At 57.8% G+C, this 115,343-nt stretch carries 93 protein-coding genes and 2 pseudogenes (1 of these 95 running past the window's edge); 40 read left to right on the top strand and 55 right to left on the bottom strand.

Translation table 11 applies throughout. The features are described from left to right. The 14 genes and pseudogenes from JNB88_RS25610 to JNB88_RS25545 all read right to left on the bottom strand — a co-directional run. Positions 1–2,949: the 5' portion of an efflux RND transporter permease subunit gene (locus tag JNB88_RS25610; protein ID WP_220357900.1), read on the bottom strand. The gene continues 195 nt to the left of window position 1, outside the view; 2,949 of the gene's 3,144 nt are visible here — the first part of the coding sequence; its start codon is at positions 2,947–2,949; its stop codon lies beyond the left edge, outside the window. A gap of 7 nt (positions 2,950–2,956) precedes the next feature. Next, complete coding sequence (locus tag JNB88_RS25605; protein WP_220357899.1) at positions 2,957–4,252, bottom strand: efflux RND transporter periplasmic adaptor subunit; 1,296 nt, start codon at positions 4,250–4,252, stop codon at positions 2,957–2,959. A 12-nt stretch (positions 4,253–4,264) separates the two neighbouring features. Next, complete coding sequence (gene hemA / locus JNB88_RS25600; RefSeq protein WP_220357898.1) at positions 4,265–5,617, bottom strand: 5-aminolevulinate synthase; 1,353 nt, start codon at positions 5,615–5,617, stop codon at positions 4,265–4,267. Positions 5,618–5,929: 312 nt separating this feature from the next. Beyond that, positions 5,930–8,215 (bottom strand): cellulose synthase, encoded by a 2,286-nt coding sequence (locus JNB88_RS25595; protein ID WP_220357946.1) that lies wholly within the window; start codon positions 8,213–8,215, stop codon positions 5,930–5,932. Beyond that, the gene (locus tag JNB88_RS25590) at positions 8,212–9,261 is read right to left on the bottom strand and encodes a family 8 glycosyl hydrolase (protein ID WP_220357897.1); all 1,050 of its coding nucleotides are present in this window, start codon (positions 9,259–9,261) and stop codon (positions 8,212–8,214) included. Before JNB88_RS25590 ends, JNB88_RS25595 begins: the two co-directional genes overlap by 4 nt. Continuing rightward, the gene (locus JNB88_RS25585; RefSeq protein ID WP_220357896.1) at positions 9,258–11,798 is read right to left on the bottom strand and encodes a cellulose biosynthesis cyclic di-GMP-binding regulatory protein BcsB; all 2,541 of its coding nucleotides are present in this window, start codon (positions 11,796–11,798) and stop codon (positions 9,258–9,260) included. The genes JNB88_RS25590 and JNB88_RS25585 overlap by 4 nt, the downstream gene beginning before the upstream one ends. Continuing rightward, positions 11,798–13,987 carry a UDP-forming cellulose synthase catalytic subunit gene (gene bcsA / locus JNB88_RS25580; protein WP_037130044.1) on the bottom strand — a complete coding sequence of 730 codons (2,190 nt, stop codon included), beginning with the start codon at positions 13,985–13,987 and terminating at the stop codon, positions 11,798–11,800. Before bcsA ends, JNB88_RS25585 begins: the two co-directional genes overlap by 1 nt. A 55-nt stretch (positions 13,988–14,042) precedes the next feature. Further along, positions 14,043–15,046, bottom strand: a pseudogene (bcsN, locus tag JNB88_RS25575) (cellulose biosynthesis protein BcsN). Positions 15,047–15,383: 337 nt separating this feature from the next. Beyond that, on the bottom strand, positions 15,384–15,740 hold the full coding sequence (gene mnhG / locus JNB88_RS25570; protein WP_220357895.1) for a monovalent cation/H(+) antiporter subunit G: 357 nt from the start codon (positions 15,738–15,740) through the stop codon (positions 15,384–15,386). Continuing rightward, entirely contained in the window at positions 15,737–16,018 is a 282-nt protein-coding gene (locus JNB88_RS25565) for a K+/H+ antiporter subunit F (protein ID WP_037130045.1), read from the bottom strand. Before JNB88_RS25565 ends, mnhG (JNB88_RS25570) begins: the two co-directional genes overlap by 4 nt. Continuing rightward, on the bottom strand, positions 16,015–16,488 hold the full coding sequence (locus JNB88_RS25560) for a Na+/H+ antiporter subunit E (protein ID WP_220357894.1): 474 nt from the start codon (positions 16,486–16,488) through the stop codon (positions 16,015–16,017). Before JNB88_RS25560 ends, JNB88_RS25565 begins: the two co-directional genes overlap by 4 nt. After that, positions 16,488–18,122 carry a monovalent cation/H+ antiporter subunit D gene (locus JNB88_RS25555; RefSeq protein WP_220357893.1) on the bottom strand — a complete coding sequence of 545 codons (1,635 nt, stop codon included), beginning with the start codon at positions 18,120–18,122 and terminating at the stop codon, positions 16,488–16,490. Before JNB88_RS25555 ends, JNB88_RS25560 begins: the two co-directional genes overlap by 1 nt. Then, positions 18,119–18,457, bottom strand: a complete 339-nt coding sequence (locus tag JNB88_RS25550; protein WP_037130052.1) for a Na+/H+ antiporter subunit C — start codon at positions 18,455–18,457, stop codon at positions 18,119–18,121. Before JNB88_RS25550 ends, JNB88_RS25555 begins: the two co-directional genes overlap by 4 nt. Next, positions 18,457–21,378 carry a monovalent cation/H+ antiporter subunit A gene (locus tag JNB88_RS25545; protein ID WP_220357945.1) on the bottom strand — a complete coding sequence of 974 codons (2,922 nt, stop codon included), beginning with the start codon at positions 21,376–21,378 and terminating at the stop codon, positions 18,457–18,459. Before JNB88_RS25545 ends, JNB88_RS25550 begins: the two co-directional genes overlap by 1 nt. Positions 21,379–21,508: 130 nt before the next feature. Here JNB88_RS25545 and JNB88_RS25540 point away from each other — a divergent pair, with 130 nt between their 5' ends. The 3 genes and pseudogenes from JNB88_RS25540 (at position 21,509) to JNB88_RS25535 (ending at position 24,774) form a co-directional block, all read left to right on the top strand. Beyond that, on the top strand, positions 21,509–21,781 hold the full coding sequence (locus JNB88_RS25540; RefSeq protein WP_220357892.1) for a helix-turn-helix transcriptional regulator: 273 nt from the start codon (positions 21,509–21,511) through the stop codon (positions 21,779–21,781). A gap of 119 nt (positions 21,782–21,900) precedes the next feature. Then, positions 21,901–22,374 (top strand): annotated as a pseudogene (locus JNB88_RS33835) (alpha/beta hydrolase); the annotation flags it as partial. 252 nt (positions 22,375–22,626) lie between these two features. Next, positions 22,627–24,774, top strand: a complete 2,148-nt coding sequence (locus JNB88_RS25535; protein WP_220357891.1) for a TonB-dependent siderophore receptor — start codon at positions 22,627–22,629, stop codon at positions 24,772–24,774. Between the two features lie 172 nt (positions 24,775–24,946). Here JNB88_RS25535 and JNB88_RS25530 read toward each other — a convergent pair whose 3' ends face one another. The 7 genes from JNB88_RS25530 to JNB88_RS25500 form a co-directional block, all read right to left on the bottom strand. After that, on the bottom strand, positions 24,947–26,227 hold the full coding sequence (locus JNB88_RS25530) for a BatD family protein (RefSeq protein WP_220357890.1): 1,281 nt from the start codon (positions 26,225–26,227) through the stop codon (positions 24,947–24,949). Then, positions 26,224–27,774: a VWA domain-containing protein gene (locus tag JNB88_RS25525; RefSeq protein ID WP_220357889.1), complete on the bottom strand. Its 1,551-nt coding sequence runs from the start codon at positions 27,772–27,774 to the stop codon at positions 26,224–26,226. The genes JNB88_RS25530 and JNB88_RS25525 overlap by 4 nt, the downstream gene beginning before the upstream one ends. Beyond that, entirely contained in the window at positions 27,771–28,760 is a 990-nt protein-coding gene (locus tag JNB88_RS25520) for a vWA domain-containing protein (protein WP_220357888.1), read from the bottom strand. Before JNB88_RS25520 ends, JNB88_RS25525 begins: the two co-directional genes overlap by 4 nt. After that, the gene (locus tag JNB88_RS25515) at positions 28,747–29,259 is read right to left on the bottom strand and encodes a DUF4381 domain-containing protein (RefSeq protein ID WP_220357887.1); all 513 of its coding nucleotides are present in this window, start codon (positions 29,257–29,259) and stop codon (positions 28,747–28,749) included. Before JNB88_RS25515 ends, JNB88_RS25520 begins: the two co-directional genes overlap by 14 nt. Continuing rightward, the gene (locus JNB88_RS25510) at positions 29,259–30,212 is read right to left on the bottom strand and encodes a DUF58 domain-containing protein (protein ID WP_220357886.1); all 954 of its coding nucleotides are present in this window, start codon (positions 30,210–30,212) and stop codon (positions 29,259–29,261) included. Before JNB88_RS25510 ends, JNB88_RS25515 begins: the two co-directional genes overlap by 1 nt. Next, the gene (locus JNB88_RS25505; protein ID WP_220357885.1) at positions 30,209–31,186 is read right to left on the bottom strand and encodes an AAA family ATPase; all 978 of its coding nucleotides are present in this window, start codon (positions 31,184–31,186) and stop codon (positions 30,209–30,211) included. The genes JNB88_RS25510 and JNB88_RS25505 overlap by 4 nt, the downstream gene beginning before the upstream one ends. Before the next feature lie 238 nt (positions 31,187–31,424). Beyond that, positions 31,425–32,216, bottom strand: a complete 792-nt coding sequence (locus JNB88_RS25500) for a bestrophin-like domain (RefSeq protein ID WP_220357884.1) — start codon at positions 32,214–32,216, stop codon at positions 31,425–31,427. A 314-nt stretch (positions 32,217–32,530) separates the two neighbouring features. Between JNB88_RS25500 and JNB88_RS25495 the strand changes: the two genes are divergently transcribed. Next, positions 32,531–32,860, top strand: a complete 330-nt coding sequence (locus tag JNB88_RS25495) for a hypothetical protein (protein WP_223217332.1) — start codon at positions 32,531–32,533, stop codon at positions 32,858–32,860. Positions 32,861–32,942: 82 nt separating this feature from the next. Here JNB88_RS25495 and JNB88_RS25490 read toward each other — a convergent pair whose 3' ends face one another. Next, complete coding sequence (locus tag JNB88_RS25490; protein WP_220357883.1) at positions 32,943–33,734, bottom strand: potassium channel family protein; 792 nt, start codon at positions 33,732–33,734, stop codon at positions 32,943–32,945. A gap of 472 nt (positions 33,735–34,206) precedes the next feature. Between JNB88_RS25490 and JNB88_RS25485 the strand changes: the two genes are divergently transcribed. Beyond that, positions 34,207–35,022 (top strand): alpha/beta fold hydrolase, encoded by an 816-nt coding sequence (locus tag JNB88_RS25485; RefSeq protein ID WP_220357882.1) that lies wholly within the window; start codon positions 34,207–34,209, stop codon positions 35,020–35,022. A 285-nt stretch (positions 35,023–35,307) separates the two neighbouring features. Next, entirely contained in the window at positions 35,308–35,952 is a 645-nt protein-coding gene (locus JNB88_RS25480) for a CDP-diacylglycerol diphosphatase (RefSeq protein WP_223217338.1), read from the top strand. 32 nt (positions 35,953–35,984) lie between these two features. On the opposite strand, the gene JNB88_RS25475 is transcribed toward JNB88_RS25480, so the two are convergent. Further along, entirely contained in the window at positions 35,985–37,577 is a 1,593-nt protein-coding gene (locus tag JNB88_RS25475; RefSeq protein ID WP_220357880.1) for a GMC family oxidoreductase, read from the bottom strand. Positions 37,578–37,935: 358 nt separating this feature from the next. Between JNB88_RS25475 and JNB88_RS25470 the strand changes: the two genes are divergently transcribed. The 7 genes from JNB88_RS25470 (at position 37,936) to JNB88_RS25440 (ending at position 46,230) form a co-directional block, all read left to right on the top strand. Then, complete coding sequence (locus tag JNB88_RS25470) at positions 37,936–38,808, top strand: MurR/RpiR family transcriptional regulator (protein ID WP_220357879.1); 873 nt, start codon at positions 37,936–37,938, stop codon at positions 38,806–38,808. A gap of 286 nt (positions 38,809–39,094) precedes the next feature. After that, a complete protein-coding gene (locus JNB88_RS25465; RefSeq protein WP_220357878.1) occupies positions 39,095–41,257 on the top strand; it encodes a TonB-dependent receptor family protein in 2,163 nt (720 codons plus the stop codon). 128 nt (positions 41,258–41,385) lie between these two features. Beyond that, entirely contained in the window at positions 41,386–42,333 is a 948-nt protein-coding gene (locus tag JNB88_RS25460; protein WP_220357877.1) for an ABC transporter substrate-binding protein, read from the top strand. Positions 42,334–42,339: 6 nt separating this feature from the next. Then, the gene (locus JNB88_RS25455) at positions 42,340–43,353 is read left to right on the top strand and encodes a FecCD family ABC transporter permease (protein WP_220357876.1); all 1,014 of its coding nucleotides are present in this window, start codon (positions 42,340–42,342) and stop codon (positions 43,351–43,353) included. Continuing rightward, the gene (locus tag JNB88_RS25450; protein ID WP_220357875.1) at positions 43,350–44,357 is read left to right on the top strand and encodes a FecCD family ABC transporter permease; all 1,008 of its coding nucleotides are present in this window, start codon (positions 43,350–43,352) and stop codon (positions 44,355–44,357) included. The genes JNB88_RS25455 and JNB88_RS25450 overlap by 4 nt, the downstream gene beginning before the upstream one ends. Beyond that, positions 44,350–45,165 carry an ABC transporter ATP-binding protein gene (locus JNB88_RS25445; RefSeq protein ID WP_220357874.1) on the top strand — a complete coding sequence of 272 codons (816 nt, stop codon included), beginning with the start codon at positions 44,350–44,352 and terminating at the stop codon, positions 45,163–45,165. The genes JNB88_RS25450 and JNB88_RS25445 overlap by 8 nt, the downstream gene beginning before the upstream one ends. 168 nt (positions 45,166–45,333) lie before the next feature. Next, positions 45,334–46,230 (top strand): helix-turn-helix domain-containing protein, encoded by an 897-nt coding sequence (locus JNB88_RS25440; RefSeq protein ID WP_220357873.1) that lies wholly within the window; start codon positions 45,334–45,336, stop codon positions 46,228–46,230. Positions 46,231–46,275: 45 nt separating this feature from the next. On the opposite strand, the gene JNB88_RS25435 is transcribed toward JNB88_RS25440, so the two are convergent. Further along, the gene (locus JNB88_RS25435) at positions 46,276–48,411 is read right to left on the bottom strand and encodes a TonB-dependent siderophore receptor (RefSeq protein ID WP_220357943.1); all 2,136 of its coding nucleotides are present in this window, start codon (positions 48,409–48,411) and stop codon (positions 46,276–46,278) included. Between the two features lie 269 nt (positions 48,412–48,680). On the opposite strand from JNB88_RS25435, the gene JNB88_RS25430 reads away from it, so the two are divergent. The 5 genes from JNB88_RS25430 to JNB88_RS25410 are packed head-to-tail and all read left to right on the top strand — an operon-like array spanning position 48,681 to position 53,623. Continuing rightward, positions 48,681–49,661 (top strand): iron-siderophore ABC transporter substrate-binding protein, encoded by a 981-nt coding sequence (locus tag JNB88_RS25430; RefSeq protein WP_420832219.1) that lies wholly within the window; start codon positions 48,681–48,683, stop codon positions 49,659–49,661. Continuing rightward, positions 49,658–50,689 carry a FecCD family ABC transporter permease gene (locus tag JNB88_RS25425; protein WP_220357871.1) on the top strand — a complete coding sequence of 344 codons (1,032 nt, stop codon included), beginning with the start codon at positions 49,658–49,660 and terminating at the stop codon, positions 50,687–50,689. Before JNB88_RS25430 ends, JNB88_RS25425 begins: the two co-directional genes overlap by 4 nt. Positions 50,690–50,691: 2 nt before the next feature. After that, positions 50,692–51,726, top strand: coding sequence for a FecCD family ABC transporter permease (locus JNB88_RS25420; RefSeq protein WP_220357870.1), 1,035 nt, complete (start codon positions 50,692–50,694; stop codon positions 51,724–51,726). Then, the gene (locus JNB88_RS25415; protein WP_220357869.1) at positions 51,723–52,550 is read left to right on the top strand and encodes an ABC transporter ATP-binding protein; all 828 of its coding nucleotides are present in this window, start codon (positions 51,723–51,725) and stop codon (positions 52,548–52,550) included. The genes JNB88_RS25420 and JNB88_RS25415 overlap by 4 nt, the downstream gene beginning before the upstream one ends. An 8-nt stretch (positions 52,551–52,558) precedes the next feature. Continuing rightward, the gene (locus JNB88_RS25410; protein WP_220357868.1) at positions 52,559–53,623 is read left to right on the top strand and encodes a DUF2218 domain-containing protein; all 1,065 of its coding nucleotides are present in this window, start codon (positions 52,559–52,561) and stop codon (positions 53,621–53,623) included. Positions 53,624–53,663: 40 nt separating this feature from the next. On the opposite strand, the gene JNB88_RS25405 is transcribed toward JNB88_RS25410, so the two are convergent. Then, complete coding sequence (locus tag JNB88_RS25405) at positions 53,664–54,209, bottom strand: ribonuclease H family protein (RefSeq protein WP_220357942.1); 546 nt, start codon at positions 54,207–54,209, stop codon at positions 53,664–53,666. Between the two features lie 162 nt (positions 54,210–54,371). Between JNB88_RS25405 and JNB88_RS25400 the strand changes: the two genes are divergently transcribed. After that, the gene (locus tag JNB88_RS25400; protein ID WP_037130101.1) at positions 54,372–54,719 is read left to right on the top strand and encodes a hypothetical protein; all 348 of its coding nucleotides are present in this window, start codon (positions 54,372–54,374) and stop codon (positions 54,717–54,719) included. Between the two features lie 121 nt (positions 54,720–54,840). On the opposite strand, the gene JNB88_RS25395 is transcribed toward JNB88_RS25400, so the two are convergent. The 7 genes from JNB88_RS25395 to JNB88_RS25365 form a co-directional block, all read right to left on the bottom strand. Next, complete coding sequence (locus JNB88_RS25395; RefSeq protein ID WP_220357941.1) at positions 54,841–55,854, bottom strand: LacI family DNA-binding transcriptional regulator; 1,014 nt, start codon at positions 55,852–55,854, stop codon at positions 54,841–54,843. 112 nt (positions 55,855–55,966) lie between these two features. Then, positions 55,967–57,247 carry a D-tagatose-bisphosphate aldolase, class II, non-catalytic subunit gene (locus tag JNB88_RS25390; protein WP_220357867.1) on the bottom strand — a complete coding sequence of 427 codons (1,281 nt, stop codon included), beginning with the start codon at positions 57,245–57,247 and terminating at the stop codon, positions 55,967–55,969. Between the two features lies 1 nt (position 57,248). Next, complete coding sequence (locus JNB88_RS25385; protein WP_220357866.1) at positions 57,249–58,193, bottom strand: tagatose kinase; 945 nt, start codon at positions 58,191–58,193, stop codon at positions 57,249–57,251. Positions 58,194–58,215: 22 nt separating this feature from the next. Further along, the gene (locus tag JNB88_RS25380; protein ID WP_220357865.1) at positions 58,216–59,178 is read right to left on the bottom strand and encodes an ABC transporter permease; all 963 of its coding nucleotides are present in this window, start codon (positions 59,176–59,178) and stop codon (positions 58,216–58,218) included. Then, positions 59,175–60,692 (bottom strand): sugar ABC transporter ATP-binding protein, encoded by a 1,518-nt coding sequence (locus tag JNB88_RS25375; RefSeq protein WP_220357864.1) that lies wholly within the window; start codon positions 60,690–60,692, stop codon positions 59,175–59,177. The genes JNB88_RS25380 and JNB88_RS25375 overlap by 4 nt, the downstream gene beginning before the upstream one ends. A gap of 104 nt (positions 60,693–60,796) precedes the next feature. Then, on the bottom strand, positions 60,797–61,687 hold the full coding sequence (locus tag JNB88_RS25370) for a substrate-binding domain-containing protein (RefSeq protein WP_220357863.1): 891 nt from the start codon (positions 61,685–61,687) through the stop codon (positions 60,797–60,799). A gap of 337 nt (positions 61,688–62,024) precedes the next feature. After that, the gene (locus JNB88_RS25365; protein WP_037130318.1) at positions 62,025–63,056 is read right to left on the bottom strand and encodes a substrate-binding domain-containing protein; all 1,032 of its coding nucleotides are present in this window, start codon (positions 63,054–63,056) and stop codon (positions 62,025–62,027) included. Positions 63,057–63,231: 175 nt separating this feature from the next. On the opposite strand from JNB88_RS25365, the gene JNB88_RS25360 reads away from it, so the two are divergent. The 5 genes from JNB88_RS25360 (at position 63,232) to JNB88_RS25340 (ending at position 69,828) form a co-directional block, all read left to right on the top strand. After that, positions 63,232–65,607, top strand: a complete 2,376-nt coding sequence (locus tag JNB88_RS25360; protein ID WP_220357862.1) for an alpha-L-rhamnosidase — start codon at positions 63,232–63,234, stop codon at positions 65,605–65,607. Positions 65,608–65,665: 58 nt separating this feature from the next. After that, positions 65,666–66,955, top strand: a complete 1,290-nt coding sequence (locus JNB88_RS25355; RefSeq protein WP_220357861.1) for an ABC transporter substrate-binding protein — start codon at positions 65,666–65,668, stop codon at positions 66,953–66,955. A 71-nt stretch (positions 66,956–67,026) separates the two neighbouring features. Continuing rightward, positions 67,027–67,914, top strand: coding sequence for a carbohydrate ABC transporter permease (locus JNB88_RS25350; RefSeq protein WP_220357940.1), 888 nt, complete (start codon positions 67,027–67,029; stop codon positions 67,912–67,914). Continuing rightward, positions 67,911–68,738 carry an ABC transporter permease subunit gene (locus JNB88_RS25345; RefSeq protein ID WP_037130124.1) on the top strand — a complete coding sequence of 276 codons (828 nt, stop codon included), beginning with the start codon at positions 67,911–67,913 and terminating at the stop codon, positions 68,736–68,738. Before JNB88_RS25350 ends, JNB88_RS25345 begins: the two co-directional genes overlap by 4 nt. A gap of 4 nt (positions 68,739–68,742) precedes the next feature. After that, positions 68,743–69,828, top strand: a complete 1,086-nt coding sequence (locus tag JNB88_RS25340; protein WP_037130126.1) for an ABC transporter ATP-binding protein — start codon at positions 68,743–68,745, stop codon at positions 69,826–69,828. Between the two features lie 309 nt (positions 69,829–70,137). Here JNB88_RS25340 and JNB88_RS25335 read toward each other — a convergent pair whose 3' ends face one another. The 5 genes from JNB88_RS25335 to JNB88_RS25315 all read right to left on the bottom strand — a co-directional run bounded on the left by JNB88_RS25335 (position 70,138) and on the right by JNB88_RS25315 (position 77,763). Continuing rightward, positions 70,138–71,274 carry a helix-turn-helix domain-containing protein gene (locus JNB88_RS25335; RefSeq protein ID WP_220357939.1) on the bottom strand — a complete coding sequence of 379 codons (1,137 nt, stop codon included), beginning with the start codon at positions 71,272–71,274 and terminating at the stop codon, positions 70,138–70,140. 566 nt (positions 71,275–71,840) lie between these two features. Further along, positions 71,841–72,884: an AI-2E family transporter gene (locus JNB88_RS25330; RefSeq protein WP_220357860.1), complete on the bottom strand. Its 1,044-nt coding sequence runs from the start codon at positions 72,882–72,884 to the stop codon at positions 71,841–71,843. 121 nt (positions 72,885–73,005) lie between these two features. Next, positions 73,006–73,503, bottom strand: a complete 498-nt coding sequence (locus JNB88_RS25325) for a DUF1269 domain-containing protein (RefSeq protein WP_037130133.1) — start codon at positions 73,501–73,503, stop codon at positions 73,006–73,008. Between the two features lie 67 nt (positions 73,504–73,570). After that, positions 73,571–76,660: an efflux RND transporter permease subunit gene (locus JNB88_RS25320; RefSeq protein WP_220357859.1), complete on the bottom strand. Its 3,090-nt coding sequence runs from the start codon at positions 76,658–76,660 to the stop codon at positions 73,571–73,573. Then, a complete protein-coding gene (locus tag JNB88_RS25315) occupies positions 76,657–77,763 on the bottom strand; it encodes an efflux RND transporter periplasmic adaptor subunit (RefSeq protein WP_220357858.1) in 1,107 nt (368 codons plus the stop codon). The genes JNB88_RS25320 and JNB88_RS25315 overlap by 4 nt, the downstream gene beginning before the upstream one ends. Before the next feature lie 626 nt (positions 77,764–78,389). On the opposite strand from JNB88_RS25315, the gene JNB88_RS25310 reads away from it, so the two are divergent. Further along, the gene (locus JNB88_RS25310) at positions 78,390–79,544 is read left to right on the top strand and encodes an alpha/beta hydrolase (protein WP_220357857.1); all 1,155 of its coding nucleotides are present in this window, start codon (positions 78,390–78,392) and stop codon (positions 79,542–79,544) included. A gap of 60 nt (positions 79,545–79,604) precedes the next feature. On the opposite strand, the gene JNB88_RS33830 is transcribed toward JNB88_RS25310, so the two are convergent. The 8 genes from JNB88_RS33830 to JNB88_RS25275 are packed head-to-tail and all read right to left on the bottom strand — an operon-like array spanning position 79,605 to position 85,174. Beyond that, positions 79,605–81,218, bottom strand: a complete 1,614-nt coding sequence (locus JNB88_RS33830; RefSeq protein WP_223217330.1) for a complex I subunit 5 family protein — start codon at positions 81,216–81,218, stop codon at positions 79,605–79,607. Between the two features lie 31 nt (positions 81,219–81,249). Next, the gene (locus JNB88_RS33825) at positions 81,250–82,731 is read right to left on the bottom strand and encodes a complex I subunit 5 family protein (protein WP_223217329.1); all 1,482 of its coding nucleotides are present in this window, start codon (positions 82,729–82,731) and stop codon (positions 81,250–81,252) included. After that, the gene (locus JNB88_RS25300) at positions 82,725–83,093 is read right to left on the bottom strand and encodes a sodium:proton antiporter (protein ID WP_220357856.1); all 369 of its coding nucleotides are present in this window, start codon (positions 83,091–83,093) and stop codon (positions 82,725–82,727) included. The genes JNB88_RS33825 and JNB88_RS25300 overlap by 7 nt, the downstream gene beginning before the upstream one ends. 17 nt (positions 83,094–83,110) lie before the next feature. After that, positions 83,111–83,803: a Na(+)/H(+) antiporter subunit B gene (locus tag JNB88_RS25295; RefSeq protein WP_220357855.1), complete on the bottom strand. Its 693-nt coding sequence runs from the start codon at positions 83,801–83,803 to the stop codon at positions 83,111–83,113. After that, a complete protein-coding gene (gene mnhG / locus JNB88_RS25290; protein WP_037130149.1) occupies positions 83,800–84,141 on the bottom strand; it encodes a monovalent cation/H(+) antiporter subunit G in 342 nt (113 codons plus the stop codon). Before mnhG (JNB88_RS25290) ends, JNB88_RS25295 begins: the two co-directional genes overlap by 4 nt. Then, the gene (locus JNB88_RS25285; protein ID WP_220357854.1) at positions 84,134–84,385 is read right to left on the bottom strand and encodes a hydrogenase subunit MbhD domain-containing protein; all 252 of its coding nucleotides are present in this window, start codon (positions 84,383–84,385) and stop codon (positions 84,134–84,136) included. The genes mnhG (JNB88_RS25290) and JNB88_RS25285 overlap by 8 nt, the downstream gene beginning before the upstream one ends. Before the next feature lie 5 nt (positions 84,386–84,390). Further along, positions 84,391–84,651: an MrpF/PhaF family protein gene (locus tag JNB88_RS25280; RefSeq protein WP_220357853.1), complete on the bottom strand. Its 261-nt coding sequence runs from the start codon at positions 84,649–84,651 to the stop codon at positions 84,391–84,393. Then, positions 84,644–85,174: a Na+/H+ antiporter subunit E gene (locus tag JNB88_RS25275; protein ID WP_220357852.1), complete on the bottom strand. Its 531-nt coding sequence runs from the start codon at positions 85,172–85,174 to the stop codon at positions 84,644–84,646. The genes JNB88_RS25280 and JNB88_RS25275 overlap by 8 nt, the downstream gene beginning before the upstream one ends. Before the next feature lie 458 nt (positions 85,175–85,632). Between JNB88_RS25275 and JNB88_RS25270 the strand changes: the two genes are divergently transcribed. After that, positions 85,633–87,357: a hypothetical protein gene (locus JNB88_RS25270; RefSeq protein ID WP_220357851.1), complete on the top strand. Its 1,725-nt coding sequence runs from the start codon at positions 85,633–85,635 to the stop codon at positions 87,355–87,357. Positions 87,358–87,402: 45 nt separating this feature from the next. Here the strand turns inward: JNB88_RS25270 and JNB88_RS25265 are convergent, their stop codons facing one another. From JNB88_RS25265 to JNB88_RS25235, 7 genes are all read right to left on the bottom strand, one after another. Beyond that, entirely contained in the window at positions 87,403–89,238 is a 1,836-nt protein-coding gene (locus tag JNB88_RS25265; protein WP_220357850.1) for an SLC13 family permease, read from the bottom strand. Between the two features lie 197 nt (positions 89,239–89,435). Next, on the bottom strand, positions 89,436–90,647 hold the full coding sequence (locus tag JNB88_RS25260; RefSeq protein ID WP_220357849.1) for a M20/M25/M40 family metallo-hydrolase: 1,212 nt from the start codon (positions 90,645–90,647) through the stop codon (positions 89,436–89,438). 42 nt (positions 90,648–90,689) lie between these two features. After that, entirely contained in the window at positions 90,690–92,237 is a 1,548-nt protein-coding gene (locus JNB88_RS25255) for an AbgT family transporter (RefSeq protein WP_220357848.1), read from the bottom strand. A gap of 352 nt (positions 92,238–92,589) precedes the next feature. Then, positions 92,590–92,835: a YMGG-like glycine zipper-containing protein gene (locus tag JNB88_RS25250; RefSeq protein ID WP_220357938.1), complete on the bottom strand. Its 246-nt coding sequence runs from the start codon at positions 92,833–92,835 to the stop codon at positions 92,590–92,592. A 355-nt stretch (positions 92,836–93,190) separates the two neighbouring features. Continuing rightward, positions 93,191–94,240 (bottom strand): agmatinase, encoded by a 1,050-nt coding sequence (gene speB / locus JNB88_RS25245; protein ID WP_220357847.1) that lies wholly within the window; start codon positions 94,238–94,240, stop codon positions 93,191–93,193. Positions 94,241–94,325: 85 nt separating this feature from the next. Next, positions 94,326–94,718, bottom strand: a complete 393-nt coding sequence (locus JNB88_RS25240; RefSeq protein WP_220357846.1) for a YybH family protein — start codon at positions 94,716–94,718, stop codon at positions 94,326–94,328. Between the two features lie 18 nt (positions 94,719–94,736). Continuing rightward, on the bottom strand, positions 94,737–95,360 hold the full coding sequence (locus JNB88_RS25235) for a TetR/AcrR family transcriptional regulator (RefSeq protein WP_220357845.1): 624 nt from the start codon (positions 95,358–95,360) through the stop codon (positions 94,737–94,739). A gap of 117 nt (positions 95,361–95,477) precedes the next feature. On the opposite strand from JNB88_RS25235, the gene JNB88_RS25230 reads away from it, so the two are divergent. From JNB88_RS25230 to JNB88_RS25185, 10 genes are all read left to right on the top strand, one after another. Further along, positions 95,478–96,572: an ABC transporter substrate-binding protein gene (locus JNB88_RS25230; protein ID WP_220357844.1), complete on the top strand. Its 1,095-nt coding sequence runs from the start codon at positions 95,478–95,480 to the stop codon at positions 96,570–96,572. Positions 96,573–96,647: 75 nt separating this feature from the next. Next, positions 96,648–97,511 carry an ABC transporter permease gene (locus JNB88_RS25225; RefSeq protein WP_220357843.1) on the top strand — a complete coding sequence of 288 codons (864 nt, stop codon included), beginning with the start codon at positions 96,648–96,650 and terminating at the stop codon, positions 97,509–97,511. Continuing rightward, positions 97,511–98,302, top strand: coding sequence for an ABC transporter permease (locus tag JNB88_RS25220; RefSeq protein ID WP_220357842.1), 792 nt, complete (start codon positions 97,511–97,513; stop codon positions 98,300–98,302). The genes JNB88_RS25225 and JNB88_RS25220 overlap by 1 nt, the downstream gene beginning before the upstream one ends. Continuing rightward, positions 98,299–99,393, top strand: a complete 1,095-nt coding sequence (locus JNB88_RS34695) for an ABC transporter ATP-binding protein (protein ID WP_220357841.1) — start codon at positions 98,299–98,301, stop codon at positions 99,391–99,393. Before JNB88_RS25220 ends, JNB88_RS34695 begins: the two co-directional genes overlap by 4 nt. 9 nt (positions 99,394–99,402) lie before the next feature. Continuing rightward, on the top strand, positions 99,403–100,137 hold the full coding sequence (locus JNB88_RS25210) for an MBL fold metallo-hydrolase (RefSeq protein WP_220357840.1): 735 nt from the start codon (positions 99,403–99,405) through the stop codon (positions 100,135–100,137). An 11-nt stretch (positions 100,138–100,148) separates the two neighbouring features. Next, the gene (locus tag JNB88_RS25205; protein WP_220357839.1) at positions 100,149–101,582 is read left to right on the top strand and encodes an aldehyde dehydrogenase family protein; all 1,434 of its coding nucleotides are present in this window, start codon (positions 100,149–100,151) and stop codon (positions 101,580–101,582) included. A 987-nt stretch (positions 101,583–102,569) separates the two neighbouring features. Further along, positions 102,570–103,436, top strand: coding sequence for a LysR substrate-binding domain-containing protein (locus tag JNB88_RS25200; RefSeq protein ID WP_220357838.1), 867 nt, complete (start codon positions 102,570–102,572; stop codon positions 103,434–103,436). A gap of 540 nt (positions 103,437–103,976) precedes the next feature. Continuing rightward, positions 103,977–104,396 carry a hypothetical protein gene (locus tag JNB88_RS25195; RefSeq protein WP_156142653.1) on the top strand — a complete coding sequence of 140 codons (420 nt, stop codon included), beginning with the start codon at positions 103,977–103,979 and terminating at the stop codon, positions 104,394–104,396. A gap of 227 nt (positions 104,397–104,623) precedes the next feature. Then, the gene (locus JNB88_RS25190; RefSeq protein WP_037137556.1) at positions 104,624–104,986 is read left to right on the top strand and encodes an ArsR/SmtB family transcription factor; all 363 of its coding nucleotides are present in this window, start codon (positions 104,624–104,626) and stop codon (positions 104,984–104,986) included. After that, positions 104,967–105,458 (top strand): SRPBCC family protein, encoded by a 492-nt coding sequence (locus tag JNB88_RS25185; RefSeq protein ID WP_220357837.1) that lies wholly within the window; start codon positions 104,967–104,969, stop codon positions 105,456–105,458. The genes JNB88_RS25190 and JNB88_RS25185 overlap by 20 nt, the downstream gene beginning before the upstream one ends. Before the next feature lie 289 nt (positions 105,459–105,747). Here the strand turns inward: JNB88_RS25185 and JNB88_RS25180 are convergent, their stop codons facing one another. Next, complete coding sequence (locus JNB88_RS25180) at positions 105,748–106,053, bottom strand: hypothetical protein (protein WP_220357836.1); 306 nt, start codon at positions 106,051–106,053, stop codon at positions 105,748–105,750. 423 nt (positions 106,054–106,476) lie between these two features. After that, positions 106,477–108,885, bottom strand: coding sequence for a glucan 1,4-alpha-glucosidase (locus tag JNB88_RS25175; protein WP_220357835.1), 2,409 nt, complete (start codon positions 108,883–108,885; stop codon positions 106,477–106,479). 167 nt (positions 108,886–109,052) lie between these two features. Between JNB88_RS25175 and JNB88_RS25170 the strand changes: the two genes are divergently transcribed. Next, positions 109,053–109,793 carry an ROK family protein gene (locus JNB88_RS25170; protein WP_220357834.1) on the top strand — a complete coding sequence of 247 codons (741 nt, stop codon included), beginning with the start codon at positions 109,053–109,055 and terminating at the stop codon, positions 109,791–109,793. A gap of 148 nt (positions 109,794–109,941) precedes the next feature. On the opposite strand, the gene JNB88_RS25165 is transcribed toward JNB88_RS25170, so the two are convergent. After that, entirely contained in the window at positions 109,942–111,345 is a 1,404-nt protein-coding gene (locus JNB88_RS25165) for an enoyl ACP reductase FabMG family protein (RefSeq protein ID WP_223217327.1), read from the bottom strand. 718 nt (positions 111,346–112,063) lie between these two features. Between JNB88_RS25165 and JNB88_RS25160 the strand changes: the two genes are divergently transcribed. The 3 genes from JNB88_RS25160 to JNB88_RS25150 all read left to right on the top strand — a co-directional run. Further along, on the top strand, positions 112,064–113,230 hold the full coding sequence (locus JNB88_RS25160) for an ABC transporter substrate-binding protein (RefSeq protein WP_338111040.1): 1,167 nt from the start codon (positions 112,064–112,066) through the stop codon (positions 113,228–113,230). 424 nt (positions 113,231–113,654) lie between these two features. After that, positions 113,655–113,939, top strand: a complete 285-nt coding sequence (locus JNB88_RS25155) for a DUF982 domain-containing protein (RefSeq protein WP_338111038.1) — start codon at positions 113,655–113,657, stop codon at positions 113,937–113,939. 130 nt (positions 113,940–114,069) lie between these two features. Further along, a partial coding sequence (locus JNB88_RS25150; RefSeq protein ID WP_220357832.1) for a hypothetical protein occupies positions 114,070–115,343 on the top strand: 1,274 nt, incomplete at its 3' end.

Genomic DNA, 115,343 nt, shown 5'->3' with positions numbered 1-115,343 from the left:
GACGACGGGTATCATGCCCGCAGCCATGGCAACCGTTGTCATGAGAATCGGGCGGAGGCGCTGTTCAGCCGCTGCGACCACGGCATCTCGGGGCGCGACGTCTGCTTTGACCATCCTACCTGCCAGGTCGACTATGAGTATGGCGTTCTTTGCGACTATGCCCATAAGCATAAGGGCTCCGATCAGGACCGGCATCGTCACTCCGTTCCCAGTTGCTGCCAATGCCACCAGGCCTCCTGTCAATGATAGTGGCAAGGACAAAAGAACTGTCAGCGGTTGCAGCGGGTTGCCAAAAAGAACAAACAGAATGATGAGCACGAAAGTCGACCCAAGAAGGGCTGCGTCGACGAAGCTGCCGAAGAAGTCTTCCATTGACCGCGTTTCGCCCGCAGCCTGGAGGCGCACGTTTCTCGGGAGGGGATGTTGCGCGATCCACGATTTCACCTCTGTGAGTGCCATGCCCGGCGAGGCGTTCTCGACCAAATCCGCGTTAAGTTCAATGCGGCGTAGTCCGTCCTGGCGCAGGATTTGTGCCGGTCCGTAACCTTCGACAAGGCGGGCAACAGCGGTTAAGGGTACGATCTCTCCGTGCGCGCTCCGCAGGGGCAGGGTTTCAATAAAGGACAAATCATCGGCGGACCTGGCAGCTTGGACGCGAGCAGGAACGTTCTTCCCCTCGATCGTGATGAAACCGAGCGCCTGATCCCTGTCGCCCATGGTTGCCACGCGAATTGCATTCGACAGTGAACCGAGTTCGATGCCTAAGGCCCCGGCAAGTTCAAGATCCGGGACGATCTGGAGCTCCGCTCTATGGGCAGTGCCAAAGGAAGTGACCGCGCCGATAGAGGGCATGGACGCCATGGACGACGCGAGCAATCTGCCAGTCTCCTCCAATGCCACACCATCATCAGATACCAGCGAAAGCGAAAATTGGTGGTTACCTGTCAAGCCAACTCGAGTGGCGCGAATATCGGCGACAGACGTCAATTTTCGGCTGATGTCGAACGCGATTGCCTGGCGCGTACGCTGGCGCTTTGCGGGGTCTGTCAGCTCAACGTGGACAACCATCGTTTCCTGGCTTGCAAGGCGCGAGGAAGGATTGGACGCGAGGGCGTAAACATGTGTCACATCATTGTCGGACGCCAGCATTCTCGCGATCTCGGTGGATTTGTCGCGCATTGCGCTAGTGCCGGTACCGCCCGACATCTCGATTGCAAATGTCAGCCGGGTCCCATCCTCTTCGGGAATGAAGCCACGTGGCAAGGCAGGGAGAATAAAGAGAATGGCGGCCGCAAGCGATGCAATGCCAAGGCCGATCGTTACTTGCGACATGTCCAGGGTCATGGCGATGCGGGGAGGTGAGCCGGTTGGAGATCGTCCAAGCGAAATGGGATAACGTCCGGTCGCAAACTTCAGTAGTCTGGAATAGCTGCCGCAGGCTGGCAAAGCTCGAACGCTTGAGGCCGGCACACTTGGCCGGAGAAACCTTGCAGCGAGAAGCGGCGTCATGAGACGGGCAACGAGCAGTGACGCCAGTGTTGCGGCCGCGACGGTCATCCCAAACTCGCGAAAATACTGACCGGGCATTCCCCCGATCAGGGCAAGGGGCGCGAAGACTGCCACGATGGTCAATGAGATCGCGATGACAGACCCGCCGATCTCTTCCGTGGCGTCGATAACTGCTTGATGGGCCGTCTTTCCCATTTCGAGATGTCGGGCCGTGTTCTCGATCTCGACGATGGTGTCATCGACGAGAAGGCCGATCGCAAGCGTCAGGCCAAGCAGCGAGACAAGATTCAACGAAAAGCCGAGCGCCTCCATGACGAAGAAGGTCGGGATTACAGCGAGCGGTAAGCTGATCCCCGCGATAGCGACTGCACGCCGGTCCCTCAAGAACAGAAACAGCACCACAATGGTGCAGAGGGCGCCTTCAATCAGTCCCTGGGCGGTGCTTGAGACATTGTTTCTGGTGTAACTAGCATTCTCGTCCAGCAGCGTGAACTGCAGCCGCTTGTCTTCGTTGGAAAGAGTATCGATCTCGGCTCGCAGGCGGGCGAAAGTCTCTACCTCATCAACTCCTTTCTCCGCGAAGAATGACAGGGCGAGGATGGGTTCGCCATCGAGCTGGGCGAAACCGCGATTGTCTGCCCAGCCATCCTCGACGCGGGCAATGTCCGAAAGCCTTACACCCGCATTGTTGGTGCCCGGCAGCGTAACGTCGGAGAGCTCGGCGATGCTGGTCGGCGCCGACATGGTCCTGATCGGCTGCTCGACTTCGGACGCAGATGCGATACCCGCTGGGCTGTTGTTGGTGATTGTGCGCAGTGCAACACCGACGGCGTCGGCCGACAGGCCGCGCGCGAGCATTTCGTCACGGTCAAGCCAAACGCGGACTTCACGATCGTTGCCTCCTCGCAGAACGACTTTCCCAATACCACGAATTCGCTCGAGCCGGCGCAGGAGGTCGTCGTCAAGAATGCGATTGAGCGCGTGGAAGGTAAGCACACTCGATCGGACGGCGAAGGTGGCAACGGCAATCTCACGCAAGTTCGATATAGAGATGACTGGCTCATCAAGGGCAGGTGGAAGGTCGCCGCGCATCGAAAGCATCGCGCGGCTGGTTCGCTCCAGAGCCAGTTGTGGGTCAGTTCTAGCGTCGAACTCAAGGTTCAGCGTGACGAGACCGTCTTGGATGGTCGTATCGAGGCGACGGAGATCCTCAAGCCTCAGCAATACGTCCTCGCATTTCTGCGCCACATCGCGTTCCAGGAAGCTGGCCGAGGCTGACTGCTGTCGTAGCGCGACCTTCACGATGGGAGGTTCCATCTGAGGAAAGCGGCTGACAGGCAGCGCTCGTAATGACAGTAGGCCAAGCACCAAAAGGAGAGCGAAAATTGCAATACTGTAGGCGGGGCGTTCAATCGACCAGCGCGAAAGGTTGAACCGCATGGCAACCTCACCTGCTGGAGGCGAGAATGGAGGTTGCCGGAACAGCCCTGACGCGCATGCCCGCCTCCACGATTCCGCCGGCGCGCAACACGACACGTTCACCTTGGGCCACGCCTGACAAGATCTGGATCTTTTCGGCAGTGCGGGCTCCCGCGACGACAACCCTGCTTTCCACAATGCCCGCGGTAACCACGTCCACGCGCGCTCCATCAGGCATCTGGTGGACCGCAGAGAGAGGCAAGACAACCGACGTGCCCTCAACAGTAGAGATACCAGCCTGCGCGAAAGCCCCGATTTTCAGATCCTCGGACGGCGGCATAGAGATGCGAAGCCGCGCCATTCTGGTCGCTGGGTCAACACTCGGCGAGATGTGCCGTACCGTACCAGTAATCGGTCCACCCGCTCCCTGGATCGTCACCGTTGCTGGCGAGTGAGGTTGAATTCTTCCGATTATCCGCATCGGCACCAGGACTTCGAGTTCGATCACGCCTTCCTTCACAAGTCGGAACAGCGGAGCGTCAGGGGAGGCTATGTCGCCAAGCTTTGCGATCCGCTCGGTCACGATCCCAGCGCCAGGAGCCCTGACGCGTGTTCGCTCGAGCCGGGCCATCAATTCCCGGCGCTTTACATAAGCAATTGCACGCTCGGCAACGGCGACCCGCTTCGTTTGTTGGGACGTCCGCAGTTTGGCGGTAGCCACCTTTACGTCTGCTTCGCGCTGTTCGAGAGCGTCGCGCGATGTTATCCCGCTGCGAGATAGAGGCCGTGCCCTCTCAAGCGCCTTCCGAGCGAGGTCCAGATTGGCTTCCTCAAGGGCGATTGCGCTTTCGCTTTGCAGCAGGAGCGCGTTAGCCCGTTCGATCTCGACATCGTTCATTGAAACGGCGATCTCGTCGAGGTCGGACGAGAGGATTGCCAGTACCTGGCCTTCACGCACCCGATCCCCTTCGTCTACCAGGACAGCCCGAACTCTCGCCTGCTGGCTTTCTGTTCCGACGGTGACTTCCTCGCGCGCGACGAGCGTGCCTGAGACAAATGTGCGTGTTTCAAGGGTATGGATTTCTGCAGCGACCGTCGTGACGGTAACGGTCGGTTCGGAGGGCGTTCCAATTGCCGGGGCGGTCTCTGCGGAAGGTGGCGGCGAGTCCGCTCCGAATAGCGACCGTCCGACAAGGATAGGACTGAGGAGGGCTGCCAGGGCAATGGCGACCAGTGCAGTCGCCGACACCATTTTTCGAGGCAACGTCATGAGGCCGGCGGTCGAGAGTAGCGACGTGATGTTCGGTAGCCGTCTCATGCCCATGATGAAGCCCCTCTATACCAGGGTTGCCGCGGCCTGGCCGTTGCTGACGGTGCCGCTGCTCATCGCAAGTAGTGCGCGACAGCCCGTACAAATGGCTGGAGGCCTCGGTTGCCAAGCTTCTACGGGAAGTTTTACCTGATACTTCCTGCGTATGCCTGGAGTGCGGGCAAGACCCGTTTGCTCCCAAACCTCGTCCAGCGCCTCGACGAGTTGCGCGATATCGTCACGGCTGTGCAGAGGCGAGGGAGTGACCCGCAGCCTTTCTGTACCGCGGGGTACCGTTGGATAGTTGATTGGCTGGATGTAGATGTCGAAATCATCGAGAAGGCGATTTGAGACCGTCCGGCATTTGACTGGGTCGCCGACCATGACAGGGACGATGTGGCTGGGATTGGCAAGGTGCGGGATGCCGCGATCGTCAAGACGTTCGCGCAGCAATTTAACGCGATCCTGCTGGGTTTTTCTCTCCCATTGGCTTTCCTTGAGATGCCGAACCGAGGTGAGCGCAGCGGCCGCTAACATCGGCGGAAGCGCCGTCGTGAAGATGAAGCCGGATGCAAAGGATCGAACGAAGTCAACAACCGGCGCGCTGGAAGCAATGTAACCACCGACAACTCCGAACGCTTTGCCCAGAGTACCCTGAATGATCGTCAGGCGGTCCATGACGCCGTCACGCTCGGCGATACCGGCACCGCGTCGGCCGTAAAGGCCGACGGCGTGGACCTCGTCCAGGTAGGTGATGGCGTTGTACCGTTCGGCGACGTCGCAGAGCTCTGCGATCGGCGCAATATCGCCGTCCATCGAGTATACCGACTCAAAGGCAACGAGTTTTGCGCGGCCGGGTTCGATGTCTTTGAGACACCGCTCCAGATCATCCGGATTATTATGGGCGAATATCCTGTAATCAGCACGGGAATGGCGAATGCCTTCGATCATCGAGGCATGGTTGCCTGCATCCGATAGCACGACGCAATTTGGTAGCTTTGCTGCCAGAGTGGATAGCGTGGCCCAGTTGGAGACATAGCCGGACGTGAACAGTAGCGCGGCTTCCTTGCGGTGAAGGTCAGCCAGTTCCCGCTCCAGCAGGACGTGATTGTGGTTGGTGCCGGCGATGTTGCGCGTGCCGCCGGCACCGGCACCCGAACGGTCGATCGAGCGATGCATGGCCTGACGGACCTTCTCGTTCTGCCCCATGCCGAGATAGTCGTTGGAACACCAGACGATGACGTCCCGCATGCGCTCGCCGTCGTGATACCGGGCTCGCGGAAAGGCGCCGGCCATTCTTTCTATGTCGGCGAAGATGCGGTAGCGCCCCTCCTGACGTAGCCCGTCCAGGGCGTTGGTGAAAAACGCGTGATAGTCCATTGCCCCCTCCTCGATAGCCGAGTTCTGTCGCTCCCCTTCGTACCCACTCATCGTAGGGGGGGCACAGCCTCCCAGACAGTGACTTAGGTTGGACGAAGTTTGCGACGTAGGCCGCCGGGGGGAGGGACCAAAGTCGCAAAGTTGTGCGGCTTTGGTATAAGCCGGACCTTGGGTTGAAACCGCCAAGACTGGTGGGAATGAAGCCTTTGGGAGAGCGTGCGGCGACGACCAGCCCTGCTAATCACAAGAGCTTCGTTCTTCGAGGCTCCAACCGGCTCGCTGCGCTGGCGTTTTGTTTTGAACGCAGTCGCGTCAGTCGACACTGTCCGGATGCGTTGCCGCCTTCAGGTCGGCAAGACCACGATTGGCATCCTTGCTGCCGGTCGCTGCCGCGGCGTTGAAAATCCGCTCCGCGTCGCCGTACATGTTCATGTTAAGATATGCGTAGCCGCGAAGTACCATCAAATCGATCGGCTCCTGTCGCAGCTGCGCCCGCTGGTCGAGGAATATCAAGGCCTCTCGGTAGCGCTTGGCATCAAATGCGGCCAACGCCCTATCAGCTAGGATTGCCACCTGCAATTCAGCTGCGCGCTGTTGCGTCTGCGGCGCCTTTGTCGCAGCGACGGCGGCGTTGTTAGATAGTCCTGCGCGCAGATAGGCGAGGCTTTGCCCATAGGACGCATCCTCGCGGGTTTTGCGGTTCGGGCTGTTCAATGCAGCCTCGAACGCCTTGGCGGCTTCCATCGGTCGATTGAGGTCCATCAGGCACCAGCCACGCGATAGGGCAGTTTCCGGATCAAGCAGTTGGGCATTGATCGTGGTCGTGCACCCACGATCCTGGCGCGCGCTGCGACGCACGGTGACGTTCTGCATTGAGCGCTGGCGCACAACATCGGTGCTGGTCGGTGGAGTTGTGTCTTCCGCGCGCTCTGCCGGCGCCCTGATGATCTCTGGCGAGGTACCTGAGCTTTCTTGCGGTACTTGGCCAGGAGCAGGGAGCGGAGATTGGGCAGGCTGGCGCTTGCTGGTCTCGCCAAGCAGCGCGATGCGTTCGGACTTTCCCGCCCACAAACGCTGTATCTCAGTGACACCTGCCCGATCACGCAGTTGCAACCGCGTGACAGCCAGTCCGTAGGCTGATGGCTCATCATCTGGTTTCCAACGCAGCGCCGTCTCGAACCAGCGTGCGGCCGTTTGCGGTTGGTTCAGCGTGCGGGCGAACCACCCGAACTGCTGGGCGGTTGGAACGTATTTTTGCGCGATGGTTTCCGCCGCAATGCGCGAAAGCACCTGCTCGCTCAGGTCGGCCGGCGGTTGCATCGCCATGAGGTTTGCTGTGGCAGCAAGATAGGTTGCGGTCGCATCCTTGGAGGCGCCACGCCACTTGTACATGACGTCCTCTGCCTCTTGCGGCTTCTTCTCGGCGATCAAAGCCAGCGCCAGGCCTTGGGAGCCGTTTGCGGTATCTTCCTTCTCACGGGCTCTGCGAAACCACTTTTCAGCGTCGGCGAAATTTTCCCGGCGGAGTTGATACCAGCCGAGCAGAAGATTGTCGGAAGCCAGCCCGTCCGTTTCAGCAAGGCGCTGCACGATGGCGAGGTAGTCGGATGCAACAGCCAGATCGGGATCGTCATTGCCTGCTGCGACAAAGCGGCGGGCAAGGTCGCTACGAATGCTGTCGAATTCGCGACCGCCGTTGCCGTCAGGACGTTCGAGTGCGAGCAGATTCTGCATTGTTGCGTAAGGCAGCAAAGCAGACGCTTTCTGAACAGTTGCCAAGCGCTCCTGCGGATTGGTGCAGTTGTTGAGAATGTAGACATAGGCCGCCTCTGCACGAGGCGCGCGGTTCGTCCTGGCGAAGGCCTCGGCAACTCGCCAGAGCACGTCGATGTCGCTGCATGTCAGCAGGCTCGGCGTATTGGCGCCAATCTGGACGACGGTCGCGTATTGCTTGAGATCGGACGCGTTGACCAGGCGTGCTCGCGCTTCCGCAACGTCGAGGCGATCAAGCAGATCCGGTGGCGGTTGCCAGCCGGATTCAGATGCCTGCCGATCGGCTATTGCCTTGCGCAGTTCCGCGTAGCGACCTTCCGAATAGAGTTGCCACATCTGTTCCAGTTGCTTGTCGCCGCCTTGGGGAATGGCCAAGGGATCTGCCGGCGGTACCCAATTGGGATAAAGCGCCTGGAGGCGCGCGATTTCTGCCTGAAGGCGTGCCTTGTCTCCCCGGCTTGCGAAGTATCGCAGGGCACTTTCGTCCACTTTAGGCTGGACGGGCTTGGCCGGTGGTGGCGCGTCTGAAGGCGGCTGAGCTTGAGCCACAGTCACAGATCCGTCATCAGAACCAGCAGGTGTCGTTTCTTGGAGGGGCGGCGAAATTTCTGCGGCTCGCAACCTGTCCGCTATCGCTTGCACGTCGATCTGCGGTTTCGAGGCGGTCTCCGGTGCCGTGACGCGACCCATCAGCATAAACTGCGGCCGGGGCTGATCGGACGAAGCGAAGCCCAACATCTCCTGCAAAGCCGCACGATCCTTCAGGGCGGTCACAAGACCGGCCACCACCACCGCGACGACAATTGCAAGGGCTGAGGATCTCACAGACACTCTGGATGTTTCTCCCCGATAAATGCCAATCCCAGAAGGTGGAGGGTAGATGGATAGTAAAGCGATGGCACGAATTGCTGCGACGACTCAGGAAGCTTTGTTCCTTCAGTCACACAGGCCACGACATCGTTAATAATTCGATAACCGGCATCCGTCAGGGGCGTCTTCGGGTTGCCCGAAGTCAGGTCGATCGTCGCTGGGACGCCGGCGCCATCTGTCATGCCCTGCCGCAATCTTGACAGTAGAGCCTTGTCCGAAACACCCGCGCGAGCGAGATAAAGCGGAATACGCACACTATTGTAGCCGAATTCCGCATCGAAACCCTTGGCGGGTGAGTGCATTCGGTTCAGGCTGACCCAGTCAGCAGGGAGCTTGCGCGGCCCGAACTGCATGGATTGTAACAATGACAGACCGTCGTCGGAGAGCTTTTGCCAGGCATTTGAGGGGGCCAGCAGAGCCATCACCGGGATTGCTTCGTAGACCCAATAGGACGGATTGATGATCGGTCCATCCTTGCGGTCAGGAGCGTCAAAGCCTTTAACACCTGGCAATAGCAGCGTTCGGCCGCCCGAACTGACCACGACGTGCGAGAGAAGCGCCTGGGCCATCTTCGCCGCCGCTTCGATGTAATCGCTCCTGTTCCATGCCGACCCCGCAAGCGCCAGAGCATAGGCGATCAGCAGATCGCCGTCCGATGCGTTGTTGGCATCGGTGACGTGCGGTGTACCAGCTGGATCCCATTTCCAGACAGCCAAACCATCGTCGCGCAACAGCAGCTCGGTGCGGGTGAAATACCATATCTGCTCGAAATCGGCGGGGCTGTTGGCAAGGTAGGCCAGCAACAGGCCATAGCCCTGGCCTTCACTGTGGCTGATGTTTCCGTTTGCGTCGTCGATGATTCGACCGCTGGCATCGAGAAACTTGGCCTTGTACGCATCCCAGGCCTTTGTACTTATCCCGGGACCTTGCGCACGTGCAGGCTGACAAACCATGGCAAGAGCAAGGCTTGCGACACAAATGAAATTCAACAGCTTCTTCATTCGCGCCTGCCCAGCCTGGCCAGCATGCTTGCCGTGGTGACCCCGATCAAGAGCGAAAGCACAACGAGAAGAAAGGCGTAGGACAAAATGTTGGTCGACAGCCAGTTTGCAGCGATCAGGCGATAGTTCGAAATGGACCAGGGCTGAGAGCTTACGAAGTCGAAGCGTCCGACCGGGACACTTTCGACCTTTCCTGTTTCGTTTGAGTAGGTGGTGATATGCCCCGCGAGCTGTGGCCAGTTAACTTGTGCTGTGAGGGCCTCAGCGCCTTCTCGCAGATCTTTGGCGGAGGGCGCGGTCACGACCGTCCACGACGACCCTCCCGCGGCGCTCTTGCCCTGTGCGACCAGGAAGCTGTCCGTATTCGATGGCGTGAATGTCTCCTCGGATCCCGGTATGAATTGCAATGAACTGAGTGAAATGTCGAAATTGCGCCGAAGCCATTCCTGAAACGACGTGATCTGGCCACGCCATACCCCGCCACTGACTTTCGAGCGCCAATCGTCGAATGTCACAGCTGGCTCGCTCTGGTCTGCTTCTGCTGGCGACAACGGTCGCCACGAAGCCTGGCTGGTCGTCGCGATATTAAGCTGCGTCAGTACCGCCGGCGGTATCTGAGAGATCGAGCCTATGAAAATCGCATCCCGCTCGCCGATTGCGCCCGGCGCTGCAGCCGGCTCGACCTCGATCGGGCGGCCCGCGACGACGGCCATCTGCGCGAGCAGAGTGGCTGTTGCTGACAAGGTGTCACTATCAATTCGGTCAATAAACAGAGGCGTTGGCTGCGTCGCCCGATTATACGGGTACCCCGTCCCCGAAAGGCCCGCCAGGTTTGGCCGCTGCCCGATCCGGGCAAAGTCGGGGATGTGAAGTTCGCTGGTGTCAAAGAGCGCGAAGCGCGGGGCCGCACCTGCCGTCGTTCCGGGCACGCAGACCTCGTCTTCCTTTGTCATCAATATGGCTTCGAGCGCGATTGTGTTTAAGCCCGGCTTGAAATGCCGCATCGTCACGCGAATTGGCAAATGTCGGAAGATGCCGCCGCCTGTTGACGAGATCGGTACGGTCGAGGCGATGTTGCCGTTGACATAGATGTCGATATGACTGCCAGGAAGCACACCCTGCGTGAAGGCCGCATCGAGCAGCACGGTCGCTTCGCCATAGGCATTGGCGTAAAAATCCGAGGGTACGCCGATATTGAAGCTGGTTCGAAAGCGGCGTCCAGAAAACTCAGTTGTCTTCACGCCGAGTTGCGAAAATGTCAGTCTGCTATCGGAAAACACCAGCGGAGCATCCGGCGCAACCCAGCGCTGGGTTGCAAGCGTGTCTCGAAGAGCCGTAGCCGGGCGATCCACAGTCGAAACAATGGTGTCTATCGCTGCAGAGATTGCGGGCCAGGACGGCCCGCTCACCAGGAGAAGTGGCCTTCCCGACTTCGGATCCGTAACGAAAGACGCAAGTGGTGCCGTCTGAGCGGCGGGCGGCAGAGCAATCAGTGGCTGCAGCTCGGCCGCCGTCCCTACAACCACAGTCATTTGGCCAGCGCCATCCTGCGGCATTGTGCCGGAGGTAAATGAAAGCGCCGTGTTGGGCATGCCGCTCAGTACCGCGAGCCCCTGCGCTAGGCGAAGCAGAGGTTTCGTCGTGCCCGGCTGTTCGAGAGCCGGGACGACAAGATTGAACCGCGTCCTGCCGGCTTCATCCACCCCGATTGCCCGGATTGCGTCCGTATTGGAAAAGTCGGCAACGCCTGGTCCACTGAAGCTCAGATAGGTCTTTGCGGGATCGATGTCGGTCCAGAGTTCGTAGGTTGATTGAACCGTGCAGTCGGTGCGGTGTCGCTGGGTTGCCTCGAATGTCAAAAGATTTGCGCCAGGCTGCAGCAATCCGGTCGGCACGTCGAAGGACACACTGGTCGGCGCATCGGACGAGCCGATCTGTTGCTCGCCAACAATCCTGTTGTTGAGAAGAACCGTCAACCGGGATGCTTCAGGTGCAATTACGACCGCATTTTGATAGGCAAAATTGAATTTCGCCGGTGCAGCAGCCTGTTCCGGCGTAATGTAGATCGTCCATGACCTGCGATCATATTCCCCTTCCAGACCGAACTTGGCCGACGGAATGACAAATCGCTGGACTGTTCCGTCGCCCCGGTCGGATGAGGCCTGTGCTGGGCGTTGGATCTGCGCAGGCGCTGGTGCAGCCACTGGTGCTGCCGGTGGCACGGGCTGTGGGGGAGCTGCATCGGTCGCGGGTGACACCGGCTCTTGCTGTGGTTTGGCGGCATCTGCTGTCGGCGGCGTGGTGGGCCTACCGGAAAAAGGCGGCACCGGCGGCGTTGGTGCGGCCGGCATCGAAGCAGGTGGAGGTGGTTCGGTTTGCGTGGGCGCTGGCGCCGGCGTGGAAGGCAATGTCAGTCTGGGCACGACAGGCGCACTGCCTTGATCGCGCTCGCCCGACATGTCGAATGGCGTTGTTTGCGCATAGGCAACCGCGGAGGCGGCGAGAAGAAACGCTGAGATCGAGATCGCCTTCTTCATCAGTTGCCTGCCCTTGCAGCTTCCTGCTGCCGCTCTCGCTCCGGCCTCATGCTGCGGAAGAAGTACACTAGGCCTCGGCTTGTCTGATAGAGCGACAGTCCAAGGAACCAGATCGTGCCGCGAATGAGACCCGGATTGTGCCGCCGCGCCTGCTGGAACTGAGTCCACTGGTCAGAGTTCGCGAAGATCAGGTCGGCAATGAGACGGTGATCGAGCGCGTTCTTGGGGCTGTACTGACATCCCACGGTCAGGATTTCGCCAGCAGGCTGCATGTTGCGGACGATCAGCGGCAGCGTCTCGATGTTGGCGCCACTGTGAGGCTGAAAGCGGATCTCGCCCTCGGCGCCGATCACCATGGGATCCAGCTGCTTATTGAAAACGTGCAGCCTGGCCCCGTGCACGGAAACATCCTCGATCGAGGCTGTATACCATTTGCCATTGACGCCGAATTCGCAGCGTCGATTGACGCGCACACGGCGGGATGCAGCCCGCTCGCCCCGTTCGGAAACAACCCCAAGGGCACAGCCGGCCATGATCAGGTTGACGATGTTCCAGCCGCCGACGACCAGGGTCACGTCGGCCTTATAAGGTTCGGCATAGATACGATAGATCGTCACTGCGAGCGCGACCAGTTGCACCGCGAAGATGACGAAGAACGGCCGGCTGATCTCGGAGAGGCGGCTGACTGCGATCGACTCGTCCTTTGCCGTTACCTTGAAGGTTGGCTTTCGAGGGTTGAGCATGACCGAGACGACAGCCGGCAAGAGGTGAACTGTCTGAACATACTCGTAAAGCTCAGATATCCACGGCCAGCGAAACGAGCCGTACAGGTAGTTCTGCATCATCAGGTTTACGAGCATGTAGGCCAACGTGTAGGCCAGGAATTCGCCGCCCGAAGCGGTGAAGATCTCGAGATCGAAGAAGAGATAGAAAAGAGGCGCAAACAGGAAGATCGTGCGAGGAAAGGGGAAGAGCCAGAAGAGCGTGGACGACATGTAGCAAAACCGTTGCGGCAAGGTCAGGCCACGCTTCAGCAGTGGGAAGCGGAAGCGTAGGATCTGCATCATTCCTTGTGCCCATCGGCTACGCTGGCCGATGAAGCTTGCAAAGGTCGCCGGCTGCAGCCCGGCGATGAGTGGCTTGTCCACATAGATGCTGTTCCAGCCGCTACCATGTAGCGCAAGGGCGGTCTCGCAGTCCTCTGTGATGCTGATGCCGCTGAACCCACCTTGGGATTCCAGCGCCTTGCGGCTGAGAACGGCAGCCGATCCGCAGAAGAATGCTGCGTTCCATTTGTCGAGGCCGCGCTGGATGATGCCGTAGAACATCTCGTTCTCGCTCGGCATTCTCTCGAACGTGCGGAGGTTTCGTTCCAGCGGGTCCGGATTGATGAAAAAATGCGGGGTCTGGACAAGAAACAGTTTCGGATCGTCATCGAAGTAACCGACGGTTTCCAGCAGAAAGTCGCGTGCCGGAGCGTGATCTGCGTCGAACACGGCGATCAGCTCGCCGCGTGAGTGCTTCATCCCGTTGTTGAGATTGCCGGCCTTTGCATGCTCGTTGCGATCACGTGTGAGGTAGTGGACGTCGAGATCTTCGCAAAGCTTCTTGAGTTCGTTGTGGCGTGCGACCGCCGCCTGAGCTTCCAGAAGCTTGTTGGAATTGCGCTTCTGCAGCGTTCCTCCGTCGTCCAGCAACCAGACATGCAGCCTTTCGGCCGGATAGTCCATCGCCTTGGCTGCCGCCAGCGTATTGGCAAGAAGGTGCGAGTCCTCATTGTAGGACGGAACGAATACGTCGACATGCGGGAAGCGCTCTTCCTTGTTCGCGCGCGAGGGGCGAGGCGGCAAGGGGGTGGCGACAATGAACAAGCTAAGCGCCAGCATCGCGACGCTGTACATTTCAGCAAGATAAAGCAGCAGGCCGGGGATAAAGTTTTCCGGCTGGTTGATTGGCGGCAGCGTGTTCGTTGTGCGCCAGTAGACATAGCGAAGGACAATGGATGTGCCAAATGCCAGTGCAACCAGTCTCCAGGTGCCCTCGGCCTTAAGGCCCTTGATGATCGCCATGACGGCGACGACGGCAATGCTTGCGATCAGTTGGGTCTGCAGATTCACGGGCAATGTGATCAGGGCGATCACGCACAGCGAAACCAGGGCCCAGATAACGATGCTTCGGGCTTTTTGCATCAACTTCCCTTTGGCAACACGGGCACGACGCTTGGGGACGCCCGCCGCTTCACGTCTAACTTTGGCACGCGGCCGTCATGGCCGAATTTCCTATCACTCCGGCAACGGTACCGTCGGGCCGCTCGCCGTTGTGGCAGCCGGTTGCGCCTCTCCATTCGGGGGCACTGCTGAAACGCTCGGTTGCGGCAGATCGTTCGATCCGTCAGGCAATGGAACGCGCGGTCCGGTCGGTGGTGGCAACTCCACTGGTGCCTCCTCAGCTTTCGGCTGGACGCTGCGTACGCGAGCGGGTCGAGATTGGATCTCCGGGCGGGCGGGTTCATAGCCAAACGCCACGGGCATGCTTCGGTAGCCACTCTCGTCCGGATAGATTGGATTTCCCGGAACGCCGAGTGTCGCGTCAACGCGCTGCGGACCTCCGAATGGATTCCATATCTCTCCGTCGAGCGTTCCGACGATCGTGTAGCCATACATGATGCCCAGCAACTGCCTTTCAGTGGCCCTGGCATCGCAGAGACGCAGACGAACCTGGATCATTCCAAAATTGCGGGCTTGCGTTTGCGCTGATCGGCTCGAACGGATCTGCTGCCATCCGTATATGCAGGTATCGCCCCGACCACTCTGGCCCGACGCATAGGAGAAAGGTCCATAGCTGTTTTGCAGATACGTCGCGGTTCGTGTCATTTGCACGCCAGGAACCGCGTCAAATGCCTCCCGCATTATCCCTCTTTCGCTAATCATCTGATAGGACGCATTTCCAGTCCCACGGTTAGCCCCGGATGCGCCGAGGAATTGCACCTTCAGGAAATTCTGCCCGGATACGGAAGACGATGTATAGAGGGAAATCATCTGCTCGGCACCGTTCCCCCGTCTGCGTTCGACGACGCTGACGATCGAAGGACCGCCTGGCGGCGGCAAGGCAAGCGCTCGTTCTGCGGGCACGGTCTCGGCGATATTCGGATGCCTGACATTTCCTGTCGATTGGCACCCGGCCACCAATGCAGCCAGTGCTGCAAGGCATGACGCCTTCAATAGACTGAATGTTCCGGGTCGCTGCAATCGTCTTTCCTCACTCCATGCGCAGATCGCGCGCCGGACTTCCGAATCAACGACCCCTAAGGCCGCTACCCATGGTAAACGATGACTATGGTTAACCCAAAGTTAATACGGCAATTTTATGCGGCAAGGTGAAGCGGTTAAGGGAATTTCCGCACGTCCAGTCTGGCAACCCCGCCAGAGGAACGCAAGCTCCGACTTCGGTCTCAAATCGGTGGAACGCTTCAAGGGTTGTTCTGGCAAACCCGGTTGTGATCGATTGGCCAGGGGAAGCGGCCGCGGAGAAGGGACGCATGCGCACCGTTCCGCATCGCATTCATCGGGGGCTGCCGCAAATGGTCTAGGTTCCGGTCTGCTTGGCCGGAACCTTTGGATTTTTCTCGGTTCGGTCGCGATGCAGCGCGGCGCGGGCAAGAAGCATGAAGGTGACCGGTGTTGTAATGGTCACAAAAACCCCGATCAGGATTTCGTGGATCACCAGTCGCTCGGATGCCACTGAAAAGAAGATCATTGAGCCCAGCATGATGCCACCAATGCCCCAACTCGTGCCGAGCGTCGGGGCGTGGATACGCTCATAGAAGGTCGGAAGTTTCAGAAAGCCAACTGCGCCGATCAAGGTGAGCGTGGCGCCCAGCAGCAGGAAAGTCGCAACAGCTATCGCGGCTGGGAGCGGGAGGTCGGCTGCCTCGTGAATCATTCTATTACCTCCCCACGCATCAGGAACTTGGCAAGCGCAACGGTCGCAACAAAGCCCAGCATGCCGATGACAAGCGCTGCCTCAAAGTAGATGACCCGGCCGGTGCCGACCCCGAAGGTGACGAGGAGCAGCATCGCGTTGATATAGAAGGTGTCGAGCGCGATGATGCGGTCCTGCGCGCGTGGCCCGACAAACATCCTGATAGAGGCGATCGCCATTGCCGCAACCAGCATGAGCTGTGCAATCGAAACGGCCGTAAGGACAATGATGGCGCTCATGCGAATATCTCCAGGAGCAGCTTCTCGTACCGGTTCTTCACGGTCTCGCGCCACACGGCTTCGTTCTGAATATCAAGGACGTGCAGCAGGACTGTGTTGTCGTTTGAATCGTACTCAAGCCACGCTGATCCAGGCGTACTCGTCAGGATGATCGCGAGAAGCGCCAGAGCGACCTGGTTGCGGATCTCCAATTGGATGGTCAGGAAGCCGGGATCGTGCCGCTGGCCTCCGCGGAGAATAATCCAGGAGACTGCGAGATTGGATTTCACGATGTCGAAAAGGACGCGGAAGAACAGTTTCGGAAGGAGATACCACTTTGCCAGGTTTGTCCTGCCTGGACGCAACGTCGCCATGGCCCAAGATGCAAAGACGGCGACGAGGATCCCAAGCACGAGTTGGCCGAGGCTGAAACCGTTGAGGAGAAGCCACATCAATATCAGGCAGACGGTGAGAACGGGGTAGGGGAACATCACTTGCCTCCCGTTTCGCTGGAGGTGCCGGAATCCCTGTAACCCGGGAGGCTCGCTGCGCCTTTCACGGCGTCGATGTAAAGGCTTGGCTTGTTCAGGGCGCGGATGGTCGCGTCCATGTATTGCATCGCCGGGCCAGCTTGTACCGTCAGAGCAAGCGTCAGGGTGAGCAGGAACATGACAGGGACAATCTCGATCACGAGGACACGCGGCACAGTTCCCTCGATCGAGCTCCAGAATGTGCGGATCCCGGCACGGGTCATGGAAACGAGGGCAGCTATTCCAGACGTGATCACCAGAGCGATCAGTGTCCAGATCGCAGCGGTTGGAGGCACACCGATCGCGCCTGTTCCCATCATCGCCGAGAGCATCGCGAATTTCGCGATAAACCCAGAGAGCGGCGGTAGGCCGGAAAGAAGGATGGCACATGCGGCAAAGCAGATCCCAAGGATTGCCATTGTACCGGGCATCGTGACGCCGTCGCTTTCCTCCAGTTCGTCCTCTTCTGCATCACCATAGGCTTCCATGGTGACGGCAAGCACGTTGGCACCAGCATCCTGTCCACGTTCGACGAGCTCGATCAACATGAAGAAGGCACTGATCGATAGGGTCGAGCTGACCAGATAAAGCAATGCGCCAGAGGAGATCGCGCCGTCGTTGATACCAAGTACCATCAGTAGAGTTCCTGACGATACCAGTACCGAGAAACCGGCCAGGCGCCCGAGCGCCTGCGAGGCAAAGACGCCGATCGTTCCGAAGATAAGCGTGGCCATGCCGCCATAGAGCAACACGACGGATCCAAAGGATGCCGAAGGTCCTTCGCCGAACAGCAGCATGGTTAGCCTGAGGATTACATAGATGCCGAGCTTGCTCATGATTGCAAAAATGCCAGCGACTGGCGCGGATGCGGCGCTATAGGCCGTGGGTAGCCAGAAGCACAGCGGCCACATGCCGGCCTTGATCAAGAACACGATGCCAAGAATACCGGCGCCCGCTTCCATCAGCATGCGGCGATCCGGCTCGATCTCGGGGATACGGGCCGCAAGATCCGCCATGTTAAGCGTTCCCGCCGTCCCGTAGATCAGGCTGACGCCGATCAGAAAGAGAAGGGCGGCAACGAGATTGACCGCGATATAGTGCATGCCGGCCTTCACGCGCAAAGCGCCTGAGCCGTGCAACAGGAGTCCATAGGACGCTGCAAGCATCACTTCGAAGAAGACGAAGAGATTAAAGAGGTCGCCAGTCAGAAAAGCACCATTGACGCCCATCAACAGCAACTGAAACATGCTGTGAAAATGCGCGCCAACTGCGTGCCAGCGGGCAAGTGAAAACACGAGTGCCGGGACCGCCAGCAAAGCCGTCAACAAAAGCATCAGGGCTGAAAGCGCGTCGAGAACCAGGACGATGCCGAAAGGAGCAGCCCAGTTGCCGACGAGGTAGACCCCTTCGAAATCGCTCTGACCGCTTTCAACGCGGAACAATGCCAGCGCAATGAGCGACAGAACGATCGTCGACCCCAGGCTTATCATCGCCTTAGTCGCGCGCCGGCGCTCGTCGACCAGGAGCAGGATCGCGCTAGCAACAAGAGGAACCAGGATCGGCGCGATGATGAGATGATGCATCCAGCCGGTCATCGCGGTTCGTTCCTCCCGTCGACGTGGTCATTTCCAGTCAGGCCGCGTGAGGCCAGCAAAACGACCAAGAAAAGTGCTGTAGTCGCAAAACCGATGACGATTGCCGTCAAAACGAGTGCCTGCGGCACGGGATCGGCAAGAGCGGACGCAGGAAGGTCGTCGCCAAGGATCGGCGGAACATTCGCCTTTACGCCGCCGACGCCGAAAATGAACAGGTTGACTGCATAAGAAAGGAGCGAAAGCCCGACGATTACCTGAAAGGTTCGAGGACGCAGGATCAACCAGATCCCGCAACTGGTCATCACGCCGATTGCTATGGATAGGACAAGCTCCATTAAGCCTCCTCCGCCTTGGCATTTTCAAGCGCGCGTAGGCGATTGATACGAACCGACTGGTGGGCGAGCGCAATCAGGATGAGTACCGTCGAGCCGACGACAAGGCTGAACACCCCGAGGTCGAACAAAAGTGCTGAGGCAGCCGGCACCTTGCCAATCAGCGGCACTTCTAAGTAGCGCGAGTGCGAGGTCAGGAATGGATAGCCGAATATCCATGCACCAGCGCCCGTCAGTACGGCGGTGAGAAGGCCCATACCCATCCATCGCAATGGCAATATACGAATGCGATCCTCGGCCCAGCGAGTACCTCCGGCTAGATACTGGAGCAAGAATGCGATTGACAGGGTGAGGCCAGCCGAGAAGCCCCCGCCGGGAAGGTCGTGTCCGCGCATGAAAATGTAGACTGCAAAGGTAATGATGACAGGGAAGAGCCACTGCATGATGACCGAAGGTACAAGAACATAGTCGCGGACCGTGTCGCCGGCGGACCGTTCCGGTCGCTCCTCATCGAAACTGTTCTGTATTTGCTGCTGCTCGGGCAAGTCCATGCTGTCGGCAGCTGGCCGGAAACGGCGTAGCAATCCATAGACAGTCAAGGCTACGACACCGAGAACGGCAATCTCACCAAGTGTGTCGAAGCCTCTGAAGTCAACGAGGATAACATTGACCACATTGCGACCACCGCCCTGGGTATAGGCGTTCTCCAGGAAGTAGTTCGCAATCGCATCCGGAACCGGCATGGTCATAACGGCATATGCAATAAAGGACATTGCAATTCCACAGACGACGGCCAGCGAAAAATCGCGGAAGCGCCTGAAACGTGCGCGCAGGCTCATCGATTCGCCCATGCCTTCTGTGCGCTTGGGAAGCCATCTCAGCCCCAGGAGAATGAGGACTGTCGTGACAATCTCGACAAGCAACTGGGTGATCGCGAGATCGGGCGCTGATAGCCACACGAACGTTGTGCATACGATGAGGCCGACCCCACCGAGCATGATTAATGCGGCCAGGCGATGATACTTGGCTAGATAGGCCGTCCCGATCGCCAGGCAGATGCCGATCGCCCAAAGAATGGCGAAGACCGGATCCAGGCCAGCATTAGCCCACGGCCGGCTTTCGAAGCCCCTCAGATAAAGCGGGAGAACTCCGGCTGCAAACCCCATGATCACGACCCAGCGAAGCTGAGGCTGGAGCTTGCGTGTCCCAAGCCGTTGCTCGGCAATGCGAGCCCAATGCCATGAGAGCTCGACAAGGATGCGCTCGAAGATGCGTTGTCCCTTCAGTCGCCGCAAAACGGGAGGTCCGTCTTCACAGCGTGCAAAGTAGTCCTTCAGCGTGAAGTAGATTGCAGTTCCGCCGAGAAGCGCGATCGCGCTCATCAACAGTGGAAGATTGAACCCATGCCATATGGCCAGACTGTATTCGGGAGTATCGCTTCCGAGTACAGAGACGACGGCGCTCCTGAGGAACGGTCCGATTGAGAGTGCTGGAATGATGCCGACGACTAGGCACAGAACGACGAGGAGTTCGACCGGGAATCGCATCCAGCGAGGTGGTTCATGGGGATGTTTCTTTGGTAGGTCGGCCGGAGGCGAGCCAAAGAACACGCTATGGATGAAGCGAAGGGAGTAGGCCACGCTGAAGGCGCCGGCCAGCGTCGCGATATATGGAAGAATACGATCGAGGATAGAATCCGCATGGGTTTCGACTGCCTCGGCAAAAAACATCTCCTTGGACAGGAAGCCATTGAGCAGTGGAACGCCTGCCATTGCAGCACTCGCAACAATGGCGAGCGTCGCGGTAAAGGGCATGAAGCGGAAGAGCCCACCCAATCTTCGCATGTCACGCGTGCCGGTCTCATGATCGATGATCCCGGCTGCCATGAAGAGCGATGCCTTGAAGGTCGCGTGATTGAGCATGTGGAAGATCGCTGCCACCGTGGCAAGCGGGCTGCCGAGACTGAGAAGGGTAGTAATCAGTCCGAGGTGGCTGATCGTGGAGTAGGCCAGCAATCCCTTTAGGTCCTGCTGGAACATGGCGAAATACGCGCCGAGCAACAGCGTGATGATACCGGCAGCCCCGACGAGCCAGAACCATTCCCAGGTTCCTGCCAGTGCTGGCCAGAACCGCACCAGTAGGAAAACCCCGGCTTTCACCATCGTTGCTGAATGCAGGAAGGCCGAGACAGGTGTGGGTGCCGCCATCGCATTTGGAAGCCAGAAATGGAAGGGGAATTGCGCGCTTTTGGTCAGAGCTCCGAGCAAGATGAAGACAAGCGCCGGCACATAGAGAGCGTGGCCGCGAATGATGTCGCCCGAAGAAAGTATCTTGTCGAGATCGTAGCTGCCAACGATGTTGCCAAGGATTAGCAGGCCGATAAGCAGGCAGAAGCCGCCGATCCCGGTGATCGTGAGAGCCATGCGGGCGCCGTCGCGGGCTGCGGCCGTGTTGTGCCAGTAACTGATCAGCAGGAATGAAAAGATGCTGGTCAGCTCCCAAAACACTGACAGCAGAATGACGTTGCCTGAAACGACGATGCCGAGCATCGCGCCCATGAATGCCAGGAGGAACGAGAAGAACCTTGGCACCGGGTCTTCCTCGGACATGTAATAGCGGGCGTAAAGGACGACGAGGAGGCCGATCGCAGTGACAAGCATGGCGAAAATCCACGCGAATCCGTCCATGCGCAGTGTGAAATCGAGGCCGAGCTGCGGCAGCCACGATAGGCTGTATCGAACCACGCCTCCATCTTGGACTGATGGGTAAAGGCTGGCGGTCAACAGCAGCGATGCAAGCGTTGTGACACCCGCAAGTCCAGCCGGCAGGCGACGTGAGGGGGTGTTAAGCAGGAATACTGATAGCAGACTTCCCAGAAACGGCAGGATCAGAAGGATAACGAGTGAAAATGGTCCGCCTGTTATCCCAACACCTTGATCCTTTTTTCTTTTGCCCTGGCGACCGCTTGATTCGACGATGAGGCCGCGGCGTCTAGCAATGGAATCGCAATTGCCATATATGTAAGATAACAACCAATATGGGCAGCTTTGCGCGATGGGTCAAGAAATCAATGCCAAGATTTTGACACCGGCACTATGTCGCGCTGCACGAGGGCTGCTCGATTGGACCCAAATTGATCTCGCCGATCGATCGGGCGTGTCGCGAAGCACGGTGCGGGATTACGAAGGTAACCGACATGATATCCATCGGGCGACCGAGGCACAAATGCGGCTCGCATTCGAAAATGGCGGGGTCGCCTTCGTGTGCCTCGATGACGATGTCGTTGCGGTTTGCGCCAAGTCGGAGAGGCGGCCCAGTTCTGGGTGAACCTGCATCGAGCTTCGATTGCGTGCTACCGTGCAGTACGGCCTGTTGGGGCCGCACAGCCTGTTGAGATCGACGGGAAGGCCGTGCAAGACATTGCACTGCGAACGGTGGCGACTGGTCTGTTGCCGCAGCTTGCAGGGATGATGGCCTTGGATGTCGGTCGTCGAACCCTCTTCGGATATTCGTTCGGGGGCTCTTTACGCTATTTTCTCTTTTTCAGCGGCCATGGCTGTTTGCAAATTGGATCGCACCAAGTCCTTCCATTTACTGGGAGGACGCGACAATCCTTCGAACCGAGGCTCAACGTCGTCCCGTGCCCGCCAACGGTGCTCTACTTCATTTGTCGGCCGGCGAATACGAAGGCGACGCCCTAGCACCGTTTGAGCGCCGGTACGAGGACGCAGCAGCGCGCCTCGATAAGAGGAAAATCTTCCGAACTGTCCAACTAGCTGAAGAAATGGCATAACGTCTCAATGGCTCGGCAGACGGATTGCGAGCTGAATTCGAGACTTTTCCTGGCGAGACCCACATGTCAGTGCTTGCCGCTGCAACGGGCCAGCGCAGTTGGCATAGCTTTCTCCGCGCCGCGCTAAGCAGGTTCGACCTGCAAACCTGCTGCGATTGATTCCCCGGCAGCATACCTGTTGTTGATACCTCCCGCAGATGGAAACCCTGAATTCTGTTGGATCTGGGGCGGCGAGTTCCGGGCATCAGGCTTTTGAGTGCGGATAACTCACGATCTTGTGATATTTAAGTTGACTCTTTTTGTCCTGTTTCAATAGATACCGCCAGCAGCTGCGGGGGGAGGTCGCTTGCTGGCACATTGATTTCAAAGAAGGATTGTCATGATGGTTGTTCGAAAAGCGGTGTTGAGGACGCGGACGAGACGGCTAGTTGCAAGCAGCGCCTTGGTGACGGTTTTCGTCGGCATGGCGAGCATCGGTTGGGCCCAGGAGAGCGCAACGAACGAAACAACCAAGCTGCAGACCATCGTCGTCGAAGGCAAGTCGAGCCGTGTCGTCGGTCCTGATCCATCAATCGTTGCCAAGGATACTGCGACTGGCACCAAGACCGATACGCCAATTATCGATGTTCCGGCTTCGGTCTCGGTCATTACTCAAAAAGAGCTAGAGCAGCGTCATGTGGAAAGCCTCCAGCAGGCTGTAGCCTACACCTCAAGCGTCCTGGCTGACGAATTTGGTAACGATGACCGTTATGACTACATTCGAATCCGTGGCTTTGACCAGACGGCGCTTGGCACCTATCGCGACGGCCTGACGGCCCGCATCCCAGCGTGGTTCACGGCAAGTCGCCTAGAACCGTACGGGCTCCAGCGTGTCGAAGTCCTGAAAGGTTCCACTTCGACGCTCTTCGGCCTGAATGCGCCCGGCGGTCTTGTCAATGCCATTACCAAGCGGCCGCAGGACGAAAAACATGGTGAGGTATACACGTCCTACGGGAACGGGACCAAGGAAATTGGTGCCGATTTCGGTGGCCCCATTGACCCCGAGGGTGTCTGGAGCTACCGCCTCACGACACTTGCCAAGGACGGCGATCTCGGGTGGGACTATTCCAACGACGATCGGTTCTATATCGCGCCTGCGTTGACAATCTCTCCCGATGACGGAACCTCGCTCACAATCCTGACGGACTACTACAAGCGGGACGGGACCGGCGCGCGTGGGTTTCCAACAGGTGCGGATATCGATATCGACACCTTCCTTGGCGAACCTGACTTCAATCGCTTCAACACCAAGCAGGGCGACGTCGGCTACCAGTTCGAGCATGAAATAAACGACAACCTGACCTTCCGCTCCAACGGTCGTTATACGCACCTGGATCTCGACTACGCCGAGGTTTACGGTGCTTCGCTCGACCCCACCGCAGATCGCACGGCGTTTTCTGTCGATGGTCGGTCTAACCGATATGTCATCGACAATCAGTTGGAATATGACACGAGCTGGGGTGGAACCGAAAGCAAGACGCTTGTTGGCGTAGACTATGCAAACGACAATACACGCGAGAATATCCTCTTTGGGACCGCGGGGCCGATCGACATCTACAATCCAAGCTACTGCGGGCTCTCCTGCATCGATCTCGGTCCCTATGTAAATTGGAAGGTCAAGCAGCAGGCGTTGGGCATTTATGCCCAGGAACAGCTGACCTTTGATGATCGCTGGATCGTTACCGCCGGTGGACGCTGGGACCGTGTCCGTACTCGGGCGGACTATTTCGATGGCGTCACAGCGCCAGACGACGATACGGCATCGGCCTTCACCAAGCGTCTTGGTCTGACTTACAAGATCAATCCCAATCTTGCGGCCTATGCCAACTACTCAGAGAGCTTCCAGCCGCTGGTTACTCCAAGCGCAAACGGCTATGCCCTCCAGGGAGGACTAAAACCGCAGCGGGGCAAACAGTACGAAGTCGGTCTCAAGTATCAACCCGACAGCTTTGATGGGCTGTTTACGGTTGCGGCCTTTGACATTACCCAGACCAACGTTCCAAGTAACATCACGCCGCTCATTCAGCAGCAGATAGGAAAGGTCGGTGTACGCGGCATCGAATTCGAAGGCAAAGCAGCAATCGCCGACAATCTGAATTTGACGCTCGCCTATTCTTACTGGGATGCGGAAATTCGCGAGGACGGGATTGGTGGTAATGTTGGCAACCGGCCGTCGCGTGTTCCTCGCCATCTTGCGTCCGCGTGGCTCGACTATACCTTCCTCGGCGAGGGCCAGCGTGGTGACCTGACGCTCGGTGGCGGGGTTCGCTACGTCGGACAAACATACGGCGACGACACAAACACTGTCTCCATTGGGGGGTATACGACTGTTGATGCGGCAGTGAGCTACAAGGTAACCAAGGAGGTCACGCTTGCAGTGAACGCGACAAACCTGTTCGATCGCAAATACATCGCGACCTCGTATTTTGGAACGGAGTACTACGGCGACCGACGCAAGGTGATTGGTACGTTGAAATACACCTGGTGAGCCGCTCGAACGCGGGCACGACCTGTCATCAAAAAAGCACAGGTCTCAACGACCTCAGGTATATAATTGCACGGAGCCGGGCGCGCGTCCGGCCCTCTTGCCGGCGAGGCGTTTGTCGTTAACCCGTCGGCAAAGGGATTGCCCGGAGCCTTTGAAAAGCGGTCACTGCAGCCTACGGGTTCAAGGGCGGCAGACCCGTTTTTCGTTCGAAATAATCAACCTTCCTGAAGTCGATGGAAGCTGCCAATTTCTTTCGGTCAAAGGTGCCGCCTGCGGGCTTGAACAGCTTTTGAGAAAGAGTGTCGATCTCCGACCTCACCCCCTCGGGGGCATCGCGCAACCAATCCATAAGGGTGCGATATCCGAGTGTGCGGCTCCAGTCGAGAACGGCGGAATATACCTCCATTTCGCTGCCGTCTTTGATGGTCTGACGGAGTTGTCTGAGACGGTAGCCGTAAGACGCATGACGTCTTTCTTTCGCCGAATCGATCCGGGTCTTCAGCGCGGGGAAAATCTTGGCGCCGATCCACAGGAACGCAGCGAACGCCAGAACCATCGCGATAGCGATTGCAATCTTTTGCCTATTGATATGCGGAGGTTGCTGCGGTGTCCCGTCTAGGACGGGCTTTATGGCTGTTCCAGAGGAGCTTGCCGCGGTCACAGTGATCGCTATGGATGGTAATGACGCTGTCTTGGTTTGGCGGTTCGCAACATCGAACCAGGTGTAGGAAATTGGCGGGATGACGAACGAACCTTCCTTGTCGGCGGTGTATTCGTATGTCTCGGTTCGTCGGCTTGCCGTGTCGCGCCCAAGCTCTATGCCATCTTCGATAGCCGGCGACTTTTCGTATTGACGAAGACCGGAGGCGGTTCCAACTTCCAGCGGTGGGATCATCATTGCCTGCGTGTTCTGGGCGGTGATCGTTATCGTCCTGATCAGTGCGTCGCCAACTTTCAGGGACTTGGCGTCACGATCAAAGGTCTGCTCGAGTGTGAGGTTGGTTGCCGCAAAGGTTACCTGCTGCTGTTTGTCGTTGGCAGATCCTTCAACGGTGAATGAGACCGATGGAACTATCACCGATGCCTTCCCCTGCTGACCTGCGGAAGAGTAACCGAACTCTACGCTGAACTCTGGCAGCGTGAAGTTTCCTGAGACCTGCGGCACGACTGCGTATGTCTTGCGAATGCCCGTATATTGAACACCATCGATCGTCTCGGTGAGGTTCTGCGAGCGCTCCGCAGGTAGGGTCACCAAAGCGTTCTGAAGATCGAAGAGGGGAAACTGGGGAGGGGATGTGAAAAAGTCCGGGACGTATATGTCGACGTCAACTAGGAGCTGCTGCCCTGGCACAATTCCATCACTATTCTCGAGGGTTGCGCGGGCAAAGGGATCGGCGCCAAATGTAATCGAGGGGACAAGCAGCGAGACGACGAAAAGGAGCGATCTGATCATGGTTCTGCGCCTTTGGCTTCGATCGCAAATTTCCGCGCCATGAGGTCTGCAGGGCTGACCTGGATGTTCTTCATCCACATCTCGGATGTCTGCTCTGCGACCGTCACTTCTCCCGCCTTACCCTTCTTGCCTTGGTCGTCAAACTGAACGCTGTCCGGCTTCTGGTTGGGATCTTGCTGCTGTTCATGTTCCTTGTCTTTCTCCAGTTTTAAGAGCTCTTCAGCGATGGCGCGGTTTGCCACGGCATCTGGCCAGTCCTTGCGGGTCTCCAGTGCCTTGCCGTAGGCAGTGACCGCTTCCTCGACCTTTCCGAGATGCATGAGCGCATTTCCCTGATTGTACCAGCTCTCCGCATTGTCGACGGACGCGAATGCGTCGATAGCATCTTGAAAACGACCGGCTCGATAAAACGACACGCCCTTCCACATCGGGTCGTGAAAATGTTCCGCGGCTTGGAGAAAGTCGCCTTGCTGGTACGAACGGCGCCCTTGCTGGTCCGGCGTCAGCCACATGCTGGCGAAATCGACCGCAAACGCGGAACTCGGATACACCTGGATAGCGAGGAGAAGGGCGGATAGTTTAACGACCCAGCCACGTCTGAATGATAGCGCGGAAAGCAGCATCGTCGGCAGAATGAGCCACCAGCCGAGATCGTGCCAGCGATCGCCTTGCGTTGCCGTCTGTTGCGCAAAGTTCGTCCGAACGCGCTGCGCCAGCCACCTGATATCAGTGTCGTCGTCGGTGACCGTTGCGACATCCGCGTTGGTATCATCACCGAACTTCGTCAGCGCGTCGGCATCCAGCTTTGCTGTGAGACGCGCGCCACCTGCCGTCGTCAAGAAGCCGCCATCGGCCTGCTTGACCACGCCACCTTCAGCTGTCCCGACCCCGAGCACGACAATCGCGCTGCCGACCTCTTTCCCGGCCTCGGAAGCCGCCGGTTCGACGCCGTCCGTCAGCAATGCGATTGTTCCAGCGCTCCCGTCCTGCTTCAGGAGGGCGTCAGCAAGCCTAATGGCTGCTGCGGTATCTTTTCCCGGTTTGGGCATGATGCCGGTTGCCAAGGCGTCGGTATATGTCTCAATGAGCTCGATATCGTCTGTGAGCGGCACGACAAGATGAGCGCTCCCGGAATACGCAACGACCGCAGTCCGCGCACCGTTACGGGTTGCGAGGATATCGTGGATCTTCAGCTTAACCCGTTCGATCCGGCTTGGTGAAATGTCAATGGCATCCATGGTCGGGGAGAGGTCGACGACAATGACGAGTGATGCTGTGTCCGAGACAAATGGTGGGGCTTCACGTCTCCACGTGGGTCCGGCGACACCGACAATCGCCAGCGACAGGAGCGTTGCCAGAACCCAGGCCGGGCCATAGCGGTGCCGACGGTCGGGCTGCACGATAAGGCTGTCGAGCAGATGCGGCGCGATCATCCCTTTCCAGCGGTTGCGAAAATCACTCGACCGCGATGCCATCCAGATGATCGCAGGCGGCCCAAGAAGTGCCGCTAGCCAGAACGGACGGAGAAAATGAAAGTCCGCGATCATGCCGGCGACCTCCTACGCAGGAGGCCCGATACGCCGGTGCCCCCATACCACGCCGCAATGAGGATGACTGCGCAAGCCAAGGGCCAATGGAACAGTTCCAGGCGAGGTCGCCAGGAAAGTTCCTTTTGATCCTGAGGCGTGATCCGATCAAGCTCGTTGTAAATGTCCTCTAACTGTTTTTGGTCGCCACCAAAGAAGTACCGCCCGCCGGTGCTCTCGGCGATTTTCTGGAGTGATGCGGTATCGAGCTTGTCTTCGCCGGTCGCGGCCGGATCGCCGATGCCGACGGCGTGGATGACGATACTCTTTGTCTTGGCGACCTCTGCGGCCTTAAGAGGCGGCATCTTGCTTGCGGTGTCGTTGCCATCCGTCAGGAGGATCATCACTTTCTCGGGCACCGTGGCCTTCTCGAACATGCGGATCCCAAGACCAAGGGAATCGCCCAGTGCCGTTCGCGGTCCGGCCATGCCCGGAAGCAGGCCCTCGACCAACGTTCGAACCAGACCATGATCCATGGTAAAGGGCGCGAGCGGGTAGGGGGCATCACCGAAGGCTATGAGACCAATCCGGTCGCCTGGCCGTTTTGTCACAAAGTCCGCCACTACCGTTCGGACCGCATCTACCCGTGCCTTGGACGTGCCGTCAGGAGCAGCGAAGTCGCGGGTATCCATGGACTGCGACAGATCGAGCGCCAGGAGAATGTCGCGCTGTGGCTCGGTCTTCTCGATTGGTGGTTCAACATATTGCGGGCGCGCCAAGGCAACGACGATGAAGGTCCATGCCAGCACGTCGACAAAGGTCTGCGGCCACGATCGCTTGGGCACCACTGACCCTTCAGTCGGCTCGACGCCAGCAGCACGTGCAACCTGGTTGAAGAACGGAAGGCGGATGGAAGCTGATGTCTCGCGATACGCAGGCAAAAGCCACCATACCAGTAAGGGAAGTGGCAGAACGAGCAACGCCCAGGGCAGGTCAAGCTGATACATGATGCCTCTCGATCCAGCGTCGCGTGTCGCTGATGAGCTCATTCGCGGTGTCAGCGTTGAGCGCGGCGGTGCTCCGATATTCTCCATCGTTGAGGTAGTCGTCGAGCGCCCTGCCGAATTGGCTGCTCTGGTGGCTGCGGATAAAATTCACCCATTCCGCTCCCGACATCGCGGCAGTCATCTCACGTGGCCAGGCTGCCAGAGCAGTTCGTTTCAAGAGTTCGCCGAGACGGGCAACTGTAGCCTCACGCGTTTGTGCATTCCGGAAATCGACAGCTATCTCCTCCAGAAGGCGTAGCGCCTCGCGGCGATAGGCGTTCTTGCGCCAACGTCTGTATAGAAGGAGCGCCCCCAACAGAATTGCGCCGACCAAGATGACGGCCAAGACCGCCCATCCCCAGGTCTGTGGCATCCAGGAGATCGGTTGCGGGATGTCGATTTCCTTCAGAGAACGGAGAGCCGTTTCGGTAATCGGATCAAGTTTTGCATCCGGTTCCATTATCGTCTCCGCTGCCGCCATGCCGACTGCTCAAGGAGGCTCCGAAGTTGGGGGGCAACTTCCTCGGCCGCGGAAACCGGAAGCATCGGCAGTCCGAGTTCGCGTTGCCACGCCCGGAGTTCATCACCGCGGTCCTGCGCGAACTTGTCAATGGACCTGCGAACGGTTGCCTGTCCGAGCGACAGCTCGGCTTGCAATGATCCGCCGCTGACAACGATGTCGCCGGAGGCGGGTAGTTCCAGAAGGAATGGGTCGTAGATGAGCAGGCACACGATATCGTTGCGGGACGAGAGTTGTAGCAACAATTGTCGTGTGGTGTCGCTATGACCGTCGAAGTCGCTTACGACGACCACGAGAAAGTCGTGATGCGCAATCTGGACTACTCGCCTCAGGACCTCATCGAGGCCAACGGCAGAGGGGGGAGCTATATAAGCCGCATCAAGTTTGCCATTCATTGCTGCGATCTGGTCGGCAAAGGCGATCACGGCGTTCCGGCTTCGATGCGGCTTCACCTCGTTGACGTTGCTGTCGTCAAAGACAAAGCCGCCGACCCGATCGCCTGACCCCAGGATTCGCCAGGCTGAGAGCATCGCCGCTTGCGCGGCCGCGACCGACTTCATGGCAAGACGGCTGCCAAAGAACATATTGATGCGCTGATCCACAACAATGAGGGCTGGGCGTTCCTTTTCCTCGCCATACACCCTGACAACGGGTTTGCTTGTCCGGGCCGTGACACGCCAGTCGATCGATCGGACATCGTCACCTGGCAGGTACTCCCTCAGTTCCTCAAAAACGAGGCCTCGGCCCCGCATCGCTGATTGCATACGTCCGGCAAGTTGCTGATGGCTCCGGGCCTTTTGAATAAACGTCAGGTCCCGAGCCCGGCTTTCGAGTGCAACGAGCTGCTGTGTCGTTACGTGGACCCCGATGGTCCGATCCTCTTTGGCGTTCATGAGACAGCCACCAATTCGGTTAGCCGATCGATGACCTGATCAGCAGTCGTGTTGGAGGCATGGGCCTCATAGGAAAGGATGAGCCGATGGCGAAAGACGTCATTGACGATCGACTTCACGTCGTCAGGTGTCACGTAGTCACGCCCCTTTAACCAGGCATAGGCGCGTGACACCCTGTCCAAACCAATCGCACCGCGGGGACTGATGCCGACCTGCAATTGTTTGGCGAGGTCCTTGTCGTAGCGATCTGGATGGCGCGTGCCGATGACCAGCGAAACGATGTATTTCTCAACCGGTTCTGAGACCGTCACGGCACCAATCTCCTTGCGCGCATCAAAGACAAATTGCGGATCGAGCTTCTCGATCTTTCCGTGTTGGTCTTTGCTTTGCGCTGAGTTTTCTTCCTCCCTGTTAAGGCGCATGATTGCCGCTTCCGACTTTTCGTCGGGATAACCGACCTCCACGTGCATCAGGAAGCGATCGAGTTGCGCCTCGGGCAAGGGATAGGTACCCTCCTGTTCGATCGGGTTTTGCGTTGCCATGACCATGAACAGGTCCGGCAATGGGTAGCTTTGCCCTCCGACGGTCACCTGGCGCTCTTCCATCGCCTCCAGCAGCGCCGACTGAACCTTTGCGGGCGCTCGGTTGATTTCGTCGGCGAGGATGAGGTTGGCGAAGATCGGACCCTGCTGAAACTTGAACTCGCCCTTACCGCCCTCGGAGAAATAGATTTCCGACCCAGTGATGTCGGCGGGTAGAAGATCTGGCGTGAATTGAACGCGCGACAGCTCCGAATCGAGATTCTTTGCGAGGCTTTTTATCGCCCTTGTCTTGGCCAACCCGGGGAGGCCCTCAACGAGCAGATGGCCATTTGCCAAAAGTCCCAGCAGCAGCCGCTCCACCATGGTTTCCTGGCCGATGATTGACTTCCCGACACGTTTGCCGAGCTCAAGAACATCATCACGTGCCGCCACAATCCGCTCCCCTTATCTCTGGCGGCACTGAGGGCCGCACACCCAGGCAGATCCTGGCCTTCGTAGGGGACTGGGATCTGCAGACACCGTATATGCGCCAAGTTTTACGCCGTGACGTTTCACGAGTGAGTTTGCTCGATGCACCGATCCATCAGGTATGCCTTGGCATCCGCCCGAGCTTGACAGCATCCGAGCGCTCGGGAAGTACGTTACGGTAAATTTACGGCCGATCGAACCTCTAGGGCTGACTGCTTTGGAAGCCTTGGATCGTCCAGTCATAAACAGTCGCGTCCGTGCGGAAGCTCCCGAGCCTCGGGGAAGCCAAGTCGAGGATGTCAACGACGATTGCTGTCCAGACCACTGTGAGCAGGAAGATCAGGAACCGAACGGCCCTTCCTTTCAGGCCGAACTGGTATCCAAGGGCTGCCATGCCGAGGAGCATGACGCCGATGAGCAGCCAGAAGATCTGCCAGGGTAATCGCATTCCGAGCGCAAAACGCTCCGCAGTGCTGGCATCGAACGTTTCGTTGACGGATGTCATCAGGGCAGCGGAGATCGCGTCCGGGCGCTCGCGAACGATGGTCGTGACAAGCCTCCAGATTTCCCCTTGCAGGGCTGAAGTCTCATTGTTGGCCTTGGCGATCGCGTCCGGGTCCCGATCCTCCCGCACAAAATCCGCCCGCAAGCGGGCATACTCCTCGAGTAATTTCGCAGCCTCGGTTCCAGTTGGGCCGCCGATTGCGTTCGACCTCAACCAGGCAGTGCCGATCGCGTTTGCTTCAGCGAGCGTCCCCTCTCGCCTTTCGGTGAATCTGGCAGACGCGTAGGAAAGGGTTAGTGCAAGGACGAAGGCAAGCAAGGCAAGCATGCCGGCGACCACGACACCAACGTTCTCGCCCTGACCGGTGTTTTTCTCTCGGGCTCGAAGGCCCAGGCGAAAACCGGCTTCATGAGCAATGAGCTGTACGGTCAGGAGACCAAGTCCGAAGGCGAGGACGCTCCATTCGGCGATAGATGTGATGAGATCCATGTACGCTCCAAAAGTTGACGCGTGCGAGACGGGGCCGACTGGCCCACGATCTGTTCTTCGCCTGAACCTGCTCAAATCCTCCCTTTTCCGGAAGTACGTTACAGTAAAAAATGCGCGGCAATTCGCGGCCGCGACTGACGATGTGATTGGTTTCGAGGGACTATTTGGAACGCGTTGGCGACCCCGATGAGGGTGCGCGATGGGGCGTGAAAAGACAGGACTTAACGTCAACCTGGCGGAGTTGGACCGACCTGGTACCTACCTAAAATCACGATTTTTACTGTAACGTACTTCCGCTCGACCCCATTTGTCGCATGATCGCCGATCAACGGATCGATGGCGCGGGTGGTCTGATGAGTAAGACAAATGACACCGCAACGAACAGCACGGCGGCGCAGCGGGGGTTGTGGCGTTTGCTTATAAAGCTGCCTGCCGTACGGGGCCGCTTGCAACTCATCGCGGCCCGCTCCAGCAAGCTCAATGACATCTTTGAGGCCTACGAGGAGGCGAACTCCGCATTGGAACGCTACTACAAGAACCGAGACGGAAGCGATTGTGTTCTCATAGAGGAATATGAGGCGCTGTGTTCTGAGATAGAAGCAGATATCCTGAGGTTTGTGCTGGAAGACCGTGATCCAGCATAACCTTCGTGCTGGTGGTTGCTGTTCCCGTGCGTCATAGCCTCTGTTGGTCCTGAACGGTTGACTTGACGGCGCCACTGCGTCGCTACGATCCTTCGTCCGGAATGTTTAGAATTTCCCCGCACGCCTTGCAGTGCACGGCATCGGCATCGTGTCGCTGAAGGCCACACCGATGGCACGGATAGGTGACCTTGTGCGGACGCACTACAGCCTGAGCAAGCCGGACGAACAATGAAATGCCGACGATCATCGTGACAACAGAGGTCAGCTTTCCAAGCGTGCCGGGTAGTGTGATGTCCCCGAAGCCGGTCGTTGTTACGGTGGCAACGGTAAAGTAAAGCGCATCGACAAATCCTTCGCTGCCCTCTCTGTCGTAGAAGAACGAGGTGTAGACAAATCCAGTGACCAGGAAGAGGAACACAATAAAGTTGATGATCGCCCGGACCACATCAAGCAAATGATCATAGCCCGCCCTACGCAGAGCTTCCTTTATGAACGGGCTCCTGCCAACCGCCCATAGCCGGAGTACCCGAAGAAAGGCGAAATTGAACAGAGTATCGGGAAACAGGAGGGTCGCCAGCACGATGATGTCGATCCAGCTCATGGGTCGCAACATCCAAGATTTGATCGAAGGCGCCGCGATCGCGCGAGCTGCCATCTCTCCGGCAATCCAGACTGCGATGGCATAGTCGATGATCAAATAGGATGGCCCGGAGCGAAGGTAGGGACCGAGAACAAAGAATGCCAGAATGGCGATGTCCACGACCGTAAACACCGCCTGCAGGGCCATCGCGCCACGCCCTTCCGCCCTTTCGAGGCGCCGGAGCTGGTAGCGAAGCCCCCTGTTCCTGTCATCAGTGGTTTCAAGGATGCCCATAAAGGCGAAATAATCTTTGCTGCCGGTTCATCAAGGACTTACAGCAGATTGCGTTTCGGCGAGCAGCTTTCGCGCCGTGTTACGGCGACGGCGTGCCAAGCAGCTTAAAACCGCAATTCAGTGGGTTTTGCCGGGTTTCGATATCGCGCTCACTCTGGCGGCGCATCCTTGCGTGACAATTGCGAGTGGTTTTCGAAACGGTCCGCTCGAAAAGCAATGGAAGATGGTGGATTTGCCACCACGGCTGCAGTGACATCGAAGCTCCTGTCACTTCATTTGCAATCAAAAGATGGCGTGTCCGAAACAATAGGCTCGCAGGTGGAGTGCATCGTGTTTTCGGCACCGCGGCCAACACCGAGGCAGGTTTCATTATCTGGAATGAATATGAGCCTGAACAAACGAGGGAAGGGCTCGTCGCACCACCTTTTTTTAACCCGAATAGCAACCGGCAGGAATTCACGAAGGAGCCGCAATGCGGGATTGTCTCAAGCGCGATATCAAGACCTCGCACGGTGTGATTGCCATAACAGAAAGCTGCGGCGCTCGGGACGACGTGCTGTTTATACATGGAAACTCGACCGAAAGCCGTGTTTTTGAGAAGCAGTTTGACGACGAAGCGTCAAAAAGCTTCCACTTCATAGCTCTTGACCTTCCAGGGCACGGTGCATCGCAAGACGCCACCGAACCCACCAGAACCTATTCTCGGTCGGGTCTGGCGGACGCCTGTATGGAAGTCCTCGATGCTCTTGGCATCCGTAAGCCGATTATTGTGGGTTGGTCTCTCGGCGGACATGTCGCAATCGAAATGATCGCGCGTACCCAGGAAAGTTCGGGGTTGATGGCAGTTGGCGCACCCCCTGTCGGCGATGACATAAAAGCGGGCTTTCGAGGGAGCTTGCTTGGCAGTTTCGCCAGTCAGTCGACCCTCGAGCGAGCCGAGGCGGTAGCCTTTGCTACGGCAATTTTTGGCAATGGGGTGGAACCGTTCATGGTAGAGGCGATCGAGCGAACAGACCGTCGGTTTCGCAGCACGCTGTTCAGCGCCGGGGCCCGGGGGAGCAGCTCAAGTCAGCGCGAGGTTCTAAGCTCGACTGATATTCCCACAGCCATGGTGAATGGAGCGGACGATCTCGTGGTCAACCTCGACTATGTCGATTCCGTGCCTTATGGACACTTGTGGACTGAGCAATGCTACCGCATCCAGCATTCAACACATTGTCCATTCTGGCAGCAGCCTGGCGAGTTCAATGATCTTCTCCGTCGCTTCCTCGCAGACGTGGCCAAATGAAGTTGTCTCGCCCGCAAGCGAACGGGCCAACTAAGGACTAGGCATCAACCGGATCCCCCGTCCGAACTTCTCTTTTGGCGGATTAGATAACAGGTGTAATATATTGAATTTGCTTTTTTTAAAATAAAGGTGACTGCCGGTTCGACCGATCCCAGGGCCACATGAAAAAATGGAGTGATTTTGAATAAGCGGTGCTGGATTGCTGCATCGGTACTCGGTGTCCTTTGTGTTTCTGCCGTCCTGGGTTGCGAGCATGTGAAGGCAAGGTCGCATGCGCTCGAGTCGATGGAGGCTCAGTGTTTAGCCTATCAGCTCAACGGGGTGGCTCCCTGTGTCAGGGTCGAGCGAGGTGAGGGATACGTCATCTTGAGGGACAGAAAGGGAGCTCAACACTTCCTTCTGCTTCCAGTGGAGCGCATAAGTGGCATTGAAGGCGAGCAGCTGCTTGATCCGGGTACGCCGAACTTTTTTTGGTATGCCTGGCAAAATAGAGGGCTCTTGGCAGTGCAAAAAGGCCGGGCCATTGCTGATACGAACACGATGCTGGCGATCAACTCCAAGCTCGGTCGTAGCCAAGGGCAGATGCACATCCACATTTCCTGCACAAAGGCGGATGTGGTGCATGACCTCAGCCGACTGGACGGTACGATTACGGATACGTGGCAACCACTTCAGGGTGGTTTGGAAGGGCATTCATACCTAGCGCGGCGCGTCAGCGTCGACCAATTCGAGAAAATCGGTCCGTTTCGCCTTCTTGCGTTTGGATTTCCGAGAGCGTTCGCTCATATGGGCCGCTTTTCGCTCGCAGTGACGATGTCCCGACGTGGTGACATTTTGTTGCTGGCGACAGAACGCGACATGCTGGATCTCAATCTGGCGTCGGCTGAGGAACTGCAGGATCAGGACTGCGCCGGGTACAATGAACCTTAGCCCGCGCTGTTGCCGGGCTAAGGAATTAGGGCCTACACGAACCTAGCCGTATCAACGATTGTGCTTGAGAGTTTCTTTCGCAGAACGCGAGACGCCTGTTCTCCAACGACCACGCACGGGGCCATCGTGTTTCCGGTGGGAATTCGTGGGAATACTGAGCCGTCGGCTATCATCAGGCCTTCGACGCCGTAAACTTTGAGTTCGCCGTCAACAACAGACATGTGGTCGCGCCCCATCTTGGCAGTGCATGTCTGATGCCAGAATGGGACCGCGTTGATGCGAATGAACTGGTCCAGATCCTGTGAATAGGCCGAGCCTGGGAAGGCTTCCCGCTTGTTCAACTTCGCGAAGGCTGGCTGCGCCCCGATCTCCTGGCTAAGTCTGACAGCGGCTCTTGCCGTCTTGAGGTCTTCCTCGTGCGACAGGGCATTGAGTTGGACGACAACAGTGTCCGTGTAGTCTGCACTGCGCAGTCTGACCCTTCCTCGGCTTAGCGGCTTTGCAAGACCAGCAACAAGGGACCAGGCATTGGCGGGAATTTTATGCTCCCCCGCCAGTTCCGGGCTATGGATGGGGAATTCGCCTTGGCACATCAGCACGTCGGGCGAACGGCTTATGGGGTTTAAGGTCGTATAAATCGTGGCTTCGCTTCCATTGCCGTTCGGTGGTGTGGCCTCGTTCAGTTCGAAGATGCTCGGGAAGCAAAGATGGTCCTGCAGGTTTTCCCCGACACCTGGCAGGTGCTGCACAACTTCAATGCCGAGCCGCTTTAGGTCTTCGCTGTTACCTATTCCGGATTGCATCAGAATACGCGGTGTGTTGATTGATCCCGTCGACAGGACGATCTGCTCCGTGGCAGCAAAGCGAGTGCGTATGCCTTCATGAAGAACGTCGACGGCTACGGCGCGGCGGCCCTCAAATACAATTCTCTGAACCAATGCGCCGGTGATGACCGTGAGGTTTTGACGGGCGAGAACGGGGCGCACGTAGGAATCGAAGATCGTCATGCGATCATCTCCGTCGGCGCGAACGTCCGAAATGGCGCAACCGCTTTTCGCCTCCATCATGAGGCCGTTGGGGTTCGCAAACGAGGGAATACCGACGGCTTTTGCCGCATCCACCAACGCGGGCGCTGCTGGATGGGGATGCTTCGGTTGAAAGACAGACACCGGTCCCAGCGTCCCTCGCGGGGTATCTGTGTTTCCACGGTAATCCTCGATCTCTCTGTAGACGTCTTGAATGGCATCATACCGCCAGTTGCGGTCACCGGTCTCTTCGGCGTAAAAGTCCCAATCTTCCCGGTGCCCGCGCGCCCAGATCATCGCGTTGATGCTGGAGCTTCCACCTACCACTTTCCCCATGGACATGATGAGTGAGCGGCCGTTCAGACCTGCCTCGGGCTCTGAGTGAAAAGCCCAGTCGTTGGGGCCACCGATGTTTTGCGGCCAGCGGGCGGCCCTTTCGATCGCGCTATCGTAAGCGATTCCGCCAAATTCGAGCAGCAGGACCTTAAGGTGCGGGTCCTCCGACAAGCGACGGGCAACGACCGAGCCGGCGGTCCCGGAACCACAAATGATCACGTCAAAACTTTTTTGCTCGCGAGGAGGCTGGGAATGATGAGGCATCGCGTTTCTCCAAATATCCGGCATCGCGAGCCATCGTTCATTCGATCTCGCCATGCAGGGAGGATTTTCGCGCGCTGCATATTTCGCGTGTTATTACTGCGGGGTGATTTCATTACATCTGCAAGATGTGTTCCCTCCGCTTCAAACAGAAACCGTCCGGCTCGCAATTTTACGACCCGACAGCGTCTCGCGTTGGTGGCGACGCGTTTTGGCCAATGGTGGTGGACCCGAGGGGCGTCCGTATGCCCTGGCGGATGTTTCGACCCGACTTCGGCGGCTTGAGCAATTTCCGACGTCAGCGTATTCGTGTGGACAGTCGCCCTAACAAGTACAGTCTTTTCGGAGCAAATCGGATCGCATGACCAGCACCCGCCTCTCGCCACTGAAGGAGCATTTTGAGCTTCATCGCGCCCGGTTGAGCCGATCGGAGCTTGTTGTGGCTGAGTACCTCATCGGGATGCCGGTGGATGAGCTGATTTTTCGCAGCGCTGAGGAAATCGCGGCGGAGGCTGGCACAAGCGACGCAACCGTAATTCGAACGGCAAAGCGCCTCGGCTTTAGTGGGCTGCCTGAGCTAAAGCGAATTTGTGGCCGGTCGCTTGCGTCCTCCGAGCCGGCAAGCAAGCGTCTGGAGCACAGGTTTCGTGCAACAGGAACAGACATTACGAAGATCGCCCGGCAAATGTTCGCCGAAGCGCATGAGGCGCTGAAAACGACCGAAGGTCTAGTGGAGCCAGAGGCATTCGATCAAGCGACATCACTGATAGACAAGGCCGACACCGTCTGGTGTCTTGGGCTGGGAACCGCCGAGGCGGTTGCCAAGCACTGTGCTGTCGGTCTTAGCAGGGTGGGCGTTCGGACACGTTGCTCGGGTGCATCGGGCTTTAGTTTGGCAAATGAACTCGTCGATCTCCGAAGCCAGGATGCAATCGTTCTGTTCCATGCCCTTCGCGAGACTGCCGAACTGAAACTGATCGCCGATCAACTGAACAGTATTGGGGCGCCAGTAGTCCTCATCAGCGGGGTGCGGCTGCATGCCCTTTACAAGGAGAAGGTTTCCGTCGTCCTGAAATGTGTCGGCGTTCCGACCAAGCTAGCGAGTTGGAACCTGAGCGCCATCGTGATTTCCGATCTGCTCGCCTATGGGGTTGCTGTGCGCAATCAAGCCAGGGCGATGGGAACCAAGGATCGTCTTACAGCACTGCGCGAAAAAGTCAGCAGTTTCGACTGATGTGAAAAAACATGATAATATTGGTAATGTTTATTTGAAATGCAGGCTACATTCTTGTAGTGGTGACGACATATGCAATACCGCAACGTCGAAAACCAACATTCGCGCCATGACTTGAGACTTTCGCCAAAAAGGGCCGTTGTCGCCGAAGGGCGCCGCCACCAGCCACACGCTGATTGCCTTCCCAGGCAATCCCACTTGCATGAACGACTGATCGACGCGCCGAGGCTCCTCGGCTCGCCCGCATCGTCATGTCTATTTTTTATGAATATTCAAAGGGTCCCAAATGAAAGACCGGGTGCAGGCCTTCAAGGCAGCTCTTCTTTGCGGCGCAGTGTTCGCGCCGATCCATGGCTTTGCGCAGGATGCCAACTCGTCTGATGCAACCGCGCTGGCACCGATCTCGATCACCGGTAACTGGCTCGAGCAGCCGAACGAGGAAAAGGTCCTCAAACATCCAGGCGCCCGTACGATCCTCGATCGTCAGGAGTTCGAGGAGAGGGGTGCGTTGGATGTGCGCGATGCATTGAACCAGATCCCTGGCGTCCAGGTGCAGGAAAGCAGCGGCACCGGCGGCAGCGACGTCTCGCTCAATCTCGGCGTTCGCGGCCTTACCTCGCGGCTATCGCCGCGCTCCACTGTGCTCATGGATGGAATTCCGCTGTCCTATGCACCCTACGGCCAGCCGCAGCTCTCACTCTTTCCGCTAACGCTTGGAAATGTGGAGACAATTGACGTCGTTCGCGGCGCAGGCTCGGTTCGCTATGGCCCGCAAAATGTCGGCGGCATCATTAATTTCGTCACTCGCCCAATCCCTGATGATTTTACGGCGCGCTTTGCATCTGATGCGGAAGTCTCCGGCAACAACGGCCACGTCAAGGCGACCCCGAATTTGCTGATCGGTGGCACCAATGCCGACGGATTGGGCGGTGCGATCCTCTATTCCGGGATACACGGTGAGGGCTATCGAGACGAAAATGACCGTACGGACATCGACGATATCATCCTGAAGGGCAAATACGAGCTGTCGGATACCGATGTGATCAGTGCGCAGTTCCACCACTATGATGGGGAGGGCAAGATGCCTGGTGGACTGACCACGGCGGAGTTCGCTGCGGATCCGTTCCAGTCGACCCGCAAGTTCGACGACTTCAGCGGTCGGCGCAACGACGTTTCACTGCGTTACCAGCACGACGATGGGGAGAACAACTTTGAAATTCTCGGCTACTACGTCGACTCGTTTCGTGGAAGCCATGTCGAACAGCAGGGAAGCGGTACCAGCGCTGGCCGCTACCGGCTCACCTCCGCACCGCGCAGTTACGAATATTTCGGGATAGAACCGCGCTATTCGCGCCTGTTCGAAACCGGTGACATCAATCACGAAGTGACGATCGGCTATCGCTATCTCTGGGAGGAGAGTTCCGAAGTCGCCGCACGCACTGCATACTACAGCCGCACGACGGGGGTGAATCCCAATAGCCTGCCGATGAATGTCTACCAGACCAGTGATGGTGGCACGACGGCACACGCCTTTTACATCGATGACAAAATCGAAATCGGCAATTGGACAATCACGCCGGGCGTCCGATACGAACTCATCAACACCCATAACAACATCGCCAACCTAGCTGGCGGCCTCGTTACAAGCACAAGTTCTCCATCTGTGGAAGCGCGCGAAGTCCTTCCGACCGTTTCCGCACTCTACCAGATCGACAACGCCTGGACGGTTTTCGGCAATGTCGGTGTCTCCTTCGGCCCGCAACAGTATAGCCAACTCGCCTCGACGACCGATGGACTTCATCCGGAAAAAGCGACTACCTACGAAATCGGCACGCACTACGAGGGAGACAACTGGAGCGCCGAGCTGACAGCCTTCTACATTGATTTCGACAAGGAACTCTATCTCGGTCGCACGATCGTCGGAGAAGGAATCTGGACAGATCTTGGTGCGACAAAGCACCAGGGTATAGAGGCGGCCGCCCAATACGATCTCGGAGACCTTAGCGCCTCCCTCGAGGGTCTGTCCGTCTACGCGACCTATACCTATACCGAAGCCACCTACGAGGCAGGGGCTTTCAAGGGAAGGGACCTGCCTTTTTACTCTCGGAACTTCGCCACCTTCGGCGCCAACTATCGCTACAATGACTGGATCCTCAGCGCTGGCGTCCTTGCCCAATCGAAGCAGCGGTCACCCGGCACAGTCGCGGAGGGTGCAACCTATGTGACGGATGAGGACCCGACCGGGCGTCTGGGCGACATCCCGGGATATGGCGTCACCAATCTGCGCGTTGCCTACCAGCCGGAGAACAACACGAACGCGCCAAAGCTGGCTTTCGGGGTGAAGAATCTATTCGACAAGGAGTACTTCACGCGGTCGACGGATAACAACGGCGGAAAATTCGTTGGCCAACCAAGGACGTTTTTTGTGAGTGCATCGGTGTCGTTTTAACAATGCCAGGTCGGAATCGCTCTGGTTGGGCAGTGTGTTGCTTAACATGACAAAAAATCTCTGCTTATTGTGTCGCCGTGGTGCGCAAACATGCGGGCAGCTCTCTTAACAATCAATGGGACAATCTAATGCTGACAAAGCCAATCTCTCGACGGGATCTTCACAAGCGGATCGGGCTTGCACTTGCCTTTTCGCTGACGGCACCTGCAGCGTTTCGCCCTACAGCCGCGACCGCCGGTGGACAGATCCGAACGATCACCCATGCCCTCGGCACCACGCAGGTTCCCGGTACCCCCTCCCGGGTGGTTGCACTGGAGTTCTCTTTTGTCCAGGCGTTGGACGCATTGGGTATGGCCCCGGTCGGTATTACCGACGACGATCAGCCGAAGCGTATCGAACAGCTACTCGGAAAGAAGATTGACTATAGCTCGGTCGGCACCCGCCTTGAGCCCAATCTGGAACTGGTTTCAGCGCTGGCGCCCGATCTCATTATTGCCGATGAAGTCCGCCATTCGGCTATCTATCAACAACTAAGCGCAATTGCCCCGACTATCGTGCTGAATAGCTGGGAAGGCAGCTATGAGGTCATCAAGACGTCTGTGGTGACCATTGCCGATGCGCTCGGCGAGAAAGAGAAGGGGAAGCAGGTGATTGCCGCGCATGAGGCCGTCATCGCCGGTCTGGTTGCAAAGATCCCCACTGGTGAAACGCGTCGCTTCTTGCTTGCCGTCGCCAATCCGGATTCCATGAGCCTGCATACCTCCGCCTCCTTCACAGGCTCCGTCTTCAAGGCTATGGGTCTGACGCCCGCGATTGACTCGACAGATCCGGTCGAAAGCGGGGCCGGGATTGAGCGCCTCGTCGCTGTCAATCCGGATGTGCTGCTGGTGGCAACCGATGCCGGGGGCACTGTGTTCGATCAATGGAAGAGCAACACCGCCTTCACCAATATTTCGGCGGCGAGGGCGGGGACGGTTTTTGAGGTCAATCGCAACCAGTTCTCTCGCTTCCGCGGGCTGGCAACGGCGGAGATGATCGCCCGCGAAATCTTGGCCAAAGTCTATCAGGCCGGGTAAATGTCGATGGCAGCAAAGAGCCGCGCAATCATCCGAGACGGAACGGCCAGTCCTGGGCTTGTCGCGCTGTATCTTTTGCTTGCGCTCGTTGTCGTCACCTTGGCAGGGATCTCCTTTGGCGTATCCGAACTGCCGGTCGTTCGCGCGCTTCACCTGCTTCTCGCGCCCGATGGCTCGCCCGACAGCGCGCTCATTTGGGATGTGCGTCTGCCGCGGGCCGTTCTCGCCTTGCTGGTCGGCGCGAACCTTGCCGTCGCCGGTGTGTTGATCCAGACACTCACACGTAATTCTTTGGCGTCGCCTCAGACCTTCGGTATCAATGCCGGCGCGTCTCTTTTCATCGTGATCTCGTTGATTGCCCTGCCTGGCTTGAGCCCTGGCGGCACTGTCTGGCCGGCCTTCTTAGGAGCCGCCGCCGTCGGTTTAGCCATGTGGACGCTGTCGGTTTCTGGTGTCATGAACGATGTGAAGCTGGCGCTTGCAGGGATCTCCATCCAGCTCGTCCTTTCCGCGCTGGTCCAGGCAATCCTGATCGCCAACAACGCAGGGCAGGATATCGTTTACTGGCTAGCAGGCTCCATTAATGGCGCGCAATGGAACAAGGTATTGATTATTCTGCCTTTCACCCTTCTGGGAGGAGGAGTAACCGTGGTTGCAGGCCGGCATTTTGGTGTTCTGGCACTCGATGAGGCGACGAGTGTTTCGCTGGGCCAAAACGCCCGGCGCGTGGGCGGCCTTGCCGCAGTACTGATCGTTTTGTTTGCCGGTTCGGCGGTCGCTGTCAGCGGACCGATTGGCTTTATCGGTCTACTGGTTCCACATATCGTCCGCCGCCTGGTTGGCAGCGACCAATTGACTGTCATAGCGCTTAGCGCAATCACTGGCCCCTTGCTTCTGAATGCTGCCGATCTCGCCGGCCGTGTTGCAGCTTTTCCGGCCGAAACGCCCGTCGGTATCGTCACGGCGTTGATCGGCGCGCCAGCCTTCCTTGTCATCCTCTTGCGGCAGAGGGTGAGATGATGACGACCGCGCTGCCATCAGCAAACCTGCGTGCGGCGAGCGTCTGTCTTGCCATTGCTGGTCTCATCGTCATCATCGCCATGCTTGGGATGACGATCGGCGCCGTGACCTTGTCGGTCGGACAGGTCCTGGATGGCATTGCCGGCGGCAAGAGCGCCTTCATTGTCATGCAGTACCGTGCTCCGCGCGTCATCATCTCAATACTGGCCGGCGCTTCGCTCGGCATCGCCGGCTGCTTCCTGCAGGGCGCGCTCCGCAATCCCTTGGCCTCTCCGGACGTCGTCGGGATCACAAAATGGGCAGGGCTTGGCGCTTTCCTTGCCGGTCTTTTCACACCACATGCATGGGCCATCTGGGCCATCCCGGTTGGTGTTGTCATCGGTGCCGTCATCGGTGCGCTGGCGTTGCTTGCCATTGGCCGTGCATTCGGCGGTGGCATTGCGCCATTGGCGCTGGTCGGCGTGGCACTGGGCATGCTGGCACAGGCGGCAATGCAATATGTCATGGTGCTATTCCCCACGCGTGCCGACCAGTCGATGGTATGGCTTGCCGGGAGCGTCTACGGCTCCACAATGACGGATGTACTCGCGCTATCGCTCTGGATCACGGTATGCCTGCCGCTCGTGGTGATAGCCGCGACCCGGCTCGACGCTGGCGGTTTTGGCGACGATACGCTGACAAGCATCGGCATCTCGCCCGACCGCCTGCGTGGCGGCCTCATCGTTGTCTGCGTGCTGCTTACCGCTGGCAGCGTCGCTGCCGTTGGCAGCATGGGCTTCCTCGGCCTGCTGGCGCCGCATGCTGCACGCCTGCTTGTCGGCTCGCGCCCGCGCCACCTGGTACCGGCAAGCGCGCTCATCGGGGCCCTCGTGCTTTCCGCAGCCGACTTGATCGGGCGGTTGGTTGCGCTGCCGAACGAAATTCCGGCGGGCATCGTAGCTGCCGTCATTGGCGGTCCATATCTCATCTTCCTGTTGATCAAGGAGGCGAGCCGTCATGAATGATGTCGCTCAGCCGCGCCTCTCGGCGAAGAGCCTGACGCTCGGCTATACCACGACCAAAGTACTCGAGAATGTTGATGTCACCATCCCAGTTGGGAAGATCACGGCCCTGATAGGCGCCAACGGCTCAGGCAAGTCGACGCTTTTGCGTGCACTCGGCCGCATTGTTAGACCCCTCGATGGCGTGGTGACGTTGGACGGCAAGGCAATCGCAACCGTGCCCGGAAGGGTGATTGCCCAGACGCTGGCGCTGCTGCCGCAGAGCCCAGCGTCCCCAGACGGTCTTACCGTGCGCCAGCTTTGCCGGTTCGGGCGCCATCCCCATAAGGGCCTCCTGTCCCGCACAACTCGGCAGGACGAGGAGATCGTCGAGGCATCGCTTGTTGCGACTGGGCTTGCTGGTCTTGCCGATCGCCCGCTTGACCGTCTCTCCGGTGGGCAACGTCAGCGTGCATGGATCGCCATGGCACTGGCACAGGAGACACCGATCCTGTTACTCGATGAGCCGACGACCTATCTCGACATCGCCCATCAACTGGAAGTTCTGCAACTGCTGAAGGAGCTGAACGAAACGGCTGGCCGCACCATCGTCATGGTTGTCCATGATCTCAATCACGCCGCTCAGTATGCCGATCAGATCATAGCCGTGGCCGGAGGCGGCATTCACGCAGCGGGTAGGCCCGCTGACCTTCTGAAGCCGGAACTGATCCGCGCTGTTTTCGGCATTGATGCGATGGTAATCCCACATCCTGCCGATGGAACGCCCCTTTGCTTGCCACTGATGCGCTCGTCTGTTCCCATGCTGGCGTAGCTTTCGGCTGTGTTGCTAGCCCGCAGCCAGTTGCCCTGATTAAAATATGATTGTTGTGATCATATTATTTGTGTTTAAAGGGCGACGGTAGTTCATGACATGGAAGCGGAGCATTACGCCGGTTCCTGGCGAGAGCGGTTGTCTAGGTGAAAAGGGTGGATTTCTAGGTTGGGCTTCTGGCATTCCATGGACTGGCACACCGAGGGCATACGGGTCGTAGCTCCCGTCAAGTGGCGTCAGTTTGACGGCCTCGTAAGCGTTCTCTGGGAGGCGGAAAGCCAGGCTGGCGCCAAAGGCTATTACTTGTCCAATGACCCTCGGATCATGATTTTCTTCAACGACGTCTCTCCTCATGTGCGTCTGTCGAACAGTGACGGTGAGTTCCGGCAGCACTACCGTCCCATGGCGAGAGCCGTCTATGTACCACCTGGTATGCCGATGTGGACGACCAGCGGCGCAACACACCGGTTTTCTCATCTCAATGTTCACCTGCATAAAGATAAGCTGCTGAAGTACCTCGCTCCGTCCGTTGGGGCTTCGGTTGCAATGACCGCGTTACGACGGCCAGCCGAGGTTCAGGATGTCGGGGCTATCGAAACACTCGCCCGCTTGGTGGTCGATGAGGTCGCCTCACCGTCAAGGCATGAGGTTTATGGCGAAAACCTGGTCGGCAGCATCGTCGCCGGCTTGCTTGATATTTCGCGTGAGAATGTGGAAGCGCCGCCCAGCGGCAGGCTCACACAGGCTCAGATGAACAAGCTTGTCGCCCGCATGGACAGACCGGCCGATTGCCGCCTGACCGTTGCCGAAATGGCTGATATCGTTGGGCTTTCGGAAAGCTGGTTCACGAATGTCTTCAAGCAGACAACCGGCAAAACACCACTGCAGTGGCAGTTGGGGAAACGCATCGACCATGCCAAACGCTTGCTTGCGGAGAGCGATCTGGCAGTGGCCGACATTGCGGCCCAGCTTGATTTTTCAGACCAGGCGCACCTGACCAAGGTTTTCCGTCAGATTGCGGGCGACACGCCCGCTGCCTGGCGTCGGAGTCAATTGCATCGTTGACCGTGAGGAGTTCGCCCGCTCCCAGATCGGAAACGGGCCGCGTGATCACCAAGTCTGGCGTAGAGACGCGTAGATCGCACGCCCTGGATTGTAAAAGTCTGCCCCGAAACCGCCATAGGCGACATGCTTTTCGTCAAAGATATTGCTGACATTGACCTGGAAGGTGGTGTTTTCCTGGATATTGTAGGTGAACGAAGCGTCGAACACGACGTTCGCCTTTGATTTGGAGGTATTCGCGTCGCTGAAATAGTAGGAGCCGGTATAGCGAGAGCCGACCCCGAACGTCATGTCTCCGCGGGTTCCATTTCCATCCAGCGTATACGTCGCCCATGCCGACGCGAAATGTGCCGGTACGAGCGCAAGACGATTGCCTTCGTTGCCTCCCGTTCCGTTCTCGACGATATTAGAATCTATATAAGAATATGCACCGATCACGCTGATATTATTTGTTATTTCAGCCTTGGCTTCGAGATCTATCCCCCGATGCCGGACTTTGCCAATCGAAGACTGGAGGAACGTTGCAGGATCAGTCACCGTGATATTTTCCTTGGTCAGGTCGTACACGGCCGCTGTGAATATCGCCGGGAAGTCGGTTGGCTGGTATTTAATCCCGACCTCGTACTGTTTTCCGGTTTCCGGGTCGGTCCCGACTTGTGGCGGAGCAACGGATTCAGCATAGCTTGCGTAGGCTGCAAGCTCATCGGTAATCTTGTAGGTCAGGCCAAGGCGCTTCGTGAATTCGCTGAAATCGCCGGTCGACGTGGAGCCTGAAAGCTTGTCGGTTTCGTCAAGGTCAAGCCAGTCATTTCGCAGGCCCACAGTTGCAATCACCCTGTCGAACAAGGTGAGTTCCTCCTGAAGGTAGATCCCCCTGGTCTTCTGGTCATCTCGGGTGTTTGCGAAGATTGGCACGGACGCTGGCGCACCGGTATAAACTGGATTGGTCCAGTCGATGCCTGGAGCCGCTCCCCAAAAATTGGCGCTATCGGTGTTGTAGGTGTTGTATTCAACGCCCAACAGCGTGCGGCTCGCAAGGTTCTCTATGCTCGCGTCATACTGTACATGCGCATCAACAATGAATTGCTTGTCGGAGCCGTCGTTCGCAAAAAAGGCGCGGTCGGCGATCGTTGAGCCGTCAGTGGGGGTGCTTGAAATGTACGCATAGCCGAAATTCGACCGAGATCTGCTATAGCGCGCATTTGAACTGAAAGTCAGACCGTCACCAAAGTCGTGATCAAGAAAGACACTGACGGTATTTCGGTTGATGTCGCGGTAGTTGAAATCGGGCTCTCCGAAGAAACGGTCTCTGGAGAAGTCCGTGCCGACAGGATGACCGCCGCTACCTGGCACGCCATCACGGTCCAGGTGGTCAAAAACGACCGACAGGCTCGTGTCGTCGCCCGGACGCCAGGTCAGTCCGCCCATGATGAAGTTCTCGTCGTCCCTTGAATAGTCGTATTCTTCGTCAGATCGCTTGAACTTGCCTGTAATGCGATAGGACAGCGTGTCGTCCGCGGTGATATTGTCGCCGAAGTCTAGCCCCGTTTCTCCATGATCAAAGGAGCCGCCGGTAGCGTAGACCTCACCGAAACGTTCACTTCTGGGTCGCTTCGTCACATAGTTTACGGCACCGCCGGGGTCAGAAACGCCAAAGCCGGCGGAGTTTGCCCCCTTCAGGACCTCGACGCGCTCAAAGGCAAATGGCTCCTCACGCAGCCCGCCAAATGGTCTGCCAATGACCAGGCCGTCGCGGTACATCAGGGCATCGAAACCGCGGATCTTGAAGTAATCGAACCGATCGTCAGAGCCGTAGAAGTCCGTGGTGACACCAGAAGTGTATTGTAGGACCTGTTCGACGCTCTCTGCCGCCCGTTCCTGGATCTCCTTCGACGTGATGACGGAGACCGAGGCAGGTGTATCCAGGATGGGCGTTGCCATCCTTCCACCGCCGGTCGTGTCTTTCGCAACGATCGATTTGGAATCGTTTGCCACGTCGAGACCAATTCCCACGCCCTGGAGAACAATTGGTTCTAGAGGAGTGGTGGTTCCTGCATTAGCAGCCTCCTGGCCGAGCAATACGGTCGGCGAGAGTGCAACGAGAGCCGTGCAGCCCAGAAGGAGGGCGTTGCGGAAGCGAAGAGATATCTTTTGAGTGCGGCTGCCAATGCTAACGATGTTCATTTTTAGTTCCAGTAGAAAACCCATCCGACCGTAACTGGCGGCAGCGATCGATCGCTTCGGCCAGGTCCCACGACGGCTATTAACTTGAGGAATAATGTCCAGTATTGTAGAAAAAACCGGCTTTGTAGAAACCAACGGGAATCTCGCATCAGTGTCGTACAAGCGCAGACTCGCCTGTTGACGTCGCTGTTTGAACCTGAGACTGGAAGTCCACTTAAAACAACAGTGGAGCTGGAGCTTTGCAGCAAATCGGTCTTCTTGTCGCGCGACTGGCGGCACTCTACCTCTTGCTGATTTCGGCTGGAGGTGTGTTGGCTGGGGAGGAGACGACCTATCCAATCACCATAAAGCATGCTTTCGGAACGACCGTCATTTCCAAGAAGCCGCAACGAGTGGCAACAGTCGCCTGGGCGAACCACGAAGTGCCGTTGGCACTGGGAATCGTGCCGGTTGGTTTCGCCGCGGCGAACTTTGGCGATGACGATGGCGATGGGCTTTTGCCGTGGGTCTCCGAGAGACTTGCCGAACTCCATGCAGACAAGCCAAGGCTTTTCGACGAAGGCGATGGCATTGACTTCGAGGCCGTCGCTGCCACTGAACCCGATGTCATCCTGGCGGCCTATTCCGGTCTCAGCCAGTCGGACTACGACACACTGAGCCAGATTGCTCCGGTTGTTGCCTATCCGCAGGCACCCTGGTCCACCGACTGGCGCGAGATGATCCGCTACAACAGTGCAGGGCTCGGGATGTCGAGTGAGGGAGAAGCACTGATCAGGAAAATCGAGGCCAACATTGCCCAAACCGTCGCTGGCTTTCCGCAACTCCGTGGCAAGTCTGCCATGTTCATAACCCACCTGAATGCATCGGATCTCAGTACCGTCAATTTTTACACGACAAACGATTCTCGCGTGAAGTTCTTCGCCGATCTCGGGCTGAAATCTCCAAGAAGTGTCACGGAGGCCTCCATCCCCGGCAAGTTTGCAGGTTCGGTCAGCGCCGAGCAGATCGACTCGTTCGATGACGTCGACCTCGTCGTGACATACGGTGATCAGCAATTGCTCGCTGCGCTGAGGAAGAACCCGTTGACGGCCAGAATGCCCGCTGTTGAGAGAGGTGCCCTCGTTGCGCTCGGGCGAAACCCACTTGGTACGGCGGCAAACCCGACGCCACTCTCAATTTCCTGGGTCCTGAAGGATTACGTCGCCCTGCTGGCTGAAGCGGCCGGCGCGTTGCCCAGAAAGCCGCAATGACAGCTCCCGGTACACAAACGCCAGCATCGGCCGGTGCAAACCCGGCTCGAGGCCCCTGGCTACTCGGGTTAGGCACACTGCTCCTGGTGCTTTGCGCGACCTCGGTAATGGTCGGCACTCGTTCGGTAGGCTGGTTCGACATCAGCGAGGCACTCGCTGGGAAGGTGGATACCATAGGGCGGGCGGCGGTCACTGTGCGTATTCCGCGGACACTGCTTGCGGTGGTTGCCGGTGCAGCGCTTGGGTTGTCTGGAGCAGTCATGCAGGGGGTGACGCGCAATCCTCTCGCCGATCCCGGTATTCTGGGAGTGAATATGGGTGCATCACTGGCCGTGGTCATCGGTGTCGCCTGGTTCAACATCACTTCAGCCGAAGCCTATATCTGGACCGCAATTCTTGGTGCCGGCTGCGCGGCAGTATTCGTCTATTGCATCGGTTCGTTGGGGCGAGGCAAAGCAACGCCTTTGAAGCTGGCGCTTGCCGGCGCGGCAACCTCCGTTGCCTTCTCCTCCCTGGTCATTGCAGTTGTTTTGCCGCGAAACGACATCGCCGGAGGCATACGGTCGTGGCAGATAGGCGGAGTAGGAGGAGCAACGTTCGAGCGCATCATGCCAGTGTTGCCCTTCCTTGTGATAGGCTTTGCGGTAAGTCTCCTGTCAGCTCGCAAGTTGAACTCACTCGCGCTTGGCGATGAACTGGCGGCTGGACTTGGAGAGCGCGTGGCACTGGCGCGCGCCGTTGCATCGCTTGGCGCCATATTACTTTGTGGAGCGACGACCGCAATATGTGGCCCGATTGGCTTTGTGGGTCTCGTCGTACCACATCTTTGCCGCCAGCTCGTCGGTGTCGACCATCGCTGGCTCCTGCCCTTTGCCACTGTCGCCGGCGCATGCCTCTTGGTGGCTGCAGACATTGTCGGCCGCATCGTTGCAAGGCCCGCCGAACTGGATGTCGGAATCGTAACGGCGCTCGTTGGCGCGCCGTTTTTCATCGCAATCGTCCGACGTCAGCGGGTGCGGGAGCTTTGACGATGAGTTCTGCGTCTCTCGACCGTATCGTAATCAATCGTCTTCGCCGCTCGCGCAAACAGAGAGTTTTGATAGCTGCCCTGATTGCGATTGTCGTCGCGATTTTTGCGCTTGCTCTATCGTACGGCCAGTCTTTGACGCCACCTGGCGAAGTCATCCGCGTTCTGCTTGGCGAAAATGTGCCGGGCGCAGCGTTCACTGTTGGCCAACTCAGGCTGCCGCGCGCCGTAATCTCCGTGCTCGCGGGTCTCAGTTTCGGCCTTGGCGGTGTAGCCTTTCAGGTCATGCTGCGCAATCCACTCGCAAGCCCGGACATCATCGGCATCAGTTCCGGTGCCAGCGCTGCGGCGGTCTTTGCTATTGTCGTGCTGTCGCTGAAGGGGCCGGTTGTCTCGATACTTGCAATCGTCGCGGGCCTCGGCGTTGCGCTTGTCGTTTATAGGCTGTCGTACCGAAACGGTGTCTCCGGGACCCGCCTCATTCTCGTCGGCATAGGCGTATCGGCCATGCTTGAAAGCTTCATTGCCTATACCCTCTCTCAAGCACCCGCCTGGAGCCTTCAAGAGGCAGTTCGGTGGCTGACCGGTAGCGTGAACGGTGCGCAGCTTGCGCAGGCTGCTCCTCTGCTAATGGCGCTCTTGGTCTTTGGTGGGGTTTTGCTCAGCCGCGCGCGTGATCTAGAGGCATTGCGCCTGGGGGATGCTACCGCCGCGGCTCTCGGTGTCAGCGTATCCCGCACCCGTGTCATCATCATCGTTGCGGCTGTCGGCATGATCGCTTCGGCAACCGCGGTCACGGGTCCGATTGCCTTCGTGGCCTTCCTCTCCGGACCGATTGCGGCTCGCATCGTCGGGAGCAATGGACCGGTCCTGATTGCTGCTGCACTGATCGGGGCCGTGCTGGTCCTTGCGGGCGACTATGCAGGGCAGTTTCTTCTGCCGGGTCGTTATCCCGTCGGTATCGTGACCGGCGTACTGGGAGCTCCCTACCTCATTGTTCTCATCGTGCGCGCCAACAGGATCGGAGGCTCGTCGTGACCGTCCATACCCTTACAGCAACGGCGCTGCGTGCCGGCTACGGTGAGACCGATATTCTCCACGGGCTCGACCTTGCCGTTCCACCGGGCAAAATAACAGCCATCGTCGGAGCGAATGCTTGCGGAAAGTCGACGTTACTGCGTGCCATGTCCCGGCTGTTGGCGCCCCGACAGGGACACGTCGTCCTCGATGGCCGGTCGGTTCATAATACGCCCTCCAGAGAGCTCGCCCGGACGTTGGGGCTATTGCCGCAGTCACCTGTTGCTCCTGAAGGGATCACTGTTGCCGATCTGGTCAGCCGAGGTCGGCATCCGCACCAACGCCTCTTCTCACGCTGGACGCGCAAGGATGATGAAGCCGTTGACCGCGCGCTTTCAGCGACGAAAACCACGGAACTTGCCGAACGGTCGGTCGACGAGCTTTCGGGGGGGCAGAGGCAACGCGTCTGGATCGCCATGGCGCTGGCTCAGGAGACGGATATTCTCCTGCTCGACGAACCAACAACTTTCCTGGACATCAGTCACCAGGTTGAGGTCCTGGACCTCCTTAGTGATCTCAACCATTCGCGAGCCACGACGGTCGTCATGGTGCTGCATGATCTAAATCTCGCGGCACGTTATGCGGACTTTCTTGTCGCTATGCGGGAAGGGCGCATCCACGTCTGCGGTGCGCCGGAAGACGTCCTGACAGAAGACAATGTGCTGGATGTTTTCGGGCTGGAGAGCCGCATTATAACCGACCCGACTTCTGGGCGACCAATCATGCTGCCAATTGGTCGCCACCGCATCGCGACTGCGAATGCTGAGGACGGCATGTTTCGATAGGAGTACCGATGACAACTGCTTTGGAATTCAAGCTTACCGGCATCGCGGTTGCTACCGACGCCTTAGCCATGCTCGGTGAGATCTGCGAGCACTTTGTGGAGCACGCTGAGGTTCAGCGAAGTGGGAATGGCGCCGTCCTGACGAGCGAAGGGGGAACCGCGACCATTTTCGCACAGGATCATAAACTGATGATCGAGCTTGCGTGCCCAACCGAGCGGGCATTGCAGATAAGCCGCACGATAGTCGCTGAACACCTCTTCTACTTTGCAGGCGAGGATCCTCTTGAGCTAACTTGGTCGGAACCCGCTTCGCTCGCCCTACTGCCGAACATTCATGAGGCGACGGTTCTGCGCTGCGAGGACGTGACACCTAACATGCGCCGGGTGGTATTTCATTGCGCCGAGTTGGCGCCGTTCATCGGCGGCGACATGCACGTCCGGTTGCTCGTACCACCCAAGGGCCGAGCGCCGATCTGGCCAGGGGTACGTCCCGATGGCCGGGTGGCCTGGCCGGAGGGAGACGACGAGCTGCTGGTTCGGGTCTATACGATTCGCGCTTTCGACGTCGACAGAGGGGAAGTCTCGATCGATTTCCTGCAGCATCCAGCCCCAGGTGTCAAAACACCAGGGGCGGACTTTGCTAGGGACGCTCAGCCCGGACAAAGGGTCGCCTTATTGGGACCGGGCGGTGGCAGTCTGCCGATCGCGCAGTCGATCCTCCTGGTCGGCGACGAGACGGCGCTTCCCGCCATTGCCCGCATTGCCGCGGAGGTTCCTGCCGGGACGAATTTGCAGGCGATCATAGAAGTCCTAGATGGAGCGGAGGAACAGTTTCTGTTTTCGGAAGGCTCGATCAGTGTTCGCTGGTTGCATCGTCGCTCATATCCCGTGGGCGCGAGCGCTGTCCTGGCAGACGAAGCGAAGAAGGCGATTGCCGGCTTGAATGAGGATACGTTCATCTGGTTCGCTGGCGAAAAGGCAGAAGTGCGATCCGTGCGCGCATTTCTGAAAGACCGCCGGCACGATAAGAAAAACATGTACGTAGCCTGGTATTGGGAGCGGACGCCAGACTAGTGCCGCGGGGCCACGGTACACTCCGTTAGGGTGGTGGCCGTCAATAGTTTCGCAGCTTCTTTGTGTCGCCGTTGGCGCGCAGGGAGAGGCGGCCTAGATCTGCGAGCGCGTCCGCCCGTTCATTGCCATAAATTCCTGAATGCCCCTTGCACCAGGCAATCGTGATCAGCCGGCTTTCTAGAAGCTCACGATCAACGTTTCGCCAAAGTTCAGCATCGGCAATTTTTCGATTTCTAGCCTTGGGATTTGCGCGCACCTTTCGCCATCCGTTGTTCCGCCAGATAGGCCTCCAGATATTGCAGCCGTTCACTGCGTAGACTGAGTCCAGCCATATTGTTGCCGGTCCGCCAACGCTCTCGCGATTGATCCAGCCAATGGCGTTGAACAGACTTAGCAACTCCATCGTGTTGTTTGTGCTGTTTGACGAACCGTCGAAGTCGAATGCATGCTCAACACCGTCAAGATAGGCGACAAAGCCCCAGCCCCCGTGCCCGGAGACAGGGTCGTAGCAACCATCCGCAAAGACATGAAGGCCTTGGAGCTGGTGGCCTGCCGGTTCTTTAAAACGCTCTAACGCTTCATCCATTTGTCCGTCGCCCCAACAGAGAAATAAAGCTAACCCATTGTCTGCCGGCCAGTCCATTGCACGGCGATTGAATGAGGCTGGCTCAGTATCGTTCATGAGCCGTTAATCGTGAGCATGCAATTCGTTTGCCCGGGGGTATGCCCTCAATCAGACGGAGCAATAATGAAGAAACTAGTTTTGTCCGTGGTCACGGTGGCGATTGCAGCCACAAGCGGTTTGACCGTCATCGATACGGCATCTGCTCAGGAATGGCGCAGACCTTACTACGACAATCCGCCGCCACCACCACCACGCCGCCACCATCACCACGACAATGGCGCAGCAATCGCAGGCGGTCTCGCCGCCGGTGTGATCGGCGGCTTGATCGGTGGCGCAATCGTCAACAACAGCGGTCCGCGCTATATCGATCCACCACCGCCGCCACCTCCGCGTTGCTGGTTTGAAGATCGTCGCGTGCCCAATGCCTATGACGGCGGCTGGCATATGGAGAGCGTTCGGGTCTGCAGGTAGAGCGCTCCACGACGATTGCGCGACGTCCATCAGCTACTGGCGTCTGCCTCAGCCAAGCCGACGCGCATCGTGAGCGGCTCTGTTGCACAGCAGATTTCCGGGAGCTGTATGAGCCGGTTGACTAGGCCGAATTGCGCAAGATCAATTCGGCGTTCAACAACAAACGTTGGCCCTGCGAGGTAGGGGGGCTCTCGCCATCGAGATCAATCTTCTGAAACAGCAATTCGGTCGCCAGCCGGCCGATCTCGTTATAGTTCTGTGCCACGGTCGTGATGGGCGGGCACGCGTAACGCGATAGTGGATGGTCATCGTGGCCCGCAATCCTGAGATCGCAGTCGGCTGAACGACCCACCTTGATGCCCCGCTGATAGGCCGCAGCGATGGCGCCGAAGGCGACGCGGTCGTTTGCGCAAAGGACCGTCTTCGTTGGAAATCCGCCGCTGTCGATCCAGCGCAATGTTTCCTGGAAGCCAATGCGCTCGAAGTCCCAGTCGACTTGCTCGGAGATCGGCAGGACGACGGGCGTCATCGCCAATTGCCGCATCGCTTCTTCATAGGCGGTATTGCGAGTTCGGGCATTGGTATTGACGGGTGGCATGCCGAGATAGCAGGGCGGTTCTCCAGAGCGGCACAGATAATCGATGATCAGTTGAAAGCTCTGACTGTTGTTGGTGCCGACAAACGTTGAGGTATCGTCAAGTGGCGAGTCTACGAATACGAGGGGAATCGTGGCAGCGAGTGTCAACAGCGTCTTTTGATGCGACTGCACCCCAAGTGGGGCGATGATGGCGCCGGCGACGTTCATCGACTTGAGGGTCTCGATGGCCCGTTCTTCAAGCTCGGGGTTGCCATCCGACGAGAGGATGAAGGCGAGGAAACCGCTTGCGTTGGCGATCAGTTCTACACGACGCGTCAGCGCCATATAGAACGGATCGGTCGAGTTCGGAATAATGATCCCAATGATGTTGCTGCGCCGGCGATTGAGATTGACGGCGAAGATGTTCGGGCGAAAGCCGCTTTCCTTGAGCGCCGCCTCGATCAAATTTCGTGTCTTGGTGCGAACCGACGCCGGATCGTTGAAGTACTTGGATACGGTCGGGCGGGACAATCCGACGAACTCGGAAAAGTCCTCCATCGTTTTGATGGCTCTGTCTGCCAAACTCCGTTCCACCCTCTAATGCTCTCAATCGATTATATTTTCAGACAGTTCAAGCAGATGTTTGCGTGGCGCGCAACAGCCGCACCGATCAGGCGCGGCAAGCTTCGAAGTAGTCCTCCAGGACGTGATCCACGGCAGCAAGGGCCAGGTATTTGGCCTGCGGCCTGACAGTGCCGTCGCGGACTGCAGCATAGCTTCCCTGAAGGTACTGACTGATCAGGGTTTCAGGGATGTCGGTCTCATGAAGTAGGGCGAACATCTCCTTGACTGCAGCATCGATGTCGGCATGTGGCCAATAGTAGCGGATGCGGTCCGAGTAGCTAAAGTGGCGTTGGATATGCCGTTCAAAATCAGAGCCGTGGTAATATTTCTCCCAGTTTTTCGGCTCGGCAGTGAGTACGCGTTCGATCGTCGCAATGAGCGTCTCCTTGCGCTTTCCGGGAAACAGAAACTCGGCAATCCGGTCGAGCCCGTAATAAGCCTCGCGAAGCGCAAATGTCAGACCCGGGCCAACCTTGAGGATAGCAAAGCCATCTAGGACGAGGCAGCGAAGCGCCTCTTGTGTCTGGTAGTCGGTCGAATGTGCTTCAAAGACGAGGCCTGGCAGGTCAGAGAGCGTAGCACTGAGCTTTGCCGCCCTTTCCGGGGCAAACGCGATCACGTTCCCGTTCCCGAACTCGACGCCCGGCTGTACGACCGCGCCGACAACGCGATGAAAGGCATCGGAAGCGCCGGCTGCCTCAAAAGCCTTGCGATGGATGGCGATTGTCTCGCGAGCGGCCTCAGGCTTGGTTATTTCCAGCACGTCGAGTTCTTCCATCGCACCGCCTGGGATAGGAACTTCGGTCCCGACAATGTAGACAGGTTTGATCCCGTCCGAACCCTCCAGCGCCTTTTCGGCGACGGCAGCAAGACGGGCGGCACGTTCGGCGGTCGTCGCGTCGGGTAACGCTACCGGCTCGCCCGCGCAGCCCATGCTTGTGTCGAGATGCAGCTTGGTGAAACCGGCCTTGGCATAGGCCTCGATCATCGTGCAGGCCTTCGCCATTGCCTCTTCTGCAGGTAGGTTCTTCCAGGGGTTGGGTCCCAGGTGATCGCCGCCCAGGATAAGCTTGTCGAGGTCGAAATCGGTCTTCCTCGCGATCCCTATAACGAAAGCCTGAAAATCGGCTGGCGTCATTCCCGTATAGCCGCCATCCTGGTTCACCTGGTTGCAGGTTGCCTCGATGAGCAGATGCACGCCGCGGCGCTTGGCGTGCAGCATGGACGCTTCAATGACAGCCGGATGCGCCGAGCAGACCGAGGGAATTCCCTTGACACCGTCGCGTTCACGCCAGCTGGCGATGTCGGATAGAAAGCTTTTCTGCATGTCAGGCATTCCCTTGCGATTGAATGAGCGCGTCGAGTTCGCTGCGAGTGGATGCGCCTTCCATGGGGCCGGCCTTCGTCACGGCGCGCGCACCCGAGGCATTGGCGTAGCGCAGGATATCTGCCGGATGCATACCGCTCAGCCAGAAGGTCACGAATGTCGCGCCAAAGCAGTCACCAGCGCCGGTCGGATCCACTTCCTCGACCTCGTAGCCTGGTAAGTGAAGGGCATTGTCCCCATCGAAATAGCTGGAGCCTTTGGCGCCACGCTTGACGACAATGGCCTTGATCCCCTTCGCTAGCAGTTCGTCAACGGCGTCCTTCTCCGTTGACGCCTTGGCAAAGAGGAAGAGTTCTTCGCCGCTTGGCATAAAGAGGTCGGTCTTTGCCAGCACGACTTGCAGAGCTTCGCGCATGCCTGGTGCATCGAGGATTTCGGGTCGAAGGTTCGGATCGAACGAGATGGTGCCGCCGGCAGCCTTGATCCGTTCGACCGCGGTGAGGATGCTTTTGACGACGCTTGGCGCATAAAGTGCTGTGCCCATGACGTGCATGTGCGTGCAGGTGTCGATCAGGGCGAGGGTCTTATCGGAAAGCTCGATGGTTCCACAGGCGCTGTGGCGAATGTTGAATACGAAAGCGCGGCTCCCGTCCTCGCGATAGCGCACAAAGGCGCTGCCGGTCGTGCCATGCGGCACGACTTCAATTCCGGATACATCCACGCCGTCGGCCTTTAGCCGATCAATGTTTACCCAACCGAAATCATCATCGCCAACGCGCGAGATGATCGCGCAATCCTGCCCGAGTTTACCGGCCTGGTCCATGAAGATCGCCGGCGCGCCTGACGGGAAGGGGCCGATCAGCGGAACAGCTTCGCGGAACCCGTTGCCGCGTTTTGTCGCGACGATTTCGACGAGGATTTCGCCGATAGTGAGTATCTTGGACATGCTGGTTGCCTTCGCTCGAAAGTTACTGCTTGGCCTGCTTCGAGCGCACGTCGAGATAGACGGCGACGAGAATGACAAGGCCCTTGACGATGAGCTGATAGAAGTACGGGACCGACAGCATGTTCATGCCGTTGTTCAAAACGCCGATAATGAGCGCTCCGATCAAAGTGCCGACCATGGTGCCAACACCACCTGCCAGGCTCGTTCCGCCAAGGACCGCCGCCGCAATGGCGTCGAGCTCGTAACTCGTTCCAGCGTTGGTTTGGGCCGAAAACAGGCGCGAGGAAAGCAGGATGCCGCTGATCGCCGCCATGGTGCCGGAGATCATGAAGATGATGATCTTCAGGCGGTCGACCTTGATACCGGAGTAAAGTGCCGCCTCGCGATTGCCGCCGGTGAGATAGGCACGGCGTCCGAAGGTCGTCTTCGACAGGAGAACGTGGTTGAACACGAAGAGCACGGCAACGAACCAGATGACAACAGGAATGCCAAGGAAGCTCTGTGTCCCGATCGCGGTCCAGGTCGGATCCACGATCATGGCCGGCGCACCGTTGGTCGGCAGGCTGACGAGCCCGCGATAAATGCCCATGGTGGCGACTGTCACGATAAACGATGGTAGCAGGAATTTGGCCGTCAGCACGCCGTTTATCAGTCCGAGGAAGGCTCCAGCCGCCAAGGTCAGCACGACAGCTGGCACGAAACCAAGGCCAAAGAGAAAGCACTGCGCGCCGACCATGCCGGCAACGGCGATGATGGAGCCGATTGACAGATCGATCTCACCAAGCAGGATCACCCAGGTCATACCGAAGGCGGCAATGGCGATGACGGCCACCTGCTGCAGCACGTTGAGGAAGTTCGCCAACGACATGAAGCGCTGGTTGGTAATCGAGAAGATCACGCAAAGCACAATCAGCGACAGGAAGATGCCGCCATATTGTTTCATGACACGCATGAGGTCGGCATTGGCCGCATAGTTGTTGTTCATGATAGGAATCCTGTCGCAAAGCTCATGATCTTTTCCGGCGTCATCTGCTCCTTGGTCGCGATTGCGGTCATCCGCCCCTCGCTCATGACCACGGTGCGATCGCTCATGCCAATGACTTCGGAAAGTTCGGAAGATACCAGCAAGATCGCTGCCCCCTCCGCCGCCAGCTGGCGGATGATCTTGTAGATTTCAAATTTGGCACCGACGTCGACACCACGCGTCGGTTCATCGAGGATGAGAATCTTCGGCTTGGTAAGAAGCCATTTGGCCAGAACGATCTTCTGCTGGTTGCCACCCGATAGCGAACCGGCGCTCGTATCGAGTGAGGCGGTCTTGATCGCCAGGCGAGCCACTTCCCCAACGGCGGCCTGTCGCTCCCGCCGTCGCTTCAGGAAGCCGAGTGCCCCTGAATACTGGCCAAGCGTTACCATGGAAATGTTACTCTCCACACTGTGGCTGAGTACGAGACCCTCTTCCTTGCGATTTTCCGTTACGAAAGCGATGGACCTGTCGATTGCGTCGGCCGGGGAGGCGATCGAGACGCGGTTTCCATCGATTGACATGGACCCGGCCGTTGGCTGGCGAATGCCGAAAAGGGTGTTCATCACCTCCGAGCGACCGGACCCGATCAGCCCGAAGAAGCCAAGGATCTCTCCGGGGCGGACATCAAAGGAGACGTTCTCGAACTCGCCATCGCGTGAGAGGTCTTTGACGGTGAGCACCGGGCTTCCAGCCATTGCGGGTGGGGCGGTTTCGCGCGGAGGGTAGATCTCATTCATGTCGCGGCCGACCATCAGCGCGATCAATTCGTCGATCGTCGTCTCAGTCTTTTCGCGCGTCGTGATGTAGCTGCCGTCGCGAACGACAGTGATGTCGTCGCTCAACCGCATGATCTCCTCCATTCGATGGGAGATGTAGATGACCGCGACACCCTGTGCCTTCAGGCGGGCGATGATTTCGAAGAGGATCTCCGCCTCACTGTCGCTGAGTGAGGAAGTGGGTTCGTCGAGGATGACGACCTTGGCTTTTATGCTGAGGCCCTTGGCTATCTCCACCAGCTGGCGCTGCGCGATTGACAGGTCACCGACCTTTTCGGAAACGGAGACCGGCAGCCCGAGCTCCTTCACCAGTTCGGTGGCCTTGCGAACGAGTGCCTTGTCGTTGATGAAGCCGGCCCGTGCCGGCTCGCGGGTCGCCAGGATATTTTCGGCAACCGTCAGATTGTTGCAGAGGCTGAGCTCCTGGAAGACGATCGTCAGGCCGGCCCTGGCAGCATCCTGGGGGCTGGCGGGTGCATAAGGTGCACCATCGAGGACAATTGAGCCTGATGTCGGTTGATAGACCCCTGCAAGAATCTTCATAAGCGTCGACTTGCCGGCGCCATTCTCACCGAGGATGGTATGTACGCGGCCACGTCGGACGCTGAGCTGCATGTCTTTCAGCGCCGAAACTGCGCCGAACACCTTGGTCACATCCTTGATCTCTAGGATCGTGCTGCCTCTTGCGGCTTCCATGGCGTCACCTTTCAAGTCGATTGTCCGGCGGCCCGTGTGGAGCGCAGGCCGCCGGATTGAGCGGTCCTTTTCCGTTAGAAAAGCCGTCTCGGGAGCAGGTGCTATTACTTCTTTGTGTAGACGCCAGGCACGATTGGCTGGCTTTCCGGTACGGTTTCACCGGCTTCCAGTTTCACTGCGGTATCGACGGCGAGCTTGCCCATCTGATCCGGGAACTGTTGGATGACACCAACCATATCTGGGTCGCTGTCCACGGCCTTGATCGCTTCGGGCATGCCGTCGAAACCGATGACCTTCACTTTGCCGGCAAGTCCTGCAGACTTGACCGCGACGGAAGCAGCAAGAGCAGCGTCGTCGCCGAAACCGAAGATGCCGTTGATGTCGGGGTTGGCCTGGAGCATGTTTTGCGCGACTGCCAGTGCCTCGGCGCGGGTGATGCCGGTCTGGATCGAGACAATCTTGATATCGGGATGTTTGGCAATGGCGTCCTTGAAGCCGTTGACGCGGTTCACGACCGACTGCACGAGGGGATAGTCAATAATAGCGACATTGCCCTTGCCGCCCAACTGCTCGGCCATCAGTTCGCCGGCCTTCACACCACCGGCATAGTTGTCTGTTCCAATATAGGAGGCGGCCTTGGCACCCTCTACAGGTACGTCGACGGTAATGACTTTGATGCCGGAGGTCTGGGCACGCATTACTGCGGCCAGCGCACCCTTGCTGTCGACGGGAGACATGATGATGGTGTCGACGCCCTTTACGATGAAGTCCTCGATATCCGCCAACTGCTTGTTCAGGTCCTGATTGGCGATGGCGATTTCAGCGTTGACGTTCTTCGCCTTTGCCTCGGCAGTAATCGCCTTTGCAAGCTCATTGTAGAACGGATGCTGCTGCGTCAGCAGTGAAACACCAATGCCATCGGCATTCGCAGATGCGGCTACGAATGTGAGAGCTGCCCCGGCGAGCAGGGTTTTCGCGAAAGAAGAAAGAGACATAATCCTCCCCAGATAACGAAGGCCGTTGGAGCCAGATCCGCGAGACGGGCCTCCTGTCGCCAGCGGATGGCGGGACAAGTAGATCTAAAATTTACGTGCGTCAACTTTTAAAAGTACGCGCGTTAAATTTAGTTTGCTGAATGCTCGAAGGCCTTCGCAGTGAGTGGGCTGGCACAGCGGTTGCTGTCCGCAAGGAAATGGGCAGGACATCAGTCGGGTCATGTGGAAAAGGCCGGCGCTCGGGCGCCGACGCTCCGTCGACCCGCGCTCCTTGTGGAGGCCGGGTTTAAACCATTGCTTTAATAGTCAGCGATATATATCTGATAAAAAACTTTCTTTATGACCTGCCGCTAGTCGGGGTCGAACTTTGCCGGACTACGATCCTGGGGGTTACAACAAAGTGTTCCGCCGTCGTGCGACCCTTGATGCGCTCCATAAGAAGCCTCGTGGCCTGCAGCCCTAGCTGTTCACCTGACTGGTCGATACTCGTCAGGTTGTTCTGCGCGAAGTCACAAAACATCGTGTTGTCGTAGCCCACGACCGCGAGGTCGTCCGGTATGCTTAGCCCAAGTTCCTTGGCAACGCTGATTACCTCGAGTGCAATAAGATCCGTCCAGCAGAAGATCGCATCTGGGGGCTGCGAGCCTGTCAGCATGCGCCGCGCATTGATTTGAACTTCACGCAGGGTTTGAGACGAGTTGACGATGCCGATATGCTTGCCGAGCCCCGCTTCCATCATGCCGCGCCGATAGCCGAGTTCACGTTGCGCCAGAATGGTGGATGTCCCGGAGATCAGGCTGAGCATGGCGATCCTGCGATAGCCATTCGCCACCAGATGTTTGACCACGAGCATCGCACCTTGCTGATCGTGGTTGTTGACCGTGTCGAATCCACTTGCCTCAGGGTCATGATGTCCGATCGCAACCAATGGCTTGCGTTGGGCGATGGTGTTAAGATTTTCCCTGTCCTCAGTCGAGCCGATCATCAAAAGACCATCCATCTGCCGATCGATCATCGATTCCACCATGGCCATCTCCGTCTCGACGGAGGAATGACTGATGCCAATCATTGCGCGGTATTGGCTGCGCTCCAGGGCCGTATTAACGCCGGTCATGATGTCTGCGAAAAACGGGTTTCGAATATCGGGAAGCACGAGTCCGATCGTGTAGGTCTGGCCGCGCATCCCGCGTGCGGCGGCGAGCGGCCTGTAGCCAAGCTTGCTCATTGAAGCGCGCACATTCGTGCGCAGCGCATCTGAGACGCCATAGGCATCGCGAAGGACCTTGGACACTGCAGCGACGGAGACCCCCGCGTCCTCCGCCACGTCCCGGATTGTAACTCGGCCGCTACGCGTTGCCTTTTCACTCACGAATCTGCCTTTCGATAGCGCCCAGCCACCTGGCCAAATCATGTTGCTACGACCTGGTCCAGCCTCTTTTCACCCTAGCGAAACAAAGTGGGTTGCCAAACCGAAAAAAGTGTAGAACGATATACGTAGAACATTCTACACGATTCATTGCAGGCAGAATTAGAGGGAGGACGGTATGCCCGGCAAATTGTCAGCGCACGCCCGTGAGGAAACTTCGGCCACTTACAGGTGGTCGGCTGCAATGGTGCGGCCACTTGCTGACAAAGGCGAGGGGACACCGGCCTCGTTCCTCCAGAAGAACTTCGTTCTGGAATCGGTCGCCGGCAGCGAGGTGCTGCGCATCAGCGCATTGGGTTTGTACCGAGCCTTCATCAATGGCCAGCGCGTTGGAAATGATCTGCTGACACCCGGCTGGACAACCTACGACAAGCGCCTCTCCTATCAAACTTACGAGGTTGGTGCCCTGCTTGTGCCGGGTGAGAACGTGATTACCATATGGCTGGCCGATGGCTGGATGCGCTCGCCACTGATGTGGGGCAAGCACAGACTGACCAACACCTGGGGCGACAAGATCGCCGCGATTGCCGAGTTGCGGGCCGGCAACGGGGATGGTGAACTGCTCCTTTCGAGCGATGCGTCGTGGCAAAGTGGCGCCTTGCCGGTCCGCAAGTCGGGCATCTATTTTGGTGAGGAGTTCGATGCTCGCATCCAGTCGGAAGTGACGGATGGCTCGGAGGTTGTGGAGTTCGATCCGTCTATCCTGGTCGCGCATGAGACCACGCCGGTGCGCGAACTGGCACCGATTGCTCCAATCAAAAGCTGGACCGATGCCGAAGGGCGTACGATCCATGATTTCGGCCAGAATGTCGGTGGATATGTGGCCTATACCGTCAACGGGGAGGCGGGCGAAAACGTGCGCGTCGAACATGCCGAAGTGCTCGACAAGGACGGCAACTTCTATAACGTCAATTATCGTACCTCCGAGTCTCACACCGTCTACACGTTGGCAGGCGGAGGTGACGAGCACTATCGCCCCCACTTCACCTTTCACGGATTCCGCTATGCGCGCGTGAGCGTCAGCGGCAACGCCAAGATATCGGCAATTCATTCGGTGCCAATCAGCTCGGTCGTCGAGCAGAAGGCGAACTTCACCTCTGGGAACGCGCTCGTTAACAGGCTGGTGGAAAACACGCTCTGGAGCCAGCGCGGCAATTTCATCGAAGTGCCGACTGATTGCCCGCAACGTGACGAGCGTCTGGGCTGGACTGGCGACGCACAGGTATTTGCCGGCACTGCCCTTTATCTCGCCGATGCGCACGGCTTCCTGGTCAAATACGTACGCGACATGATGGCCGACCAGCGCGACGACGGTGCGGTCCCACATGTCGTGCCTGATCCGACGCGCCAGCAGCCAGAATTTTATCCCGGCTTCTACGGTTCGACCGGTTGGGGCGATGCTATCGCCGTCATTCCCTGGCAGATTTATCTACACTACGGCGACAAGGCGATTCTCGGCGAGGCGCTGCCTGCCATGATCAAATGGGTGGATTTCGTCTGGTCAATCAGTGGTGGCCCGATCGTATCGCCGCCGCGGCAGTGGGGTGCGAGGGGCTTCACCTTTGGCGACTGGTTGCAGCCGTCTGGGCCATCGGCAAAGCCACTTCCAACGATTGGCGACGATGCCGCCGCCACGCTCTATCTCTACGTCACCGCCAATCTCGTGGCGCGTATCGCATCGATCGCCGGAGAGACGGCGACAGCAAAACGGCTCGCCGAGATGGCTGCCGAGGTGAAGGCGGCCTTCCAGCGCGAATTCATCACCGCCACGGGGCGGCTCGCCTATGACGATCAGACCTCGTATGCGCTTGCCATTCTGCACGACCTCATTCCGGAAAAGCATTTCGAAGCGGCAAAACGCTATTTCAAGGCGACCATCGCGCGATCGGAGGGGCGCATCGGTACTGGGTTTATTGGCACCCCTGCGTTGCTGCCGGCCCTGCTGAAGATCGGCGAAGTTGGTCTCGCAGCCGACGTCTTCCTGCAGGAGGATGTGCCGGGCTGGCTCTATCAGGTGAAGATGGGCGCGACGACGATCTGGGAGCGATGGGACGCAATCCAGGCCGACGGTACGATCTACAATCCGCAGATGAATTCCTACAACCATTATGCCTATGGTGCCGTCTGCCAGTGGCTTTTCGAAGCGGTGGCTGGCTTCCGTCCCGATGCAGACGAGCCGGGCTTTGCCAGGATCATCTTCGAGCCGACGATCATTCCGGACCTCTCGCCCGTCAAGGCAAGTCATCAATCACCGCGTGGCTTAATCAGTGCGGCGTGGTCAGTCGAAAAAGACAGGGCGCGTTATGAGGTTGAAGTACCAGAGGGTGCTCAAGGGGTGTTGAAGCTCGCTGAAGGCTACCGTGACGTGATGGTCGATGGCGTACCGTTCGCAAGTGCTGAACTCTCGCCAGGCAAGCATGTCGTTACCTTCAGCTTCACTCCGCCTATTCGAGCGGTCAACGAGGATTTCAAGATCAACGCGCGCACTCCGTAAAGTGGCGTCAACGTTATTGGCAGCCCCGCGAGGAGCGGGTGAACAGGGAGGAAAAGGAATGACGACAATCAAGACAAGAAGACCCTTCGCCGCGCTTGTGGCGGGCCTTCTGGCAATGACATCAATGTCTGAAGCCGCAATGGCTCAGACGTCGATGACGATGCTGGTGGACAATGCATCTCATACTATCGCCATATCCGAGGCACTGGTTACCGCATTCCAGTCGAAGCACCCTGACGTGACGATCGATATCGAGGCACGGCCCGGCGGAGGCGAAGGCGACAACATCGTCAAGACAAGGCTCGCCACCGGCCAGATGACCGACATTTTCTGGTACAATAGTGGATCATTGTTGCAGGCGCTGGCTCCTGAGAAGACACTCGTTGACCTCAGTGCCGAACCCTTCATGGAAGGCGTCGCCGATAGTTTCAAGCAGGTCGTCTCTGCTGGGAAAGGGGTCTACGGCGTACCGACACGTCCGGCGGAAGCCGGCGGTATCTTTTACAACCGCAAGATTTATGAGCAGCTCGGCCTGTCCGTCCCCAAGACCTGGGCGGAGTTCATGGCGAACAATGCAAAGATCAAGGCTGCCGGCATTCCGGCAGTGATCCAGACCTATGGCGAGCCATGGACAAGCCAGGTTCTGCTACTCGCTGACTACTACAACCTTCAGAAGCAGGTGCCCGACTTTGCCAAAAACTACACGGCAGGGACTGCGAAATTTGCCTCGACGCCGGCTGCGGTCCGGGGTTTCGAATATCTCAAGGAAATCTCAGACGGCGGTTTTCTGAACGAGGATTTTGGCGCGGCGCGCTATGAGGATGGTCTTCGCATGCTCGCCGAGGGGAAGGGGGCTCACTATCCGATGATCACCTTTGCGATCCCGGCCCTATCCGACGGGTATCCCGACCAAATCAATGATATCGGCTTCTTTGCCTTGCCTGCGGCCAAGGCCGAGGACACTGGCCTCACTGTTTGGATGCCTGCTGGCTTCTACATTCCCAAGACGTCCTCGAACATCGACATGGCCAAGGAGTTCCTCGCCTTCGTTGCTAGTCCCGAAGGGTGTGAAGTGCAGAGCAAGGCCGTTGCAGTCAATGGTCCCTATCTCATCAAGGGATGTGTACTGCCAGACAACGTCGTACAATCGGTATCCGATTTGCTGCCCTATTTCGAAAACGGCAACAATGCGCCGGCTTTGGAATTCCTTTCTCCGATCAAGGGGCCAATTCTTGAACAGCTGACCGTTGAAGTAGGCTCCGGCATCCGTCAGCCTGCCGATGCGGCCGCCCTTTATGACGAGGACGTCCGTAAGCAGGCGCTGCAACTCGGTCTCCCGGGCCGGTAAGCGCTCGTTAATCCGATGGCGACGGGCAAACTCTGTTGTCCGTGGCCATCACTGTTGTTTCTGGAGCCCTCATGGTCGCCTCTGCTATCTCAACTCCGACCAGTCGCCGCTCCTCCTATCCTGGATGGTTTTACCTCCCGGCGGCGATCATCTACGGCGTGCTGTTTCTTCTGCCGACGTTAGCGTCCTTCTATTTCAGCCTGACGCGCTGGAGCCTTTTCGACTCGAGCTTTATTGGGTTGGAGAACTTTATCCAGTTCTTTCACGAGCCCTTCCTCATCCAGGGGCTGGTCAATACCATCATCTATGCGGTGATCACCTCGTGGCTCAAGGTGGTCATCGGCATGCTGTTGGCGCTAATGCTGACAAGCCAGATCATGGCACGGGGATTGTTGCGGTCGCTGGTGTTCTTCCCGGTACTCGTATCAACCATTGGGGTAGGCATAACCTTCACCGTGTTGATGCACCCGACCCAAGGGGCGATCAATGAAGGTCTGGCAGTGCTTGGAATAAAAGGACCGGGCTGGCTCACAGATCCTCGCCTGGCGCTCATTTCCGTGGCGCTGGTAGATGTCTGGAAAGGCGTCGGCCTGGCAACGGTGATCTATATCGCTGGCATCGTGGCCATACCAAAAGACTATTATGAGGCTGCGCGCATTGATGGCGGCACCAAGCTGCAGAATTTTATCTACATCACCCTGCCACTGAGCCGGCCCGCGACTGCAACTGTTATCACGCTCTCCTTCATAGGTGGCCTTCGTACCTTCGATCTGATTTGGGCGATGACAAAGGGAGGGCCGGGCTTTGCGTCCGACACCATCGCTTCCGTCATTTACAAGCAGTACCAGTCCGGATTTTTCGGCCTGTCAACGGCTGGCAACGTGGTGCTCTTTATTCTCATTGCCATCCTGGTCGTCCCCATCACGATCTTCCTCAATCGCCGGGAGGGCCATCAGTGAAATCGCGTGCTTCCGTCATCGGCGGCATCGCCGCCCTTTTCATATCTTTCGTCGTCTTCGTGATTCCGTTCGCCTTCATTGTGTTGATGGCGTTCAAGGACAAGCGGCAGGCGAGCCTTCTCGATTTTTCATGGCCCACTGGCTTCCACCTTTGGGACAACCTCGTAACAGTCATCACGACGCGAAACTGGATGCTGGTGACGGCGTTCGTCAACTCGACCGTCCTGACCATCGCCAGCGTAACGCTCCTGGTTGTCTTCGGCGCCATGGTCGGGTTCGTGCTCGCTCGGCGTAAAACGCGGTGGAACCCGTTGGTGGAGTTCCTGATACTTGCTGGTCTGATGATTCCACCGGCCGTAGTGCCAACGATTTGGCTGCTTCAGGGACTGAAGCTGTTCGGTACCTTGTACGGGATGGTTCTCGTGGAGGTCGCCTACAATCTGCCGTTCACCATCATCCTTTACCGCGCCTTTATCGCGACGATACCGCGCGAGCTCGATGAAGCGGCAATTATCGATGGAGCTCGACCGCTCGATGTGTTTTTCCGCGTTATCCTGCCGTTGCTCTGGCCAGTAACGGTCACCAACATCGTTGTACAGTCAGTCGGCATATTCAACGACTTTACCAACCCGCTCTACTATCTCCCGGGCAATGCCAACGCGACGGTTCAGCTCACGCTCTACAATTTCCAGAGCCAGTTCAACACGGCTTACAATCTCCTCTTCACCAACATCGCGCTAATCACGATTCCGCCGCTGATTGTCTTCCTCTTCTTCAACCGACAGATCGTGGCAGGCATGACCGCCGGCGCTGTTAAAGGATAAACCCATGGCCGGTCTTTCTCTAAAATCCATCCACAAGCGCTATGGCGAGCTGCCTGTGATCAAGGGCGTGGATCTCTCGATCGAGCACGGCGAGTTCGTCGTTTTTGTTGGACCGTCCGGTTGCGGAAAATCAACGCTGTTACGCATGATCGCAGGGCTGGAGGATATCAGCGCCGGGGAGCTACGCATCGGCGACAAGCTTTGCAATGCCGTCGAGCCACGCGACCGTGGTATCGCAATGGTGTTCCAGTCCTATGCCCTTTATCCGCACATGAGCGTCTACGACAATGTCGGCTTTGGCCTCAAGCTAGCCAAGACGCCCAAGGACGAGCGCGATCGTAAGATCCGCGACGCAGCACGAATTTTGAAAATGGAACACCTGCTGGAAAGAAAGCCGGGTCAGCTTTCCGGCGGGCAGCGCCAACGGGTTGCGATTGGCCGCGCGATCGTGCGCCAACCGGAAGTGTTCCTTTTCGATGAGCCACTTTCGAATCTGGATGCGGCGCTTCGTGTCGATATGCGGATGGAGATATCAAAGCTTCACAAAGAGCTCGGCGCGACCATGATTTATGTCACGCATGATCAGGTCGAGGCCATGACGCTGGCCGACAAGATCGTCGTGCTTGATGGAGGGGTCGTTCAGCAGGTCGGGTCGCCTATCGAACTATACCAACGCCCGGCCAATCTTTTCGTTGCGGGGTTCATTGGCTCGCCGAAGATGAATTTTGTCCCTGTGCGCGTAGACAAGGTCGACGCTAACCATGTCACAGTCAGTGGCCAGGATGTGGTCAATCTGACGATCGAGGCCGACAGCAGTGCAGTCACGCCCGGAGAGGAATTAACACTTGGCGTGCGACCGCATGATCTCGCACCGGCATCTTCGGGGTCCATCGTTGGTCGCGTTGGGTTGGTTGAGCGGCTTGGCAACGAGACTATTGTAAGCATGGAATTGCCATCCGGTGCCAATTGGCTGGTTGTCCTGGACGGAGACCAGCCGCTCATACGCGGCGAAAGTTTTGCCTTCAGTGCGGACCCAGCCAAAGCAATTGTTTTTAACGCCGCCGGAAAATCGCTCCTCCGCCCAACGTAAACCTCGTTGTACGTTCCCATCGGCCACCAAATGTGGCTAGCCGGCCTGCTGGGACACCAGGCCGGCAACGATCGCGTTCTCGTCGTTGTCGAGAATACTCGGGGACAGAGTTCTAAACGGGCCGCAGCAACCCGACTATGCGGCCCTTTCGCCGTCCCTCCCGAAAAAGGAGGCAACCAGGCCGAGGGTAGTGGAGGTTTCGACGCCACCAGAGCGGATGCCTGCGACGGCGTCCGAGCGGATAAGCCCCGAGACTAAAGGCTAAGGTGCAAGAAAGCCTTTGAGACACCTCAGGTCAGCCGTTCCTATCTATCCCTGCAGCCTTCGAAGAAGTACTCCCAGCCTCTCCTCCGATGGGCAATCCTCGAGGTCTTGGCGAATTGGGATACCTCCGCCTCCTCGGTTCCTTACCTCGCTCGGGCTATAGCCAAATGCCCGCTTGAACGCACGGCCGAACTCTGCGCCGTCGCTAAAGCCACGCTCTTCGGCAATCTGGAAAATGAGACGTCGATCGTTGGGATCGGTTAACGCGGCATAGGCGCTGAGCAGGCGACGGTGCTGGATATAGTGCATCACCCCTCCGAAGGGCTCGAACAAGTGGTAAAGCCGTGTTCGCGAAATACCGAGCTCTCGCCGCACCATCTCACTCCCAAGCTTGGGATCAAGCAGCCGGCTCTGCACCAGTTGGCGTGCTCTCTCGAGAAGGACGTTTGCGATTGGTCCTTCGGCAGCCTCGATATGGTCGGCCGAAGGCGACACACATGCGAGGATCATCGCGCGTGTGGCGGTTGCCAGTCCTGGCAGGTCAGCTTGGGCAAGCATCGGCAAGCGCTTGGAGACGTCAATAAGATAGTCCGAAAAGAGTTGCCCCATGCCTGTGCCGAGCGTCGAGAATTCAGCGGCGCCAAGTGTGGCCGATGTCTCGAGCGAAAGATCACGAGGGACAAACAGCATCAGCATCTCACTCCTTTCGGTGATACCATCGAAAGAGCGGCCGAGAGAGTGGATCTGGACCTCACCTGGCCCCCCGGTAAAGGTCGTTCGGGCCGCATCAGTTTGGATCTGACCAGACAAGAGGACTGTCATAGTCCAGTGATCAACAGGGTCACGGCGCACATGCCCGGGCAGGCTAGAGAATGCGAGGCGGTCGGTACTGATCTGGGCAAGCAGAAGACTACCGAGGTCCCAAAGCTTCTGCCGCCCGTTGAAACTCGCTGTATTTGGATTGAGATCAGATAGCTCGAGCATTGGTGCGAAGCTATTGTGCCACGCCGCAAACTGGTCAGTACGGGAAAGCCCGTCGGTCGAAAATTCGAAGGAAGGTAAGGGCCGCTCACTCCGACTTTCTGACATCCCGTCCGGGATATCATAGTTCAGGTTCGCAAAGGCGTCATGCTCCACCTCAGTCTCCGATATCCTCGCATGGCTTGTGCTGCCTTCCGTCATCATCTTGCTCCCCTCCGGTTGGTCGCAGGCGAGGCAATGCCGCGATGGGCGGCCCAGCCGGCGGACATACTGCCGCCGCGATTGTCATCTAGGATTTCCGACACGGTGAAAATGCGTTCCGCGTCGCCATTGACGGCTTGAGTAGCGGACTTCTTCGGGAGGCTAACACTCGAAATGGAGATGATCCTTTCGAGAGGTTTAGTGTGCGCCCGATAGGCCTCTAATGAGAAGTTGCTGGTGTAGGCAGAAGTGGATGTGCAATTCATTCGTGCTTTCCCTCAGGGCCCACTGGCGGGGCCGGGTGATGTGTGAATGATGCATGCGAACTGATTTCTGCTGGCTTCTGAGCATACCGGTCTGATCGCGCGGTCACCCGTTTCCCGCATCGTGCCGGTCTCTATAAAGAGCTGCCTGTGGCAGTTAGTTTTCCTCCCTTCGGGTAATTTAGCCTTTTCGAACTCTCTTCTCAACCGTCAGATGCGCGCCCGTTCGGCGCCGTCGCCACACGGTGGTTTTTTGGGTTACCATACTGACCTATCGTGTTGACCGTTGTCCTCGTGCCTGTTTCACGATCGACCCTCCGTATCAGGAGGCGAATTGCCCGATAGCAGCGTCGCAATCCACACTCCGGAGGGTGTCCCCGCGCAATACACGATGAATGCAATGAGAATGGGCACGCCGATGAACGCGCCCGAGATCCCCCACATGAAGCTCCAGAAAAACACTGCAAAAATGACGGCGAATGGGGATATTGCCAACGACGCCCCTGTCAGCCGTGGCTCAAGATAGCTGCCGATAATGAACTGGATAATGTTCAGGCAGGCAAAAATGGTCAAAGCCGTGTGCCAAGTGTCGAATTGGGCTATGGCAAATAGCGTTGGAAGTGCGGTAGCCACAAACGGGCCCAGGAAAGGGATGTAGTTCAGCGCGAACGCGATTGCCCCCCAAGCAGTGGCAAGCTCGAGGCCGGCAACCAGTGCAAAAAGCCAAACCACCAATCCGGTAAGAATGCTCGCGAATGTGCGAACGATCATGAAGCGGCGCAGCTTTGCGCCGATCACTCGATTGGCCGTTAGGATGCGCTCTCCATAGGGCTGGGCCGAGGGGGCGACCAGGCGCGCATTGAAGTCTTCGACTTCGAGGAGGCCGAGCATGATGAAGATGAAAACCAGGACCGCAAAACCCGCAAAGCTGTTTAGCCGCCCAGCCATCCCCTGAACAAACCGCACCAGCCATGCAACATCGAAGCGATCTGCCAACGGGCCAGCGACGGCTAGCCCGTGGCCTTCCAGCCAGTTCGTCCAGTCAATATAAATGGCCTGGAAACGATCGGCGTTGACGAAGAGCCATTGCGCGAGCTTGCCAAACCCCCAGGCCACCGACGAGCCGATGGTAATGATAGCGACCATCGTCACAGTCAGCGTGATCAGAAGTGCGAGAAGCTTTGGAAGCCAGCGCTGCAACGCGGCCTGGCATGGCCAGACGAGGGCAATGACAAATAACGAGAAGATAAGTGGTGCGAAGATCGACTGCGCGACATAAAGCAAAGCTAGGACAAGGATACCGGTTGCCACCGAACCGATCATGCGACTGCCACCTGCTACCTGCATGCTTGCCCCTGGAACGATGTTCTATCTTAAGGTGCTGCCCCGAAAATGCATTACACGAGACGACGGCGATCAACTTAGTTGGCCGGCCCACACCTCTGCGTGGGGACGGCCCTGTGACAAATTAGCTGGCTGTGACTGCTTTTTGCAATGCGTCGCGCAAAACCTGTTCCTTTGTCTCATCGAGAGAGGTCTTGAGAACGACACCGCCATAGCCTGAGATCTCTTTCAGGACCTTATCTGCTGTCATTTCCTCGATCAGGACGAACAACGCAGCCTTGCCCGGATCAAGGTTGGCCGCGAGATCCTTCATAAAGGCATCATTAATACCGACGTCCGTGAGGGCACCGCCAACCGCGCCGGATGCCGCGCCAACAGCCACACCTAAGAGCGGATTGAGAAAGAGAACGCCGATAAGCAATCCCCAGAAGCTGCCTGATGCAGCACCGGCAGCCGTGGTATTGACCAACTGATTGAGTTTGATCTTGCCGCCGTCGTTCTTGGTCGCGATGACGGCATCGCCCACCTTGATCAGGTACTCCTTTTGCATTTCGAACAGGCGCTGGCGTACCTCCTCTGCCTTTGCTTCTGTCGGGTAGACAATGGCAATCAACGTAGACATGTCAGTTCTCCTTCTTGGGATGTAGGGCCAAATCGAATCCTCGTATCAATCCTGGGGACCTGAATTCTCACCCCGACACTGCGGCAGGCTCCGTCACCGTAGCTGGCACTTTGTCAGGCTTCGCATCAGCCGGAATTCGAAACCAAAGGACGTAAAGGACCGGTAGGAAGATGAGGGTCAGTGCTGCGGCAACCACCAAGCCGCCGATCACGGTAAATGCGAGGGGCGACCAGAATGGATCGCGGATAATCGGGAGCATTCCGAGAACGGTGGAGCCAGCTGTCAAAAACACCGGTCTCAGGCGCTGTGCAGTTGTATCGATGACACTCTGCCAAGTTCGGCCTTTCTCCTCGATGGCAAGGTCGATCTGATCGATTAGCACGACGGAATTTCTCGTAATCATGCCGATCAGCGCAATCATTCCCAACACGGCGATGAAGCCGACCGGTGTGTTGGTTATCAGCATGATGAGGACCACGCCGATCAGCCCAAGCGGTACGACACTGATCACGAGCAAGAGCCGCTGTACGCTCTGGAGCTGGAACATGAGCACGATCAGGATAATCACTGCCATGACTGGAAGCATCTCGACGACAGAGGCAAGCCCTTCTTCGGCACCTTCAACCGAACCCCCAACCACGATCGGATAGTTTGGGTTCGCCTTGCGTAACTCGTCGATCTTGGTGGCCGCGGCTTCAACAACGCCAGCTGCCAGGACACCTTCGGCGGTATCTGCTTGCACGGTAATCGTTGTCGAACCATCGCGGCGCCAGATAACGGGTTGAGTCGTCTGGTAATCGATGCTGGCAATACTCGAGAGAGGCACCGTATTGTTGGGGCCAACGGGGATCTGCAGCGCACGGATCGTACTGATGTCCACACGCTCATCCGCTGCTGCCCTTGCGACGACGTTGACGAGATAGATTGAGTCCCGGACTTGAGTGATCGGGATACCGGAGGCTGTTGCAAACAATGTCTGGGCGATAACTGAAGAGTTGAGTCCGACCAGTCGAGCGCGATCCTGATCGACGTTGATGACGATTTTCCGGACTGGTTCGTTCCAGTCGAGGTTTGGTTGAACTACACCCGGAATTTTGCTGATCGCATCAGCGACCTGCCACGCGACATTGCGAACACCTGGGATATCCGGGCCGCTAACACGATACTGGACTGGCCAGCCGACCGGAGGACCCATTTCGAGCGGCGAGACCCGGACAATGATATCAGGCAGTTTCTCGTCCAGTGCCTTTTGTAAACGCGCCTGTAGCGCCTCACGCGCGCCAACGCTTTTAGCGATAACCACGGCTTGGGCGCGCGAGGGCGCTGGTGCCTGAAGGTCCATAGAAAGATAGAAGCGAACTGGATCGGAGCCAACATAGAAACTCCAGTCAGCGACATCCTCGTCCGCTGCCAGAACCTCCTCCGCTTTCGAGACCTCAACTGCAGTCGCTTCCTGCGAGGCACTCTGCGGTAGGGTCAATTGCAAGATAAGTTCGGGTCTGTCGGATGGCGGAAAGAACTGTCGCTTCATGGCCTGCGATCCGATGAGCGCTAGAACAAACAGGCCAGCCGTGGCGAGGACGACCAAGAGCCGCATCTTCATGCAGGCGTAAAGAAAATTTTTGAACCCGCGTAGCACTGCTCCATCCGGCTTCGGACCAGACGCAGTACCCGATTTCAGGACTGCAAGGCCAACAATCGGGGTCAACAGCACGGCTACAAGCCAGGACACTATCAGTGCAAAGCCGATCACGAGGAAAAGAGAGCGCGCGTATTCTCCCGACGAGCTGCTTGCAAAACCGACCGGAATGAAGCCGGCGATTGTCACCAGCGTGCCGGCAAGCATCGGAAACGCGGTAGACGTATAGGCGTGGGACGCCGCCTGAATACGCTCATAGCCCTGCTCAAGCTTGGCCATCATCGTCTCGACGGTCACCATCGTGTCATCGATCATGAGCGTCAACGCGATGATCAGTGCACCTAGCGAGACACGTTGCAACGCGATGCCCGTTATGTCCATGAACAGAAACGTCAGTGCAAGAACGAGAGGGATGGAGACGGCAACTGCAATGCCGGCTCGCACGCCAAGCGCAATGAAGCTCACACCCAGAACAATCACGACCGCCTGTGCAAGCGACGTCGTAAAGCCGCGGATTGCGGTCTTGACCACCGCTGGCTGGCTCGCGACGTGTGTCAGATTGATGCCGATCGGCAGGTCATCCTCGAGCCCTCGCATCGTCGCCTCGATGTTCTGGCCAAGTTGCAGGATATCGCCGCCCGAGGCCATCGAGATAGCGATACCGATCGCCGGCTTTCCCTTGATCCGAAAGCGGGGCTGCGGCGGATCCACCGTTCCTCTCACGATGCTGGCAATATCGCCTAGGCGCACGAAGCCGGACGCGGATGGAATGTTGAGTTGTCGAAGTGTCGTCTCGTCGGAGAGACTACCGGAAACCTGCAGGATGGTCCGATCCTGCGCCGATGTAATCAAACCAGCTGGCAATACCGCGTTCTGCGCCTGGATCGTGCCGATGACTGTCGCGGCACTCAGGCCGAGGCTTGCGAGGCGCTCGGTTGAGAATTCGATATAGATCGTTTCGTCCTGAGTGCCAATCAGCTGAACCTTGCCGATGTTGTCGACCTTCAGCAGGCGGGTGCGAGCCTCGTAAGCCCAATCCCGTACCTCGCGATCGCTGAAGCCGTCCGATGTGAAGCCGTAAATAATGCCGAAAGTGTCACCGAAATCATCGTTGAAGAATGGTCCGCGCACACCGGCCGGCAGTGTCGACACCATGTCTCCGACCTTCTTGCGGGCCTGATACCAAGATTCGCCTACTTGATCGGGCGGCGTCGAATCGTCGAGCGTGACATAAACGATGGATTGCCCCGCTGTGGTCAGGCTACGAAGGCTATCGAGATGTGGTACTTCCTCAAGCGTTCGCTCAAGTCGGTCGGTGATCTGATCCGTCGTTTGCTCGATTGTTCCTCCTGGCCACCCGGCAGACACGATCATGGTCTTGAAGGTGAACTCCGGATCTTCGTCCCGCCCGAGGTTGATGTAGGCAAGAATGCCTGCAATGGCGCTTAAGACCACGAGGAATATGATAAGGCTCTGGCGCTGGATCGCCCAGCCGGACAGGTTGAAGCCATCGTTCATTCTGCGCTTCCTTCCAGCAAGCGAACAGGCATGCCGGGGCGAAGCTGTTGGACCCCCGCGACGACAACGTTGTCTCCACTTGAAAGGCCTTTCGTCACAAGGAAATCCTTCGTGTCAAAACGATGGATCTCGACAGGCACGAGCTTGGTTGTCTTGCTAGCCGCATCGACGATCCACACCGCGCTTTCGTTACCCTGACTGAACAGTGCCGAGATTGGCAGCCGCGCTGCTGGCTCGCCCGCGAGCCGGATCGTGCCGCGTACGGCGCTACCAAAACGAAACTCCTCCGGCGCTGAATCCAACCCCACACGCACCGTGAAATTACGAGTGATGGGGTCGGCTGTCGGTGAGATTTCCCGAACAGATCCCGTCGCCTTGATGTTTGGATTGCTCAAGAGCTGCACTTCGACCCGTGCGTTGCCGCCGGTGGTCTGGATCGTTGCTTCAGGCACCTGGAAGACGGCGTCGCGCGTGCCGAGCTGGGCAACTCGCGCTACCATCTGGCCGCCGCCAACGACTTGCCCAACTTCGCCGCCGATTGCGGTCACGACACCCGCAGCATTTGCCTTCAAAACGCGGTTGTCGAGATTTGTCTGGGCAATCCTCAGGCCCGCTTGTGCGGCATCCACGCCGGCCTGTGCCATGCTTGCTGCTGCTGTCGCTGCGTCCAGCGCCTGGCGAGTGGACGTACGCGGGTATAGCTGTTGTTGGCGCGCACGCTCGGTTTCGGCATTCTGGAACTGGGCTTGAGCCGCAAAGAGATTGGCTTCCGCCTTACGCATTGCATCCTGTGCGTCCTCGGCGTCGAGACGAGCGAGGACGGTTCCCACGTCGACAAGGTCGCCAACCTCGACGTCGCGTTCTCGGATCTCGCCGCCTTGTCTGAAGCTGAAGCTCGTCTCAGTCCGCGGGCGGATTTCGCCAACAAGCGATCCGTAAGTGTCCTCGGGATTGAATGATACCGCGACAGTTCGAACCGGCCGCGGCGGCCGCTCACCAGTCTCTTCCTCTGAGCTGCAGCCTGCCAGCAGGAGGGCACCTAATATGCCCGCAAACACGCCAGCCATGGCGGGGGACTTCGATCGAGCCAAATGCTTCTCCATGGGTGGTTCCCCCAAAAGACGTTAGCAGCGCCGCGATTTCGCGCCATGCGCCGCAATCCAAAACAATGACCTAGATTCAATAGGATAAACGCATAGAGAGTGGTCTGAAGCGCGCGATTGCACACTGTATTCAGCAAACCTCACCGATGACCGAAAGAATGACCGGGCATTCAGTGCTGTACCATCATGTCGTGACGGCGAATAGAAGCGCTTGTCATCCATTAAGCCATCCGTTCCGGTGATCAACGCCCATTTCCTAACCGCCCGCTCAATTTGCGTAGCCTCCAAAAAGAGACAGCACAGTCCTTGGTTAGGAACTATAGAGCGGTTCAAGAAGCGAAGTGATCAGCATAGAATCCCGCAACCATGCCTGAAGTCCAGATTTTTCCCAGTCTCACCAATGAGATCCCGTGCTTTGCAAGAACCGGGGTGCCTCGGTTTGTTACCTGAACGACACGAAATTCTGATTTGAGCGGGTAGTCCTGGAATTCATCTACCGTCCCGGCCGCTCATGGCTTAGAACTTTCTGGTGCTTCGCCTCGGGTGTACGGTCGGGTGAGTGACGTGAGCGGATTATTTTTATTGTTCAACAGGTTGAGCAACTTGCCAGGGAATTAGGCTGCAGCATGTCGTCATTGCGCTTGTCCGTCATTGTGATCATGTTGTTGACGCTTGTCGGTTGTGGTGGGCCACGCGCGGTTCTTGGACTGCCCACAGCAGCATCGTCGTCGGCAACCGAACCCCTGGCAACCGTACCAATCTATGTCGCAACTACACGGGCGCGATCAGACAATCTTTCCCTGCCATATTCTGCTGAACGGTCAAAGACACTGAATTTTGCAAAGCTGGACATCGGGCTTCCAAGGAATCATGTTCCTGGTCGCGTTGAGACAAGTGGACAGGTCCCCGACCCCCGCCGCCACTTTTCTGCGCGAACCTACCAACCGATTGCTGATCGCCAGGAAATGATCCGTCGGTTGAACGCCGCGCTCGCGCAGCGGGCTCCGGAAAACCGCGAAATCTTCATCTTCGTGCACGGCTATAACAATAATTTTGCCGACAGCGTCTTCCGTAACGCACAAATCACCTACGACTATAACATCAAGTCGGTCTCGCTTCATTACGCCTGGCCGTCCGCAGCGTCGATCCCGCTCTACGTCTTCGACCGCGATAGTGCGATGGTTGGCCGCCGAGGACTTGCCGAGACGATCGAGATCGCCGCACAGACCAATGCGAGGAGAATAATCTTGGTTGGCCACTCAATGGGCGCCTACGTCGTGACCGAAGCCCTGCGCGATCTATCGCTGAGAGGTCGCAGTGGTGTCCTGAAGCGCCTGGGGGGTGTGGTTCTTGCCGCGCCAGATATCGACGTTGATGTGTTCCTCAGCCAGCTTGACGACATTGGCGATATCCCGCGTCCGTTCACTATCATTGTTTCCCAGCGGGACCGCGCGCTCGGGATTTCCCGGCGACTGGCAGGTGGCCACCCGCGTGTTGGCAGCGGTTCGGAGGTTGCGATCCTCCAGAAAAGAGAGATAGCGGTCATCGATGTCTCTGATATCGATGGAGGAAGGCACAATGTCTTTGCGAGTTCTCCGACCTTGATGGAGATCGTCAACAACGATGCCCTGATGCGCAGCGTGCTACGAGAAGATCAAGTGCCTCCGGGTCAGACAATGCTCGCTGATGGTGCGTCAGTGATCGAGGGCGCGGCATCTCTCGTCATCTTTCTGCCGAGTCGTATTTTGGGCGGGCTTGTGCAGGCATCGGCCGGTCAATAGCGGGCCCGCAATGGTGGCGCCGCGCACGCCCGAGTTCATCGGGATTTGGATGTCGTGCGCTCAACTTGCGAGGAGTCGTGAGGTGGCGAGGAGATAGAGTGCAAGAACATAATAGAGCACGTAGAGTGCATATGTCTGCCCGTTCCCGGTGTAGATGCGACGCACTCCGTCGGCCGTGGCGATTGTCAGATTGCAGACCCCATCCCAGACGAAGTTCGCAAGCGGCGTAACCAGCGGAGAAAATACCGATCGGTAGAAAGCGTAAAATCGTAGCGTGCTGTATGGCATGGCGAGACGGTTTGACGTTCTGTAAACGAAGAAGAACAACCCGAGCAGAAGCACTGCAGCTGCCACGCTGATCGCCATGACCGGAAGCGGGTTCCAGTAGCCGTAGATGGTCTCAAGTGACATTCCCTGCCAGACCAAGGTCGAGGCAAAATAGGGATCGATCGCCGCAGAGACCGGGTCCATCAAGAGCTTCGGAAAGAACGACAACACGAGAATACCAGCAACGAGCACCAACTGAGGCATCAGGAGCGCAAAAGGCGCTTCTTCGACAACCTCGGTTGCAGGCTTTCCCTCGCCAAGAAAGATCGCATGGATGAAGCGAAACATATAGAGAAAACCGATGAAGGTTGCGAGCAGGCCAACGACAGCAAGGCCATACCACCCCCTGTCCACCATCGCACTCAAGAGCAACCATTTTCCGCCGAAACCGGCCAGCGGTGGCAGGCCGGACATGGAGACAAGCGCGACAGCGACCAAAGCAAAGGTGATCGGCATCTGGCGCGCGAGGCCCCCAGTTTCATCGAACAGACGTGTTCCCGTGCGCAAGATGACGGCGGCAGCCGCCAGAAAGAGGATGCCCTTGACCATTAAGTGGTTGGCGACAAGGTAGAACGCCGTGACCCAGCCGAGATGGCTCATCAACGCGATAGCTGTAACTATGTAGCCGATCTGACTCATGCTCGAATAGCCAAGCATGCGCTTCAGGTCGCTTTGTTGAAACGCCATCACCGCACCAGCAATGGTGGTCAAGAGCCCGATCCAGCCCATGACATGTGCCATCTCGAGCCCGACGTCGGAACGGATGGCGAGGTAGGTAACCATGAACAGGCCGAAGACCGCCACCTTGCTGATAACGGCCGAAAGCATGGCTGACAGATCGTCGTCTGCCTCGGCATAGGCGCCGGGCAGCCAAACGTGGACGCCAACCGCACCCACCTTTATCAGGAAGCCTATCGCTAGAAACGTGAAAGCCAGCGCAGCATCGGGTCCAGCGGTGGCAAAGGTCGCAAGCGCGGTACTGCCATTAGCGTTGGCGGCGTTGCCAAAACCCGCAAGCAGGCAAAACGCGGACACCAGCGAAAACAGCAGGAACTGCAGTACGTAGGGGTGAGCACCGGGCCGTTGCGCGATCAGGAAATAGGAAGAAAGCGTAATGATCTCCCAGTGAAAGAAAAACTCGAGGCTCGTTTCGGCGCGCAACAGACTTCCGATCGACAGCAGTAGGATGGCCATCATTGGATAGAAACCGCGTCTGGAATCAGTACGGTAGAAGCCAGCGAACGCAATGACGACGCCACCAGTCAGCAGTAGGGCGGCGAAAAGCTGGCGTATGCCTCCAATGTCGTTGACAGTCGGCAGTCCAACCACCAACACGGACGCCAACATTGCCGTGCACTTGATCCGCCCGGGAAGTCCATCAAGGAGAAGGAGGCCGCCTCCCACACACAGTGGAGCTATGAGCCACAGGGAGACGGCACCCGCGAGCGCAGCTGCCGCGTAGCCACTTGCGAACAGCAGGACAGCGACCACCGCGACCGGTGCGAACCTCATCGGCCGCAGGTTGATTGTGGTCGAAGCCCGTACAGGAAAGGCACCCTCTGTCCCGTCTTGCACGGAACGGGTTGCCTGCTTGAACCAACCGAACATATAGGCTCGCCTCGAGCAGGGACCCCACCAAGATGACCGCGATCCAGAGAGATCGCCCACCGGCTGCTGCCTGCATCACCAGCTCCCATTTCGCCCAGAAGCCGGGAAAGGGCGGCAAGCCAGCAATTGCGACCACACACACTGCAAGAACCGCAAGAACGAAACGGTTATCAGTAACATCGGACCAGCTAGATATCTCAGGACGCTCGACGATACCAGCAAGCCAGAAAAGACCGGCCTTGGCCAGCAGGTGGTTAACAAACAGGCCGCCAACAACGAGGGGCAAGGATTGCTCCGCTCCAAGTTGATGCAGTAGCGCAAGGGCTAGCGTTAGGAGCCCCATCTGGCCGATGGAGGAGTATCCAAGCATACGCTGTACGCTTGTCTGGCGCAGTCCGAGGAGGTTGGAAAAAAGGAAGGTGGTTCCGCCCGAAACGGCAAGAATGCCCAGATAGTCGTCAAATAGCGGGAGCAGCTTGAAAAGTGCGAAGAATACGCCGGCCGACACCCCGACGGAGACAAGCGCCGCGATGCCACTTGAGGCGGTCTCGTAGACGTCGAGGCCCCAGCCATTCGCAGGGAATGGCTTTAGCTCAAGTACAAGGCAGGCAAGCACGAACAGGAGCGCGGTTACCCCAATTGAGCCAGTGATCGCTGCACGGTTGGCAATCATGTCGTCGATATTCAACGTTCCCGTCACGTGGTAGAGAAGCCCGGCGCCGAGCAGGAAGAAGGACGAGGCGAGAACCGTCGCCATTATGTATTTGAAGCTGGCCGAGAGCGCTGCCGGGTTTCGTTCCAGTCCAAGCAGACCATATGTGCCAATCGACATGATCTCCAGAAAGACAAACTGGTTGAACAGATCACGTGTCATGACCATGCCATTGATACCCATGATCAGGATCAGATAGAGCAAAAGGGCCGAGTAGGTTGATCGTAGCCGATCCCATAGATGCCAAGCGCCAAGAACTGCCACGACATTGACGCAGACAGAGAAGAAGCCTTCCCACGGACCGAAGCGCAGATTGATAGAAAACGGCGGCCTGGTGCCTGCGGTCAGAATCTCAAACGTCGACCCGCTACCGTGAACACGCCACATGCAAACGCATGAAATGACCGTCATCCCAAGGAGCGCGACAACAAAGCCTGCCATCGGCAACTGCTTTGAGATGCGATAGAGCAGGGGAATAAGAAATCCGCCACCAAGACCAAGCAGGAAGATGTTCAACGGCTGGAACAGGGCGTCTACCATTTAGACTCCGTCAGCGCGTTGATCGACAAGGTTTTCCTGGCTGCGTGAAGACGGATTGCAAATGCGAGCATGATCGCGGTGACTGAAAATCCGATGACAATGGCCGTCACAACAAGGGCTGCGGGGATGGGATCGACCGCCCGGGTTACCGCCTCTGAGGCGGAAAGCGCGTCATCGATGATTGGTGCCGTCCCGCCGGTCACATAGCCCGTCGCCACGAGAACGATATGCATACCTGTATCGATCAGCGAAAAGCCGATGATGATGCGCAGGATATTGTGATGCCTCAGCATCCCCCAGAGCCCGATGAGAATGAGGAGAAATCCCGTGCCCAAAAGTATTTGTGATATCGCCAGACCCATTGCGCCCCCCGTCTTACCTAGCTGCGAAATCGGTCGATGATGACACTCAGTTCCGCTCCGACCTTGATGCCAAGCAGAGCCGAGATGAGCGGGATCGCACCGGCGCTGAGCAGCGTACCGAAATTGCCACGTGGCAGAATATGGCTGTCGAGGAATCCTGCGCCGAGGACCATTCCACAGATACCGATCAGGACATAACACACGCCAGCAACTGACTCCGTTATGCTAAGGAAGCCGTGGTCGATTGGTCCCGAGGGATAGGCAAGCATCAACAGCATAACACCGGAGGCAACGATTGCACCGCCCTGGAATCCGCCGCCGGCGGACAGGTGGCCGTTCATTATGACGTAGGCGCCGAACAGAAAGATCATTGGAAGCACGACCTCGGCGCCGTTGCGGACGAGCTCACTCGGTTCGTTTCCGCCGCCGCCATGAAAGCTGGGTGGCTGCCCACTTGCCTCATTTGTCAGAAGCAGTCCTACACTTGCAGCGACCATGAACAGCACCGCGACCTCACCTAGTGTGTCAAAGCCCCGAAAGGTGATCAGTATTCCGGTCACGACGTTTGGGGCGCCAAGGTCAGCCGGCACCTGGGTCAGATAGTGCACAGCGAGCGCTGAGAGTGTCTGGCGTTCACCATAGTCGTGGGCGAGCAAAGCAAATATGCCTGCGAATGCCAGTACGGCAATCAGACTGAACAGGCGCTTCATGGCGAGCCCTTTCCAGCGCCTTCGTCTTCCTCACGCAGTGCATCGACAAGGGTTGAGGCAGCCATCGGTGTGCGGGCAAAATGCGCCGCCCGTGAAAGCGCATGTGACGATAGCGGATTGGTCATCAGCACAAAATAGGCGATGATCAGCAGCTTAAATGACCAGTCGGGGTGATAGATACCAAGGCCGGCAAGAACCAGAATATTGCCTAGGGTTGACGCCTTTGTGCCCGCCTGTATGCGCGTAAAGACGTCGGGCATGCGCAACAACCCAACACCGGCCGAGAAAAGAAAAAAAGCTCCAACGAGAATGACCAGGCTGCCGATCAGCTCACTCATCGACGGCGCCTCCCCCTTTGGTTTTGCGTATCGTGTAAAGGAATATCAGCGTTGCAAGGCCCGAGCCTATCGCGGCCTCGGCCATGGCGACATCAGGTGCGGCCAAAAGGACGTAGGACGCAGCCGCAAAAAGGCTTGCCAGACCGGCGCTGACCATCGCCGCCATCAGGCTTTTGAGTATGACAGCCAGCACTCCGCTCACCAGTATGCTGCCGCACATCAACAGGATCAGCATCGCAAGCATGGCGGTTAAGGTCCTCGCTCTAGGAAACGGGCAACGGCAAGGACTGCCAGAAAACTCAAGAGACCGTAGACAAGGGCAACGTCGATATAGACGAAGCGCCCCGATATGTGGCCATAGAGCGTAACCAGCGAAATCGTGACGACCGTGAGCATATCGATCGCCACAATCCGGTCGACGGCCGTTGGGCCGAGCATCAGCCGCAGTACACCGAAGACGATGCTGAAGAAAATCAGGACAACGGCGATCTGCAGGATGACATCAGCCAAAGACTGCCTCCAGGTGCTTTTCAAAAGGTCCGATGATCATCTGGGTGGCCTCCTCCGGATCGGTGGTCTTTACGTCCAGCCAGTGGACGAACAACTCATCCCCTCTGAGATCCATCACGAGCGAACCAGGCGTAAGTGCGATAGAGTTTGCAAGCACGAGCCGTCCGATCGGTGATTTGAGCGGCATTCTGACCTTAACGATCCCTGGATGGATATCGATGCGCGGGGAGTAGACATAGCGCAGCATGTTGATATTTGCCTTGACCAGCTCGACCAGGAACACGCCGGTGTAGACAGCGAAATGGAAGATCGTGCGTGGCGTCACGGTGATGCGCCAGACACTACCACGGCGTACGAAAATGAAGGCCAAGACGAACGATATCAGGATGCCAACAGCGACGACTGGTGCTTGATGTGATGCGTTGATCACCTGCCAGATGACGAACAGGAACCCTGCGAGAAAGAGCAGGCCCTGCGGCCATCTCGCTGAAGACGGTGTTCGTGTTGCGTGGTCGTCTGACATACGCGCGGACTTTCTCGATGATTGAGTCGTAGCTCCGGAATGCAAGCGTACGTTTCCCGCGTCGTCCGCGTGAACTTTCATAGTGTTGCCGCTACTTTAGCATCGGCTACGACAGGCTGTGATCGGCGCTGAGTCCAGATACTAAGCATACGGTCCGATATGCCGTGGCATTGCTGCGCATTTCAGTGACACCACTTGACCCGAATACAAAACGGCGAAATCAATCAACACATGGGATGAGCCTTAGCTGAGAAGTGACCCGGCACCACATATGCGTCCAGTGGCGTTCAGTTGAGCTCTTGTACAATCGGCCTGGTCTGTCCCGACCTCATCGGCGCGCCGCCGGAGCCTGTGTCATAGAGGAGGGACGATCAATTGGAATGCCATTCCTCCATGGTTGCTTACCGGTCGCCTAGATCCTGCCCGCATCCTACCGACTCAAAATGGATGCCACCTTTATGAGCCAGAAACCGTCTGAGCCAGGAAATGCTGTTCCCGTCGCGCCAAGCTTTGCTGATTTCAGCCCGTTGAGCATTGCTGAGGAAAAGGTGGTTTCACATCTGCATTTGGGAGACTTCGACAGACTGGGTGACGGCCTCCGTCCGGTGCGGGATGATCCCGAGCGAACCGTTCGTGCAGATCTCCTGCGTTACCTTATCCTCGACAAGGATGGCGGCCGCCTACATGAAAAGGGCATGAGGCTAAGTGGGGCATGGATAACCGGTATACTTGATCTCGAGGGATGCCGCATTCCGCGCGATATCGGCCTCAAGGATTGCCACTTTGAAGCCTCACCGGTGCTACGGTCTGCTGTCATCGATAGTCTCTTTTTGGACGGCTCAGCCTTGCCCGGTCTGCAGGCGGATAGAGTTGAGGCGCGAGGCTGCCTGTCGTTGCGGGGTGCGATCGTGACCGGTGAAATCCGGCTGTCGGGCGCGCGCATTGGCGCCAGCATAGAGGCCGACGGTGCCTCGATTGTTTCGCCAGGGTCGATTGCAATTGAGGCCGACGGACTGGAGACCCGCGGCGGCATTCTATTGCGCGGCGCTGACGTGCGTGGTGGTATCAACCTTTCAGCGGTGCGTCTTGGCGGCGACGTCAGCGCGGTCGGCGCCAAGCTTGAACGCCCTGGTGAAGTTGTCTTGAACGGTGACGGGATCGTCGCTGCTGGCGACCTCGCCCTGCGGGGGACGACCGTCATCGGCGAGACCCGCCTGCTCGGTGCTCGCTTCGGTGGTGATGTTGATTGCACATCGGCCTCTCTCTCTGAGCCAGGAGGCTATGCGTTGCGGCTCAACCGCACCACGATTGATGGTGCATTCTTCTTGCGGCAGAACGCATCCGTTGAGGGCGCGCTCGATCTGACCGCCACGACAATTGGTGCGATCGACGACGAGCAAAGCAGTTGGCCGAAGACTGGCGACCTTCTTTTGAACCGTTGTCAATACGGTGCATTTATTGGTGGTCCTGCCGATGCGACCAGCCGTCTGGATTGGCTTTCTCGTCAAACGCCCGAGCGCTGGAAGGCGGATTTCTGGCCACAGCCCTACGAGCAGTTGTCGAAGGTGCTTCGGGAAATGGGCCATGACGAAGAAGCCCGTGCCGTGCTGATCACCAAGGATCAACTGCAACGGCGCGCAAGGCGGGCGCGTGCCAAGAATCCGATACTGCGAGCCATGCTGGCACTTGTCGATGCTGTCCTTGCCGTGACGCTGCGCTATGGGCGCCAACCTCTTCTGGCGCTTGTCTGGATGGCACTTTTCTGGGCGATCGGCACCGGTGTCTTTGCTGTCGCCTATGGAAGCGGTGCAATGAAGCCAAATAGCCCCGTCGTGCTGCGCTCACCGGAATGGACAATGTGCGACCTTCAGCGAACCGAAAGTCGGTTCATGCCATCTGCCGGAGTAGAAATGGCCGGTAGGGCAGGGGTCGGGGAAAACCAATTGACGTGTTTTCGCAATCAGCCAGAAGCCGCAAGTTATCCAGAGTTCAATGCGTTGATGTATTCGCTCGATGTTTTGCTACCGGTGGCGTCCATCGGGCAAAAGGAATATTGGCGGCCAGATTCTTTGAAGCCAACCGGAACGTTTACGCTGAACTACTACTTCTTCCAGTCGGTAATTGGCTGGGCGCTTAGCCTGTTGGCCGTTGCCGGTTTTTCGGGCCTGGTGAAGTCACAGTAACAACAGTGGCGCAGAGGGCCGGCCGAAGGGCCCCGCGGCCGGAATTCAAAAGCGCCAGATCAGCGGCACAATGAAAACAGAAACGACGAAAAACCAGATCAACAGGGGTAACCCGAGCTTCCAATAGTCGTTGAAGGCATAGCCACCAGGCGCCATCACCATCAGGTTTGTCGGCGTCGCTATCGGGGTCAGGAACGCGCCAGCGGCGGCAACCGCCGTACTCATCAGGACAGGGCGCGGAGAAATCCCCATGGCCGTCGCCGCTGCAACACCAATCGGGATGACGATCAATGCTGTTGCGGTGTTGCTGATAAGCTGCCCCATGATAGCCGTCAGCACAAAAAGGCCCGCGAGCAGCGCAATGGGACCCGCATCCCCAACGAAGCCTACAAGATGCTCCGCCATGAGCTTGGCAGCACCCGTTTCAACCATTGCGGTCGAAAGCGGCATCATTGCACCAACGAGAATGACAGTTGTCCAGCCGACGGCGCGATAGGCTTGCTCTACACTCATGATGCCGGACAGGATGATCGCTCCGGCGGCAAGCAAACCGGCCACCGCAGGCGGAACAAACCCGGTGGCAAGCAGCACGACCATGGCAATCAGGATGATCACCGCCTGACGGGCTCCAGGGCCCATGGGTACGGCCTGGCGGCGAACCAGTTCAGGGGAATTGACAACCAGTACGTCGGGGTCGTTCAGGTGGACATCAAGCGCCTTCCAGGTTCCCTGCAGAAGCATCGTATCGCCCGCCTGCAGGACAATCCCGCCGGCATCCTTGGTTATGCTCCCGTGTGAAATACCCGCCCCGGCGCGCTGCACCGCGAGGATGATGAGGTCGCCGCTCTCCGTGACCATTCCCGGGAAGACTGTCGTTCCGATCAGGCCTGATCGCGGCGGTATTACCACTTCGGCAAGGCCTGAGCTGCGATTGAACAATGTTTCTTCGCCGTGCCCGGTCGGCTCGTTGTCGCGGAAGGCAAGATGCATGTCACCCGCAAAAACAGCCGCGATCTCTGGGTCGCCGCGCACGATCAGATGATCCCCGTCTGCAATGACTGCCCTGCGCAGCGGTCCGGCTGTCTCACCTTCCTGAACAGCGACCAGCTGTAGTCCCTGGAAGGCTGAAAGGTCGACCGAGGCCGACGCTTTGCCAACGTAAGGAGAGCTCGCCCGCACGCGCATCTGGTAAATGCCGCTAGCGAGGCCGTATTGCTCGACAAGTGTCTTCGCATGGTGGCTAAAGTCAGCCGGCATGGTGGCGCCGTTGCGTTCAGGGAGCAGCTGTTTTCCAAACAGAATGATGATTGCCATGGTGCCTGCCAAGAGCGGAATGCCGGCAAGTGCAAACTCGAAAAAACCAAACCCGCCAACGCCCGCATCAATACCGGCCTCCGACACCAGGACGTTTACCGGCGTCCCAGTCAGCGCCAGCATCGAACCCGCATGTGCAGAAAATACCAGCGGCATCAATAACTGCGACGAATTGCGGCGCAGACGCACGGCGATGACAACGACGACGGGCAGCAATGCTGCGACGGCGCCGTTGACGCTGATCAGTGCGGTGAGAAGCGATACCAGAGCCATGGTGAGAAGCAGAAGGCGTGCACGGCTTTCCTCACCGGCGCCGTGGATCAAAAGCTGTCCCGCCCAGGCGGTGACACCGGTCACTTCCAACCCTGAACTCACGACAAAAAGAGATGCGATGAAGATGACCGCCGGATCACCGAAGCCACCAAGGGCTTGCCCGAGTGTCAGGACACCAGTCGCCCATAGTGCCAGCGCAGTCAACATGGCCACAAAGACAACCGGCAGTTTGTTCCAGACAAACAAAACGACGGTAACGGCAATGATGGCCGCGGTGTATCCTATTGGACTCAATCGCCCAGCTCCCCTTTTGTCTTTTCAAACCATGTCGACCAGACAGGCCGAGCCTCAGCGTGTCATCGCTTACGGCTGCGGCCTGTGAGGACTTAGACCTTTTCTGGGTCGGAGACCTGGATGCGGACCTGAATGACTGCATCCAGCCTGGCTGAAGTACTGCCGCTTCGTGACCCGTGCGTGCGACCGCAAAGCCATCAATCTTCAAGCGTTGCCATCAGGACACCGAGACGGCAGCCCTTTTCGTACTCCTTGAGGTTCACGTATTCCTTGATGGTGTGAATTTCGGCCTGGCCAGCGCCAATGGTGATGGTCGGAACGCCGTGCTTGTCGAGCCAGTTGGCGTCAAGCCCGCCATTGGAGAAGACGTAGACGGGTTCTATGGCGAGCATCTGGAGCGCTTTTGTTGCGCGTTTGACGATCGGTGTGTCCTTGCCCAATTCAAACGGCGGATAGGATGGTTTGTGGCTGAATTTGACTTCAGCCGTGTCGCCCTCATCGGCCGTTACCTCGCTCTTTGCCTTGGCAAAGGCCTCCTTGTAGCCATTGGCGATCTTGGTTGCGAAGGTTGCCTCGGGGCTGCGCGCCTCGCCCTTTATGAACGCGTAATCGGTCACGACGTTGGTCGCATCGCCCGCTGGCTTGTTGTCCTTGCCACCGAAAATACCGACGTTACTCGTGCCACGCCCCTCCGGCTTGACGACCTTGCCGAACCATCCATTATTCTTTGCCTCAGCCAGCGCGACCGCACCGACGAGCGTCGCTGAAATCCCTTTTTCCGGCGCAACACCGGCATGCGAGGCACGCCCGGTGATCTCGACTTCCCAGTTCTCCTGACCGACCGCACCAACGATCAGATCCGAAGCCATTTGGCCATCGACATTCACACACATCACCGCTCCGTTAAGGTCGGCAGGGTTGAGTTCACGCGCCCCATGCAGCCCGCTCTCCTCGCGCACCGTAAATAGCAGCGTTATCGGGGGGTGCGGCAGCTTGTTCTTGATGAGGGTCTCTGCAACCACGACCAGGACCGCCACACCCGTACGAGCGTCGCCTCCAAGGGCGGTTGTCCCGTCGGACACGATCCGGTCGCCTTCGCGGCGTGGTTTGGCGCCCGCGCAGAGTGGGACGGTGTCGAGATGTGTCGAGAAGAGTAGCCGCGGACCTGCCCGTGTACCGGGAATGTCCACGATCAAATTCCCCGTCTCGGTTGGCAATGGAATGCGCTTGTTGGCGTCGTCGAAACGAATGGCCGAATCCGGCACGCCAATTTTCTTCAGGGCGTCGACGACAGCAAGGCCAATGTTTTTCTCCTGTCCAGTCACGCCCTCCACCGATAGGAACCGCATGAGATGATCTTCTGCGGCGGCGACGTCGAGAGGGATAGCGGTGTTGCTCATGGTGTCCATCCGATCGTTCGAGTGTTCAATCGTTCAAGGTCGCCGAAGTCGTCACAGACCCCATGGCAATCCAAGGGCCTTCCAGACGGCAAAGAGGGCCGTCCACAGTACGAACATCAGCACGACGTATGGAAGCATCAACGACACGATAGTGCCGACGCCGGCCGATTTGTCGTACTTCTGGGCGAAGCCGACGACGAGCGCGAAATAGGCGTTGAGAGGGGTGATCGCATTCATAGGTGAGTCACCGACACGGTAGGCAGCCAGCACCGCTTCTGGCTCTACGCCGAGCTTCATCAAAAGCGGAACGAAGACCGGAGCAAAGATCGCCCATTTTGCGATGGCGCCCGTCAATAGAAGGTCAATGATTGCGACCACGACGATAAACCCGATCAGTAGCGGGAGCGCGCCAATGTTGGCCGCCTGCAGCGCGCCCGAAAGGCTGAGCGCCATGACCGTGCCGATATTGGTATAGGTGAAATAGGCGACGAACTGGCTGAGGACGAAGAATAGGAAGATGGTCCCGCCCATGTTCTTGATCGACTTTTCGATCGCCGCGATGACCTCGGCGAGCGTTTTCAGCGTGCCGGCACCGATGCCATAGGTCCAACCGGTTACCAGGAAGACCAGCATGATGAGAGCAATCAGGCCGTTCATAAACGGGGAATTGCCTATGAGTTCGCCCGTCTCTGGATTGCGCAATGGCGCACCGCTTGGAACCGTCAGAAGCAGAAAGACCACAAGAAGGCCGATCAGGCCGAACAGTGCGAACCGCAAGCCGCGCGATTCTTGTTCCGACAGCGTCGCTCCCTGGGACTGCACGCCGCCTTCTGCAGAGGCGGGGTCATAGGTTCCCAGCCGCGGCGCGATCATGCGATCGGTGATGAACGCAATCACGACCGTCAGGAAGAGCACCGAGGCAATTGAAAACCAGACGTTAGATGCCAGACCAATTGACCTTGCCGGATCAACCAGATGTGCCGCGTCGTTCGTGAACTCCACGAGCACGGCGTCGAGTGGTTTGATGAGCATGTTGACCGTGAATGCCCCGGCCACAGCAGCAAAGCCGAGTGCAAGTCCCGCCAGCGGGTGACGTCCAACCGCCAGGTAGGCAACGCCGGCGAGGGGGATCAGTACAAGATAACCGGCATCGGCCGCGATGCTGGCGAGAATGCCGACGAAAGCAAGGATATAGGTCAATGCCCAACTCGGTGAAACAATCACCAGCTTGCGGATTAGCGCAGTTACCAGGCCGGATTCTTCCGCTACACCAGCCCCGATCATGGCTGCGATCATCAACCCTACGGCCGTAAAGCTCATGAAGTTGGGGATCAGCGATGAATAGAGAAAGCGAATGCCCTCGACATTCAGCAGGCTTCGGATGGCGGTCGACGCCTGTTCGATCTCGTGCGTGTCAGGATTAATGCGCTCGTAGGTGACCGCCGCCCCGAAAGCACCCAGAATGGCCGAAAGGACGATGACAATGCCGATCAGGATCAAAAAAATGATGACCGGATGGGGCACCATGTTTCCCACCTTCTCGACGCCGTCGAGAAACCTTTGCATCGTCGTCTTTGATGCGGCATTGGCAGTGGCCATGTCTTGCCTCCAATTGAACCGGTGTCTTCCGACAAGGGGTGATCAATGAGCTTGGTTTGGCACGTCGCATGAGAGTGGGTGAGTGACGAGTTCGCGCGCTTTTGCATCAAGTGTCGCTCGATACCCTATCGATCAGCCACTGCTGCCCTCGATCGTGATTAACATCAACCTTCCAGTGCAGCGCGCTAAAATCATAAATATAGTCAATGTATTATGCGCCATATCTCACATTTTAAATGAGTAAATGTGATGTTAGCGGGACTGCGAAGCCTCATGAGAGCGCCGTCGGGATTGGCGCGCAGCCGGTCGGTCCGAATGACGCGGACGGCGGCGCTCTTTCGTTACCGGTCAGTCAGCGCGGGCAGGCGGCAATGTAGCGCCTACCATTGCGATCTCGAAACTCGCACTGTCCAGGCCGACCAGCAACGTTGCCGATAACGGCGCCCGATGCTCCACCAATGGCAGCGCCAACAGCTGCACCACGCACATCATTCGTGATAGCGCCGCCAACCACGGCACCCGTCGCCGCGCCTATCCCCGCGCCCTGTTGGGTAGGTGTGCAACTTGCCAACGCCAGACCCGCCAGTAAGCATGTCATCAATTTCGTCGTCACTCGCTCCTCCATGCAGTTCGTTCAAATCGAAGATCGCGGCATCAGCCTGCATCTTGCGTTGCTCGGACTATAGTGTCGCTGAAGACCTTCTGTGATCGGCACAGAATCCCAAAACCAAGCTCTGAGTTCAAATCTCGAGGGGCTGTTGCAATGCTAAATGCGTGTTGCGAAAGCATGAATCTGCTTTCAATGGGGACGAGATCGTGAGGTGCCGGGCGAATGAATAGTGCGGCGATGTCGGCAGCCGCGCACCGTCACGAGGGGCGGCGCGCGATGCGCGCCGCCGTTGCGGTGTTGGGGCGGCCAACGCTGGTAGTGCGGATGGGGCCTGCGGCAGTTGTTACTTCTGGGCGGTGAGTGCCGGGCTGAATACTAGTAGGCTCAAGATTTCGAAGAGTACTTGTGCGCCTGCCTGCGCGGTGTTGGTGGTGCTGTCATATTGCGGGGCCACCTCGACGACATCGCCACCCACGAAGTTGAGGCCCTTGAGACCGCGCAACAGTTCCAGTGCTTCGCGCGTGGTGAGACCGCCAATCTCCGGTGTCCCGGTGCCGGGCGCAAAGGCTGGATCGAGGCTGTCGACATCGAAGGAAAGGTAGGTCGGGCCATCCCCGACGATCTGCCGCGCCTTCTCGATGATCGAGGGGATGCCCATGCCGCTCACCTTCTCCGCATGGATGACCGTCATGCCAGATTCATAGGAGAACTCCCACAGGTATTCCGAGGGACCGCGAATGCCGATCTGTATGGTGCGAGTTGGGTCAAGGACGCCGTCCAGGACTGCATTGCGCATTGGACCGCCGTGATGGAACTTGGTCTGATCGAACGGGCCTCCGGTATCGCAGTGGGCGTCGATATGGATCAGCCCAACAGGCTCCTTTGCCCCGACTGCCCTTAGAATTGGATGCGTGATCGAGTGGTCCCCCCCGACGGAGAGTGGGATGACACCTGCTGACACAATCTTGCTGATCGCGGCCTCGATATTCTCGTGGCACTGTTCCAGGCGGTAGCGGCTGCTGAATGGAATGTCGCCAATGTCGGCTGCACGCAGATCGTATGCCGGGGCGCAGTCGAGCACGTGGTTGTACGGTCCAATTCGCTCGATGCTACGTACGGCCCTGGGGCCAAATCGCGAGCCGGGTCGATTGCTGACACCGAGATCCATCGGGATGCCAACTGCTGCGACCTGGAGATCTCCAAAATCGGGAGCCGCGAAATTGACCTCCTTATAGGGCAGGCCCGCGAAGGTCGAAACACCCGAATAGGGAGCGGCGCGGGTGCCGCCTTTGAAGATTTTCTCTGCCACGCGCCGGAAGCGGGGATCAAAGAATTCCGTACTGTCGCCGAACTTCTTTCGAAGACCCTCCAAGTGCTTCTTCAACTCCACCATTGTTCTATCCTTTTTCAAATCAACTGCTCAAAACATCAGAACTAGGCACTTTCCGACCAGTGGGCGGGACCCTAATCTTTTCTCTTCACGAGCGGGGTGAGAGGTGCTCATGGATCGCCAACCACTCGCCGGTCGGCTGTTTCTCAAACACGATGGTTTCACGCTCGACGCTCTTTGCAGGCTCACCGTTGAAGGTCAGATCCGTCTCGACCGAGTGCGTGAAAATTGCGATCGAGCCGGCTATCTGAACGTCCCGGTCGCTCGATCGGCAAGCCTCAACGTGGAAGCCGTCGCGGGTTTCCCAGAGGGTCCATTCTGCTTCATACTCGGCGCGGGTTCCGAGCCTCCGGTCAAGGTTGTGAAATATGAACGTGGCCCCGGGCGCAAAGGCCGAAAAGTAGCTGTCGCGATCGTGACTGCCAAAGGCATTGACGAGGCGGTCTGCTGCCGCAAGTACTGCGGATTGGTGGTTCTCCATCCCTGATGTTCCCTGTTATTAGATTCTTGGACTGCTGATCAAAATAGCGATCGGTTTGTTCTGGCGCGCCACGCGTTCCTTGAGACTCGCAAGGGTCATCGCTTCATCTTTTACGAACTCGAGGAACATCATGTTGAGGTTGTTGAAGACCATCTGGCCCACGGCGATCGCGTCTATTCCCGGCATCACGGCGCCACGAAGCTGAAGCTTGTGTACCAGCATCGACACCTGATCACAGAGGCGCCCATCAAGCTCAGTGTATCGGCGACTGAAGGGGCTCTCGGGTTGCTGAATCGAGGTCGCCATGGCCGTGCGCCACATCTCTTTACTGAGATAGACGAGCGAATGATCAAAATACTGGTCGATCAGAACCTGGAGTGCCTCGAGAGTTGCGCCGGGCGGGTTTTCGACGATGCCTTTGCCCGATTCGAGAACCTCCTCGACTTCCATGGAAACCGTGGCGACCAGAATGTCTCCCTTGTTTTCATAGTAATTGTAAAAGGTGCCGACCGACACTTCCGCGCGCTCCGCTATATCCTCAATACGAGCGCTGTCGTAGCCAACCTCACGAAACAGGCTCGCGGCCGCCTCCAATATGCGGCGGTTGCGATCGGCTTTCTGCTTGGCGCGCAGTCCCGTCATGTCTGGCTCTCTCGAATGTTGAATACCCTCAAAAATAATATTGACTTAAAAATTGAACTCATTCAATCTTTTTCGTGAAGGCGCCGGAACGAGCGCCACCGACCAGAGGGCAACATCATGAATGATATCAATGAAGGCGTTACTGCGCGCAGATTCCTGGCCTCAACCGCGACATTGGTGCTCGCTGCTGCAACGATTGCAGTGACGCCTGCGTCGCTGTTTGCTCAGGATGAGCTGAATGCTCTCGTATGGTGCGATCACACTGATCCCGCATTGATCGAACCATTCGAGAAGGCAAACAACGTCAAGGTCAACTTGAAAGAGTACGAGGGGACGGGGGCCGGCCTCTCTATCATCGACCAGTCGCGTCCTGGTGATTGGGACGTACTGGTTATCGACGGGGTTGACGTGCAGCGTGCCGTTGACAAGGATATCCTTGCCGAGATGCCTGCCGATGCGCTCCCGAACGCGGATATCTTCCCTGAAGTGCGCATGGAAGCCAACAATAGCCGTGATGGCAAAATCTACGCGGTCACCGAGAAATTCGGCTACAACACGGTTTCCTACGACAAGACGAAAGTTGACCCCGCCGACATGAAAGACATGTCGAAGCTCTGGTCAGATAAATACAAGGGCCGCATCGCCGTCTATGACTACTACCTCCCTATGATTGGTTTGACCGGAATCGACCTCGGAAAGGCAACCGCTGATCTTACCGACGCCGATCTCCCTGCGATCAAGGACAAATTGTTTGCTCTCAAGGCCAATGCGAAGCAAGTCAGCGATGTCGTCTCGTCGCAAACGGCACTCGCGACTGGCGAGGTCGATATTGTCTTTGGCGGCGGGGAATGGCTGACGGCTGGTCTGGTCAAGGATAAGCCCAATCTTGATTGGGTCATTCCCGAGCAGGGGGCGGTACGCTGGGCGCAATCGATCGGGGTTATGAAAGACTCCACCAAGAAGGAACTCGCCCTCAAGTTCGTGCAATATATTGTCAGTCCCGAGGGGCAGGCGAGGCTTGCGACCTCGTCGTGCTACTGGGCGATGCCCGCCAATGCCAAGGCAGGCGATCATCTGACCGCCGAGCAGAAGACCGCTTTGCGTTGGGATGAGCAGGCCGACTATCTCAAGCGCACGCAGCTATATCCGATCCCAAGCGCGGAACTGGACGCAAAGATGCAGGACGCTTGGACAGAAATGCTCCAGAACTGACGCTTCACCCGTACCGTATTGCCATCAATCCCTCTCCCTTGATGTTTGGGGGAGGGGCAGCCGGAGGCTTGCCTCGTGCCCGCTTTTTCGCTTGAAGATGCCGAACGCCGCAAGGCCTGGGGTTTTGTGGCTCCGGCACTTTTGTGGACGGTCGCATTTTTTGTCGCCCCGTTCCTTTTCATGGTGGCCATGAGCCTTTGGGCCCAACAGGGTGGCTCGATTGTACGCGTCTGGAATTTCGGCAACTACATCGCTTTTTTCGAGAAGGATGCGCTCTTCCGCGGGCTGACGAATTCGCTGGAAATTACGGCCATAGTTACGGTGCTCTCGATCCTTCTGGCCTATCGGCTAGCCTGGATCATAGCCGAGAGAGTGCCGAAGAAATACCAGCGAACGGCGTTGATCCTCGCGATCCTGCCCTTCTGGACATCGTATGTCGTACGCTCGTACTCCTGGCTGCTCGTGCTGTCTCGCAATGGCGTTATCAATCAGACATTGATAAGTACTGGCCTGATCAACGAGCCCCTCGAACTGGCCAGCAACCGCACGGCGACGGTAATTGGTTTTGTCCATTTTTTCGTAATGCTCTTGACGTTGACGATCTACGCAAACCTTGTGCAGCTGTCTCCCAACTATCGTCGCGCCGCAGCTGATCTCGGGGCAAATGCGCTTCAAACCTTCTGGCATGTCATCTTGCCGCTGACCATGCCGGGCATCATGACTGGGGCATTCCTGACGTTTGTCCTGTGCATCGGCGACTATGTCACGCCGCAGATTTTGGGTGGCAACAACGAGCTGGTCCTGCCGCAAATCATCATGTTGCAACTCGGTCGCCGGGCCGACTTCCCGATGGCCGCTGCCCTGTCGATCGTGTTGATGCTCACAGTTACCGCTGCCTACATCGCTTGCGCGCGATGGCTGAAGATCGAGAGGACCTAATGTCGCGTAACCGATTTCACAGCCTTGTCGCAGGCACCTACGCCGCATTGATCTTCGCCTTCATCTTTCTGCCGGTCATAGTACTGGTGCTGTTTTCCTTTCAAGATGGGCGGTTGCCTGTGCCCCCGTTCAATGGATTCTCGCTGCAGTGGTACCAAGCAGTATTTGCCGATCGTAAGCTTATGGCGGCTTTGCTACACTCCTTCCTGGTAGCGAGCGTTTCGTCTTTCGTAGCTTGCCTCCTCGGTTTTCTCGCCGCCTACGCACTCGCCCGCTTCAAACTCCCCGGCGCAGTCTGGCAGCGAGGATTGCTTATAGCGCCGATGACCGTCAGCTACCTCATCATCGCGCTTGGTCTTTTGACAGTTCTCAACGCGTTTGGCGTTGCCCTTTCACTCTGGACCGTCGGCATCGGTCACGTCGTGATCAATTTGCCGCTGTGCTTTGCGATCATCTATTCATCGATGGGAGACCATCACATCAACATTGAGCGTGCTGCGCGCGATCTTGGCGCCAGCGATATCAAAGTTATGGCTCTCGTAACCGCGCCGATGTTGTTGCCTTCGCTGTTTGCCTCCTTCTTCCTGTCGATGACGTTCAGCTGGGATGAGTTCATCATCGCGTTCTTGCTGTCGCGTTTCGATGTCACACTTCCGGTCGAGATCTGGAGTCTGCTCCGATCAGGCCTAAACCCCAAAACCAATGCCATTGGATCGCTGGTGTTCCTCGTGTCCGTCACCGTGCTTATCGTGCTGGAACTGTTCCTGTTCGGAAGGACCAAAAAATCATGACCGCCCCGGTTTCTATCGAGAACGCGACGAAAGCCTTCGGAAACTTTACCGCACTTGACGACGTATCCCTCGAGATCGCTGCAGGAGAATTCATCGTCCTGCTTGGTCCGTCGGGGTGTGGGAAGACGACGCTTCTGTCGATCCTAGGCGGGTTTCTGTCACCAACGAAGGGACGGATTTGCATCGGTGGCAAGGAAATGACCAATATCCCGCCGGCAAAGCGTCCAACAACGACGATGTTTCAGGACTATGCGCTCTTTCCGCATATGAAATTGAAGGACAATGTCGGCTTCGGCCTCAGAATGCGCGGAGTGGGTCGGGCCGAGCGTGAGGAGCGAGCGCGGAGTTTTCTCGACCTCGTAGGTCTTGAGCAGTCAGCAGACAAGAAGCCACATGAACTCTCTGGTGGCCAGCGACAGCGCGTTGCGTTAGCCCGAGCCTTGGCGGTCGACCCTGATGTACTACTACTCGATGAGCCTCTTGGTGCTCTGGATCTCAAGCTGCGCCGGCAGATGCAAGACGAACTAAAGGCAATCCAGAAGCGCGTCGGCACAACCTTTGTCCATGTCACCCATGATCAGGAGGAGGCCATGGCAATCGCGGATCGGATTGTCGTTATGAACCAGGGGAGGATCGAGGATTTTGGGCCTCCGTCCGAAATCTACATGCGCCCACGCTCGCTGTTCGCAGCAGGCTTCATGGGTGAGGTGAATTTCGTCCCCGGCACAGTAAGGGATGCCAACGGCGGTGGTGCCGTTGTGGAAACAGCGCTCGGGGCGGTCGCCTTGCCAGAGGCCTGCTTCACCGCCGGACCTCCTCGTGTCGGGCAGGCGATCACTCTTTGCATACGGCCTGAGCATTTTCGCAGCGCCGGCGAGGGGACTGGCCCGGTCACGATGCTGGGGGAGGCCGCGGTGTCTGGAAGTGCTTTCTTTGGGACGCACTTTCGTTGCCACTTGGCGACCGCAAGTGCGCCCGAAGTGCGCATAGTCGCGCATATGCCGCAGTCGGCTGCGGTGTTAGAAGGCCAGGCAGTCGCGCTTGCCGTCAATGTTGGCGATATCGTAGCGTTGCCTGCGAGACAGGGATAGGCAGCAGCCATGGAACGGGTAACTCCGGAAAACTGGTATCAACTAAAACGCCTGGCGGACGAGGTTACGCTCATCTCGGAACCGTTCATTCAGGAGTTTTATCGTTGCAATGTGTGGCACGTGCGCGGTCGCGATCGCGATATGCTTGTCGACAGCGGGATGGGCGTGGTATCGCTGCGCGAGTGGGTGCCCCTTGTCAGTGAGCGCGACCTGATCGCGGTCGCAAGCCACACACATTTCGATCATATAGGTTGCCATCACGAATTCGAGTGTCGTGCGGTCCACTCGGCAGAGGCCGATCTGCTTGCCAATCCGACACGCATAAATACGCTCGCCGATCCGTACGTTACAGACGACATCTTCGACGCCCTTCCGCCCGAACCCTATTGCTCAAAGTGCTACAGTGTGAAGAAGGCGCCGGCAACGCGCCTGCTCGAGGATGGCGACGTGGTCGATCTCGGCGATCGGATCTTCGAAGTCATCCATACACCGGGCCATTCTCCGGGAGGAATCGCCCTGTGGGAGGCCGCGACCGAGACACTCTTTTCCGGCGATATTCTCTATGACGGGCCGTTGATCGAGGACACCTATCATTCCAACGCAACCGATTATCTCGCCTCCATGGAGCGTCTGTTGACGATTCCGGCAAGGGTCGTGCACGGCGGGCATTTTCCGAGCTTCAGCGGCGAACGCTATCGGCAGCTGGTCACGGGTTGGCTGAATGAAAAACACAGGAAAGTCTAAGGGAGTCATACATGCTTGACAGGCGCAAATTCTACATTGAAGGCGAATGGGTTGCGCCGCTGGCGCAGAACGATTTCGAGGTGATCAATCCGGCGACCGAGAAGCCAATTGCGGTGATTTCGATGGGTACAGCGGCTGATATCGACCGTGCGGTGTCAGCAGCCAAAAAGGCGTTCGCCTCCTACAGCCAAACCAGCGTGGATGAACGCCTGGCTCTCCTGGAAAAGTTGCTGGATATTTACAAGCGCCGTTATGAAGAGATGGCGCAGACGATCACCTTGGAACTAGGCGCACCGATTACGATGAGCCGCGAGCAGCAGGCCGATGTAGGCGTCGGCCACCTTCAGGGATTTATTGACGCGCTGAAGCGGCTGAAGCTGCGTGAAGCGCTTCCGAACGGAGACTTGTTGCTGCGGGAGCCAATCGGTGTGTGCGGCCTCATCACGCCCTGGAACTGGCCGATCAACCAGATTGCACTGAAGGTGGTGCCAGCGCTTGCCACAGGCTCGACTTGCGTCTTGAAGCCATCGGAGTTCACGCCTCTCAACGCTATGCTTTATGCCGAGATGGTGCATGAGGCGGGCTTTCCTGCGGGGACCTTCAATCTTGTGAACGGCGACGGCCCCAATGTCGGCTCCGCGCTTTCCCGGCACAAGGCGATCGACATGATGTCCTTTACCGGTTCCACGCGTGCCGGTATCGCCGTCAGCAAAGATGCTGCAGACACAGTCAAGCGCGTAACCCTGGAACTTGGAGGTAAGTCCCCGAACATTGTCTTCGAGGATGCCGACCTTGACGACCGGATCACCGGGAGCGTCGTCGAATGCTTCAATAATTCCGGACAGTCCTGCGATGCGCCAACCCGCCTCCTTGTGCAGAGGTCGGTTTACGACAAAGTCGTTGAAATCGCCGGGCGCGTTGGCCTCGATGCCAAAGTCGGAAATCCCGCGGAGGAGGGCAGTCATATCGGTCCACTCGTCAGCGAAATCCAGTACGGGCGGGTGCAGGCACTTATAGAAGCCGGCATTGCCGAAGGTGCGCGGGTTCTGGTTGGCGGAGCCGGCAAGCCGGATGGGTTCGAGACAGGCTATTTTGTCAAACCGACCATCTTCGCTGATGTAAACAATGATATGCGGATCGCTCGCGACGAAGTGTTCGGGCCGGTGCTGGCCATCATGGCTTTCGACACGGAGGAGGAGGCGATCGCGATCGCCAACGACACCAATTACGGATTGGCGGCGTACGTCCAGACCACCGATGCCACCCGCGCAGAACGCGTGGCTACCCGGTTACGCGCCGGCATGGTGCATATCAATGGTGCCCCGCATCGGTATGGGAGCCCATTTGGCGGCTATAAGCAGTCAGGCAACGGACGCGAAGGTGGAATGTTCGGGCTAGAGGATTTTTTGGAAGTGAAGACCTTGCACCTTCCTGATGTCGGGTGATTGTGTTCACGCCAACATGTCTTGCACCTTTGACGACACGTAGCTGCCGGTGAGTTTGAACCGAACCGGGTGTCACGCAAGTAGCCGCCGCTCAACGATGGCTTCCGCTTTCAAAATCGCGTCTCGGCACCTGCATGCCTGACTGCTGATGGCAGTTCAGCTTGCGGATAGTGACGTGACGCGGGCGGATGCGCTGGAAGCCGCACGTGCTTCGCTACCGGTGTTGCCGAAGAGCAGAGACGCCCAAATGGCAGTCGCACACACTGCGCCGACAAAACAAACTACTTCAATCTTAGTTGCCCGCGACACGGGCTTTTTGACTGCTTCGTTGTTCATTGTCATCACAAATCTCCATCTTCGCGGAGCAGGTAGCCTTTGTTGCTCACCAGGTTTGTTTGACGGCGCAATCTGCGGCACTGAGCCTTTTAGGGACGCTCGTGCCCCGGCTATCGGGCTCCTTTCGCTTAGTGCGTTTAGGACTTCGATGGGTACAGGCTACGCCCGTCTCTGACTTGGCACAGCTATCCATAGGGGTAGTTCATATGGGACAGATGGTCAGGTTGGTTTACCCTGCAACATAAGGGGCCGAGGTGCCTGCCGGAGTAGATTTGGGACGCGCCGGCCACTCGGATCCGGTCCATAGTTCGGCCACGACCCCGTGGCCGACCAACCGAAAGATGCCCTCAAAGCCCAACGTACTGTCGATCGATCACCATCGATCAAGGCTATGCCACTTTCGCTCAACGATTGAAGGGAAAAGCCCGACGTCTCGATAAAGGCCAAGCGGGAGCAGAGGGAGCCTCCCTATCTTTAACCGGTGCATCATCCTATAAAGAACCGTCATGATGTGGTCTCAACGCTTTGGTAAAGAGTGCCCATCATCAGGGCCATTGATGCAGAATGGAAACGAAGTCTGATCATCTAAATGATGATGAATATCGATGGATACGGCGAGGCGTTCCGTCCTGGCCGGTTCTGATATCTTTCATGGAGGTCGTCGATTCTGGGAGCGTGACGAGGACGGCGGCCAGGCTGAACCTCACACAAAGCGCGGTAAGCCATCACATAGCGCAGCTCGAACGCTTTGTTGGCGGGCGGCTATTTGAGCGAACCGGGAAAACGCTGAAGCCTTACGCCAAAGCCCGGGTGCTGGCCTCTGACTTGCAGAACCAACTTCGTAGCCTTTCAGTAGCGCTTGAATCTGCGCGACGGCAATCGGATCAGCATGATCTTCACATCGTGGTCACCCCGGAGCTATATCGCTACTGGTTGGCCCGACGGCTTGACCAATTCGTTGGTTCACATCCGGATATTTCGCTAAGGGTCAGTCAGGACTACCGGCGTGACGTCTTCACCGATGGAAATGCTGATGTTCAAATTCGGATGGCTCCCCCCGGGGCCGGCGAAGAGGGCTTCACACTTTTCACCGAAGATGAATTTGCGGTCTGTTCACCAGAGCTTCTCCAACGGCTGCCTCCGCGAAACGCTTTCGCCGCTGCCCCGTTCCTGTCTCATTCCGACGTCTATCACACCAAGCTAGATTGGCGCAGGTGGATTTCCGAACTCTTCGGAATGGAAACCGAGAGCTGGCTGAGTGATAAACTCGGCGACATCATTGTCTTGCCGACCTTTGAAGATATGCTGGACGTGTGTCGGGATGGCGGCGGCTTCGCTCTCGTTCGATCTGTGCTTGTCACGGATGAAATTGCCTCGGGGCGGTTAGCAAAGGCCTTCACCGAAACGCTTTCAGCCGACGTGAACTACCATCTGATTTATCAAAGGCATGACGCTCCGCGATACTCAGCGAGCCTATTTATCAATTGGTTGCGCAAGGAAGCTAATGTTTCTTTCTAACGGGGCAAAGGTCAAGCGGCATCCAGGAAGGATTGTGCGGCCAAACACAATCTTCAATGAAGAAGGTAGGTCGGCGGAGGTTAGTAACCTCACTTTCGGGTGTATGAGATGGACGCCGTCTGGCGAGAAGATCGAGACCTCAATACTCGGATATGGTGATGACGAAGTGCGCCTTGGCACATGGCGAGTCAAAAGGCCTCACAGCGTTTCCCAGCCGCGAAGCGCTTCTTCGATACGCCCTTCAGTGAACGTGTCCTCTTGCCAATGCCAGCTCTCGAGGCGTGGAGTAGGATAAGGGTGAGTTTGGTTCGGCCTACTGTGCTTTAGAAATAGCGAAGCTGCCCCAGGCAATCTTCCACCGTTTCAAATACTACCTGGTGTGTGGATGACCGCGGTAAAGAGAGGAAATCCAGCCTCGTTTTTGAAGGCCGGTTTTACCGGAAGGCGTAGGGAAACGGGTACTGCATCCCGTTCGACCTCAGCCAAAGTAACGAGGATGGGGGAATATCGGTCCATCGTCGTTTCTCTATGCTGCGCCAAATGAACCTGGTGTCGTTTTTTCACTCGCACAACCTGTATCACGCGGACCTGGAGTCGAACTTACTCGAACTTGGGCTGAACCTAAGGAAGCTCGATCTCGAAGCCAGGCGAGCGCTGATGCACGAACACACACGTCTTTTGAACTATGCTCGGATCTCGCCAAGTGTTCTAGCGATACGCCTCTTCGTTTGGTACGTTGCCGAGAGCAAACTGTTGGATCCACGCGCCCTAGTTCGACCAGGGGCGATCGGTCTTTCAATTTCCACAATACGACGCTGGGCCGCTGAGGACCCAGCTATCGCGGGTAGCGCGGAGATCGAGATATCTTCGATCAAGCTGTTCCTTTACCAGATATTTGACACCGTGAACGCGCCGCGCGAAACGATCGCTGCCGCACAGGAATGTTTGCTCGACGCATGATCACGTCCAGTTACGTGCAGTAGCGTGGCCCCTAGAAATTCTGGATAGCTCGGTGCGTCTCACTGCCGGTCAAGCATTTTACTTGGACCAATGTTGTCCTCTCATTCGGACCTGATCATCGGCACACGCAGGGTAAGATCCGGAATTTTCATCGGTCAGCTGTCGTCCGAGGCCCGTTGGCCGCGAATTATTGCGCGGCATTGGATCTTGTGTTAATAGTGAACCAAATGGTTCAGTATTTGACAATTCGCCTGGACGCATCTTTTGCAGCGCTCTCCGACGCCACGCGACGGGGCGTGCTGGAGCAACTCGGAAGAAAAGAGGCATCTGTCACTGAGCTTGCCCAGAAGTTCGGCATGACCCTCACGGGCATGAAAAAGCATATCGGCGTCCTCGAGGATGCGGGATTGGTTACGACCGAGAAGGTCGGGCGCGTGCGCACTTGTAGGTTAGGCGCCCTAGGACTTGATGACGAGGCTGCCTGGATCGAGGCGCGTCGGCAGATCTGGAATTCTCGTTTCGACGCGTTGAACACCGTGGTTGAAGCCTTGATGAAAACGGAGGACGTCAATGGGAAACAGAGCAAGTAACGGCCTTACGACGGTCGAGCGGAAGTCCAGCAAAGAGCTCGTGGTGACGCGTCTTTTCAGCGCCCCAGTTCGCGTAGTTTTCGATGCGTGGACCAAACCCGAACTCTTCAAGCTGTGGTGGGCGCCGCGCTCTCACGACATCCCCATCCTGTCTTGCGAGATGGATGTTCGCACTGGCGGCGGCTATCGAATTGCGTTCGGGCGCGACGCTGCAAGTGCGATGACCTTCTTCGGTAGGTATCTCGAAGTGGTGCCATCGTCACGGCTGGTCTGGACCAATGACGAAAGTGAGGAGGGCGCCGTGACAACCGTGACCTTCGTGGCTCTGGAGGGCAACACCCGGCTGGTGCTACAGGAAGTCTACCCTTCGAAGGAGGCCCTCGACGAGAGTTTCGTCGGCATGGAAGGCGGCATGCCCGAGCAATTCGAGCAGCTAGACGAACTCCTAGCTTCATTGACCACAAACACGTAATTCGCATTGCGAACCCGAGCGGTGCCTGTCGCAAGGCATGGCCTACGGCAGCAGCGAAGGCCGCGAGCTACAACGGGCCAAGGTTTCGCAGGAGAACGGCATGGATGGCTTGCGGGCGGCGATAGCTGGTGAACCAGCAATGCTGTTCGTTCGGAGGCGTGAGGTGGCGGCGTCGGACTTTGCCCAATGCTCGTCACGATTGCCTGGGCGGCGCATCCAAAGCCGGTCAGTGAAGTGCGGCCGCTAAAATCATGGGGACGGGTGGCTTCTGCGTTACCACTGTCATGCATCATTCCTTCCAGGCCGGCTCGCGGTTGAGGATCCTCAAAGTCCGTATCTGATCCGCAAGCGCTAGCAGTGCCTTTGCGACGGTCTCGTCGGACATCGCTTCAATGTTGTTGGCGATGTCACCGATCACTCGTTCCGTCGCCTCGTCGAACGGCGAGTTCTTTCCTGTCTTAGTGAGCAACTCTCTAAGGGCTCCCGATGCCGTGACTCCGCGTTCCAGCAGCCGTCGCCGCTCGGCCTTGGGCAGCTTGGGGATCTTGTTAGCCGCTCGAACGATCTCGCAAATCAGGTTCGTCGTGACCGTCACCGGCGGATAGACTCCCGCTTCACTTGAAACATGACCTTACCGCCCATTTGAATCCCCAGTGCTTCGCACTGCAAGTTCGCGTGCCGGACCGCGGTTAGCAAGTGGGCCAGCAAAGGTTTGTCGGCATGCCCGACGAGATCGGCGGCAACTTTTTTGGGCTCTATTCCGATAGGACCGCGGTGTCGGCCACGGCAAAACGTGCGGACAGGTGCCCGTTGCCCAATGGGGACACCAACAGCACCTAGCTTACGTCAACCTCATCCGCGCCGGAGGTAGAGAAAGACGGGTAATGCGTGACTTTGTGTTTGCAGGGTCCCGCCCGCAGCGTTCGCGAACCTGTGCGTTCCGATTGCCCGGCGCCACTGGCCCAAATTTTATGACGTGCATTCTCGGTTCGACCGTTTCATCCGGCACACGCCAGTCTCAGATCACGGCGATGGAGAAATCAGTGCCTTCCCACTGCTGCCTCGTCGTCCAGAAGATGGTGAAGACGACGATGCCTGGGCCGAGCATCTTGGTCGGCAGGTCGCAGACATGAGTGCCGAAGCCCGTATCACGGGTATGGCTGTCGGTGACACTAGCCCAAGCATCGGTCGACCAATGCACCAACGCGGCCTCACTCAGTTCAATGCGCAGGTTCCGTCCTGCCGCCATCACGGTCCTCCTGTCGGCGAGGCGCCAGGCGAAAGGCGCAATCGGCGGCTGACCAGCGACATAGCGAGCAACGGTTTGGGGTGGCATGTCGAAAATGACACCATCGCGGATCGAGCGCAGCAATTTGATGTGTTCCGCATGGGCCCAGACGAGGGGCATGGCGCTGCCGGAGGGGCGGCCAAGAAAAAGCTCGCGTTCGGGCACGTCCTCGTTATCCCAAATCTGTTCGGGCAGTAAGCCGCCGTCGCTTGCCGAGGCTTCCAGTGCCGCCAGTAGGCGCCGCGCTTCTTCCGGTCGCCCGGCGGCGAGCTCGTAGTGCGCGCGTTCACCGGTCAGAAGCGGCCAGAGCCTGCCTATGCCGCTGCCGGCGAAGGGGGCGCCGTCGATACCCTCACCATAGCCGTCATCATTGTACCTATACCAGTAGGGTCCGGCCGGAAGATCGCGTCGCAACTCGGCATCGATCGCCGCCACGGTACCGAGGATGCGCGGATCGTGCGCGGATCGAAGACCGAACCGAACAAGCGCAAGCGCATCGGGGCTGAGAAGCAGATCCGCTTCCACAATGGCCGCGCCGTCGTCGCGGTTGCGGATCGGGATGAAGTCGCGACCGAGCGAAGAGCTGCCGTCCGTCGCCGTGGCAATGCGCACATAGTAGCCATCGATGCCGAGCCGGTGCGACAGTTCCGTGTCGGAGGCGTAAGTCCATTCCTCGATCCGTTCGTTCCAGCCATCGGCTACCTCGCGAAGGTATTGTGCCGCCGATAATCGTCCGGCCGCCTCCACCGCGTCGGCCGCCGCGAGCAACCCTGCGATCTCGACGGCGAGTGTAAAAGGGGAGTAACCGGCATCTTCCTCCCAACGGTCCTGCTGGGTGGCGGGACCGTTTCTGACAATATAGGCCACTGCTGCTTCGATCATCGACAGGTATCGACCAGCCCCCGACGCGTCGATCTCGCCGGCGCGCAGCAGCAGGTCGTAAAGCAGGATAGGAAAAGCCGTCTCGTCCATCTGAATGCCATGCCAGTAGGGGCGGCCGTCGAGCCAAGCATTCTGCACCCAATGGCCATCGGCCTCCTGGATTGCAGAAAGATAGTTGAGAACTGCGCAGGCATCGGCTCCCGCACCTGCCGCAAGCAACCCGCTCGCCGTTTCCACCAGGTCTCGCGTCCAGACGAGATGATAGCCGCCGAGGTCGTCGTCGCTCTTGTTGAAGCCCCAGGGGATAGAAAGGCTCGCTATGATGGCGCCCGAGGCATCGTCGCGGTGGGTGGCGAGTACGCCAGTGCTGACGCGGTACCGGTTCAATTGGCCAGGTTCATGGGGCTCATCGAGGGGAAGCAATCCCCCCTGCCAGTCCCGCCAGCCGTTCCGAAAGTGCTTCAGCGCCGGCTCGATACCCTTTTCCAGGCTGAGCAAGGCCCGTAAAGCAGCTTCCTCGGGCTGCGTGCCGAAGCCGATAGCGATCTCAGCCCGCCCTTTACTCGCCTCCATGTCGAGCGTTCCCGATAGCGCGACGTTGCCCGACGGCGCACAGTAGTATTCCTCCTTGAGTTCCTCCCCGCGCGACAAAGCCTGCCAGCCATCTGAGAAGCCGGCATAGCCCGCCGATCGCGCAAGCCAGGGGACTGAGGCAGCAATCGCAAGCGCCCGTCCCGAGCCCTCGGCAAAGAGCATGGGCCGCCCCTTGAAATCACCATACCACGCTGTGTTGCCGGCGCCGCCGTTGACGAGATGCGGTGCAATAAGTGCATGCAGCCGGTAGTCGGAAAGTTTGCCGACCAACGCATCAAAGCGAAGGTCCTGCAACACCACCTCGCGCTCCGGGTCTGAAAGGATGGTCTTGGAGATCCGATAGCGGCCGTCGTGGGCGGTATTGACGAGACGAAACGCCGGAACACCGTCCTCGACCGCATGCACTTGATGATCTGTGTCGCGCTTCTCCTCGGAAAAATATCCGACCGCGGTCACGATAAATCCGAAATCGCGGACGCAGGCCATATCGAGCCGCGGCGCATAGATCTCGTTAAGGATGCCGTGGCTTGCGGTGAACCAAACGCTGCTCGCGACGCTGGCGGCGGTACCAACCGCGCTCTTGTCGCTCGAGGTCCAACGGGGCTCGATACCGGGTGCTCCTGGTGGGACAGGAGCACCGGCGGGCAATGTCGGAAAGGCCAACTGCTGATCCTCCGTTCAAAATGCGCTCTCCTTCAGTGAGCCATCGTCGGGTTGAAATCAAGCGACGCCGCGTTGCCCTCCTGGGACTTGACAGCCAGTCCCGATCTTGCCCCCGATAGGGCAATGCGAGAGCAATTGTGGGCACGGCCCGTGGAGGAGTACAGAACATGGCTGAGACGACTGAAACAATCGCATCGCAAGGGCGCAAGCATGGCAAGCCCCAGGTGGGCACCCGACCGGCTGATCGTACTGTGCTTGCCATCGATATCGGCGGGTCGCATGTGAAGGTCGAACTCAGCAGCGGCAGCGAACGGCGCGCGGTCGAATCTGGCCATCAGATGACAGCGGCGAGGATGGTGGATGCACTGCGCAAGCTAACGGAAGATTGGCACTATGACCTTGTGGCGATCGGATATCCCGGACCGGTTATTGCCAACCGGGCCGCCGCCGATCCATTTAACCTTGGGCCGGGATGGAAGAATTTTGATTTCGAAGCAGCGTTTGAACGGCCAGTGCGGATGGTCAACGACGCACTCATGCAGGCGATCGGCAGTTACGAGGCGGGCCGCATGCTTTTTCTCGGCCTCGGCACTGGCCTCGGCTCTGCCATTATCGCCGAGAATGTTTGCTTGCCTCTCGAACTGGCCCACATGCCTTACCGAAAGGCGACATTCGAGGACTACGTCGGCGAACGCGGACTGGAGCGTCGCGGCAAAGGCAGATGGCGAAAATCTGTACTCGACGTCGCAGATCGCTTGAGTGCTGCCCTGCTGCCGGACTACATCGTCATAGGCGGCGGCAATGTCGAACGGCTCAAGGAGCTGCCGCCGAAGTGCCGCCGCGGCAACAACGACAACGCCTTCCGCGGCGGTTTTCGGGTCTGGCTGGATGAGAGCCTGCACATCTAAGTTCGCGTCAGACACGGGAAAAATAGGGTTGGAATTTTGGTCCGGGAGGGAAGGGGACGGCTGCCGAGCCGGACGAGTTCGACCTGCACCGCCTGTGTTCAGGGGTGTCGGCTGAAAGGCACGTGCCTGTCGTCCCCGGGGACTTTAACTACGATGCCAGGCCGATTTCCGACGGCAAAGACAACGAGGCGCTATCCGACGTCTGCATTGTTGCCGATAGCGACTTGCTTGTCGGAACCTCGTGGGTAGCATTCAGGCGACGGGCTACGACATCGTGGTTCAACCACTGGACCGGGCCATTCGGTGATGACGATGCACCGAAGATCAATTGACCCGTTGATTCGACCACAAGGGCGCTCAGGAGATCGCTGATGACGACCCTGCCGTTGCGGTGCATTGCGGTGATTTCATTGGAGGTGCCAATCGTCAAATCGGCCTGGGCCTGGCTGTTGGGCATTGGCCATGCGGAGAAGTCGTAGAATGGAACCATGACGTCGCTCGCTTGCAGATCTCTGATCTTGGCGATGACATCTTCCAACGTAAACCCTTCTGACAGGAGCTCCTCGCACGCGCGCCATTGTTCCTCGGCCCACTGACCGCCGTTCTCCTTCCTCAACGCAAGTAGGAGTGGAATGAGAGGCAGCTCGATGCCTGTAAACACGTCGGAGGAATTCGTCCGGATTTCGGGGCAGTTGTACACGGTTGCCTTCACACCCTTGGACCAAGCATCGGCCGCAATGCCTTCCAGGCGCATCTTGGCGTAGCCCTGGGTGTAGTTCGTATAGGTCTGCCAACGATACTCGCCGTCGATCAGGATGCCCGTTCCGTGGTAACCGTATGCCGTGTACCGAACCTGACCGCCCGAGGCTTCGATGCGCTCGCGGATCGCCGCGCTGAAATTGATCAGATGTCGGAACGTGTTGGCCGAGACCTCATCGAAGTTCCGGAGGATCAGTTTGCCCATGTCACTGTCGAGCAGTGCCTGCGATGACATGTGGCGTGGACCCGTTCCCTTGTAGATGCGATTGGCGACGACAAGGAATACCTTTGCTTTAGGAATGCCTCCGGCCATCGTATGGGCAAAGAACACGTTGCGGCCTTCGGAGATCATGCCGTCGAGCACAGCCATTACCTGAGCCAGCGCATCCGTGAACCGTTCAGTGGCGCGAGCCTGACATTTTTCGATGTATTCCCAGTCAAGCTTTTCACGTTCCCAGCTGTCCAGCGTCAGGCCTGCCAGAAGATCGGTAGGAGTGGGGCCGTCCGCGGGAGCATCGAGATCAAAGCCTGCCATTAGGGGGATGTTGATGATCTCGCCGCCCAAACGCGCCTCGGCCTCGGAGAGCTCTTGGTCCGTCAGGGGCCTTAGACGATTATTCTCGTCGCGTCGCCCGACTGTAATCCCCACGATCCGCATTCCCGCTTTCCGAGCCTGATCGACGAGACCAGTCGCATAGCCACGGCCGAATAGCTCGCCAAACAGGACGAAGATATCGCCATTTCGAAACACCGTGTTTTCGGTGATGGTCTCCAGCGGAATTGGATTTTTCATGGGCTCGGTTTTTCACATATTAGGGTCGTCGGGCATTCGATGGAGTCTACTTGTACAAAGACAGCTTCGTTGAAAAGTCATTTAAAGTGACCGAACATCTCTAAACGTGAACACCCACAACGACTTGCCAGCCACCGCGGGTAGCAGGTCACTACGGGGGGCATTTGGGTAGAGGACGCAATAGTTCGACCGAACTTGCCACTGCGGTCTGGTCTGGCCATCAGTACGTTGTCAAATGGCAGCTACGAATGGAAGACAATATGCCGGACGAGAACGTTGGTGACTAGGGGATGGCAGCTGCAAGTGAGCCCTCTCTCTTCCATCTCAGATCATGGTCCGCGGGCCACGCGTATAGTCACCTTTCCCGGCTGAGACTAGCGGTACAAGCGACTTCTATATAGCTCAGGAGCCACTGGACTTCGGGCATTGCAAATAGGCCGAATGGATGGCATTTATGCCGCATCCGGTCGATTGTATGCTATGAGGTTTCCCCGTGAGGGCGGTTGCGTTCGCCATCCGGGAATGAAGAGGCGCTCCCTTGTGGGTTGAGCGCCTTTTCTGTGAGATGCGTCCATAGCAACAATTCCAGTTCCGCCTGTTGTGATTCGCTCCCTCCTATCGCAATTCTCAAAACCCGGTCTGGCTGCTATAATCTGCAGTGCAATGGCAACGGCAACAGGTTGTGGCCATGTATGTTCGAGGGGCAGCTAATTACTTGGTGATCCCTTTCGCGGTGGTGGTCGTAATAATCACCGCCGCGTGCGCCTCCGCTGGCCCACTGGAACACCTGATCGCGGCTGCAAAGGAAGAGGGGCAGCTCAACGTTGTCGCCTTGCCACGCGACTGGTGCGGGTATGGTGCCATCATCGATGGCTTTAAGGCGAAATTCGGTATCCGGATCAGTGAGCGTCTACCTGATGCTTCCTCCACGAAGGTAATAGAGGAGATTAAGAAGCCCCGGGTAACACCCGGCGCGGATACGGTGGATGTCATTGACGTTGGTGTATCATTCGCTGTGTCTGCGAAACGAGAGGGTTTACTGCTGCCGCACAAAGTGCCGACCTGGTCAACAATCCCAAACGCCGCCAAGGACGGCGATGGCTACTGGTATGGAGCATACTACGGGTCAATTGTCTTCGAGGTGAATTCCGACATTGTGCTGAGGGCCCCCATGGACTGGCCAGACCTCCTCTCGCCAGAGTACCGAAATATGGTGGCCTTGGCCGGAGACCTGGCTTCAAACCAAGCGATCTTAAGCGTTTTCGCTGCAGGTCTTTCGGCAGGCCAAGGAGATCCGGATCATGCCGCTTCTCGAGGGATGAGGTACTTTGCAGAGCTCAACCGGGTGGGAAACTTTGTGCCGATCGTAGGCAATCAAGGTTCGCTTGTTCGAGGGCGGACACCCATCCTTGTTAGATGGAACTACCTTGCACTGGCTGATCGCGAAGAGCTGCGCGGCAAAACAAGGATTGCAGTAATCACGCCACGGACGGGTGTTCTTGCGGGTGTGTACGCCCAGGCGATCAGCGCGTCCGCTCCTCATCCGAATGCCGCACGCCTCTGGATGACCTATCTTTACTCGGATGAAACGCAGTTAGCCTTCTTGCAACGGCATTGTCACCCAATTCGATTAGCTGACCTCGCGCGCAGGGGCAAAGTGCCAAGCAACATACAGAAGAGGCTGGCACAGTTTCCCAGCCTGGGCACCAACGGCAATCCCTACTTCCCATCCGTCGAAGAAGAGGAAAGGGCGAGGCAGATCATTACGAAAGGCTGGGAGGGTGTCGTTGGTACGCAGATACCATGCCACGAGGACGGCGCATCCAGCGATGTACCTATGGTTCTCAATAAGATCATTAATCCACAGTGCTACGCCCAGCAGTAGCCAAGGCTGGGGGAGGGAATCGAGGACAAGTATCATATGTTTACCGATGATAAACCAGGTTCGAGTCCTTGCGGACCCGAGAGACGTCTGGCCGCGATATTCGCGGCCAGACGTCTCTCGGGTTACAGGCGCTTGATGGAGTCGGACGAGAAGGGAGCGCATGAGCGGCTGGAAACTCTCTTGTGGGAGGTGATCTGGCCAAATCACTTGCCCGCCATCGGATCCACTCTACTGCATGGTTTAAATCGATCGCTGTGTGGTCTTCCCTACGAATAGAGTGGTTTTCCCGTAAAATGGGCCACAAAGACCGCGGTCTCGCGCCGCTGAAGCCAGCGGTGGATTAGTAGCATACACCTTCAAGATGAGTTGTCGTGGCGGAGCGTACACATTAAGATAGTACTATGAGTCGCTGGGGACTGGAGGGATGATGTCCACGTTCGACAGATATTGGCCCATACCGATCGTCGTCCGGCTACAGAACGGCAGCGAAAGAACTTTCCGTAGCATTCACGATACCCTCGATTTTCTTGAGCACGAGTGGCCGAAGGCATCCGGCGCGTATCACGAGGCCGCGGTAATCGGTTGCCGTAGCGTGCTAGGTAGAAGTGGCTCTGCGGCGACCAGCAAGGAGCTGTTCGTGTCCGCTTGCCTGGAGGCCGGCCTCGCTATTCGAACGGCAGCGAACAGTCGGCCGCACCTTTTGGCGTAATCGGAAGCATGACGGTTTGGAATTTGATGTGTGAGGGCCCGTAAACGCCATATCGGTTTTGGTGCTGCCCTAACCTCAGAAATACCGCGCAGCGTATTTGTGAACTCGATCTGGCAGTTGGAGAGGCTCCATGCTGAAGGACAGGTATGGGAAGCACACGCGACTTCGGAAAATTGCCGACCTTCTGCACGACACAAGAGGCTTCGTTCTCATTTTCGCGCTGGTCGCAGCGGCCGGCTATATTCTCGCATGGGTTCCTCAGGGTCAGGACCTGCTGAGAACTGTCACCGATGTGAACCCTGATCACAGTTCTGGATATTCGATCCAAGTGTTTTGGTTGTGTCTTTCGGTTGCCGTCCTGGGTTTCCAAGGCTGGTTCTGGGCGCGAGCAATCGCAGATCAATACGAAGGCCCGCAAGACCATTGGGCGGCCAGAATGTACCTGGTGTGGGTCCCGAGGATCCTTGGATTGGTGCCGTTCGGTCTATTGTTCGTTGCCCTCTGGCGAGTGCAGACACCCAATGCCTGGCCGGCGTGGATATTGGCAGGACTCGGTGCGACCTTCCTCATCTTTCTTTGGACACGGAAGTCGGCGGTCAAAAGCATGGAAGGGGCATCAGACCGGTTGGCGTCACAAGGGCGTCGACGCGCGGCCGCCGCCATCGACATGTCTTTGAGGAACCTGAAGCCATTCCTGTTCTACGCCGGGATAGTCTACGCGCTGATCGCCATGATCATTGTGACGCTCGAACCCGTCAGCTTGTCAGTTCACTTCGGACCTGCTGCGGTCGTGCTGACAGCCTGCTCGCTGCTTATCCCGGTCCTTACCTGGCTCTCAATAATCGGGAACAGATATCACCTACGAGTGACTGAGGCGTTGTTTGTGACCATCGTAGTCTTCAGTTTGTGGGTCGATAATCACGAGGTCCGTCACTCGAGATCCGACACCGCTACTCAACAAGCGGCAATCCAGTCCCGGCCAACCATTGAGGCGGCTTATAACAGGTGGAAGGGTCAAGGGTTGGCGAACGGCACCTACCCTATCCCGATGATATTCGTGGCGAGCGAGGGTGGAGCCTCACGCGCAGGCTACTGGACAGGCGCGGTGATGTCCCGGCTAGAGGCCGAAACGCAGGGGGAGTTCTCCAAGCACCTCTTCGCGATCAGTTCGATCTCGGGTGGAAGTCTGGGCGTGGCCGGCTTTGTCGCAAGCATACACGATGAGAAGCTGGCGAAGGCCATTCAGGCAGGCGACGCAAAGTTACCGGACATCGTGTCTGAATTCGTTGGTCAGGACTATTTGAGCCCGGCTCTTGCGGGTGGCTTGTTCCCGGATTTGCTTCAAAGATTCGTGCCGATTTCCTTTCTCCCGGACAGGTCGGCTGCGTTGGAAAAGGGGTGGGA

The organism is Rhizobium cauense, assembly GCF_019511525.1.
Lineage (GTDB): Bacteria > Pseudomonadota > Alphaproteobacteria > Rhizobiales > Rhizobiaceae > Rhizobium > Rhizobium cauense.
This window is presented reverse-complemented; position numbering and strand designations above follow the sequence as displayed.

What these genes read in the sequence shown, in the direction of transcription:
- JNB88_RS25605 (WP_220357899.1), bottom strand. Translation starts at nt 4,252, where the DNA reads ATGGGCATGAGACGGCTACCGAACATCACGTCGCTACTCTCGACCGCC.
- hemA (WP_220357898.1), bottom strand. Translation starts at nt 5,617, where the DNA reads ATGGACTATCACGCGTTTTTCACCAACGCCCTGGACGGGCTACGTCAG.
- JNB88_RS25590 (WP_220357897.1), bottom strand. Translation starts at nt 9,261, where the DNA reads ATGAAGAAGCTGTTGAATTTCATTTGTGTCGCAAGCCTTGCTCTTGCC.
- JNB88_RS25585 (WP_220357896.1), bottom strand. Translation starts at nt 11,798, where the DNA reads ATGAAGAAGGCGATCTCGATCTCAGCGTTTCTTCTCGCCGCCTCCGCG.
- bcsA (WP_037130044.1), bottom strand. Translation starts at nt 13,987, where the DNA reads ATGCAAAAAGCCCGAAGCATCGTTATCTGGGCCCTGGTTTCGCTGTGC.
- mnhG (WP_220357895.1), bottom strand. Translation starts at nt 15,740, where the DNA reads ATGATTCACGAGGCAGCCGACCTCCCGCTCCCAGCCGCGATAGCTGTT.
- JNB88_RS25565 (WP_037130045.1), bottom strand. Translation starts at nt 16,018, where the DNA reads ATGAGCGCCATCATTGTCCTTACGGCCGTTTCGATTGCACAGCTCATG.
- JNB88_RS25560 (WP_220357894.1), bottom strand. Translation starts at nt 16,488, where the DNA reads ATGTTCCCCTACCCCGTTCTCACCGTCTGCCTGATATTGATGTGGCTT.
- JNB88_RS25555 (WP_220357893.1), bottom strand. Translation starts at nt 18,122, where the DNA reads ATGACCGGCTGGATGCATCATCTCATCATCGCGCCGATCCTGGTTCCT.
- JNB88_RS25550 (WP_037130052.1), bottom strand. Translation starts at nt 18,457, where the DNA reads ATGGAGCTTGTCCTATCCATAGCAATCGGCGTGATGACCAGTTGCGGG.
- JNB88_RS25540 (WP_220357892.1), top strand. Translation starts at nt 21,509, where the DNA reads ATGGGTCAAGAAATCAATGCCAAGATTTTGACACCGGCACTATGTCGC.
- JNB88_RS25535 (WP_220357891.1), top strand. Translation starts at nt 22,627, where the DNA reads ATGATGGTTGTTCGAAAAGCGGTGTTGAGGACGCGGACGAGACGGCTA.
- JNB88_RS25530 (WP_220357890.1), bottom strand. Translation starts at nt 26,227, where the DNA reads ATGATCAGATCGCTCCTTTTCGTCGTCTCGCTGCTTGTCCCCTCGATT.
- JNB88_RS25525 (WP_220357889.1), bottom strand. Translation starts at nt 27,774, where the DNA reads ATGATCGCGGACTTTCATTTTCTCCGTCCGTTCTGGCTAGCGGCACTT.
- JNB88_RS25520 (WP_220357888.1), bottom strand. Translation starts at nt 28,760, where the DNA reads ATGTATCAGCTTGACCTGCCCTGGGCGTTGCTCGTTCTGCCACTTCCC.
- JNB88_RS25515 (WP_220357887.1), bottom strand. Translation starts at nt 29,259, where the DNA reads ATGGAACCGGATGCAAAACTTGATCCGATTACCGAAACGGCTCTCCGT.
- JNB88_RS25510 (WP_220357886.1), bottom strand. Translation starts at nt 30,212, where the DNA reads ATGAACGCCAAAGAGGATCGGACCATCGGGGTCCACGTAACGACACAG.
- JNB88_RS25500 (WP_220357884.1), bottom strand. Translation starts at nt 32,216, where the DNA reads ATGGATCTCATCACATCTATCGCCGAATGGAGCGTCCTCGCCTTCGGA.
- JNB88_RS25495 (WP_223217332.1), top strand. Translation starts at nt 32,531, where the DNA reads ATGATCGCCGATCAACGGATCGATGGCGCGGGTGGTCTGATGAGTAAG.
- JNB88_RS25490 (WP_220357883.1), bottom strand. Translation starts at nt 33,734, where the DNA reads ATGGGCATCCTTGAAACCACTGATGACAGGAACAGGGGGCTTCGCTAC.
- JNB88_RS25485 (WP_220357882.1), top strand. Translation starts at nt 34,207, where the DNA reads ATGCGGGATTGTCTCAAGCGCGATATCAAGACCTCGCACGGTGTGATT.
- JNB88_RS25480 (WP_223217338.1), top strand. Translation starts at nt 35,308, where the DNA reads ATGGAGGCTCAGTGTTTAGCCTATCAGCTCAACGGGGTGGCTCCCTGT.
- JNB88_RS25475 (WP_220357880.1), bottom strand. Translation starts at nt 37,577, where the DNA reads ATGCCTCATCATTCCCAGCCTCCTCGCGAGCAAAAAAGTTTTGACGTG.
- JNB88_RS25470 (WP_220357879.1), top strand. Translation starts at nt 37,936, where the DNA reads ATGACCAGCACCCGCCTCTCGCCACTGAAGGAGCATTTTGAGCTTCAT.
- JNB88_RS25465 (WP_220357878.1), top strand. Translation starts at nt 39,095, where the DNA reads ATGAAAGACCGGGTGCAGGCCTTCAAGGCAGCTCTTCTTTGCGGCGCA.
- JNB88_RS25460 (WP_220357877.1), top strand. Translation starts at nt 41,386, where the DNA reads ATGCTGACAAAGCCAATCTCTCGACGGGATCTTCACAAGCGGATCGGG.
- JNB88_RS25455 (WP_220357876.1), top strand. Translation starts at nt 42,340, where the DNA reads ATGGCAGCAAAGAGCCGCGCAATCATCCGAGACGGAACGGCCAGTCCT.
- JNB88_RS25450 (WP_220357875.1), top strand. Translation starts at nt 43,350, where the DNA reads ATGATGACGACCGCGCTGCCATCAGCAAACCTGCGTGCGGCGAGCGTC.
- JNB88_RS25445 (WP_220357874.1), top strand. Translation starts at nt 44,350, where the DNA reads ATGAATGATGTCGCTCAGCCGCGCCTCTCGGCGAAGAGCCTGACGCTC.
- JNB88_RS25435 (WP_220357943.1), bottom strand. Translation starts at nt 48,411, where the DNA reads ATGAACATCGTTAGCATTGGCAGCCGCACTCAAAAGATATCTCTTCGC.
- JNB88_RS25425 (WP_220357871.1), top strand. Translation starts at nt 49,658, where the DNA reads ATGACAGCTCCCGGTACACAAACGCCAGCATCGGCCGGTGCAAACCCG.
- JNB88_RS25420 (WP_220357870.1), top strand. Translation starts at nt 50,692, where the DNA reads ATGAGTTCTGCGTCTCTCGACCGTATCGTAATCAATCGTCTTCGCCGC.
- JNB88_RS25410 (WP_220357868.1), top strand. Translation starts at nt 52,559, where the DNA reads ATGACAACTGCTTTGGAATTCAAGCTTACCGGCATCGCGGTTGCTACC.
- JNB88_RS25405 (WP_220357942.1), bottom strand. Translation starts at nt 54,209, where the DNA reads ATGGATGAAGCGTTAGAGCGTTTTAAAGAACCGGCAGGCCACCAGCTC.
- JNB88_RS25400 (WP_037130101.1), top strand. Translation starts at nt 54,372, where the DNA reads ATGAAGAAACTAGTTTTGTCCGTGGTCACGGTGGCGATTGCAGCCACA.
- JNB88_RS25395 (WP_220357941.1), bottom strand. Translation starts at nt 55,854, where the DNA reads ATGGAGGACTTTTCCGAGTTCGTCGGATTGTCCCGCCCGACCGTATCC.
- JNB88_RS25390 (WP_220357867.1), bottom strand. Translation starts at nt 57,247, where the DNA reads ATGCAGAAAAGCTTTCTATCCGACATCGCCAGCTGGCGTGAACGCGAC.
- JNB88_RS25385 (WP_220357866.1), bottom strand. Translation starts at nt 58,193, where the DNA reads ATGTCCAAGATACTCACTATCGGCGAAATCCTCGTCGAAATCGTCGCG.
- JNB88_RS25380 (WP_220357865.1), bottom strand. Translation starts at nt 59,178, where the DNA reads ATGAACAACAACTATGCGGCCAATGCCGACCTCATGCGTGTCATGAAA.
- JNB88_RS25375 (WP_220357864.1), bottom strand. Translation starts at nt 60,692, where the DNA reads ATGGAAGCCGCAAGAGGCAGCACGATCCTAGAGATCAAGGATGTGACC.
- JNB88_RS25370 (WP_220357863.1), bottom strand. Translation starts at nt 61,687, where the DNA reads ATGTCTCTTTCTTCTTTCGCGAAAACCCTGCTCGCCGGGGCAGCTCTC.
- JNB88_RS25360 (WP_220357862.1), top strand. Translation starts at nt 63,232, where the DNA reads ATGCCCGGCAAATTGTCAGCGCACGCCCGTGAGGAAACTTCGGCCACT.
- JNB88_RS25355 (WP_220357861.1), top strand. Translation starts at nt 65,666, where the DNA reads ATGACGACAATCAAGACAAGAAGACCCTTCGCCGCGCTTGTGGCGGGC.
- JNB88_RS25350 (WP_220357940.1), top strand. Translation starts at nt 67,027, where the DNA reads ATGGTCGCCTCTGCTATCTCAACTCCGACCAGTCGCCGCTCCTCCTAT.
- JNB88_RS25340 (WP_037130126.1), top strand. Translation starts at nt 68,743, where the DNA reads ATGGCCGGTCTTTCTCTAAAATCCATCCACAAGCGCTATGGCGAGCTG.
- JNB88_RS25335 (WP_220357939.1), bottom strand. Translation starts at nt 71,274, where the DNA reads ATGACGGAAGGCAGCACAAGCCATGCGAGGATATCGGAGACTGAGGTG.
- JNB88_RS25330 (WP_220357860.1), bottom strand. Translation starts at nt 72,884, where the DNA reads ATGCAGGTAGCAGGTGGCAGTCGCATGATCGGTTCGGTGGCAACCGGT.
- JNB88_RS25325 (WP_037130133.1), bottom strand. Translation starts at nt 73,503, where the DNA reads ATGTCTACGTTGATTGCCATTGTCTACCCGACAGAAGCAAAGGCAGAG.
- JNB88_RS25320 (WP_220357859.1), bottom strand. Translation starts at nt 76,660, where the DNA reads ATGAACGATGGCTTCAACCTGTCCGGCTGGGCGATCCAGCGCCAGAGC.
- JNB88_RS25315 (WP_220357858.1), bottom strand. Translation starts at nt 77,763, where the DNA reads ATGGAGAAGCATTTGGCTCGATCGAAGTCCCCCGCCATGGCTGGCGTG.
- JNB88_RS25310 (WP_220357857.1), top strand. Translation starts at nt 78,390, where the DNA reads ATGTCGTCATTGCGCTTGTCCGTCATTGTGATCATGTTGTTGACGCTT.
- JNB88_RS33830 (WP_223217330.1), bottom strand. Translation starts at nt 81,218, where the DNA reads ATGTTGGCGTCCGTGTTGGTGGTTGGACTGCCGACTGTCAACGACATT.
- JNB88_RS33825 (WP_223217329.1), bottom strand. Translation starts at nt 82,731, where the DNA reads ATGGTAGACGCCCTGTTCCAGCCGTTGAACATCTTCCTGCTTGGTCTT.
- JNB88_RS25300 (WP_220357856.1), bottom strand. Translation starts at nt 83,093, where the DNA reads ATGGGTCTGGCGATATCACAAATACTTTTGGGCACGGGATTTCTCCTC.
- JNB88_RS25295 (WP_220357855.1), bottom strand. Translation starts at nt 83,803, where the DNA reads ATGAAGCGCCTGTTCAGTCTGATTGCCGTACTGGCATTCGCAGGCATA.
- mnhG (WP_037130149.1), bottom strand. Translation starts at nt 84,141, where the DNA reads ATGAGTGAGCTGATCGGCAGCCTGGTCATTCTCGTTGGAGCTTTTTTT.
- JNB88_RS25285 (WP_220357854.1), bottom strand. Translation starts at nt 84,385, where the DNA reads ATGCTTGCGATGCTGATCCTGTTGATGTGCGGCAGCATACTGGTGAGC.
- JNB88_RS25275 (WP_220357852.1), bottom strand. Translation starts at nt 85,174, where the DNA reads ATGTCAGACGACCACGCAACACGAACACCGTCTTCAGCGAGATGGCCG.
- JNB88_RS25270 (WP_220357851.1), top strand. Translation starts at nt 85,633, where the DNA reads ATGAGCCAGAAACCGTCTGAGCCAGGAAATGCTGTTCCCGTCGCGCCA.
- JNB88_RS25260 (WP_220357849.1), bottom strand. Translation starts at nt 90,647, where the DNA reads ATGGACACCATGAGCAACACCGCTATCCCTCTCGACGTCGCCGCCGCA.
- JNB88_RS25255 (WP_220357848.1), bottom strand. Translation starts at nt 92,237, where the DNA reads ATGGCCACTGCCAATGCCGCATCAAAGACGACGATGCAAAGGTTTCTC.
- JNB88_RS25250 (WP_220357938.1), bottom strand. Translation starts at nt 92,835, where the DNA reads ATGACATGCTTACTGGCGGGTCTGGCGTTGGCAAGTTGCACACCTACC.
- speB (WP_220357847.1), bottom strand. Translation starts at nt 94,240, where the DNA reads ATGGTGGAGTTGAAGAAGCACTTGGAGGGTCTTCGAAAGAAGTTCGGC.
- JNB88_RS25240 (WP_220357846.1), bottom strand. Translation starts at nt 94,718, where the DNA reads ATGGAGAACCACCAATCCGCAGTACTTGCGGCAGCAGACCGCCTCGTC.
- JNB88_RS25235 (WP_220357845.1), bottom strand. Translation starts at nt 95,360, where the DNA reads ATGACGGGACTGCGCGCCAAGCAGAAAGCCGATCGCAACCGCCGCATA.
- JNB88_RS25230 (WP_220357844.1), top strand. Translation starts at nt 95,478, where the DNA reads ATGAATGATATCAATGAAGGCGTTACTGCGCGCAGATTCCTGGCCTCA.
- JNB88_RS25220 (WP_220357842.1), top strand. Translation starts at nt 97,511, where the DNA reads ATGTCGCGTAACCGATTTCACAGCCTTGTCGCAGGCACCTACGCCGCA.
- JNB88_RS34695 (WP_220357841.1), top strand. Translation starts at nt 98,299, where the DNA reads ATGACCGCCCCGGTTTCTATCGAGAACGCGACGAAAGCCTTCGGAAAC.
- JNB88_RS25210 (WP_220357840.1), top strand. Translation starts at nt 99,403, where the DNA reads ATGGAACGGGTAACTCCGGAAAACTGGTATCAACTAAAACGCCTGGCG.
- JNB88_RS25205 (WP_220357839.1), top strand. Translation starts at nt 100,149, where the DNA reads ATGCTTGACAGGCGCAAATTCTACATTGAAGGCGAATGGGTTGCGCCG.
- JNB88_RS25200 (WP_220357838.1), top strand. Translation starts at nt 102,570, where the DNA reads ATGGAGGTCGTCGATTCTGGGAGCGTGACGAGGACGGCGGCCAGGCTG.
- JNB88_RS25195 (WP_156142653.1), top strand. Translation starts at nt 103,977, where the DNA reads ATGAACCTGGTGTCGTTTTTTCACTCGCACAACCTGTATCACGCGGAC.
- JNB88_RS25190 (WP_037137556.1), top strand. Translation starts at nt 104,624, where the DNA reads ATGGTTCAGTATTTGACAATTCGCCTGGACGCATCTTTTGCAGCGCTC.
- JNB88_RS25185 (WP_220357837.1), top strand. Translation starts at nt 104,967, where the DNA reads ATGGGAAACAGAGCAAGTAACGGCCTTACGACGGTCGAGCGGAAGTCC.
- JNB88_RS25170 (WP_220357834.1), top strand. Translation starts at nt 109,053, where the DNA reads ATGGCTGAGACGACTGAAACAATCGCATCGCAAGGGCGCAAGCATGGC.
- JNB88_RS25165 (WP_223217327.1), bottom strand. Translation starts at nt 111,345, where the DNA reads ATGAAAAATCCAATTCCGCTGGAGACCATCACCGAAAACACGGTGTTT.
- JNB88_RS25155 (WP_338111038.1), top strand. Translation starts at nt 113,655, where the DNA reads ATGATGTCCACGTTCGACAGATATTGGCCCATACCGATCGTCGTCCGG.